Origin of the sequence: Duganella sp. S19_KUP01_CR8 (assembly GCF_036688705.1) — a bacterium.
Classification (GTDB): Bacteria; Pseudomonadota; Gammaproteobacteria; order Burkholderiales; family Burkholderiaceae_D; genus Rugamonas.
The window spans coordinates 57672-165648 of the sequence record NZ_JAQQPR010000016.1 but is presented as its reverse complement, the minus strand read 5'-3'; the positions used below and the strand labels follow the sequence as shown (position 1 = coordinate 165648).

Annotated in this window: 94 protein-coding genes and 1 tRNA gene (1 of these 95 running past the window's edge); 79 read left to right on the top strand and 16 right to left on the bottom strand. The window is 64.4% G+C overall.

Annotated features, from left to right (window positions below):
• Positions 1-64 precede the first annotated feature (64 nt).
• A complete protein-coding gene (sodB, locus tag V6M89_RS17685; protein ID WP_332854392.1) occupies positions 65-643 on the bottom strand; it encodes a superoxide dismutase [Fe] in 579 nt (192 codons plus the stop codon).
• Between the two features lie 127 nt (positions 644-770).
• Positions 771-1751, bottom strand: coding sequence for a LacI family DNA-binding transcriptional regulator (locus V6M89_RS17680; RefSeq protein WP_332854395.1), 981 nt, complete (start codon positions 1749-1751; stop codon positions 771-773).
• A 237-nt stretch (positions 1752-1988) separates the two neighbouring features.
• Here V6M89_RS17680 and V6M89_RS17675 point away from each other — a divergent pair, with 237 nt between their 5' ends.
• Positions 1989-2981 (top strand): glucokinase, encoded by a 993-nt coding sequence (locus tag V6M89_RS17675; protein ID WP_332854391.1) that lies wholly within the window; start codon positions 1989-1991, stop codon positions 2979-2981.
• On the opposite strand, the gene V6M89_RS17670 is transcribed toward V6M89_RS17675, so the two are convergent.
• Positions 2982-3848 carry an AraC family transcriptional regulator gene (locus V6M89_RS17670; protein ID WP_332854390.1) on the bottom strand — a complete coding sequence of 289 codons (867 nt, stop codon included), beginning with the start codon at positions 3846-3848 and terminating at the stop codon, positions 2982-2984.
• Positions 3849-4093: 245 nt separating this feature from the next.
• On the opposite strand from V6M89_RS17670, the gene V6M89_RS17665 reads away from it, so the two are divergent.
• From V6M89_RS17665 to V6M89_RS17655, 3 genes are all read left to right on the top strand, one after another.
• On the top strand, positions 4094-5320 hold the full coding sequence (locus tag V6M89_RS17665; RefSeq protein ID WP_332854389.1) for an RICIN domain-containing protein: 1227 nt from the start codon (positions 4094-4096) through the stop codon (positions 5318-5320).
• Between the two features lie 123 nt (positions 5321-5443).
• On the top strand, positions 5444-8092 hold the full coding sequence (locus V6M89_RS17660; protein ID WP_332854388.1) for a TonB-dependent receptor: 2649 nt from the start codon (positions 5444-5446) through the stop codon (positions 8090-8092).
• 58 nt (positions 8093-8150) lie between these two features.
• Positions 8151-10367 (top strand): glycoside hydrolase family 3 C-terminal domain-containing protein, encoded by a 2217-nt coding sequence (locus tag V6M89_RS17655; protein ID WP_332854387.1) that lies wholly within the window; start codon positions 8151-8153, stop codon positions 10365-10367.
• Here V6M89_RS17655 and V6M89_RS17650 read toward each other — a convergent pair.
• The 6 genes from V6M89_RS17650 to V6M89_RS17625 all read right to left on the bottom strand — a co-directional run bounded on the left by V6M89_RS17650 (position 10357) and on the right by V6M89_RS17625 (position 15091).
• Positions 10357-10662: a HigA family addiction module antitoxin gene (locus tag V6M89_RS17650; RefSeq protein WP_332854386.1), complete on the bottom strand. Its 306-nt coding sequence runs from the start codon at positions 10660-10662 to the stop codon at positions 10357-10359. The genes V6M89_RS17655 and V6M89_RS17650 overlap by 11 nt on opposite strands.
• The gene (locus tag V6M89_RS17645; protein WP_332854385.1) at positions 10662-10940 is read right to left on the bottom strand and encodes a type II toxin-antitoxin system RelE/ParE family toxin; all 279 of its coding nucleotides are present in this window, start codon (positions 10938-10940) and stop codon (positions 10662-10664) included. The genes V6M89_RS17650 and V6M89_RS17645 overlap by 1 nt, the downstream gene beginning before the upstream one ends.
• 259 nt (positions 10941-11199) lie before the next feature.
• Positions 11200-11925 (bottom strand): hypothetical protein, encoded by a 726-nt coding sequence (locus tag V6M89_RS17640; protein WP_332854384.1) that lies wholly within the window; start codon positions 11923-11925, stop codon positions 11200-11202.
• A gap of 71 nt (positions 11926-11996) precedes the next feature.
• On the bottom strand, positions 11997-12245 hold the full coding sequence (locus V6M89_RS17635) for a hypothetical protein (protein ID WP_332854383.1): 249 nt from the start codon (positions 12243-12245) through the stop codon (positions 11997-11999).
• A 636-nt stretch (positions 12246-12881) separates the two neighbouring features.
• Positions 12882-13469 (bottom strand): CPBP family intramembrane glutamic endopeptidase, encoded by a 588-nt coding sequence (locus V6M89_RS17630; RefSeq protein ID WP_332854382.1) that lies wholly within the window; start codon positions 13467-13469, stop codon positions 12882-12884.
• A complete protein-coding gene (locus V6M89_RS17625; RefSeq protein WP_332854381.1) occupies positions 13466-15091 on the bottom strand; it encodes a hypothetical protein in 1626 nt (541 codons plus the stop codon). Before V6M89_RS17625 ends, V6M89_RS17630 begins: the two co-directional genes overlap by 4 nt.
• Before the next feature lie 79 nt (positions 15092-15170).
• Between V6M89_RS17625 and V6M89_RS17620 the strand changes: the two genes are divergently transcribed.
• Entirely contained in the window at positions 15171-16367 is a 1197-nt protein-coding gene (locus V6M89_RS17620) for a serine hydrolase domain-containing protein (protein WP_332854380.1), read from the top strand.
• On the opposite strand, the gene xseA is transcribed toward V6M89_RS17620, so the two are convergent.
• Entirely contained in the window at positions 16324-17694 is a 1371-nt protein-coding gene (xseA, locus tag V6M89_RS17615) for an exodeoxyribonuclease VII large subunit (protein WP_332854379.1), read from the bottom strand. The two genes, V6M89_RS17620 and xseA, sit on opposite strands and share 44 nt — an antisense overlap.
• 1360 nt (positions 17695-19054) lie before the next feature.
• Between xseA and V6M89_RS17610 the strand changes: the two genes are divergently transcribed.
• The 12 genes from V6M89_RS17610 to V6M89_RS17555 all read left to right on the top strand — a co-directional run bounded on the left by V6M89_RS17610 (position 19055) and on the right by V6M89_RS17555 (position 28413).
• Positions 19055-19660 carry a MotA/TolQ/ExbB proton channel family protein gene (locus V6M89_RS17610; RefSeq protein ID WP_332854378.1) on the top strand — a complete coding sequence of 202 codons (606 nt, stop codon included), beginning with the start codon at positions 19055-19057 and terminating at the stop codon, positions 19658-19660.
• 9 nt (positions 19661-19669) lie between these two features.
• Entirely contained in the window at positions 19670-20104 is a 435-nt protein-coding gene (locus V6M89_RS17605) for an ExbD/TolR family protein (protein WP_332854377.1), read from the top strand.
• Positions 20105-20217: 113 nt separating this feature from the next.
• Entirely contained in the window at positions 20218-21303 is a 1086-nt protein-coding gene (gene lpxK / locus V6M89_RS17600; RefSeq protein WP_332854376.1) for a tetraacyldisaccharide 4'-kinase, read from the top strand.
• Positions 21284-21460 (top strand): Trm112 family protein, encoded by a 177-nt coding sequence (locus V6M89_RS17595; protein WP_008446346.1) that lies wholly within the window; start codon positions 21284-21286, stop codon positions 21458-21460. Before lpxK ends, V6M89_RS17595 begins: the two co-directional genes overlap by 20 nt.
• 3 nt (positions 21461-21463) lie before the next feature.
• A complete protein-coding gene (gene kdsB, locus V6M89_RS17590; protein WP_332854375.1) occupies positions 21464-22210 on the top strand; it encodes a 3-deoxy-manno-octulosonate cytidylyltransferase in 747 nt (248 codons plus the stop codon).
• A gap of 214 nt (positions 22211-22424) precedes the next feature.
• Positions 22425-23081, top strand: a complete 657-nt coding sequence (adk, locus tag V6M89_RS17585; protein ID WP_332854374.1) for an adenylate kinase — start codon at positions 22425-22427, stop codon at positions 23079-23081.
• Between the two features lie 180 nt (positions 23082-23261).
• Positions 23262-25508 carry a sodium-translocating pyrophosphatase gene (locus V6M89_RS17580; RefSeq protein WP_332854373.1) on the top strand — a complete coding sequence of 749 codons (2247 nt, stop codon included), beginning with the start codon at positions 23262-23264 and terminating at the stop codon, positions 25506-25508.
• An 81-nt stretch (positions 25509-25589) separates the two neighbouring features.
• Positions 25590-25997 carry a hypothetical protein gene (locus tag V6M89_RS17575; RefSeq protein WP_332854372.1) on the top strand — a complete coding sequence of 136 codons (408 nt, stop codon included), beginning with the start codon at positions 25590-25592 and terminating at the stop codon, positions 25995-25997.
• Positions 25994-26464, top strand: coding sequence for a hypothetical protein (locus V6M89_RS17570; RefSeq protein WP_332854371.1), 471 nt, complete (start codon positions 25994-25996; stop codon positions 26462-26464). The genes V6M89_RS17575 and V6M89_RS17570 overlap by 4 nt, the downstream gene beginning before the upstream one ends.
• Positions 26465-26570: 106 nt before the next feature.
• Positions 26571-27071: a hypothetical protein gene (locus tag V6M89_RS17565; RefSeq protein ID WP_332854370.1), complete on the top strand. Its 501-nt coding sequence runs from the start codon at positions 26571-26573 to the stop codon at positions 27069-27071.
• Positions 27072-27109: 38 nt separating this feature from the next.
• Positions 27110-28081: a hypothetical protein gene (locus V6M89_RS17560; protein WP_332854369.1), complete on the top strand. Its 972-nt coding sequence runs from the start codon at positions 27110-27112 to the stop codon at positions 28079-28081.
• Positions 28082-28107: 26 nt separating this feature from the next.
• Positions 28108-28413, top strand: coding sequence for an NIPSNAP family protein (locus V6M89_RS17555; protein WP_332854368.1), 306 nt, complete (start codon positions 28108-28110; stop codon positions 28411-28413).
• Positions 28414-28451: 38 nt separating this feature from the next.
• On the opposite strand, the gene V6M89_RS17550 is transcribed toward V6M89_RS17555, so the two are convergent.
• The gene (locus tag V6M89_RS17550) at positions 28452-29417 is read right to left on the bottom strand and encodes an acyltransferase family protein (protein WP_332854367.1); all 966 of its coding nucleotides are present in this window, start codon (positions 29415-29417) and stop codon (positions 28452-28454) included.
• 146 nt (positions 29418-29563) lie between these two features.
• Here V6M89_RS17550 and V6M89_RS17545 point away from each other — a divergent pair, with 146 nt between their 5' ends.
• The 31 genes from V6M89_RS17545 to V6M89_RS17395 all read left to right on the top strand — a co-directional run bounded on the left by V6M89_RS17545 (position 29564) and on the right by V6M89_RS17395 (position 70105).
• Positions 29564-30322 carry an SDR family NAD(P)-dependent oxidoreductase gene (locus tag V6M89_RS17545; RefSeq protein ID WP_332854366.1) on the top strand — a complete coding sequence of 253 codons (759 nt, stop codon included), beginning with the start codon at positions 29564-29566 and terminating at the stop codon, positions 30320-30322.
• A gap of 81 nt (positions 30323-30403) precedes the next feature.
• Positions 30404-32194 carry a gamma-glutamyltransferase gene (gene ggt, locus V6M89_RS17540; RefSeq protein ID WP_332854365.1) on the top strand — a complete coding sequence of 597 codons (1791 nt, stop codon included), beginning with the start codon at positions 30404-30406 and terminating at the stop codon, positions 32192-32194.
• 49 nt (positions 32195-32243) lie between these two features.
• Positions 32244-33419, top strand: a complete 1176-nt coding sequence (locus tag V6M89_RS17535; RefSeq protein ID WP_217940660.1) for a patatin-like phospholipase family protein — start codon at positions 32244-32246, stop codon at positions 33417-33419.
• A gap of 44 nt (positions 33420-33463) precedes the next feature.
• Entirely contained in the window at positions 33464-38419 is a 4956-nt protein-coding gene (locus V6M89_RS17530; protein ID WP_332854364.1) for a two-component regulator propeller domain-containing protein, read from the top strand.
• Positions 38420-38544: 125 nt separating this feature from the next.
• Positions 38545-39261: a response regulator gene (locus V6M89_RS17525; RefSeq protein ID WP_332854363.1), complete on the top strand. Its 717-nt coding sequence runs from the start codon at positions 38545-38547 to the stop codon at positions 39259-39261.
• Between the two features lie 90 nt (positions 39262-39351).
• On the top strand, positions 39352-41013 hold the full coding sequence (locus V6M89_RS17520; RefSeq protein WP_332854362.1) for an AMP-binding protein: 1662 nt from the start codon (positions 39352-39354) through the stop codon (positions 41011-41013).
• A 10-nt stretch (positions 41014-41023) separates the two neighbouring features.
• On the top strand, positions 41024-43396 hold the full coding sequence (locus tag V6M89_RS17515) for a bifunctional salicylyl-CoA 5-hydroxylase/oxidoreductase (RefSeq protein WP_332854361.1): 2373 nt from the start codon (positions 41024-41026) through the stop codon (positions 43394-43396).
• Between the two features lie 79 nt (positions 43397-43475).
• Positions 43476-44267: an SDR family NAD(P)-dependent oxidoreductase gene (locus V6M89_RS17510; protein WP_332854394.1), complete on the top strand. Its 792-nt coding sequence runs from the start codon at positions 43476-43478 to the stop codon at positions 44265-44267.
• Positions 44268-44281: 14 nt separating this feature from the next.
• Positions 44282-44815, top strand: coding sequence for a MarR family winged helix-turn-helix transcriptional regulator (locus V6M89_RS17505; protein WP_332854360.1), 534 nt, complete (start codon positions 44282-44284; stop codon positions 44813-44815).
• Positions 44816-44826: 11 nt separating this feature from the next.
• A complete protein-coding gene (locus V6M89_RS17500) occupies positions 44827-45681 on the top strand; it encodes an enoyl-CoA hydratase family protein (RefSeq protein WP_332854359.1) in 855 nt (284 codons plus the stop codon).
• Positions 45681-46844, top strand: a complete 1164-nt coding sequence (locus V6M89_RS17495; RefSeq protein ID WP_332854358.1) for an acyl-CoA dehydrogenase family protein — start codon at positions 45681-45683, stop codon at positions 46842-46844. The genes V6M89_RS17500 and V6M89_RS17495 overlap by 1 nt, the downstream gene beginning before the upstream one ends.
• Complete coding sequence (locus V6M89_RS17490; RefSeq protein WP_332854357.1) at positions 46844-47236, top strand: RidA family protein; 393 nt, start codon at positions 46844-46846, stop codon at positions 47234-47236. The genes V6M89_RS17495 and V6M89_RS17490 overlap by 1 nt, the downstream gene beginning before the upstream one ends.
• Positions 47237-47379: 143 nt before the next feature.
• Entirely contained in the window at positions 47380-48852 is a 1473-nt protein-coding gene (locus tag V6M89_RS17485) for an MBOAT family O-acyltransferase (protein WP_332854356.1), read from the top strand.
• An 8-nt stretch (positions 48853-48860) separates the two neighbouring features.
• Positions 48861-49892, top strand: coding sequence for a hypothetical protein (locus tag V6M89_RS17480; protein WP_332854355.1), 1032 nt, complete (start codon positions 48861-48863; stop codon positions 49890-49892).
• A 129-nt stretch (positions 49893-50021) separates the two neighbouring features.
• Positions 50022-50735, top strand: a complete 714-nt coding sequence (locus V6M89_RS17475) for a PEP_CTERM-anchored TLD domain-containing protein (RefSeq protein ID WP_332854354.1) — start codon at positions 50022-50024, stop codon at positions 50733-50735.
• Positions 50736-50815: 80 nt separating this feature from the next.
• Positions 50816-50890 (top strand) — tRNA-Arg (locus tag V6M89_RS17470).
• A 114-nt stretch (positions 50891-51004) separates the two neighbouring features.
• Entirely contained in the window at positions 51005-52900 is a 1896-nt protein-coding gene (locus V6M89_RS17465; RefSeq protein ID WP_332854353.1) for an ATP-binding cassette domain-containing protein, read from the top strand.
• A 147-nt stretch (positions 52901-53047) separates the two neighbouring features.
• Positions 53048-53761 (top strand): CAAX prenyl protease-related protein, encoded by a 714-nt coding sequence (locus V6M89_RS17460; RefSeq protein ID WP_332854352.1) that lies wholly within the window; start codon positions 53048-53050, stop codon positions 53759-53761.
• A 100-nt stretch (positions 53762-53861) separates the two neighbouring features.
• Positions 53862-55058: an XrtB/PEP-CTERM-associated polysaccharide biosynthesis outer membrane protein EpsL gene (gene epsL, locus V6M89_RS17455; RefSeq protein WP_332854351.1), complete on the top strand. Its 1197-nt coding sequence runs from the start codon at positions 53862-53864 to the stop codon at positions 55056-55058.
• Between the two features lie 8 nt (positions 55059-55066).
• Positions 55067-56449, top strand: coding sequence for an undecaprenyl-phosphate glucose phosphotransferase (locus tag V6M89_RS17450; protein ID WP_332854350.1), 1383 nt, complete (start codon positions 55067-55069; stop codon positions 56447-56449).
• Between the two features lie 261 nt (positions 56450-56710).
• Entirely contained in the window at positions 56711-57640 is a 930-nt protein-coding gene (locus V6M89_RS17445) for an EpsD family peptidyl-prolyl cis-trans isomerase (RefSeq protein ID WP_332854349.1), read from the top strand.
• Between the two features lie 46 nt (positions 57641-57686).
• Positions 57687-58472 carry a polysaccharide export protein EpsE gene (epsE, locus tag V6M89_RS17440; RefSeq protein WP_332854348.1) on the top strand — a complete coding sequence of 262 codons (786 nt, stop codon included), beginning with the start codon at positions 57687-57689 and terminating at the stop codon, positions 58470-58472.
• 52 nt (positions 58473-58524) lie between these two features.
• The gene (gene epsF, locus V6M89_RS17435) at positions 58525-59928 is read left to right on the top strand and encodes a chain length determinant protein EpsF (RefSeq protein ID WP_332854347.1); all 1404 of its coding nucleotides are present in this window, start codon (positions 58525-58527) and stop codon (positions 59926-59928) included.
• Positions 59929-59942: 14 nt separating this feature from the next.
• Positions 59943-60818, top strand: a complete 876-nt coding sequence (epsG, locus tag V6M89_RS17430) for a chain length determinant protein tyrosine kinase EpsG (protein ID WP_332854346.1) — start codon at positions 59943-59945, stop codon at positions 60816-60818.
• Between the two features lie 11 nt (positions 60819-60829).
• Positions 60830-61720 carry an exosortase B gene (gene xrtB / locus V6M89_RS17425; protein WP_332854345.1) on the top strand — a complete coding sequence of 297 codons (891 nt, stop codon included), beginning with the start codon at positions 60830-60832 and terminating at the stop codon, positions 61718-61720.
• On the top strand, positions 61717-62403 hold the full coding sequence (gene epsI / locus V6M89_RS17420; RefSeq protein WP_332854344.1) for an exosortase-associated protein EpsI, B-type: 687 nt from the start codon (positions 61717-61719) through the stop codon (positions 62401-62403). Before xrtB ends, epsI begins: the two co-directional genes overlap by 4 nt.
• A 14-nt stretch (positions 62404-62417) precedes the next feature.
• Entirely contained in the window at positions 62418-64028 is a 1611-nt protein-coding gene (locus V6M89_RS17415) for a hypothetical protein (protein WP_332854343.1), read from the top strand.
• On the top strand, positions 64018-65595 hold the full coding sequence (locus V6M89_RS17410; protein ID WP_332854342.1) for a hypothetical protein: 1578 nt from the start codon (positions 64018-64020) through the stop codon (positions 65593-65595). The genes V6M89_RS17415 and V6M89_RS17410 overlap by 11 nt, the downstream gene beginning before the upstream one ends.
• 4 nt (positions 65596-65599) lie before the next feature.
• Positions 65600-66547, top strand: coding sequence for a beta-1,6-N-acetylglucosaminyltransferase (locus tag V6M89_RS17405; RefSeq protein ID WP_332854341.1), 948 nt, complete (start codon positions 65600-65602; stop codon positions 66545-66547).
• On the top strand, positions 66544-67596 hold the full coding sequence (locus tag V6M89_RS17400; protein WP_332854340.1) for an acyltransferase family protein: 1053 nt from the start codon (positions 66544-66546) through the stop codon (positions 67594-67596). Before V6M89_RS17405 ends, V6M89_RS17400 begins: the two co-directional genes overlap by 4 nt.
• Positions 67597-67843: 247 nt before the next feature.
• Positions 67844-70105 (top strand): heparinase II/III domain-containing protein, encoded by a 2262-nt coding sequence (locus V6M89_RS17395; protein WP_332854339.1) that lies wholly within the window; start codon positions 67844-67846, stop codon positions 70103-70105.
• A 10-nt stretch (positions 70106-70115) separates the two neighbouring features.
• Here V6M89_RS17395 and V6M89_RS17390 read toward each other — a convergent pair whose 3' ends face one another.
• A complete protein-coding gene (locus V6M89_RS17390) occupies positions 70116-71336 on the bottom strand; it encodes a glycosyltransferase (RefSeq protein ID WP_332854338.1) in 1221 nt (406 codons plus the stop codon).
• Positions 71337-71535: 199 nt separating this feature from the next.
• Between V6M89_RS17390 and V6M89_RS17385 the strand changes: the two genes are divergently transcribed.
• The 15 genes from V6M89_RS17385 to V6M89_RS17315 all read left to right on the top strand — a co-directional run bounded on the left by V6M89_RS17385 (position 71536) and on the right by V6M89_RS17315 (position 89873).
• Positions 71536-71970 carry a serine O-acetyltransferase gene (locus V6M89_RS17385; protein ID WP_332854337.1) on the top strand — a complete coding sequence of 145 codons (435 nt, stop codon included), beginning with the start codon at positions 71536-71538 and terminating at the stop codon, positions 71968-71970.
• 11 nt (positions 71971-71981) lie between these two features.
• On the top strand, positions 71982-73082 hold the full coding sequence (locus V6M89_RS17380) for an acyltransferase family protein (protein WP_332854336.1): 1101 nt from the start codon (positions 71982-71984) through the stop codon (positions 73080-73082).
• 43 nt (positions 73083-73125) lie between these two features.
• Entirely contained in the window at positions 73126-74196 is a 1071-nt protein-coding gene (locus V6M89_RS17375) for a glycosyltransferase family 4 protein (protein ID WP_332854335.1), read from the top strand.
• On the top strand, positions 74193-76202 hold the full coding sequence (locus V6M89_RS17370) for a heparinase II/III family protein (RefSeq protein WP_332854334.1): 2010 nt from the start codon (positions 74193-74195) through the stop codon (positions 76200-76202). Before V6M89_RS17375 ends, V6M89_RS17370 begins: the two co-directional genes overlap by 4 nt.
• 33 nt (positions 76203-76235) lie before the next feature.
• Positions 76236-77546 carry a nucleotide sugar dehydrogenase gene (locus V6M89_RS17365; protein ID WP_008446413.1) on the top strand — a complete coding sequence of 437 codons (1311 nt, stop codon included), beginning with the start codon at positions 76236-76238 and terminating at the stop codon, positions 77544-77546.
• Complete coding sequence (locus tag V6M89_RS17360; RefSeq protein WP_332854333.1) at positions 77530-78777, top strand: glycosyltransferase family 4 protein; 1248 nt, start codon at positions 77530-77532, stop codon at positions 78775-78777. Before V6M89_RS17365 ends, V6M89_RS17360 begins: the two co-directional genes overlap by 17 nt.
• Positions 78774-79775 (top strand): UDP-glucose 4-epimerase GalE, encoded by a 1002-nt coding sequence (gene galE / locus V6M89_RS17355; RefSeq protein WP_332854332.1) that lies wholly within the window; start codon positions 78774-78776, stop codon positions 79773-79775. The genes V6M89_RS17360 and galE overlap by 4 nt, the downstream gene beginning before the upstream one ends.
• A 9-nt stretch (positions 79776-79784) precedes the next feature.
• The gene (locus tag V6M89_RS17350) at positions 79785-80945 is read left to right on the top strand and encodes an NDP-sugar synthase (RefSeq protein WP_332854331.1); all 1161 of its coding nucleotides are present in this window, start codon (positions 79785-79787) and stop codon (positions 80943-80945) included.
• Positions 80942-82357, top strand: a complete 1416-nt coding sequence (locus tag V6M89_RS17345) for a mannose-1-phosphate guanylyltransferase/mannose-6-phosphate isomerase (protein WP_332854330.1) — start codon at positions 80942-80944, stop codon at positions 82355-82357. The genes V6M89_RS17350 and V6M89_RS17345 overlap by 4 nt, the downstream gene beginning before the upstream one ends.
• Before the next feature lie 277 nt (positions 82358-82634).
• Complete coding sequence (locus tag V6M89_RS17340) at positions 82635-83168, top strand: FxDxF family PEP-CTERM protein (protein WP_332854329.1); 534 nt, start codon at positions 82635-82637, stop codon at positions 83166-83168.
• A gap of 73 nt (positions 83169-83241) precedes the next feature.
• A complete protein-coding gene (locus V6M89_RS17335; protein WP_332854328.1) occupies positions 83242-84261 on the top strand; it encodes a TIGR03790 family protein in 1020 nt (339 codons plus the stop codon).
• A 164-nt stretch (positions 84262-84425) separates the two neighbouring features.
• The gene (locus V6M89_RS17330) at positions 84426-87452 is read left to right on the top strand and encodes an ExeM/NucH family extracellular endonuclease (protein ID WP_332854327.1); all 3027 of its coding nucleotides are present in this window, start codon (positions 84426-84428) and stop codon (positions 87450-87452) included.
• Between the two features lie 10 nt (positions 87453-87462).
• The gene (locus V6M89_RS17325) at positions 87463-88101 is read left to right on the top strand and encodes an NF038129 family PEP-CTERM protein (protein ID WP_332854326.1); all 639 of its coding nucleotides are present in this window, start codon (positions 87463-87465) and stop codon (positions 88099-88101) included.
• A 225-nt stretch (positions 88102-88326) separates the two neighbouring features.
• Entirely contained in the window at positions 88327-89064 is a 738-nt protein-coding gene (gene phoB / locus V6M89_RS17320; protein ID WP_332854325.1) for a phosphate regulon transcriptional regulator PhoB, read from the top strand.
• Positions 89065-89066: 2 nt separating this feature from the next.
• A complete protein-coding gene (locus V6M89_RS17315; RefSeq protein ID WP_332854324.1) occupies positions 89067-89873 on the top strand; it encodes a LuxR C-terminal-related transcriptional regulator in 807 nt (268 codons plus the stop codon).
• A gap of 53 nt (positions 89874-89926) precedes the next feature.
• On the opposite strand, the gene V6M89_RS17310 is transcribed toward V6M89_RS17315, so the two are convergent.
• Together V6M89_RS17310 and V6M89_RS17305 are read right to left on the bottom strand one after the other, a co-directional pair.
• A complete protein-coding gene (locus tag V6M89_RS17310) occupies positions 89927-93112 on the bottom strand; it encodes a S8 family serine peptidase (protein ID WP_332854323.1) in 3186 nt (1061 codons plus the stop codon).
• 28 nt (positions 93113-93140) lie between these two features.
• Entirely contained in the window at positions 93141-93911 is a 771-nt protein-coding gene (locus tag V6M89_RS17305; protein WP_332854322.1) for an NF038120 family PEP-CTERM protein, read from the bottom strand.
• 216 nt (positions 93912-94127) lie between these two features.
• Between V6M89_RS17305 and V6M89_RS17300 the strand changes: the two genes are divergently transcribed.
• The 13 genes from V6M89_RS17300 to V6M89_RS17240 all read left to right on the top strand — a co-directional run bounded on the left by V6M89_RS17300 (position 94128) and on the right by V6M89_RS17240 (position 104561).
• Complete coding sequence (locus tag V6M89_RS17300; RefSeq protein WP_332854321.1) at positions 94128-94271, top strand: hypothetical protein; 144 nt, start codon at positions 94128-94130, stop codon at positions 94269-94271.
• Between the two features lie 12 nt (positions 94272-94283).
• On the top strand, positions 94284-94727 hold the full coding sequence (gspG, locus tag V6M89_RS17295) for a type II secretion system major pseudopilin GspG (protein WP_332854320.1): 444 nt from the start codon (positions 94284-94286) through the stop codon (positions 94725-94727).
• Positions 94728-94757: 30 nt separating this feature from the next.
• Positions 94758-95954, top strand: coding sequence for a type II secretion system F family protein (locus V6M89_RS17290; protein WP_332854319.1), 1197 nt, complete (start codon positions 94758-94760; stop codon positions 95952-95954).
• A complete protein-coding gene (locus V6M89_RS17285) occupies positions 95951-97675 on the top strand; it encodes a GspE/PulE family protein (RefSeq protein WP_332854318.1) in 1725 nt (574 codons plus the stop codon). The genes V6M89_RS17290 and V6M89_RS17285 overlap by 4 nt, the downstream gene beginning before the upstream one ends.
• A complete protein-coding gene (locus tag V6M89_RS17280; protein ID WP_332854317.1) occupies positions 97668-98522 on the top strand; it encodes a hypothetical protein in 855 nt (284 codons plus the stop codon). The genes V6M89_RS17285 and V6M89_RS17280 overlap by 8 nt, the downstream gene beginning before the upstream one ends.
• The gene (locus tag V6M89_RS17275; RefSeq protein ID WP_332854316.1) at positions 98519-99064 is read left to right on the top strand and encodes a hypothetical protein; all 546 of its coding nucleotides are present in this window, start codon (positions 98519-98521) and stop codon (positions 99062-99064) included. Before V6M89_RS17280 ends, V6M89_RS17275 begins: the two co-directional genes overlap by 4 nt.
• Positions 99061-99636 carry a hypothetical protein gene (locus V6M89_RS17270; RefSeq protein ID WP_332854315.1) on the top strand — a complete coding sequence of 192 codons (576 nt, stop codon included), beginning with the start codon at positions 99061-99063 and terminating at the stop codon, positions 99634-99636. The genes V6M89_RS17275 and V6M89_RS17270 overlap by 4 nt, the downstream gene beginning before the upstream one ends.
• Positions 99633-100196 (top strand): hypothetical protein, encoded by a 564-nt coding sequence (locus tag V6M89_RS17265; RefSeq protein WP_332854314.1) that lies wholly within the window; start codon positions 99633-99635, stop codon positions 100194-100196. The genes V6M89_RS17270 and V6M89_RS17265 overlap by 4 nt, the downstream gene beginning before the upstream one ends.
• Entirely contained in the window at positions 100196-102196 is a 2001-nt protein-coding gene (locus V6M89_RS17260) for a secretin N-terminal domain-containing protein (protein ID WP_332854313.1), read from the top strand. The genes V6M89_RS17265 and V6M89_RS17260 overlap by 1 nt, the downstream gene beginning before the upstream one ends.
• Positions 102197-102200: 4 nt before the next feature.
• The gene (locus tag V6M89_RS17255) at positions 102201-102677 is read left to right on the top strand and encodes a type II secretion system protein (protein WP_332854312.1); all 477 of its coding nucleotides are present in this window, start codon (positions 102201-102203) and stop codon (positions 102675-102677) included.
• Entirely contained in the window at positions 102671-103051 is a 381-nt protein-coding gene (locus V6M89_RS17250) for a type II secretion system protein (RefSeq protein ID WP_332854311.1), read from the top strand. The genes V6M89_RS17255 and V6M89_RS17250 overlap by 7 nt, the downstream gene beginning before the upstream one ends.
• Positions 103051-103746, top strand: a complete 696-nt coding sequence (locus V6M89_RS17245) for a type II secretion system protein (protein ID WP_332854310.1) — start codon at positions 103051-103053, stop codon at positions 103744-103746. Before V6M89_RS17250 ends, V6M89_RS17245 begins: the two co-directional genes overlap by 1 nt.
• A 332-nt stretch (positions 103747-104078) precedes the next feature.
• Positions 104079-104561, top strand: coding sequence for an FxDxF family PEP-CTERM protein (locus V6M89_RS17240; protein WP_332854309.1), 483 nt, complete (start codon positions 104079-104081; stop codon positions 104559-104561).
• 47 nt (positions 104562-104608) lie between these two features.
• Here the strand turns inward: V6M89_RS17240 and murJ are convergent, their stop codons facing one another.
• A complete protein-coding gene (gene murJ / locus V6M89_RS17235) occupies positions 104609-106159 on the bottom strand; it encodes a murein biosynthesis integral membrane protein MurJ (protein WP_332854308.1) in 1551 nt (516 codons plus the stop codon).
• 191 nt (positions 106160-106350) lie between these two features.
• On the opposite strand from murJ, the gene rpsT reads away from it, so the two are divergent.
• Together rpsT and V6M89_RS17225 are read left to right on the top strand one after the other, a co-directional pair.
• Positions 106351-106617, top strand: coding sequence for a 30S ribosomal protein S20 (gene rpsT / locus V6M89_RS17230; RefSeq protein WP_008446456.1), 267 nt, complete (start codon positions 106351-106353; stop codon positions 106615-106617).
• A 235-nt stretch (positions 106618-106852) separates the two neighbouring features.
• On the top strand, positions 106853-107101 hold the full coding sequence (locus tag V6M89_RS17225) for a hypothetical protein (RefSeq protein WP_332854307.1): 249 nt from the start codon (positions 106853-106855) through the stop codon (positions 107099-107101).
• Between the two features lie 120 nt (positions 107102-107221).
• Here V6M89_RS17225 and V6M89_RS17220 read toward each other — a convergent pair whose 3' ends face one another.
• A complete protein-coding gene (locus V6M89_RS17220; RefSeq protein WP_332854306.1) occupies positions 107222-107782 on the bottom strand; it encodes a pseudouridine synthase in 561 nt (186 codons plus the stop codon).
• A gap of 166 nt (positions 107783-107948) precedes the next feature.
• On the opposite strand from V6M89_RS17220, the gene icd reads away from it, so the two are divergent.
• Positions 107949-107977: the 5' end (the start) of an NADP-dependent isocitrate dehydrogenase gene (gene icd, locus V6M89_RS17215; RefSeq protein WP_332854305.1), read on the top strand. Its footprint extends 1225 nt past the window's final position; 29 of the gene's 1254 nt are visible here — the first part of the coding sequence; its start codon is at positions 107949-107951; its stop codon lies off the right edge, out of view.

Here is a 107977-nt window from a genome sequence, read left to right as displayed (position 1 = left end):
GGTTAATACAACCGGGCTCATGCTCAAATGGGGGACCTGACCCCGGGTTAGCGGCTTAGGTCGCTCAGGCGAAGTTGGCGGCTGCGAAGTCCCAGTTGGCCAGCTTGAAGAAGGTCTCTACATACTTAGGACGTACGTTGCGGTAGTCGATGTAGTAGGCGTGTTCCCACAGGTCGCAGGTCAGCAGCGCTTTGGCGTCGGTGGTCAGCGGGGTGGCGGCGTTGGAGGTGTTGACGATGTCCAGGGAACCGTCGGCTTTTTTCACCAACCAGGTCCAGCTCGAACCGAAGTTGCCTACGCACGACTTGGTGAACTCTTCCTTGAACTTGTCGAACGAACCCCACTTGGCGTTGATCGCGTCGGCCAGCGCGCCGGATGGTGCGCCTTTGCCGGTTGGGGTCAGGCCGTTCCAGTAGAAGGTGTGGTTCCATACCTGGGCGGAGTTGTTGAAGATGCCGCCGGACGATTTCTTGACGATCTCTTCCAGGGACAGGTTCTCGAACTCGGTACCCTTGATCAGGTTGTTCAGGTTGGTCACATACGTTTGATGATGCTTACCGTAGTGGTATTCCAGCGTTTCTTGCGAGATGTGCGGCGCCAAGGCGTCGATTGCATATGGCAGTGGTGGCAGGGTATGTTCCATTGTTCTTCCTTTTGTTGGTTTGACGATGTGAAAAAGATCGAGGGTGATTCTTGCCGAAACGTCCGTCATTGTAAAGCGGATGGGCCTTTGGTGCAGAAAAGACCAGTTTTCCGTGTGGCTACTTCGGTCAGCGCACGCGCCGCGTGGTTTCGCGCACGATCAGCTCCAGCGGCGGCACTTCGCCCCGTGCTTCCTCGCCGTTGATGATGCGCAGCAGCGCCTGGGTGGCGATGCGGCCGATGTCATACAAGGGCTGGCGTATAGTCGTTAGAGGCGGCGTGGTATATGAGGAACCGGGCAAATCGTCGAAGCCGACCAGCGAGATGTCGTCCGGCACGCGGATGCCCTTGCGGTACAGCGCCAGCCGCGCGCCGTACGCGCTCAGGTCGTTGGCCGCGAAGACGGCGGTAAATTGCTGGTGCGTGTCGAACAGGCGGTTCATGGCCAGCATGCCGCTGGACTCGTGGTAGTTGCCTTCGACGATCAGGTTGGCGTCCAGCTCGATGTGCGCCTCGCTCAGCGCGCGGGTGTAGCCGGCCAGGCGCTCGGCGGCGTCGATGTTGTTGGCCGGGCCGGAGATGAAGGCGATCTTGCGGTGGCCCAGCTCGATCAGGTGGTGGACCGCCAGATAGGCGCCCGATTCATTGTCCAGCTTGAAGCCCAGGGCGCTGCGGGTTTGCAGCGCGCGGCCGGTGGAGACGATGGGGCGCTGGCTGGAAAAGCCCAGCACGGCCTGGTCCGACATGCGGCCCGACAGCAGGATGATGCCGTCGACCTTGCGCGCCAGCAGCAGGCGCATACGGTCCGCTTCCTCTTCCGCGTTCCAGTGGCCGCTGACGATCACCGAGGCGTAGCCGGTGCCCTTCAAGCCGTCGTCGACGCCGCGCAGCGTTTCGTCGAAGAAGGGGGAGGAGATGTCCTGCACCACGATGCCGATGGTCATCGAGCGGCCTTTTTTCAGGCCCTGCGCCATCTGGTTGGGCGCGAACTTCATCTTGTCGATGGCGGCCAGCACGGCCAGGCGCTTGTCGTCCGACACCTTGGCGGTGCCGTTGAGGATGCGCGACACGGTACTGGGCGATACTCCCGCCTGGCGTGCAACATCCATCAGGGTCGATGGGCCGGAGGAGTGGGGGGTGTCTGCCAAGGCAAGTCCTATTGTTTTTTATCTGAAAACCTTTTCGCCGGAAGATTACCATAAATTTTGCGGCTTTCCGCCAAATCCGCCCGTGATCCCGCATTGACTTTCATCCGGATACGTTATTTAATGAAAACAGTGCTTGAAAACGTTTTCATAAACGACGTGACATATAATCAAGCCGCCGGTAATAACAAGGAAGAGACAATGAAACGCGAATCTTTTTCGCACCTCGCACACGGCCCGCGCCTGCTGGCCGACATCGGCGGCACCAGCGCCAGCTTCGGCCTGGAGACAGCCCCCAACCGCATCGAAGCGATCTGGGTGACCGATTGCGCGGCCTATCCGACCTTGGGCGCGGCGCTGGTGGCCTATCTGTCGCAGACCGCCACGGTGGCTGCGGGCGGCTACCAGGCGCGCTTCGCCGGCATCGCCATCGCCAATCCCATCGACGGCGACTGGGTGACGATGACCAACCACCACTGGTCGTTCTCGATCGAGGCGGTGTGTTCGCAATTCAGTTTGAAATCGCTGGTGGTGGTGAACGACTTCACCGCATTGGCGAGCGCCTTGCCCTACCTGGCGCCGGACCACAAGCGCCAGATCGGCGGCGGCGCGGCGCGCAGCGGCGCCATCATCGGCCTGGTGGGCGCGGATGCGGGACTGGGCGTGTCCGGCCTGGTGCCGGCCGGCGACCGCTGGATCGCCATCGACAGCGAAGGAGGCCACAGCACCTTCGCGCCGATGAACGAACGCGAGATCGACATCCTGCGCTATGCGCGCCGCTACCACGAGCACGTGTCGAGCGAGCGGCTGGTGTCGGGCATCGGCATCGCGCTGGTGTACCGCGCGCTGGCCGAGCGCGCCCGCGTCGAGCCGCAGGACCTGAGCACCGCGCAGATCATGGAGCGCGGCCTGCATCGCCTGTGCCCCGTGTGCGAGGAAACGCTGGACGCCTTCTGCGACATGCTCGGCACCGTGGCCGGCAACGTCGCGCTGACCCTGGGCGCCAAGGGCGGCATCTACATCGGCGGCCGCATCGTGCCGCAGATGAGCGAGTTCTTCGAGCGCTCCGGCTTCCGCGCGCGCTTCGAGCAGAAGGGCCGCTTCTCGGACTACCTGGCGCACATCCCCACCTTCGTCATCACCGAACAATATCCCACGCTGATCGGCATGTCGGCCATGCTGTCGGCCGGCTGATCACAAATCCATCTGCGGCTCCAGCGGCAGGCATAGCTCGCAATCCTGCGCCTCCACGCAGGCGTCGAGCCGATCCGCTTCGTAACGTTCAAAGCAGGGGCGGGCCGCGGCCTTGTAGCGGCCGTACAGCACGCCGTCGCGCAGCAGCCGGTGCCAGGCGTCCTTGCTTAGCACGCGCGGGCCGATGAAGCGCAGCACCGCGTGCGCGCCGCCGGCGATGGTCTTGATCGGCATGCCGGCCGGCGCCACAAAATCCTCGGGCAGTTCCACGCAGACGTCGTAACGGCATTTTTCCGGCGCGGTGATATCGGGATCGTCCAGTCCCATGCCGAAGCGCGGCGACGGCGGCAGCGCATGCTGGCGGCACCAGGTGTCGAGCTGCGACCATTGCGCCGCGCTGTCCACGTCGTAGGGACCGAAGTGGCGCGTGTAGGCCACGCGCGCGGTCGGCAGGCGGACGATGCGCACCGGCCCGTTCTGGCCGGCCACCGGACCCTGGCTGCTGGCGGCGGCCATGTCGCGCCGCTGGTCGCGCCAGCGAGATGGCGACAGGCCGAAGTATTGGCGGAACGCGCGGGCGAAGCCGTCGGCGGTATCGAAGCCGCAATTCTGCGCGATGGCGGCGATCGAATCGGCCGAATACAGCAGCTGCGAGGCACCGGTCTCCAGCCGGCGCCGGCGCACGTAGGCATGCGGCGCTTCGGCGCTCCACTGTTGGAAACGGCGCAGGAAATGGTAGCGCGACAGGTGGGCCAACGCGGCCAGGCAGTCGAGATTCAGGTTTTGGCCCAGATGCCCGTCGATGTAGTCCAGGACCTGGTTCAGCCGGTATTCCAGCGGCCGGGACGTGGGGGAGGGCATGTGCATAAACTTGTTCCGTCCTACAGATTGGTAAAATGTAAAGATGAGTGAAACGTTTCCATAATAGTCATCTCTTTCTGGCAAGACCAGTACCGTTACATGTGTTGTGGTTGAAAAGACACTCCCCACGCTGCGCAACTTTGAACGGGTGGAGGGCTGGCAATCTGACTATGCTTTATCTGTATGCAATGTTGTTGTTTGGCGTTGCGTACAGGGAGATCTCTTACAAAAATATTATGGAGACTAAGCAAATGACATACACCACGCTTTCCAAATTGACGCTCGCGGCAGCCATCACGCTCGCCTACAGCGCACCCGGCATGGCCGCATCGAGCTGCGAGCGTTACGCCTCGTATCCGGTGCTGGGCGAGACCTACACCGTCATCACCAACTTCTGGAACGACAAGGCCAGCGGTTCGCAGTGCATCAACGTCAATCCCGACACCGGCGAATGGAGCTTGAGCAGCGCGCCGTCGTCGCCGGACAGCACACCGGCCTCCTATCCGGCCATTTACAAGGGTTGCCACTGGGGCTCGTGCACCAAGGACAGCGGCTTGCCGCTGCAGGCGAAGGCGCTGACTTACGCGCCGACCCGCTGGCGCATCGCGCCCGGCGCGGCCGGCAACTGGGACGTGGCCTACGACATCTGGTTCTCGTCCGGCCCCACCGCGCCGGCCAGCGGCCAGCCGGACGGCGCCGAGATCATGATCTGGATTAACCACAACGGCCCGGCGCAACCGGCCGGCAGCAAGACCGGCAACGTCAACCTCAACGGCATGAACTGGGACGTGTGGATCGACTGGAAAAATCCGGGTGGCTGGCCGGGCTGGAACATCATCTCCTACGTCGCCACCTCGCCGGTGAACGAAGTCAACTTCGACCTGGTGCCATTCTTCCGCGACTCGGTCGGGCGCAACGTGGTCAACAACAACTGGTACCTGCTGGACGTCGAAGCGGGCACGGAAATCTGGCGCAACGGCGCCGGCTTCACCAGCAACGCCTTCGACGTGCAGTTCCACACCGACCCGGTCAAGGGCATCGACCCGAGCAAGTGGTACAGCGTGGTCAACAAGAACAGCGGCTCCTGCGTCGACGACGCCGAGTTCTCGACCAGCAACGGCGCCGTGGTCCATCAATGGGCTTGCGACAGCCGTGGCGCCGCCAACCAGCAGTGGAAGTTCACGCCCACCGACAGCGGCAACTACCGCGTCAGCAGCCAGCAGGCGCCGGCGCTGGCGTGGGACGTGGCCGGTTGGGGCACGGCCAACGGCTCGCCGGTCCAGCTGTGGACCTACGGCGGCGGCAGCAACCAGCAATGGCAGGCGGTGGACCAGGGCGACGGCTATTACAAATTCGTCGGCCGCTCCAGCGGCAAGTGCCTGGACGTGCCGGCCGCCTCCACCGCCAACGGCGTGCAATTGCAGATCTGGGACTGCAACGGCACACCGGCCCAGTCGTTCAAGCTGATCGCCCAATAAGGACCAGCAACAAGTTCATCGCTTCGCCCGCCGCGAAGTTGCCGGCCTCGATACAGGGGCCGGCTTTTTTACACCTATAAAAGCAGGAGACATATTTTGCACGCGATGACCAAGAAAACATTAATGAGCCTGGCAATTGCCAGCGCCTTCAGCCTGACGGCGCAACACGCCTTTGCCGCAGCGGAGGACGCAGCTGCCGCTCCTAAAGTCGTCGGCGCCGACGTCGACAAGGACGGCATCGCCGAAGTGAAGGTAACCGCCACCCGCTACGCCACCTCGCTGTTGAAAACCCCGCTGGCGGTCACCGCCTTCACCCAGGACAAGCTGACCCGCCAGGGTATCACCACGCTCAAGGGCATTTCCGGCGAGCTGCCGAATGTGCAGATGAGCGAGGGTAACGATTCGGCGGTGCAGATCACCATTCGCGGCATCAGCGCCACCAACTTCACCGAGATCGGCGATCCTTCGGCCGGCCTGCACGTGGCGGGCCTGTACTCGCCGCGTCCGCAGGGCGCGCAGGCGCTGATGTTCGACCTGGAGCAGGTGGAAGTGCTGCGCGGCCCGCAAGGCACGCTGTTCGGCCGCAACTCCACCGCCGGCAGCATCAACATCATTCCGGCCAAGCCGGAATTCGGCAGCACCTACGGCAGCAGTTCGTACGAGATGGGCAGCCTGCACATGAAGCAGCTCAACATGATCCAGAACATCGCCGTCAACGACTGGTTGGCCTTGCGCGCCACCTTCATGAAAGTGAAAAAGGACAGCCGCCTGAACCAGCTGCAGGACTTCACCGGCTACACCGACCGGGGCTTCGGCGCGGTGTTCCCGGCCGGTACGCCGCTGGTGGACCAGCGCTACAACACCAAGGTCGACGCGGCCAACGCCTACAACAACCAGGACGAATGGGCCGGCCGGCTGGCCGCGCGCATGAAGTTCGGGCGCGATGTCGAATGGCTGCTGACGGCGGAAAAATTCCAGAACAACGGCGCCGGCTACGTCAACGTGCGCGATTGCGACCAGGCCGCCGGCACCCGCTACGCCTGTACGCACGGCCAGTGGGATGTGCTGATCAACGTGCCGGGCAAGACCGACATGACGATCAACACCGTGCGCTCGCAAGCCACCTGGAACGTCAACGCCAACACCACGCTGGACTACGGCTTCGCCTGGGCCGACCAGCAGCGCAGCCAGGTGCACGACGACGACAACGGCTTCCATCCGCTGCCGTTCCAGATCGAAGCCAGCCTGCCGCTGTCGTCGGGCGGCAACTGGGGCACGTGGCCGGTCAAGGACAACGCCACCCGCACCCATGATTCGCGCTACAAGTCCACTGTCAACGAGCTGCAATTGAAGCAGACTTTCGGCGCGCTCAAATACGTGGCCGGCCTGTTCTGGATGCACGAGAAAAACCAGATCAACTTCTCGCAGGAGACCCTGGTCTACGGCCCGTACGGCGCGCCGATCGCCCAGTACTACGCGCAGCCCGACCGCGAGATCGACGCCAAGGCCGCCTTTGCGCAGGCCGACTGGACCTTCGCGCCGACCTGGACCGGCACCGCCGGCGCGCGCTTCAGCCGCGACAGCAAATCCGACCAGGGCGGCTTGAACTACGGCGGCGCCAGTTGGGGCGGCGGCTTCCCGAACGCCTACTATCTCGGCCTGATCAATCCTGGAGTGCCCGGTTCGCCCGGCTGGCGTCCGCACAACGGCAACGACCTGACCACGGCGATGGGCCCGAACAACGGCCCGCAAGCCTTGCTTGGCTTCGGCGATCCGACTCCGAACGACCACGCGGACAGCTGGCGCAAACTCACCTGGCGCCTGGGCTTGAGCAAGCAGATCAACGCGCAGGAGATGGCCTATGGTTCGATCTCGACCGGCTACAAATCCGGCGGCTTCGGCGACAAGCACGATCTGTGCGGCGGCATGGTGTGCGTGAGCGGGCCGACGCCCAACATCACGTACACGCCGTACGGCCCGGAGACGGTCATCAACTTCGAGCTGGGCTACAAGGCCAAGCTGCTGCAGAACCGTTTGGGCCTGTCGGTGGTGGCGTTCTTCCAGCGCTACAAGGACATGCAGATCACCGGCGACAACTTCTTCGCCCAGGTGATACCGAAGAGCCCATGCACCACCGATCCGGCGTGCGACATCCAGCATGGCTGGCAGACCGTCAACGTGGCCAAGGTCAACATCCCCGGGGTGGAAATCGAATGGGACTACAAGCCGTGGGCCGGCGCCAAGCTGGGCGGCTTCGCCAGCTACATCAAGCCGACCATCCACGACTACGATTCCTACAACGACGGCTACCTGTGCAACGAGCGCATCGAGTTCAATTCGGTCTCGAAATGTCCCGAGATGTACAGCGGACCGGAGGCGCGCCTGCGCGGCCGCCGCGCCCGCAACCTCGAAGGCAACACGCTGCCGAACGCGCCGAAATACACCTTCGGCCTGAACCTGTCGCAGGACTTCAATCTCGACAGCGGCTACAAGCTGGTGGCCTGGGGCGGGATGCGCTACCAGAGCAAGATATACTTTGACCTGCTCAACTTCGACGACCCGCATATCGGCCTGTCGCAGAAGGGCTACGCCAAGGGCGACGTCTCGCTCAAGCTGATCAGCCCGGACGACAAGTGGAACCTGGAAGGCTATGTGCGCAACGTCAGCGATACCTGGGCCAAAACCTGGGGCGGTGCGGCGACCGGCGGCCAGATGCAGGCCGGCTATATCGAACCGCGCACGGTCGGCATGCGGCTCGGCATCAACTACTAAGGCGGGACACCACGGCGTCGGTGGACGCCGTGGTTTGCATCGACAACAAGGAGACACTTTGAAATCTGCTTTGAATCTTCGTTTGCTGGCGCTGGCGCTGGCGATTGCCGGCGCGCTGCCGGCCAGCGCCGCCGACACCGTTCCGACCAACCGCCCGTGGCTGGACGCCAGGCTGGGCGCCGACCAGCGCGCGACGCTGGCGCTGCAAGCGATGACGCAGCAGGAAAAACTGGGCTGGGTGATGGGCTGGTTCGGCAACGACTTCGCCGGCAAGAAACGCAATCCGGCCGCGCTGCCTTTATCGGCGGGCTATATCGCAGGCGTGCCGCGCCTCGGCCTGCCGGCGCTGTTCGAGACCGACGCCGGCCTGGGCGTCGCCAGCCAGGCCGGCAAGACGCCGCGTGAGCGCACCTCGCTGCCGTCCGGCCTGGCCACCGCCGCCACCTGGGACCGCAAGCTGGCCTACAGCGGCGGTGCGATGATAGGCGCCGAGGCGCGCGCCTCCGGCTTCAACGTCATGCTGGCCGGCGGCGTGAACCTGCTGCGCGAGCCGCGCAACGGCCGCAATTTCGAATACGCCGGTGAAGATCCGCTGCTGACCAGCACCATGGTGGCGCAGCAAATCAAAGGCATCCAGTCCAATCACGTGATCGCGACGATGAAGCATTTCGCCGTCAACGACCAGGAGACCGGCCGCTTCATTCTTGACAGCCGTATCGACGACGCCAGCAACCGCATGTCCGACCTGCTGGCCTTCCAGCTGGTGCTGGAGCAGGCCGATCCCGGTTCCGTCATGTGCGCCTACAACCGCCTGAACGGCGCCTACGCCTGCGAGAGCGACTACCTGCTCAACCAGGTGCTGAAGAAGGACTGGGGTTTCAAGGGCTACGTCATGTCCGACTGGGGCGCGGTGCACAGCACGGTGGCTTCCGCCAACAGCGGTCTCGATCAGCAATCGGCCTGGGAGTTCGACAAGAGCCAGTACTTCGGCAATGCGCTGGAGGAGGCGGTCGCCAATGGCCATGTGCCGCAGGCGCGTCTGGACAATATGGTGTTCCGCATCCTGCGCACCATGTTTGACAAAGGCGTGGTCGATCATCCGGTGACGGAGGGCGGGGCGATCGACTTCGCCGCGCATGCGCTGGTCAGCCGCAGCGATGCGGAGGACGGGATGGTCCTGCTGAAGAACGCGGGCAGCGTGCTGCCGTTGAAGGCCGGCGCGAAGAAGATCGTCGTCATCGGCGCGCATGCGGATGTGGGCGTGCTGGCCGGCGGCGGATCGTCGCTGGTGTATCCGGTCGGCGGCAGCGCAGTGACGGGAATCGCGCCGACCACTTGGCCCGGTCCGGTGGTCTACCATCCGTCGTCGCCGCTGAAGGCGATCCAGGCGCGCGCGCCGGGCGCTCGAGTGGTCTACCTCGATGGTCTGGATGCAGCAGCCGCCGCCAGTGCAGCGGCCGATGCGGATGTGGTGCTGGTGTTCGCGCAGCAGTGGATAGGCGAGGCGCTCGATGCGGTGTCGCTGTCGCTGCCGGATAATCAGGACGCGCTGATAGCCGCCGTCGCCAAGGCCAATCCGAAGACGGTGGTGGTGCTGGAGACTGCCGGTCCGGTGCTGATGCCGTGGCTGGATCAGAGCGCCGCCGTGCTGCAAGCGTGGTACGCCGGTACCAGCGGCGGCGAGGCCATCGCCCGCGTGCTGTTCGGCGAAGTCAATCCATCGGGACGCTTGCCGGCGACCTATCCGGCATCGGCTTCCCAGTTGCCACGACCGGTGCTGGATGGCGATCCGAAGGACGAGAAAACCCGCTTCGCCGTCACCTATCACGAAGGCGCGGCGATCGGCTACAAGTGGTTCGACTTGAAGGGATTGAAGCCGTTGTTCCCGTTCGGTCATGGCCTGTCGTACACGCAGTTCGCGTACACCGGCCTGGCCGCCAGCCAGAAGGACGGCAAGCTGCAACTGCGCTTCAAGGTGACCAACACCGGCGCGGTCAAAGGCAAGGACGTGCCGCAACTGTACGTGGCGCCGCAGGGCGCGAAGTGGGAAGCGCCGAAACGCCTGGCCGGCTGGGACAAGGTCGAACTGGCGCCCGGCGAAAGCACGGAAGTCAGCGTGACAGTCGATCCGCGCCTGCTGGCGACCTACGACAGCCGCAGCAAGAGCTGGCGCGTGGTTAAGGGCAGTTACAAGGTGCTGCTGGCGCGCAGCGCGGCGGATGCTGGTGCGGCAAGCATCAATGTCGTGTTGGAGGCGCGAACGTTCAAGCCATAAGAATTGTCCGTGTCAGCTTGAGCTTGCCAACACGTTGCAGATTGACGTGCTGGCGAGCCAACCAAAGATCGTGGTTGTCTTGCATGGCGAGCCAGCTCTCGGGCGAACGGCCAATGGCCTTGGAAAGGCGGAGCGCCATTTCGGGCGTGACGCGACTCGTGCCCTTGAGAATGCGGCTAAGGGTAGAGGCCGCAACATCAAGCTTGACCGCGAGCTCGCGGCCGCTGATGCCATTGGGCTCCAGATAGATTTCGGTGATGAACTCACCGGGATGGGGCGGGGCATGCATAGCCATTAGTGATAATCCTCGTAGTCTAGAACGTACGCGTTGCCGTCTTTGAACTCAAACGTTAAGCGCCAGTTGCCGTTCACGGAAACAGCCCACCTGCCGCGAATGGAGCCTTTGAGCGGATGAAGGGCAAACCCAGGAACGTCCATGTCCTCAATGGTGTGCGCTGTGTCCAAGGCGGCTAGCTGCATGCGGAGCCGCTTGGCGTGGCTCGCCTGGACGCCAGCGGAGCTTCCCGTTTCAAAGAATTTTCGCAGGCCTTTGTGACGGAATGATTGAATCATAAGGATAATATAGCATGTTGCGCATCACGCAACAAGGATGTCAACGTTTCAAAATGACCGGTGCGCATCAGCGCGTCTGGTTGAGCTAGTAGTTAGGATTTTAGTGCGCCGCATCGGAAACGATCGGATCAGGATCAGCCTTCGCCGAATCTGAAAGAACCGTCCGTGAACCGTCTCTCGCCGCCAGCGCAACGACGTCTCAATTCACCGGCCTGCGTGGCTTTTTGCACAAGTCCGATGGAATGATGAGTTAGCCGACTTATAGCCGGGTTAGCCACACCGAGATCACAAACATCACAAACACGGTAAGCCAAAAAAAAGTATTGTTGCGATCTATTTGAGCCAAAACTCGTGCGAACCTTATTGGGAGCACCACCGCGAATACGGAAATTAGAAACACAGGAACAGTGACAGCCCAAGTCAGTAAATAGTAGATGCCAAAAAAGGCAAGGAATACTAGTGAGACCGCGCCGCCGATAGCCAGTGGGTTTGATATTTCTGGCATGTTGAAATGCAGTGTTGCCGCAGCTTGTTGAAATGGAAGAAGTAGGATTTCCGTAAAAGAGGCGTGAAAGATCAGATCAAAAATACCCATCAAAAGGGGGGCGAAAATCATTAACGCATTATTTCTTGAAAATTCACCAACCGTGTTCTTGTGGTCGATGACCCACTTTATCGAGAACCAACCCATAAACGTGAACCCGAATGCCCAGAACAGATGTAGAAAATTTGCTGGGGTTGGCTGGAAAAATCTTTGAAAAACAAAGAGGCAAGCGAACAAAAAAACGCTTGCCCAGCCATAGAGTCGGCGAAGAAAACGCAGGCCACTCATGGTTGTAGCATCTTCAAGCCTGTTATTGAGTTTTGAGTAATGTCCCTCAATCGCTGATAGGAATGCGTCAATTTTCAGGTTTTTTCTGGCTTTTTCTCCCACCCAATAAACACTGATCAGCACAACTATGAGGGTAAGCGCAATTTTGAGCATGGCAGTAGTCGACTAGCGTGGAAGTCAGCGGCGCCGAAGGCGGTCGCTACAATGATCGGTTAGAGGCCTTTTCACGAATAGACAATTGTAAGAATTGTGAAAACTAAAACCAGAAGCGCGAACACTGACTGCTGAAGGCGCTTGCCAGCAAGTTCCGGATTTTCCTTTAGCCAATGCCAAAGAATTTCGACCCGTGTGCGCAAAGGGTGTCGGACGGGCAGGGCTTGAACAGCACCGAAGATAAGCCCAAAGACCAGCACGAGCACCGCCAGCAGCGCTAGCATCAGGAATGGGCCGAGATGTGAATTCACGAATTGCATGCTTTATCTGCACCTAACGTGCAAAGTAACTGGCTGCCGGAGCGCGCAGCGCGTAAGGAACTCCAAAAGCACAGATTTTGGGGCGTCCAGTTGATGGAATCGTTAGACATTTGCGTCACTTACCAAAAAAACTCGAGAGCCAACCGGAAGCTGTTCCTTCGAGATCGTGCGCGGTAGCGAGAAAGGTGCGTGTTCCACGAGTTCCCCCCTGTTGATCATTTCGAAAGCCGAAATCGTAGTGTCGAGACGTGAACCTGCCGGCGTTTCGACGACAATGTGCGCACCGACGCGGACACCACCGGGAAACGAATAGGGAATACCCGGAACGACCACGCAACCACGCCCAGTAACATCGAAAACGTCTTCAATTTCAAAGAGGAACTGCATAGTTGGCCCAACAAAAATTAGATGGCCTAAATGTCTCAATCATTTCCCGCCAAAGCTTGAGTTTTCTCAGTGTGAGCGACATAGGTGGTCAATGTTATCAATACGTCACATCAATTTAGCACAGCCTAATGGCACAAGGCAAATCCGCCGCTGGAGAGTGGCATGAACCCGTTGCAACCGGCAGTGCAGTGGATGCGGCACTGTCGGCATCAACGTTGGGTTGGACGCGCGCACGATCAAGCTTAGTCGTCAGGACTGGGGCTGGAGCTTGCGTATTTCGGCTTTGATCACATACAAGCCAACGATGTCCAGGGCGGCATGTGTGATCATCGCGGCGACCAGTCCGACGTACATGGCTATCAGGCCGAAGGCCATGCTGGCACCGAAAACCGCGCAGGCTTGCATTAGCACGCGCTTGTTGAAACCGTTAAAGCGATAGGCTCGTGTGTGAGCAATCACAAATATCGCGGACGTGAGCCAGATGCCTGTCAGCGGTTGGAGCGCGCCGCGAAACAGCAGTTCTTCCCCGAAGCCCGCCGCCAGAGAAATCCAGATTGGATTTCTTCCGCTTAGGTCCAGGCGGCTGTAACTCTCGACGGTGCTTTTCGTTGTATTCGACTTGGCTGCAAACCGGTAGCCGATTTGCGTGCTGGCCCAGTACGCGCAGCCTATCCCCAAGCCCACGACGACCTGAATATGCAGCGGCAGGCCGGCAAGTAGCGACGCGGTATATGGCGGCTGATGAAAGCAAAAAATAATCAACGCCGCCACGCCGGACAATAGCGCACAAGTGGCGAGCTGCCTGCGCAATCCGATTTTGTTTGTGGCCTGGCTCATTCGCGCAGCAACTGGGACAGGGCTTTGTCGATATCGATGGCGTAGAACGCCGTGCGCATTTGATACGGCGTCTGGCAGGGCACTACCAGCTTGCCGCCATCCTTCAAGCCGAACGCCACTTCATGCCGCGCCAGGCAGGCGTTGGTCATGGCTGGCCCGGTGGCGGCGTCGCCGAATATCGGATGGCCTTCAATGCTGGTCGCGTAGCTGTCCTTGTGGATCGATTTGCAGACGGCCATGCCGTCGAGGATGATGCCTTCCGGCGTCTCGGTGGTGCCGCTGCGGCCGGCGCAGTCGTCGACCATCAGCTTGACCACTGCGCGCAGTACCATCCGGTCCCGCAAGGCCTGGTTGGGTGTGCGCAGCGTCGTCAGCCCGGTCTTGGGCAGCACGTCGATCCACTGTTGTTCCATGGTCGCGGTGGAGGTCAGCAATGCTGGCAGCACCTGCGGCTTGCAGCCCGGCGTGTCGCCGCATTCCAGCGCCTGCGCGAAGTCGGGCACCTGGTCCTGACGTAGTTGATGGTAGAAGCGGTCGAAGCGCGCCAGCGCGGTGCCTGGCCCCTGGCGCGCCGCCAGGCTGTAAACGTAGGTCGGCAGGCCGCACAGGTATTCGAGCCGCTGGCCTCCGATCTCGCGCGGCGTCAGCGCGCGCCAGCTTTTGCCTTCGGTGTAGAGGACGCATTCGGCCAGCGCCTTGTCCAGTTGCGCTGCCGCCTCCTGGCGCGTGAGCCAACCTTGCTGCACCGATGTCAGCCAGCGCAGGAACTCGCCGCCGCCTTCGTTGATCAGGCGCGCATCGGGATAGACATCGACCGCGTCGCGCAGCTGGAAGCGGTGGCTGAATTCGTGCGACACCAGCACCGTCAACTTGGATTTCTCGTCCGGTCCCTGTACCTGCGGCCAGTTGAACAAAGTCAGTCGCAGGATGTTGCTGGCGTCGCCGCCGACATTGGGGCCGCCTGGTTCGCTGGCGGCGATCGCTGCAATCACCGGCCGGGTGAAGCGCGCCAACGGCAGCTGTTTGCTCAGATAAGAGATCGTGCCGTCGGCCACCTCGCGGATTTGCTCGACCGTCGCCGCCGACAGGCGTGGATCGAAATAGTCCAGCGAGGCCGAAGTCTGTGGCGTCAGCATCAGCATGGCGGCGGTGTCGCCGCCGGTGGCGTCGGAGGCGTTTGCCGTGTCGCGGTAGCGGTGGCCGTCCATGACGATGTCCGCCGCCAGGTAGCGGTAGCGCACCGGCCCGCAGCTGTCGGCCAGCGCGTAGTTCGAGCTGTGGACGTACATGCCGCCGGGCGCGGGGAAGGAGCCTGGATAGCCGCTGATCTTTTGCATCGTCGCCGGCACGCGGACGCGCGCGGTGCAGGCGCCGGCGCTTTTCAGCAGATCGCCTTCCGGTGCGGCGCAATCGTTTTGCTTCTGCCATGCGGCGCGGATCTCCTGGCCGCCGCGCCCGTCCTTGAGGAAGGCGAGGGCAGTGCAATGCTCCGGCAGCGCAAAGCTTACTTCGAGTGCGTCGGCGGAAAGCAGCTTGATGTCGACATCGACCGATGCCGAATGAGCGGTGAGCGGCAGCAGCGCTGCGCCCAACAGATGCAGCCAGATATGCGGATTTTTCATTTTTAGAAATGCGATAACGGGGCATAAAAGTATCACAAATGCAACATCGGAACAAGCGTCCTGCGCTTACAATCGAGTCATGAAAATCTCCTCGCCGATCATTCTTTCCGCGCTGTTGTTGGTGGGCTGTGCCGCCGCGCCGAAGCACGGTCCTGCCGTCGATGTCGAGATGCAGCGCCTGATGGCTGCAGCCAGGGTGCCGGGCCTGGCGCTGGCCGTCATCGACCACGGGCAGGTGGTGTATCGCCAGGCCTATGGCTACGCCGACATGGCCGCAGCCCGGCCGCTGCGCACGGACACCATCATGTACGGCGCCTCGTTGACCAAGGCCGCCTTTGCCTACATGGTGATGCAGCTGGTGGACGAGCAGGTGCTGTCGCTCGATGCGCCGTTGCCGGCCTTGCTCAGCAAGCCCTTGCCCGATTATCCAGCCTTCGCCGATTTGCGCGACGATCCGCGCTGGAGACTGCTGACGCCACGCATGCTGTTGTCCCACACCAGCGGCCTGCTGAACTGGCGTTTCATCAACCCGGATGGCAAGCTCGATTTCAAGTATCCGCCGGGCAGCCGCTATGTGTATTCGGGGGAGGGTTTGCAGATCCTGCAAATCGTGGTGGAGGAACGCACCGGCAAGCCGCTGCAAACCCTGATGCAGAAGCGCGTGTTCGAACGCTTCGGCATGCGTAGTACCAGCATGGTGTGGCGCGATGATTTCGCCGGTCGCGAAACCACGCACTACGGCGCCGATGGCGCGGTCATCGCCCACCAGCGCCGCAGCCGCGCCCGCGCGGCGGGCTCGATGGACACCACGCTCGACGACTATGCCAGCTTCATGGCCGGCGTGTTGCGCGGAGATGGTTTGTCGGCCAGGGCGCGTGCGGAGATGCTGTCGCCGCAACTGGCCATCGTCTCGCCGCGGCAGTTCCCGTCGCATTGGCCGGGCGAGACAGCGGCGTATCGCGGGATCGGCTTGTCGATAGGGCTGGGCTGGCCGGTGTACAACTCGCCGCTTGGACCGGCCTTCTTCAAGGAAGGTAATGACGATGGCACCAACAACTTCGCGCTCGGCTTCCTGCAGCCGCAAAGCGGCATCGTCATGTTGAGTAACAGCTCCAACGCCGATCGGATGTTCTTCCCTGCGGTGGAACACATATTTGGCAAGACCTGCCTGCCGTGGTTCTGGATGAATTACATCCCTTACGACCGGCAGGTGTTGGGCTCGCAGCCGGTTGTCAGTCCGGGTTGCGGCCAGTCGGCTGCACCGCTTCCACATTGACTTGCGCGCTGCCCTCGGCCAGGCGCAGATTGAGCGTGCCGCGAGCTTTGATTTGCGCCGGCGCGCGCACGATGGCGCCCTGGTCGTCGGTGACGATGGCGTAGCCGCGCTCCAGCGTGCGCTGTGGGTTCAACAGTTCCAGTTGCGAGGACAACGCCGCCAGCGCATCGCGGCGCTGCGCCAGTTGCGTGGAGACGCTCATCGTCACGCGGTGCTGGAAGTCCGACAGCTTCGATCGCGCCGCCGTCACATCCGGCTTGCGCGCGCCGAGGCGGCCGCTCAAACGGTCCAGCTGAAAGCGCGCCTGCGACAGCGGGGCGCGGTTGGCGTGCGTCATCGCGGTCGACAGTGCCAGCAGCTTCAGGCGCTGCTGGCGGATCTGCGCGCCGGGGCTGAGCAGGCGCCGCGTGTAGTTGTCCAGGTCCTGCGACGCTTCGCCGACGCTGCGCCGCATCGCGCGCCGCAGGTCGATCACGTCGGCGCGCAACGACGCCATCCAGTCCGCGCGCGGCGTGACGGCCAGTTCGGCGGCGGCGGTGGGCGTGGCCGCGCGCAGGTCGGCGGCGAAATCGCAGATCGTGAAGTCGGTTTCGTGGCCGACGCCGGAGATCACCGGCATGCGGCAGTTGGCCACGGCGTAGGCCACATCTTCTTCATTGAACGACCACAGGTCCTCGATGCTGCCGCCGCCACGGCAGACGATCAGCACATCGCAATCGTTGCGCAGCGAGGCGGTATCGATGGCGGCGGCGATCTTGTCGCCCGCGCCCTGGCCCTGCACCGGCGTTGGATACAGCACCACGTTTACATGCGGCGCGCGCCGCTTCAACGCGGTCAGCACGTCGCGCAGCGCGGCGGCCTGCGGGCTGGTGACGATGCCCACCGTGCGAGGGAACAGCGGCAAGGCGCGCTTGCGCTCCGGGTGGAACAGGCCGGCCGCGTCCAGCTTCTCCTTGAGCCGCTGGAAAGCTTCAAACAGCGAGCCGACGCCGGCGCGGCGTATCGCTTCCACATTGATCTGGTAATCGCCGCGCGCGCCGTACAAGGTGACCAGCGCCCGCACCTCGACCTTGTCGCCTTCACGCGGAACGAAGCCGGCGTATTGGGCGCGGCCGCGGAACATCACCGCGCGCACCTGGGCCGCGTCGTCCTTGAGCGTGAAATACCAGTGGCCGGAACTGGCCTTGGTGAAGTTGGACACCTCGCCGGAGATCCATGTCAGCGGAAAACTGCGTTCCAGCAGCCGCGCGACCGCCTGGTTGAGCGCGGTAACGCTGATGACAGGGGGGGCGGCGGGGGCGGTGTCGTTACGGTCGTCGAAGTTCATATCTGTCAAAAATTGAAACTATCCACACTTTGTTATTTTTGTAACACAGCGGTCATAGAGTATCTAAAGCGGTAAGTATTATAGGTAGGTATATGATTTTAAAGGGTAAACATTTCTGCCGTATTTGCGTGCAACAAGGAAAAACCCTTACGGATCAAGCACTTTGCCGTAGCCACCAGCAGTTACGCACAAAGTTATCCACAAAAGGTGTGTGAAACTTTTGTGACCGATAGCTATTTTCTTCTTGTTGATTTTATCATGCTCAAAATTTACGCAGAGAAAGTATATTGTGACAAATCAATGACTTAAGTAGTGATATAGGGTATTACACACACTTTTATCCACAGAAGATGTGCAAAACTCCCGACTTGCCCCCAGGCGACGAATGGCTGTGAATGAGGGTGATGCCAACCTCAGCCCCGGTCGCCGGCCGGGCTGGGGATAAAAAATCGCTTGCTTCATTTTTGCGCAGGGCAATAAAAACGATATAAATCAAAGGCTTCGCCTACACTGTGCAGCCTTGCTAACAATCTTATCCACACAAAATGTGCAGAAGTGTCCGCTTCCTGGCGATAGGCAGGCATTATCGGTCGCGGAGGCGATCGGGCCGGTGGAAAACCCGGTTTCAGCTATGAAAAGCGGTCGAAAAACATAGACTGCACTATTTTTACTCACGGAAAAAATTCCCTTATAAATCAACGGTCTTTCACTATGTGGAAGGCGTTGCTCACAATCTTATCCACATTATGTGTGCAGAAGTCCACAGTCAAATCGGCGCCGCAGTCCGGCGTTTTTGGCGGTTTTTCCCTGCGCTTTTTTTACGCATGGTAAAAATACCCTTATAAATCAATGACTTTGTATACAGTCGGGATCCTTGCTAACAATCTTATCCACATTATGTGTGCAGAACTAGGCCGGCTTCAGCTGTTGGCCACTTTTGGTGGCTGAAATTGGTGGAAAGGCAACGCATATGGCGTGGATATGGCCACATGCCATATTTTTACGCAAGGGGATAAGTTTGATTGAAATCAATGACTTGGGCAGTCATGGCGTGCCTTGCTCACAATCTTATCAACAGAATATGGGCATAACTGGGCATAACTTTTGCGGAGCAAAAAGCGGGCCCGTAGTCATTTGCTGCGTTATTTTTGAGCTTTGAAATTATCCTGTTTAAAATCAATGGCTTGAGTGGCCTTGAGGGGCATTGCACACATAATTGTCCACAGAAAATGTGTAGAACTATTTTTGTTGTACGATGACCTCGTTGGCGGGGATGGTCCGGCTGCCAAGCACCACTTGCCGAGGACGGCCCAACAAGATACATTGCGCCTTCAGGTATTTATCTAGACAGGAGTTCCTTTTGCTCGCCATATTACAAGCTGCCGGTTGGCCTATCTGGTTGTTGCTGGTCGCATCGATCGTCGCGACGGCGCTGATCATCGAACGCTTGCTCTATCTGCGTCGTAGCAAGATCCTGCCGAAAAAGTTGCTGGATGAAGTGGTGCAGGTCTACCGCAACGGCAGCATCACGCCGGATGTCATCGACAAGCTGGAGAAAAGTTCGCCGCTGGGCGTGGTGCTGTCGGCCGCGCTGCGCAACATCGATGCGCCGCGCGACGTGATGAAGGAATCGATCGAGGAGGCCGGCAGCGGCGTGGCACACACGCTGGAACGTTTCCTGACGACGCTGGGTACCATCGCGACCCTGGCGCCGCTGATGGGTCTGTTCGGCACGGTGGTCGGCATGATCGAGATTTTCGGCGCGCAGAATGCGACCGGCTCCAACCCTGCGCAACTGGCGCACGGGATTTCGGTGGCCTTGTATAACACCGGCTTCGGCCTGGCGATCGCGATGCCGACGCTGGTCTTCTACCGTCACTTCCGCGCGCTGGTGGACAGCTTCGTCATCGAGATGGAACAGCAGGCGGTGAAGTTTGTCGATGTCGTGCACAGCAAGCGCAAGTAAGGACACCGCATGAATTTCCGCAAAGGCCGGCACCGCGAGGACCCCGAGATCAACCTGATCCCGTTCATCGACGTGCTGCTGGTGATCCTGATCTTCCTGATGGTGAGCACCACCTACAGCAAGTTCACCGAACTGCAGATCACGCTGCCGACCGCCGACGCGCAGAAGGCTACCGACAAGCCGTTCGAGCTGAACGTGACGGTGGACGCCAAGGGCAACTACACCATCAACGGCGATCCGGTGTCGTTCCACGACGTGGCCGGCTTCGCGCAGGCCATGAAGAGCGCCGCCGACAAAGGCGGGGCGGGCGGCAAGTCGCCGGTGGTGATCGTCAACGCCGACCAGTTCGCGATGCACCAGATGGTCATCAACGTGATGGAAGCGGCGCGCATCGCAGGCTACGAAAAGCTGACCTTTGCCGCGCAGACCAACGGTGCAAAATAATATGTGACCGCCGTCATTCCCGCGCAGGCGGGAATCCATAGAACGCCGAATCCGGATGTTCAGCATGGATTCCCGCTTTCGCGGGAATGACGGCGGTTGGCTGAGGCTCTGAATTGCCAAATAAATCTCCCTCCCAATCGTCAGCGCTCGAAACGACGCTGACGCGTAACTGGCTGCGGCGCGGGCCGTTGGCTTGCGCCTTGTGGCCGGTGTCGCTGCTGTTCCGCGCGCTCAGCGGCCTGCGGGCGGCGCTGTTCCGCGCCGGCGTGCTGAAGTCCTCGCGGCTGCCGGTGCCGGTGGTGGTGGTGGGGAATATCTACATCGGTGGCACCGGCAAGACGCCGCTGACGATCTGGCTGGTGCAGGCCCTGCAGGCGGCCGGCATGACGCCCGGCGTGATCTCGCGCGGCCACGGCAGCGACGGCAGCGCCGCGCGCGAGGTGAGCGCCGCGTCCACGCCGGCCGAGGTCGGCGACGAGCCGCTGCTGATCAAGCAGCGCACCGGCTGCCCGGTGATGGTCGGCCGCGACCGTGCCGCCACCGGCCGCGCGCTGCTGGCCGCCCATCCCGGCGTGAACATCCTGCTGACCGACGACGGCTTGCAGCACTACGCCTTGCAGCGCGACGTGGAAATCATCCTGTTCGACGGCCGCGGCGCCGGCAACGGCTGGCTGCTGCCGGCCGGCCCGCTGCGCGAGCCGGTCTCGCGCCGGCGCGACTTCACCGTCATCAACACCCCGCAGTTGAGCCCGCAACTGGCCGCATCGGTCGGCGCCGCCGCCATGCCGATCCAGATGACGCTGACCGGCGCCCATGCCGAGCAGCTGCGCGACCGCAGCCAGCGCCGCAGCTTCGCCGAGCTGGCCGAGGTTAGCAACGGCGGCAGCACCGGCGCCGGCCTGCGCGTGGCCGCCGCCGCCGGCATCGGCAATCCGGCGCGCTTCTTCGGCATGCTGAAGGCCGCCGGCCTGCGCATCACCGAGCTGCCTTTGCCCGACCATCACGACTTCCAGGACCGCCCGTTTGCCGCGCTCGATGCAGACCTGATCTTGATGACCGAGAAGGATGCAGTAAAATGTGCGCAAATTGAAGAACTCAGAGACGACCCGCGACTATGGGTGGTCCCGGTGACGGCGCACCTCGACGGCGCGCTGGCCGAACAAATTGTGGAGAAATGTCGTGGACGCTCGATTGCTTGATATCCTGGTATGCCCGGTCTGCAAAGGCCCCCTGGAGTACGATAAAAAAGCCCAGGAAATGATATGCAAGGGCGACCGCCTGGCTTATCCGATCCGCGACGGCATCCCCATCATGTGGGCCGACGAAGCGCGCACCCTGCAGGACAAGGCGGAATAAGCAGTGTCCTTCATCGTCATCATTCCGGCCCGCCTGGCCTCGACCCGGCTGCCGAACAAGCCGCTGGCCGACCTGGGCGGCAAGCCCATGGTGGTCCGGGTGGCCGAGCGCGCGCAGCTGGCCGGCGCCAGCCGCATCATCGTCGCCACCGATCATGAAGACATCCGCGCCGCCTGCGAGCTGCACGGCGTGGAAGTGTGCATGACCCGCGCCGACCATCCATCCGGCACCGACCGCATCGCCGAAGTGGCGCGCGCGCTGAGCCTGCCGGCCGACGCCGTGGTCGTCAACCTGCAAGGCGACGAGCCGCTGATCGACCCGGCGCTGCTGCAGGCGGCCGCCGCGCGCATCAACGCCGACGTGCCGATGTCCACCTGCGCCCACCCGCTGCACGACGCCGCCGACGCCTTCAACCCCAACGTGGTCAAGGTGGTGCTGGACAAGGCCGGCCGGGCCCTGTATTTCTCGCGCGCGACCATACCCTGGAACCGCGACGCGTTTGCGCAGTCTAAATCAACGCTGCCGGATGGTTACGTACCGCTCCGTCACATCGGACTGTACGCCTACCGCAACGACTTCCTGCAGGCCTACCCGGCGCTGGAGGTGTCGCCGCTGGAATCGATCGAAGCACTGGAGCAGTTGCGCGTGCTGTGGCACGGCTATTCCATCGCGGTCCATGTGACCGACTCGGCCCCTGCGGCCGGGGTGGACACGCCGGAAGACCTGGTGCGCGTCCGGCAGTTCTATTGATTTTTGTCAAACGGCGCGTCAGCCAGTAGTCAGTTACGACTGATATAACGAAGACAACGGTGCGATATTCATACGGAATATCTCTCCGTACCCCGGTTTTGCCTGCTAAGAACGGTTCAAGCCGTCACAAATTGGCGTTGAGACTAAGTTTTGTGGTAAGTTTCGTACGATCCGATACCAACTAACCCATCCATATCTGTTTTAGGAATTTTTCATGCGTCTTATTCTTTTAGGAGCACCAGGGGCCGGCAAGGGCACCCAGGCTAATTTCATCAAAGAAAAATATAACATCCCGCAAATCTCCACCGGCGACATGCTGCGCGCCGCGATCAAGGCGGGCACGGAAATGGGCATGGCAGCCAAGAAGGTAATGGATGCTGGCGGTTTGGTATCGGATGACATCATCATCGGCCTGGTCAAGGACCGTCTGGCCGAGCCGGATTGCGCCAATGGCTACCTGTTCGACGGCTTCCCGCGCACCGTGGCGCAAGCCGATGCGATGAAGGACAGCGGCGTGGCGGTGGACTACGTGCTGGAAATCGCCGTGCCGGACGAATCGATCATCGAACGCATGGACGGCCGCCGTTGCCATCCGGGTTCGGGCCGTGTTTACCACGTCAAATTCAATCCGCCTAAAGTCGAAGGCAAGGACGATGTCACCGGCGAAGCGCTGGTGCAGCGCGACGACGACAAGGCAGAGACCGTCAAGAAGCGCCTGGACGTCTATCACAACCAGACCGAAGTGCTGCTGGGTTACTACAACACCTGGGCACAAACCGGTCAACCAGGTGCGCCGAAGTATCGCCGCATCGTCGGCGTCGGTCCGGTAGAGCAAATTCGCGACAGCGCGTTTGCCGCGCTCGCGGAATAAGCGTTAAAGTAGAGCGGACCGAGTGTCCGCTTTTTTTGCGCCCGAAATCGGCTGGATGCCATCCCGTTTTATGAAGTGTTGCAGTTCGCAGGTTTAGTTTGCTGCGCTTGCCTACCCGGCGGGCGTTGGTTTTCTGAAGTGTGGGTTTGTAGGCTCGATCAATAAAAATAAGGGGACACTATGGCAGCTAGTCTTTGGTTTGCAGTTGCGTGCGGCGTAATCGCCGTGATTTACGGTTTATGGTCACGAAGCTGGATTTTGCGTCAGGACGCGGGCAACGCCCGCATGCAGGAAATCGCACTGGCCATCCAGGAGGGCGCCGCCGCATATCTGGCGCGCCAGTACCGCACCATCGCGATCGTCGGCGTGGTGCTGCTCATCCTCATTGCTGCCTTGCTCGACATGAAGACCGCCGTCGGCTTCCTGATCGGCGCGGTGCTGTCCGGCGCCTGCGGCTTCATCGGCATGAACGTCTCGGTGCGCGCCAATGTACGCACGGCGCAGGCGGCCACCAAGGGCATGAACGAGGCGCTCGACGTCGCCTTCAAGGGCGGCGCCATCACCGGCATGCTGGTGGTCGGCCTGGGCCTGCTGGGCGTGGTGCTGTTCTATATGTTCCTGACGGCGATAACGCCGGGCGCGCCGAATCCGCCGCTCAATCCGCACGATGTGATCAAGCCGCTGATCGGCCTGGCCTTCGGCGCGTCGCTGATTTCGATCTTCGCCCGTCTGGGCGGCGGTATCTTCACCAAGGGCGCGGACGTCGGCGCGGATTTGGTGGGCAAGGTGGAGGCGGGCATCCCCGAGGACGATCCGCGCAACCCGGCGGTGATCGCCGATAACGTCGGCGACAACGTCGGCGATTGCGCCGGCATGGCGGCCGACCTGTTCGAAACCTATGTGGTGACGCTGATCGCCACCATGCTGCTGGGCGCCTTGCTGATTACCTCGGCGCCGACTTCCGCCATCGTCTATCCGCTGCTGCTGGGCGCGGTGTCCATCATCGCCTCCATCGTCGGCTGCTCGATGGTCAAGGCCAAGCCTGGCAAGAAGATCATGTCGGCGCTGTACACCGGCCTGTGGTGGGCGGCCGGCCTGTCGCTGATCGGCTTCGCCGTGGTGACCTGGCAGGTCTGGCCGGACGAGGCCATGCGTATGAGGATGATGGGCTGCACCGTGGTCGGCATCGTGCTGACCGGGCTGATGGTCTACATCACCGAGTACTACACCGGCACCGATTTCGCGCCGGTCAAGCACATCGCCGAAGCCTCGACCACCGGCCACGGCACCAACATCATCGCCGGCCTGGGCGTGTCGATGAAGTCCACCGCTTATCCGGTGTTGGCGGTGTGCGCGGCGATCCTGGTCTCGTATCAGCTGGGCCAGTTGTACGGCGTGGCGATCGCCGCGACCGCGATGCTGTCGATGGCCGGCATCGTCGTGGCGCTGGACGCCTACGGTCCGATCACCGATAACGCCGGCGGCATCGCCGAGATGTCGGGCATGCCGGAATCGGTGCGCGCGATCACCGATCCGCTGGACGCGGTGGGCAACACCACCAAGGCCGTCACCAAGGGCTATGCGATCGGCTCGGCCGGCCTGGCCGCGCTAGTGCTGTTCGCCGACTACACGCACGCGCTGGAATCGACCGGCAAGAGCATCACCTTCGACCTGTCGAACCCGATGGTGATCGTCGGCCTGATCATCGGCGGCCTGATCCCGTACCTGTTCGGCGCGATGGCGATGGAGGCCGTGGGCCGCGCCGCCGGCGCCGTGGTGGTGGAAGTGCGCCGCCAGTTCCGCGACATCAAGGGCATCATGGAGGGCACGGCCAAGCCGGAGTACGACAAGGCGGTCGACATGCTGACCGCGTCGGCGATCAAGGAAATGATCATTCCGTCGTTGTTGCCGGTGGTGGTGCCGATCGTGGTCGGCATGCTGCTGGGAGCGGCCGCGCTGGGCGGCATGCTGATGGGGACCATCGTCACCGGCCTGTTCGTGGCGATCTCGATGACCACCGGCGGCGGCGCCTGGGACAACGCCAAGAAATACATCGAGGACGGCCACTTCGGCGGCAAGGGTTCGGACGCGCACAAGGCGGCCGTCACCGGCGACACCGTGGGCGATCCGTACAAGGACACGGCTGGTCCGGCGGTCAACCCGCTGATCAAGATCATCAACATCGTGGCCTTGCTGCTGGTGCCGCTGCTGCCGGCCTCGGGCTGGCTGGCGGTGTCGGTGCCGGCTCCGGTCACGGCGCTCAGCGCGCCGGCGCCGGTCATGATGATGGCGCCGGGCGCGGGCATGATGAAGCCGGCCGACGCACCGCCGCCACCGGTCGGAGCGCCGATGACCGAAGGCCCGCCACCGGGCCAGGGTGCGCCAGCCGACCAGCCGCCGCCAGCTGCGCCACCGCCAGGCAAGTAAGCGTTACCAATTGTTTCAAACGCTTCCCTCCGGTGCTACACCTGCTAATAATGAAGGTGTAGCACTTCGCGAGGTGATGCCATGAATATGTTGAAACCGGCGCTGACGCTGGCCTTCCTGCTGGGAGTGCTGATCAGTCCCAATGCCTGGGCGCAGGGAGGCGGCCACGGCCATGGTCACTCGCATGGTGGCGGGGGCGCTGGCCACGGCTATCATCACGGCCACGGTCACGGCTATGTCCGGGGCGGCATCTTTATCGGTGCGCCGCTGTACTGGCCGCGCTACGGCTACTACGGTCCCTACTACAACGGCTACTACTATCCGCCCGGCTACTACGCCGATGCGCCGCTGTACCTGCCGCCGCCCGATGCCGGGGTGTCGTCGCGGCGCTTGTACTACTGCGACAATCCGCGCGGCTACTATCCCAACATCTCCGCCTGCCTGCTGCCGTGGCGGGCCATGACGGCCACCGTGGTGGCGCCGCCATGACGCCGCGTGCCGCCTTGTGCCTGATGCTGGCGCTGCCCGGCGCGCTGGCCGCCGCCCAGGCGCCGGTGCCGGGCGCTGCCAAGACCGCCGCCTCCGCCAGCCCCGAGCTACGTGAATACGCCAAATTGCCGGTCTGTACGCTGAGTGCCGACGGCCTGCGGCTGGCCGTCGAACCCTGCCGCACCGCGCCGGCGCGCAAGCCGATGCCGCGTCGCCCCGTCGCGCAGATCATCCAGCGCATGCCGGTTGTCAAGCAGGCACCGCAGGTGGCGATGCCGGCCGCGCCGCCATCGCCGTCGCTGCAGACCTTGCTCGACCCGCCCAACGCGCCGAAGGCGCTGAACAACTGCGGCCCCACCGGCTGCAACGACGCCAGCGGCGCGCGCATCAACAACGCCGGTCCCGGCACGGCAATCTCACCTTCCGGAAAAGTCTGTAACCGCAATGGCGTCTGGCTGCAATGCTAGCTGGCGGGGCGACGGGGAATCTTGCCTGAGGTGAGAATGTGAGTAACTTTTACGCCATGCGATAAAGTATGCTGCGTGCTCATCAAAGAATACGGGCATATCGCACATGAAGTTCAACATCATCAGTCTTGGCGCACTGCTGGTCTGCGCAACGGCCGCTTCCCATGCCGCCGCCCATGGCGACGTCAGCCCGGTCACGGTCGCTGACAAGTTCGTGGATGCGCTACAGCATCAGCGGTTTAAAGATGCGGCGGCGATGTTCGCGCCAGAGACTACGCAAAATTCCGGGGCGACCGAACAAGCCTTGAGGCGTGTAGACGTTAGCCTTGGCGGTTTTTCGACGATACATCCGGTGGCAACGCTGCCTGACGGGAAAAGCGTCAAGTTGGAAGTTCCCGTGCATAAAAATACCCCGTTCAGAGTCCAGAAGTTTGTTCAAGTCCGCTACGCGTCCACCGCCAGCGATGGGCAACCGGTGTTTTACGAATTGAACCTTACCGCTGACAATATGCAGCCGAAAGTCCTGTCGTTCAGGCTGCATCTCCCGGCAACAGATGCCCAATCAACTAAACGTGCGAATCAACTCGTGGCGGTCATCAGCCGTTGAGCCGCCACGAAATTCATCTCCCTTTTTTAAGAGGACTTATGCGAAATATCCTGATCGCCTCGTCGCTGGCGTTAACGCTTGTCAGCTGCGGCGGCGGCTCTGGTTCATCGACGCCACCGCAAGCAGTGGCGCCGGCACCGGCACCAAACCAGACCCTGACGACATTGCTGGGACCAACCAGCGACAATCCCTTGTTGCACGCAGGCGGCATCGCGCGTGATAGCAGCGGCAATATGTATGTGTCCGACCTGGGGCGTGGCACGATCATCAAATTGACGGCCAGCGGCGTAGTGAGCCAGTTTGCCAAGTTCACCGCCGACATCGGCCCACTCACTTTCGACGGTGCCGGCAATCTATACGGTGCGTCGGGTACTACTATCCACAAATTTGCGACCGACGGCAGCAGCACCCTCCTGGTGGGGAGTGCCGGATTCGGCAACGTCGATGGGACGGCCGCCGTGGCCAGGTTCCGGGCGATACGCGACATCTTTGCCACCAGCGACGGCACCTTGTATGTCACCGACAATCGGACTGTTCGCAAGGTCGATCCAACTGGCAAAGTGACGACCATCGCCGGCCATTGCGATCCGATCGGCGAACATGACGGCGACACTATTTGCGCAGTCGGCCCGTCAGTCGATGGCGATGCGGCTACCGCGCGCTTTACTGCGCCTGGCGGGATCGCACTGGATGCCCAAGGCACGCTGTATATCCACGACGGCGCGATACGCACCGTTGGCCTGGACGGTGGCGTCCGCACACTCCAGGCAGGGGACGCGGTATCGAAGAGTGGGCGCGGTGGTATCGCGCGCGACCCGGCTGGCAATATCTATCTTGGTAGCATCGCTGATAATGCCGTGCTGAAGGTCACGCCTGGCGGCAGCGTTACCACGTTGGCGTCTGCAGTTGGCCAGACCACCAGTTACGATATCTTCGATGTGAAGTACATTGATGCGCATACCTTGCTGGTGCTAACCTCAAATACAGTGCAGCTGCTCACGCTGCCTTAAACTCCTATTTCCCAAAAGAGAATTTTATGGTTACCTGCTATCTTCGCTATATCATCGACCCCTATAAACTCAATGAATTCGAGCGGTACGGAAAGATTTGGATCCCGCTAGTCGAAAAATTTGGTGGTCAACATCACGGATATTTTCTGCCGTCAGAAGGTAGCAATAACGTGGCGCTTGCGATGTTCACGTTTCCATCCCTGGCATCGTACGAAGAGTACAGAACGAGGTCACTTCAGGACCCGGAATGCCTGGCTGCAATCAAATATGCGGAAGAAACACGTTGCATCATCAGCTACGAACGTAGTTTTTTCCGTCCGGTCTTTGAGTAAAGAGATTCGGCCAGGAATATAAATCCAGTTCTACGGCGCTAAGCCCTCGCGATCGCATGACGCGGCAGGACTTTTGACGACACCCAATTTCCGACCTGGTTGAGGCCAATGGCCATGGCAACGATGACCATGGTCGAGATGAGCAGGTCCAGCAGGGTGTTGTGGGTAGGGTGCATAAACAGGTAAGTGTGTATCAAGAAGATTTCGAGGAGATAATCCTCAAGTCTTGCGAGCCGCGAAAATCCGTGCCAGCGGAAGGTGACGGCGCTTGCCAGCCAAACGGCGCAGCCGATGCTGGTCATGGCGATCAGCGCGGTATTGGCGCCATGGTAGCCGGCGCGGTTCGCCACCAGCAACGCGATGCACGCGAGTGCCGCGACCGCGGCCGCCTGCCAGGCGCGCAGTCGCGGTTTGTGCGCGCCATACGCCACCCCGAGGACAAACCCAAGCGATGTCAGCCAAAGCTCATGGCCGATGCGGGACTGGTCTTCGAGATAAACGGCAATGATGGTTGCGCCCGCTGCGACCGCCAAGGCGCCTTGTTTCGACTGGCAGAGCCTGGCAAGCATGGGGTAGACCAGGTAGAACACCAGCAACAGCGTGAAGAACCACAGGCCGGCGCCCAGCCCGCTGCGATTGTGGATGCCCATCCAGTTCAACACCCCGGACAATCCGAACAGATGCACCAGGGTGTGAGGATGAAGTAGCGTGCCGTCGCGAACCATGACCACCACCGCAAGGAAACCCAGGATGACCCAGTAGCGCAGGCCCAGCCGTTCCAGCTTCCTGAGCCAAAACCGGCGGATGTCGAGCCGAGGTCCGTATATGCGCGCAGTAAAGTATCCGGAGGAGCAGGCGAAGATAAACAGGCCTATCGTGACCGGTATCCACAAGATCGACGGCGAAAACCAATGGCCGAGGAGAACGGTGAAGATCGCGACAACCTTGGCGACGGAAAAGTTGAGGCTGACCCTGGCGTCCAGGGCATTGCTTGTGTTTTTCATAATTCCCCCTGGTAGATGCCGATAAACGGTAGCACGCCGGGGAAAGCGCGATCTTGTGCTTTTTCCGTATCCAACGATGAAAAATTCGCTACAATTGCGATGTGACGTTTACGTAAACGTCAAACAAAAACGAGATAGGGACAGACATGCAAATTCAGAACAATGTATTCATCGTCACCGGCGGCGCTTCGGGCCTGGGCGCGGCTACCGCGCGCATGATCACCGAACAGGGCGGCAAGGTTGTGCTGGCCGACGTGCAGGTGGAACCGGGCGAGGCGCTGGCCGCCGAACTCAAGGCCGTCTTCGTCAAGTGCGACGTCACCTCGGAAGCCGACGGCAAGGCCGTGGTCGACGCCGCCGTCGCGCTGGGCACCTTGCGCGGCCTGATCAACTGCGCCGGCGTGGCGCCCGCCATCAAGACCGTCGGCAAGGACGGCCCGCACCCGCTGGACGTGTTCCAGCGCACCGTCAACATCAACCTGGTCGGCACCTTCAACATGGCCCGCCTGGCCGCCGACGCGATGGGCAAGACCGCCGCCACCGACAGCGGTGAACGCGGCGTGATCATCAACACCGCCTCGGTCGCAGCCTTCGACGGCCAGATCGGCCAGGCCGCATACGCCGCCTCCAAGGCCGCCGTCGCCGGCCTGACGCTGCCGATGGCGCGCGACCTGTCGCGCAGCGCCATCCGCGTGATGACCATCGCCCCCGGCATCTTCGAAACGCCGATGTTGATGGGCATGCCGGAAGAAGTGCGCACCGCGCTGGGCAATATGGTGCCGTTCCCGCCGCGCCTCGGCCGCGCGGACGAGTATGCCCACCTGGCCAAGGCCATTATCGAGAACACCATGCTGAACGGCGAAACCATCCGTCTGGACGGCGCCATCCGCATGCAGCCGAAGTAAACGGTTTACTCGATTTCGTGTAGGATGCCAGAGTGATCGGGCGCGCGGCCTTGGCCGCGCGCCTCTTATTTTGGAGAGTCCATGTTCCGTTTGAAGCCATTGGCGCTGAGTTTTGCGCTGTCCCTTCCGCTGCTGGCCGCGCTGCACGCGCCAGCCTACGCACAACGCGCCGGCGCCGAAGTCGCGCCCGAAATCGCCACCGGCTACGCCGAAAAAGCCGGTAAGTCCGCGCAAAAATTCATGGTGGCGGCGGCCAATCCGCTGGCCACCCAGGCCGGTTACCAGATGCTCAAGCAGGGCGGCAGCGCGATCGACGCCGCCATCGCCACCCAGCTGGTGCTGACCCTGGTCGAGCCGCAATCGTCCGGCATCGGCGGCGGTTCCTTCCTGCTGTACTCCGACGGCAAGCGCGTGCAATCCTACGACGGCCGCGAAACCGCGCCCGCAGCGGCGGACGAACACCTGTTCCAGGACAAGGACGGCAAGGCCGTCTCGCGCGAGGTCGGCGTGATCGGCGGCCGCTCGGTCGGCGCGCCCGGCGTGCTGCGCATGCTGGAGCTGGCCCACAAGGAGCACGGCAAGCTGGCGTGGAAAGCGCTGTTCGCGCCGGCCATCAAGCTGGCCGAAGACGGCTTCAATGTCAGCCCGCGCCTGAACGCGCTGCTTTCGTATGACCGCTATCTGGCGCGCGACCCTGTCGCCAAGGCCTACTTCTTCGGCGAGGATGGCAAACCGCGTCCGGTCGGCTACCTGCTGAAAAACCCCGAACTGGCGCGCACGCTGCGCGAGATCGCCGACGGCGGCGCCAACGCCTTCTACCAGGGCCGCATCGCCCGCGACATCGCCGCCAAGGTGGCCGCGCATCCGACCAATCCCGGCAAGCTGACCGCCGCCGACATCGCCGGCTACCAGGCCAAGGAGCGCACGCCGGTCTGCAGCGACTACAAGGCATGGACCGTGTGCGGCGCGCCGCCGCCTTCGTCCGGCGGCATCGCCATCGCGCAGATGCTGGGCATCCTGGAGGTGAAGGACATCAGCCCGTACAAGCCAGTCAACGGCGCGCTGACGGCCGAGGGCATCCACCTGTTCACCGAAGCGGGCCGCCTGGCCTACGCGGACCGCAACCGCTACGCCGCCGACACCGACTTCGTGCCGCTGCCCGGCAAGGGCGTGGCCGCGCTGCTGGACAAGGGCTACCTGAAGCAGCGCGCCTCGCTGATCGGCGAGAAGTCCATGGGCCGCGCCAACTACGGCGTGCCGGCCACCATGCAGGTCGCGTGGGGCGCCGACACCGCCATCGACAAGCCATCCACATCGCACCTGGTGGCGGTGGACGCCTTCGGCGGCGGCCTGTCGATGACCACTTCGGTGGAAGACGCGTTCGGCGCGCGGCAGATGGTCGACGGCTTCATGCTGAACAACCAGCTGACCGACTTCTCCTTCGATTCGCAGGACGAAAACGGCCCGATCGCCAACCGCGTGCAGGCCGGCAAACGCCCGCGCAGCGCCATGTCGCCGACGCTGGTGTTCGACAAGGGCACGCACAAGCTGGTGCTGGCCACCGGCTCGCCGGGCGGCTCGACCATCATCAACTACGTGGCCAAGGTGCTGGTCGGCACGCTGGACTGGAAGCTCGACGTGCAGCAGGCCATCAGCCTGCCCAACTTCGGCAGCCGCAACGGCCCGACCGAACTGGAAGCGGGGCGGGTCAGCCCGGCCGTTATCGAGCAGCTCAAGGCGCGCGGCCACCAGGTGCGCGAGTTCGAGCTCAACTCCGGCTTGCAGGGCATCCAGCTCCGCACCGTCAACGGCAAGGAGGAGTGGTTCGGCGGCGCCGATCCCCGTCGCGAAGGTGTCGTATTAGGGGATTAATGGCTCCAAACGCCTCCCCAAACCAGGCAGACCCTGCTAATCTTGTCGTATGGGAATTCAAAAGAAAACAGGGTTGATCCTGACGGGCGGCGGCGCCCGCGCCGCCTACCAGGTGGGCGTGCTGCAGGCGATTTCGGAGATACTGTGGGAAGCGGGCTGGCCGCCTGCGCGCAATCCGTTCGACATCATCTGCGGCACCTCGGCCGGCGCCATCAACGCCACCGCGCTGGCCTGCCGCGCCGATAACTTCGGCGAGGGCGTGCAGAAGCTGCTCGACGTCTGGCAGAACATCGAGGTCGAACAGGTCTACCGCGCCGATTCGCTGGGCGTGATCCGCTCCGGCGCGCGCTGGCTGTCGCTGCTGTCGTTCGGCTGGCTGCTGCGCAAATGGCGCGCCGCGCCGCCCGCCTCGCTGCTGGACAATACCCCGCTGGTCGGCCTGCTGCACCGCATGCTGGACCTGCCGCGGCTGGACGCGGTGCTGTCCGAAGGGCTGCTGCACGCGCTGGCCGTCACCGCTTCGTCCTACACCGCCGGCAACCACCTGACCTTTTACCAGACCGCCGCCGACATCGCGCCTTGGATACGCATGCAGCGCGTGGCTCTGCAGGACCAGATCGGCGTCGAGCATTTGCTGGCGTCGTCGGCGATCCCGTTCATCTTCCCGGCCACGCCGCTGTACATGGGCGGCCACCGTGAATACTGCGGCGACGGTTCGATGCGCCAGCTGGCGCCGATCTCGCCGGCCATCCACCTGGGCGCCAGCAAGGTGCTGGTGGTCGGCGCCGGACGCCTGACCGAACCGGCCCGCAGCGCCGCCGAGAAGAGCGCGGCGCGCTATCCCAGCCTGGCGCAGATCGCCGGCCACGCCATGTCGTCGATCTTCCTCGATAGCCTGGCGGTCGACATCGAACGGCTGGAGCGCATCAACAAGACCCTGTCCATGCTGCCACCGGAACTGCTGGAGAAGACGCCGCTCAAGCCGGTGCAGCTGCTGGTGATCGCGCCGTCCGAGCGGCTCGACGATATCGCCAGCCGCCATATCGCCAGTTTGCCGGCGCCGATACGCACCATGCTGTCGGGGATCGGGGCGACCGAAACACGCGGCGCCGCACTCGCGTCGTACCTGTTGTTCGAATCGACATATACTTGCGAGTTGATCCGCCTCGGACAGCGCGACACGCAAGCGCGCAAGGACGATGTGCTGGCCTTCTTCGAATCCTGAAAACGGGGCTTTCCTTGTTGTTTTTTCTACGCCTTTGTAGCCGTTTGCTGCTGCCCGTCCTGCTGTTGTGGGGCCTGGGCGCAGCCGCTGCATGGGCGGGGGCGCCGCCGCGCACGCTGCGTTTCGAGCAGCTCAGCGTCGAGCACGGGCTGGCGCAGGAGTCGGTGCTGGCCATCGCCCAGGACAAGCAGGGCTTCGTCTGGCTCGGCACCCAGGCCGGCCTGACCCGCTTCGACGGCTACCGCACCATCACCTACAAGAGCGCCGTCTCCGATCCGCGCAGCCTGGCCGACAACTGGGTGCGCGTGCTGCACCTGGACCGCAGCGGCCAGCTGTGGGTGGGCACCGACGGCGGCCTGGATCGCTACGACGCCGCCACCAAGAGCTTCACCCACTTCCTGCCGCACGAATCGCCGCAGCGCGGCAACGGCAACCGCCACGTGCGCGCCATCGCCGACGACGGCCAGGGCGGCCTGTGGCTGGCCAGCGCCGACGGCCTGCATCACTTCGACCCGGCCAGCAAGCGCTTCACCAGCTGGCACCACGACCCGGCAGATGCCGGCAGCCTGGCCAACGACCAGGTCAACGCGCTGGCGCGCGACGCCGCCGGCCGCCTGTGGGTGGCCACCGCCACCGGCCTCGATATGCTGGCGCCGGGCGAGTCGCGCTTCCAGCACTTCACCATCGACGCCAGCGGCGACAGCAAATTCAACGCGGTGCTGGCGCTGCAGGTGGACAGCGCGCAGACGCTGTGGGTGGGCACCCTGGGCGGCCTGGAACAATGGCGCCTGCTGGGCAAGGAGCCGCAGCGCCGCCGCCTCGGCCCGCGCGAAGGCATGAAGCCGGGCATGAGCATCACCACGCTGTACGTCGACGCCGAAACCAACGTCTGGGTCGGCACCCAGGCCGACGGCCTGCTGCGCTGGCTGCCGTCGGAGAACCGGCTGGTGCAGTATATGCACCAGTTCAGCGACAGCCACAGCGTGGCGGACAACCAGATCTCGGCGCTGTTCCGCGACCGCGTCGGCACCTTCTGGGTCGGCACCTGGAACGACGGCGCCAGCCGGGTGGACCTGGGCAGCGGCGGCTTCGCCCGCATCGTGCGCCAGGCCGACATCCCCAACACGCTGTCGGACAACAAGGTGCGCGCCATCGTCGCCGAGGCGCGCGGCCAGCTGTGGCTGGGCAGCAGCGGCGGCCTGAATCTGTACGATCCGGTCAGCGGCGAGGGCAAGGTGTGGCGCCACGATCCGCAACGTGCCAACAGCTTGAGCGACGACCAGGTCACCGCGCTGTGGCGCGAGAAGAACGGCAATATGTGGATCGGCGGCCGGGCCGGCGTCAATCACCTGAACGTGGAGAGCGGCGCGATCAAGGCGCTGTCCTTCGTGCGCGGCGACCCTGCCAGCGACACCATCCGCAACATCGTCGGCGACCGCAGTGGCATCCTGTGGATCGCCTCGCGCGGCGGCCTGCACCGGCTCGACCCGCAGACCATGGAGGTGCGCACCTTCCGCCATGATCCGTCCGACATCAGCAGCCTGTCCGACAACGTGGTGCGCCCCATCCTGGAGGACCGCAAGGGCCAGCTGTGGATCGGCACCTTCAACGGCCTCGATCTGCTGGACCGCAAGACCGGCAAGTTCCGCCACTTCCGGCGCGACCCGGCCGACCCGTTCAGCCTCAGTCACGACGAGGTGCACTACCTGTACGAGGACGGCCGCGGCACCATCTGGGTCGGCACGGCGGCGGGCCTGAACAAGATGGAAGTGGCGGCCGACGGCGGCATCCGCTTTCGCCGCTACCTGCGCAAGGACGGCATCGCCGACGACGCCATCGCCTCGATCCTGCCCGACGACGCCGGCAACCTCTGGCTGAGCACCAACAGCGGCCTGTCGCGCCTGAACACCGGCACCGGACTGGTGCGCAACTACAGCGGCGCCGACGGCACCATCGAAGGCGCCTATTTCGACGGCGCCGCGCTGCGCACGCCGGACGGCACGCTGTACTTCGGCGGCTTTAACGGCATCACCGCGTTCGTCCCGCAGGAGGTGCGCGAGAACAGCGTGGCGCCGACCGTCGCCATCACCGATTTCCAGATCTTCAACAAGTCGCTCAAGCCGGGACAGGGCGAGCATCCCGACGTGCTGAAGGTGGCGATCGAATACACCAATGCGTTGACGCTGCTCGAGAGCGACTCCGTGTTCTCGCTGGAGTTCGCGGCGCTGCACTACGCGGCGCCGCAGCGCAACCGCTTCGCCTACCAGCTGCAGGGCTTCGACGAGGACTGGGTGGTCACCGATTCCACCAAGCGCTTCGCCACCTACACCAATCTCGATCCGGGCCGCTACACCTTCCGCGTCAAGGCCGCCAACAAGGACGGCATCTGGAACGACAACGCCGCCACGCTGGAGATCACCATCCTGCCGCCGTTCTGGAAAACCTGGTGGTTCCGCAGCCTGCTCGGCCTGGCCCTGCTGGGCGCGGCCTACGCCGCCTACGCCGCGCGCGTGCGCAGCCTGCACCACCAGCAGCAGCGGCTGGAGGAACTGGTCGGCTCGCGCACGGCGGAAGTCGAGCAGAAGAACCTGCTGTTGCAACAGCAGAAACAGGAACTGGAACAGCGCCGGCTGGAGGCGGAAGCCCAGCGCGCCGAGGCCGAGCAGCGCCGCGTCGACACCGAGCGGCAAAAAGAGGAAGTCGAGCGGCAGAAGGAGAACGTCGAGCAGGCGCACCGCAACATCTCGGTGCTGAGTGAACTGGGTCGCGAGATGAGCGCCACGCTGGACATGGAGACCTCGATGCGCACGCTGTACCGCCACGTGCATCACCTGATGGATGCGCAGATCTTCGGCATCGGCTTCGTGCGCGAGGAGCAGGGCGTGATCGACTTCCCGTTCGCCATCGACGCCGGCGTGCGCACCTTACCCTACCAGCGCAACCTGGAGCAGCCCAACCAGCTGGCCGTGTGGTGCCTGAGGCAGCGCAAGCCGGTGTTCATCAACGACTTCGAGGCCGAGTTCCGCAACTACATGGACGAATCGGGCCTGGACACGCTGGTGCCCTGCCTGCGCGAAGACGGCCTGCCGGCCGCCGTGGCGCAATCGATGATGTATGCGCCGCTGGTGGCCAACGACAAGGTGGTCGGCCTGCTGTGCGTACAGAGCGTCGAAAAGCACCGCTACCAGCAGGTGCACATGGACATGCTGCAAACGCTGGCCTCGCATGCCGCCGCCGGCCTGGAAAACGCCCGCGCCTACCAGCAGCTGGAAGAAACGCTGCAAACCCTGCGCCAGACCCAGGCCCAGTTGCTGCAGCAGGAGCGCCAGGTGCGGCTGCACACCGAGGAGCTGGCGCTGGCCAACCGCGCCTTGCAGGAGAACGACGAACGCCTGCGCCTGGCCAAGCAGAAGGCGGAAGACGCCACCCGTCAGAAATCCGAATTCCTGGCCAATATGAGCCACGAGATGCGCACCCCGCTGGCCGGCGTGATCGGCATGCTGGGCTTCGCGCTGCGCGACAGCCGGCTGGCGGTCAGCACGCGCGAGCAGATCCTGCGCGGCCAGGCCAGCGCGCAGTCGCTGCTGTCGATCATCAACGACCTGCTGGATTTCTCGAAGATCGAGGCCGGCAAGCTGACCATCGAGAATATCGACTTCTCGCTGTCGTCGGCGGTGGAGAACGTGGTCAGCCTGTTCGAGGAGCAGGCCGCCGCGCACAGCGTGCAATTCAGCCTGGAGTTCGGCGAGGGCCTGCCGCAGTTCGTGGTCGGCGATCCGACCCGGCTGCGCCAGGTGCTGGTCAACCTGGTCGGCAACGCCTTCAAGTTCACCGAGCATGGTTCGGTGCGGATGCGGGTCGAACGCGTGCCGCAGGAGGACGACGAACGGGCCCGCGCCGGTTTCAAGGGAGCGCTCAACCGCATCCGCTTCAGCGTCACCGACACCGGCATCGGCATCGAGGCGGAGGCGATACCGCGCCTGTTCCAGCAGTTCGAACAGGCCGACGCCTCCACCACGCGCCGCTACGGCGGCACCGGCCTGGGACTGGCGATCTGCCGCCAGCTGGTCGAGCTGATGGGTGGTGGCATCAACGCCGTCAGCACGCCGGGCGAGGGCAGCACCTTCTCGTTCGAGCTGCCGCTGGCGAACGGCGTGCCGCCGCCGATGGTGCCGCACGTGCCGCGCGAGCCGCACAGCCACCAGCTCAAGGTGCTGTGCGCGGAAGACTTCCCGACCAACCAGATCATCATCCGTATGATGCTGGAGGACCTGGGCCACAAGGTCGACATCGCGGCCAACGGCGCGCTGGCGGTCAAGGCCTGCTCGCTGACGCGGTATGACCTGATCCTGATGGACGGCCGCATGCCGGAAATGGACGGCGCCAGCGCCACCCGCATGATACGGTCGGGCGGCAGCGAGGCGGCGCCGGTGCGCGACCAGGAGCTGATGATCATCGCGCTGACCGCCAACGCCAGCGAGGAAGACCGCAGCCGCTACCTGGCCGCCGGCATGGACGATTTCCTGACCAAGCCGATCGACGAGGACAAGCTGCACTTCCAGCTTAGCCGCGCGATCGAACGCCAGCTGCAGCGGGGCTTCCAGCTGCCGCGCATGGAGCCGCGCCACAACCCGGCGCTGGGCACGCCGGAGCTGGACTCGCTGTTCGGCGTGGCGCCGGCCGCCGAGGAGCCGGCCCGGCTGGCGCAACACAGCGGCGGCAGCGATCTGAAGCTGCGCTTGCGCAGCGCCTTCCACCAGGATGCGCCGCTGCGGCTGGCGGAGCTGGAGCGCGCCGTCGAGCAGGCCGACGCCGATGTCGCCAGCCGCCTGCTGCACGGCATGAAGGGCAGCGCAGGTTATCTGGAGGAGCAGGAACTGCAGGCGCTGTGCGGGGAACTGGAGCTCGATGCGGATCACGGCAACTGGCCGCGCATCGTCGAAGCCATGCCCCAGCTGCGCGCGTTGCTGCTGCGGGCCGGCGCGGCTAGCACTTTGTAAGCTGCGGCAATTCGTATAAATCCTTATCTGTCCAGGACGTACAAGCCCGGTTTTTCATGTAATATCGTTGGAAAGTGCCGTACTGAGGTCACACAAAAGTAGTTGTCAAGGGCACAGGGAGTCTCATGAAAGTTCTGGTAGTCGACGACGATGTCGTCTCGCGCATGGTGTTGATGCACCTGATCGACAGCTGCGGCAAGTTCGATATCGTCGAAGCGGAAGACGGCGCCGACGCCTGGCAGCAGCTGGAAGCCGGCTTGCGTCCTGCGATCTGCTTCTGCGATCTGCGCATGCCGCGCCTGTCCGGCATGGAGCTGCTCCAGCGCGTGAAGGGGCATGCGGAAATCAACACCATGCCCTTCGTGCTGGTGACGTCGGCCAACGACAAGGATACCGTGCAGGAAGCCACCAATTCCGGCGCGGCCGGCTATATCGTCAAACCATTCCAGGCCGAGCAGGTGCGGGTGCATCTGGTGAATTTCCTCGACCAGGCGGTCAGCGGCTACGAGCACCAGGCCGAAGATCCCGCCACCACCATGCGCCGGCTGGGCATCAACGCCGAGCGACTTTTGGTTTATCTGAGCGGTTTCCAGAACCAGCTGACCGCCGCCAGCGGCGATCTGGAGGTCTTGCTGGCCAAGGCCCAGCAGCCGGAGGCGCAGGCCCGCATCGACCGCCTGCACGCCGGTTGCGTCACGCTGGGGCTGGACGGCGCGGCCGTCGCGCTGAAAAGCTTCGATCCGGGCAGCCTGTCCAACGAGGCGGTGCAAGCGGTGCTGGCCGATGTGGTGCGCGCCGTGATCCACCAATCCGGCCTGGTGCGGCAGGGCGTCTCCACCTGAGCGATAGCACTTGATGTTGAGATAGTTTAGGTTTAAAGTATCTGCTGGGTGAGCAGCGGATACCGAACGACCTTCAACTTCAGGGCGACCATGACCAGACCGACAGCCAGTTCTGCCAGCGCTTCCGTTGCCAACGGCGACAGCGCGCATACCGACCGCTACGCGCGCGAGCACTTGCCGCCGCCGGAGCAGTGGCCCGAGTTGCGCTTCGACCTGCCCGAGCTTCAATATCCGCCGCGCCTCAATTGCGTGGCGGAGCTGTTCGACGGCGCGCTGGCCGGCGGCGCCGCCGAACGCGTCGCGGTGCGCGGCGAGCAGCTCAGCTGGACCTACGCGCAGCTGCTGGAACAGATCGACCGCATCGCCCACGTGCTGCGCGGCCCGCTGGGACTGGAGGCGGGCAACCGCGTGCTGCTGCGCGGCGCGAACAACCCGATGATGGCGGCCTGCGTGCTGGCGGTGCTGAAGGCCGGCTGCATCGCGGTGCCGACCATGCCGCTGCTGCGCGCGCGCGAGCTGGGGACGATCGCCGGCAAGGCCGAGATCAACGCCGTGCTGTGCGCGGACGGCCTGCGCGCCGAAATGGAGGCGGTGGACTTGCCCGCCGCCGTGCGGGCGAAGACGCTGTGGTTCGGCGCCGTCGACGCCGGCGCGGCCGGTTCGCTGGAGGCATTGATGGCGCAGCAGCCGGCCAGCTTCGATGCGGTGGATACGGCGGCCGACGACGTCTGCCTGATCAGCTTCACCTCCGGCACCACCGGCATCCCCAAGGGCACCATGCATTTCCATCGCGACGTGATGGCGATCTGCGATTGCTTCCCGCGCTCGGTGCTGGCTTCGCAGCGCAGCGACGTTTTCATCGGCACGCCACCGCTGGCCTTTACCTTCGGCCTGGGCGGCTTGCTGCTGTTCCCGCTGCGGGTCGGCGCGACCGCCGTGCTGCTGGAAAAGCTGACGCCGGAAACCCTGCTCAAGGCGATCGAACAATACCGGGCCACGGTGTGCTTCACGGCGCCCACCTTCTACCGGCAGATGGCGCCGCTGGCCGACAAGTACGACATCGGCAGCCTGCTCAAGACCGTCTCCGCCGGCGAGGCGCTGCCGCTGGCCACGCGCGAGAGCTGGCGCCAGGCCACCGGGCTGGCGATGATAGACGGCATAGGCGCCACCGAACTGCTGCACATTTTCATCTCGGCGGCGGGCGACCAGATACGGCCCGGGGCCACCGGCAAGCCGGTGCCGGGCTACCAGGCCTGCATCCTCGACTACGACGGCAATCCGGTCGGGCCGGGCGTGATTGGCCGGCTGGCGGTGAAAGGCCCGACCGGCTGCCGCTACCTGGCCGACGAGCGCCAGCGCGACTACGTGCTCAATGGCTGGAACCTGACCGGCGACGCCTACGAAATGGACGCCGACGGCTATTTCTACTACCGCTCGCGCACCGACGACATGATCATCTCGGCCGGCTACAACATCGCCGGGCCGGAAGTGGAGGACGCGCTGCTGCGCCATCCCGCCGTGGCCGAATGCGGCGTGATCGGCCGGGCCGACGAGGAGCGCGGGCAGATCGTCGAGGCCCACGTGGTGCTCAAGCCGGGCCACGAGGCGTCGCCGGAGTTGACGGCGCAGTTGCAGGAGTTCGTCAAGGGACAGATCGCGCCGTACAAGTATCCGCGCGCGATCCGCTACCTGACCGCGCTGCCGCGCACCGAAACCGGAAAACTGCAGCGCTTCAAGCTACGTACCGAATAAAGAGAATCGCATGAATATTGTTTGCATAGGCGGCGGCCCCGCCGGCCTGTATTTCAGCCTGTTGATGAAGAAGCAGGACCCGTCCCGCCGGATCACGGTGGTGGAGCGCAACCGTCCCTACGATACCTTCGGCTGGGGCGTGGTGTTTTCCGACCAGACGCTGGGCAACCTGATGAACTCCGACGAGGCGACCGCGCGCGCGATCCTGCAATCGTTCAACCACTGGGACGATATCGACGTCTTCTTCAAGGGCGAGAAGGTCACGTCCGGCGGCCACGGCTTCTGCGGCATCGGCCGCAAGCGCCTGCTCAACATCCTGCAGCAGCGCTGCGAAGAGCTGGGCGTGTCGTTGGTGTTCGAGACCGACGTGATGGACGACCAGGAGATCGCCGCCCGCTACAACGCGCAGCTGGTGATCGCCTCCGATGGCCTGAACAGCCGCACCCGCACCCGTTACGCCGACAGCTACCAGCCGCAGATCGAAGCGCGCCAGTGCCGCTTCGTGTGGCTGGGCACGCGCAAGAAGTTCGACGCATTCACCTTCGCCTTCAAACAGACGGAGCACGGCTGGTTCCAGGCCCACATCTACCAGTACGACGGCGACACCTCGACCTTCATCGTCGAGACGCCGGAATCGGTGTGGCGCGCGGCGGGGCTGGAGGACATGAGCGCGGAGCAGTCGATCGCGTATTGCGAGCAGCTGTTCGCGGAGCAGCTGGACGGGCACGGGTTGATGTCCAATTCGACGCACCTGCGCGGCTCCGGCATGTGGATCAAGTTCCCGCGCATCGTCTGCGGCCAGTGGGTGCACTGGAACGGCGATGTACCGGTGGTGCTGATGGGCGACGCGGCGCATTCGGCGCATTACTCGATCGGCTCCGGCACCAAGCTGGCGCTGGAGGACGCGATCGAACTGGCGCGCTGCTTCGGCCAGCATGCCGACGCGGCCGCCGCGCTGGCGGCGTATCAATCGGCGCGCGCGGTGGAGGTCATCAAGCTGCAAAGCGCGGCGCGCAATTCGATGGAGTGGTTCGAGAACGTCGACCGCTACACGGCGATGGAAGCGCCGCAGTTTGCCTATTCGATGCTGACCCGCAGCCAGCGCCTGTCGCACGAAAACTTGCGCCTGCGCGATGCGGCCTACGTGGCGGACTATGAGCGCTGGTTCGCCGCCCGCGCCGGCGAACAGGCCGGCCTGGTGCCGGCCAAGGCCGCGCCGCCGATGTTCACGCCGTTCAAGGTGCGCGACGTCGTCTTGAAAAACCGCATCGTCGTCTCGCCGATGGCGCAATACAGCGCGGTGGACGGCGTCGTCGGCGACTATCACCTGGCCCACCTCGGCGCGCGCGCGCTTGGTGGCGCGGCGATGGTGTTCGCCGAAATGACCTGCGTATCGGCCGACGCGCGCATTACGCCGGCCTGTCCCGGCATGTACGCGCCGGAGCATACGCAGGCCTGGAAGCGCATCGTCGATTTCGTCCATCAGCACAGCGACGCGAAGATCGCGCTGCAGCTGGGCCACGCCGGCGCCAAGGGCTCGACCCGTGCCATGTGGGACGGTATCGATCAGCCGCTGCCGGGCAGCCAGGACAACTGGCCGCTGGTCTCCGCCTCGCCGCAGCAATACCTGGCCGGCATATCGCAAACCGCGCGCGCCATGACGCTGGCCGACATGGACCGCATCGAAGCCGATTTCGTGCGCGCCACGCAGGCGGCCGACGCTGCGGGCTTCGACTGGCTGGAACTGCACTGCGCGCACGGCTACCTGCTGTCGTCCTTCATCTCACCGTTGACCAACGAGCGCGGCGACGAATACGGCGGCAGCCTGGAAAACCGCTGCCGCTATCCGCTGCGCGTGTTCGCCGCGATGCGCGCCGCCTGGCCGCAGCACAAGCCGATGAGCGTGCGCATCTCCGCGCACGACTGGGTCGAAGGCGGCATCACGCCGGACGACGCGGTGCATATCGCCCGCCTGTTCAAGGCCGCCGGCGCCGACATGATCGACTGCTCGTCGGGCCAGGTCAGCAAGCTGGAAAAGCCGGTCTACGGCCGGATGTTCCAGACGCCGTTCGCGGACCGCATCCGCAACGAGGCGGGCATAGGCGCGATCGCGGTCGGCTCGATCTTCGAGGCCGATCATGCCAACGGCATCATCGCCGCCGGCCGCGCCGACTTGTGCGCCGTCGGCCGCCCGCACCTGGCCAATCCGGCGTGGACGCTGGCGGAAGCGGCGAAGATCGGCTATTCCGCCATCGCCTGGCCCAAGCAGTATGTGCCGGCCAAGCAGCAACTGGAACGCAATCTCGAACGCGAACGCCAGCTGGCGGCGGCCAACACCGGCCTGACGCCGCAGCAGGTCGCGGCCAAATTGCTGGAAGGGTGAGCGTATGAGCGAGATAAACAAGACCGCGGCGCGCGACGCCTATCTGGCGCCGGGTTCCGCCTCGGCCGGCGGTGCAGGCATGGGCGGCCTGCCGCTGTCCGGCAAGCACGCGCTGGTGACGGGCGGCGCGCGCGGCATCGGCGCCGCCTGCGCGCAGGCCTTGCTGCTGCGGGGCGCGCGCGTCACGCTGGCGGGCCGCGATGCGCAGGCGTTGCTGGCCGCCGTCGAGTCCATGAGCGCCATCGCCCAGCCGCTGGGCGGCGCGGTCGCCATGCAGGTGCTGGACGTGACCGATGAGGAATCGGTGCGCAGCGGCTTTGCCGCCGCCGCATGCTTCGGCCGCATCGATATCCTGGTCAACAACGCCGGCCAGGCAGCGCCCGCGCCGTTCGGCAAGACCGACGCCGCGCTCTGGCAGCGCATGCTGGACGTGAACCTGACCGGCACCTTCCACTGCGCCCAGGCCGCGCTGCCCGGCATGCTGGAAGCGAAGTGGGGCCGCATCGTCAACGTTGCCTCGACGGCGGGGCTGGTCGGATATCGTTACGTGTCTGCCTACGTCGCCGCCAAGCACGGCGTGATCGGCCTGACGCGCGCGCTGGCGCTGGAGGTGGCGACCAAGGGCGTGACGGTCAACGCCGTGTGCCCCGGCTACACCGAAACCGATATCGTGCGCGAGGCGGTCGCCAACATCGTCGCCAGGACCGGCCGCAGCGAGGACGAGGCGCGCGCCGAACTGGCCGCCGGCAATCCGCAGAAGCGGCTGGTGCAGAGCGAGGAAGTGGCCAGCGCCGTGGCCTGGCTTTGCCTGCCCGAAGCGGGCGCCATGAATGGACAATCCGTCGCCGTCGCCGGCGGCGAAGTCATGTGAAGTTCGAGGAAACTATGCCACCATTTTCAGATAACGATAACGAACCAAACCCGGTCGATGATGAGGACGCGCCGGTGCTGGACCTGGCCAGCCGCCTGACGCAGGACCATCACCAGTCGCTCAAGCTGTGGCTGCGCATGCTGTCCTGCACCGTCAGGATCGAGAACGAGATCCGCAGCCGGCTGCGCGCCAGCTTCGGCATCACCTTGCCGCGCTTCGACCTGATGGCGCAGCTGGAACGCTATCCGCAAGGCCTGCGCATGGGCGAGCTGTCCAAGCGCATGATGGTCACCGGCGGTAACATCACCGGCATCACCGACCAGCTGGAGCAGGAGAAGCTGGTGGTGCGCGTGCCGGATCCGAAGGACGGCCGCGCCTACAGCGTCAAGCTGACGGCGGCCGGCCGCAAGGCCTTCGCCACCATGGCGGCCGAACACGAAGGCTGGATCGCCGAACTGTTGCAGGACATGTCCGGCGCCGACAAGAGCCAGCTGATCGACCTGCTGTCGCAGATGAAGCGGCACCTCAACGCCTCGGACGAAAAATAAGGAACCACACCATGCGATATCTTCCCGGCGAAGCCCAGCAACTGCCCGGCAACCGCGCCGCGCTGGCCGACTACCAGGCCAATCATTTTCTGTTTGAAGTCAGTGGCGGCGTCGCCACGCTGACCTTGAATCGCCCCGAGCGCAAAAATCCGCTGACCTTCGATTCCTACGCCGAGCTGCGTGACCTGTTCCGCGCGCTGGCCTATGCCGACGACGTCAAGGCCGTGGTCATCACCGGCGCCGGCGACAACTTCTGCTCCGGCGGCGACGTGCACGACATCATCGGCCCGCTGACCAAACTGGATATGCCCGGCCTGCTGGCGTTCACGCGCATGACGGGCGACCTGGTGAAAGCCATCCGCGCCTGCCCGCAGCCCATCGTGGCGGCGGTCGACGGCATCTGCGCCGGCGCCGGCGCGATCCTGGCGCTGGCTTCGGACATCCGCCTCGGCACGGCGCGCAGCAAGACCGCCTTCCTGTTCACGCGGGTCGGCCTGGCCGGCTGCGACATGGGCGCCTGCGCCTTGCTGCCGCGCGTGATCGGCCAGGGCCGGGCGGCCGAGCTGCTGTACACCGGACGGTCGATGTCCGGCGCGGAGGCCGAGCGCTGGGGCTTCTTCAACAGCCTGCAGGAACCGGAAGCGCTGCTGGCGGCGGCGCGCGCCTTCGCGCAAGGCCTGGCCGACGGCCCGACCTTCGCCCACGGCATGACCAAGAAGATGCTGCAGCAGGAGTGGAATATGGGCGTCGACGAAGCCATCGAGGCGGAAGCGCAGGCGCAGGCGATCTGCATGGCGACCAACGATTTCCACCGCGCCTACCATGCCTTCGTGGCCAAGCAAAAACCTGAATTCGAAGGCGACTGATGAGCGATAAAACCTATCTGGAATGGCCGTTCTTCGAGCCGCGCCACGCGCTGCTGGAGCGCGAGCTCGATGCCTGGGCCGCGCAGCAGATCGCCCAGCATCACGAGGCCGACGTCGATGCCGCCTGCCGCCGGCTGGTGCGCCAGCTGGGCGACGCCGGCTGGCTGCGGCATGCGATCGGCGGCGCGGCGGGGGCGGGCATCGATACCCGCGCCATCTGCCTGATCCGCGAAACGCTGGCGCGCCACAACGGCCTGGCCGATTTCGCCTTCGCCATGCAGGGACTGGGTTCGGGCGCCATCAGCCTGCACGGCACGCCGGCCCAGCGCGAGGCGTATCTGCCGCGCGTTGCGCGCGGCGAGGCGATCGCCGCCTTCGCGCTGTCCGAGCCGCAGGCCGGCTCCGACGTCGCCGCCATGCAGTGCGCGGCGGTGCAGGATGGCGATCACTATGTGCTCAACGGCGAGAAGACCTGGATTTCCAACGGCGGCATCGCCGATTTCTACGTGGTGTTCGCCCGCACCGGCGAGCAGCCGGGGGCGCGCGGCATCAGCGCCTTCATCGTCGATGCCGATACGCCGGGCTTCGAGATCGCCGAGCGCATCCAGGTGATCGCCCCGCATCCGCTGGCGCGGCTGGCGTTGCGCGATTGCCGCGTGCCGGCCGCGCAGCGCATCGGCGCGGCGGGGCAGGGCTTCAAGGTGGCGATGTCCACGCTGGACGTGTTCCGCACCTCGGTGGCGGCGGCCGCGCTGGGCTTCGCGCGGCGCGCGCTGGACGAGGCGCTGGCGCACGCCATGCAGCGCAAGATGTTCGGCCAGGTGCTGTCGGACTTCCAGCTGACGCAGGCCAAGCTGGCGCAGATGGCGACCGGCATCGACGCCGCCGCGCTGCTGACCTACCGCGCCGCCTGGCAGCGCGACCAGGGCCGCAATGTGACCAAGGAGGCGGCGATGGCCAAGCTGACCGCCACCGAAACGGCGCAGCAGGTGATCGACGCCGCGCTGCAGATGTTCGGCGGCCTGGGCGTGGTCAGCGAGCAGCCGGTCGAGCGGCTGTACCGCGAGATCCGCGCGCTGCGCATCTACGAGGGCGCCACCGAAGTACAGCAACTGATCATCGCGCGCGAACTGCTGCGCGCGGCTAACACTAAGGAACAATGATGGAATTTCTTCAACCGCCGGGCTGGGTGCGGCCGCGTGGCTATTCGAACGGCGTGGCCGCCAGCGGACGCACGGTGTGCGTCAGCGGCATGATAGGGTGGGACGGGCAGGGCGTGTTCCACACCGACGACTTCGCCGGCCAGGTGCGCCAGGCGCTGCAGAACGCGGTCGAGGTGCTGGCCGAGGCCGGCGCGCGGCCCGAGCACATCGTGCGCATGACCTGGTACGTGCTGGATAAAAAGGAATACGTCGGCGCCTACAAGGAGGTCGGCGCGGCCTACCGCGAGATCATCGGCCTGCATTTTCCGGCCATGACGGCGGTGCAGGTGGCCGGGCTGGTCGAGGACCGGGCCCGGGTGGAGATCGAGGTGACGGCGGTGGTGCCGCTCTGACCAAGGGGCGGCAAAGGCGGAGCGGGCAGGGAGTGGGCAACAGTGTTGTCGTCTTGTAAATTTCAGTTTACTATACTGCAAATTTCATGCGATCGCCCGGCTGTTGACTGCGGCGCCGATTCCTATTTAAGAGTAGCCCAGACGTGCTGTTTAATTCCTTTCCTTTTTTCCTCGTCTTCCTGCCGCTGGCCTTGCTAGGCTACTTCCAGTTATCGAAATACTCGTTGCGTGCGTCAACGGTGTTCCTGATGGCTGCGTCGGTGGCTTTCTACTGCTACTGGGACGTGCGCTACCTGCCGCTGCTGGCGCTGTCCGTGATAGGCAACTTTACACTGGGCCGCCAGATTTCGCGCCATGTCGAGCACGGACAGGACCGCGCGGCCAGAACTAGCTTGATCGTCGGTGTGGTACTGAATCTGGGCGTGCTGTTTTTCTTCAAGTATTTCAACTTCTTTCTCAATAACCTCGCGGCCTTGACCGGTGTGCCCAATGAAGTGGCGCCGATCGCGTTGCCGATCGGCATTTCGTTCTTCACCTTCACGCAGATCGCTTATCTGGTCGATAGCCGGCAGGGCAAGGTGCGCGAGTCCCGGCCGGAAAACTACGGTTTGTTCGTGACCTATTTCCCGCATTTGATCGCCGGCCCTATCCTGCATCACAAGGACATGATGCCGCAGTTCGACCAGCCGGAATCGCATCGCTTCTCGCAGGGGCGGCTGGCGGTCGGTATGTTGTTCTTTACCGTGGGCCTGTTTAAGAAGGTGATACTCGCCGACGGCGTGGCGCGCTATGTGGCGCCGGTGTTTGACCTGCACTACGCCCACCTCACCCAACTGGAAGCCTGGGCCGGCGCGCTGGCCTACACCTTCCAGCTGTATTTCGATTTCTCGGCCTACTCCGACATGGCCTATGGTCTGTCCTATATGTTTGGCATCATCTTGCCGATCAATTTTAATTCGCCTTACCGCTCGCTCTCGATCATCGAGTTCTGGCGCCGCTGGCATATCACCCTGTCGACCTTCCTGCGCGACTATTTGTACATTCCGTTGGGCGGCAACCGCCGCGGCGGCGCGCAGCGCTACGTCAACCTGATGATCACCATGTTGCTTGGCGGGCTATGGCACGGAGCGAATTGGACCTTTTTGGCCTGGGGCGGGCTGCATGGCCTGTATCTGGTGATCAACCACGCGTTGCGCCACCTGCTGGGGGAGCGCCAGTGGCCCGGCCTGAAGCTGGCCGGCGCGGTGGCGACCTTTATGGCCGTGGTGCTGGGCTGGGTGTTCTTCCGCGCGAACTCGATCGACATCGCGCTGGAGGTGCTGCGGGCCATGTGGGGCGGCACTTACCTGGCGTCGGCCGGCGTGCCGACACTGGGCGTCAATCGCATCATGGATGTGAGGGCGTGTGTCGGCTGGCTGGCCGTTTGCGCGCTGGTGGCGTTCTGCCTGCCGAATGCCTATCAGATGCTGGGACGCGGCCTGCTGCGCGAGCGCGAAGCCAAACTTGGCGCGCGCCTTGGGGCTTTTTTGCTCGGCGGGTCTTTAATGTTGTGCCTGGCATTGCTGGCGATCGGCGAGACGCGTGGCGCTTCTGAATTCTTATACTTCAATTTCTAGACTGCCGCATGCGAACTTCATTTTATCTTTTTCTGGGTATTGCCTTCGTGCTGGCCGTGCTGGAAGCGGCGTTGCAGCTGGCGCCGGTCAACACCGGCTTGCGCAAACAGCCGACCAGCGCGAGCTCACCTAATTTCCGTTTTGTGCCAGACCAGCGCTACACGTATTCGGTCGGCTGGGCCCTGGACAATACGCGTCGCGGCCAGATTAATCATGACGGCTACAACAACTCAGCGGACATGCGCGACGGCGCCACAGCGATGGTGCTGGGTGACAGCTATATCGAAAGCCTGATGCTGGACTACCCGGATACGGTGCAGGGGCAGTTGGACCGGGCGCTGGGCGGCGGCGTGTATGCGGCGGCGGCGTCAGGCAACGGCCTGGCGGATTCGGTGCAGTTGATGCGCGAACTGGGGCCAAAATTTCATCCGAAAAATTTCATCTTATTTGTCGAGGCCTATGACGTTATTACGTTGCTCGACGCGCCTGCGCGTGGCCACAGTGGCTTTGTCATCCACGACGGCGTGGTCGGCATCGAGCACAGCGGCTATCAGGAATCCAGGGCCAAGACCTTGGTGTTTCGCTCGGCGCTGATACGCTATGCGTTCACCAACCTTAAGTTCCCGACCTGGTTCAGCGCCAAGCTGGCGTCGTTGCGGCACCGGGCGCCGGATGCCGCGCCGGATGCCGCCGCGCTCAGCGCGCAGCGCGGTCAGATGCTGGACTACTATTTTGATCAGCTGCGGCTACTGTCGGCGCAACAAGGCAGCAAGGTTATTTTCCTGATCGATGCCGACCGCGAACGCATTTACAAAGACAGCGCGCGCAGCATCAGCTGGCAGCCCGGCGACCGCGAGTGGATCGTTCAGCGCGTGCGCGACGGTGGCTTCCCGCTGGTCGACCTGCAGCCGACGTTCACCCAGTACTGGCAGCAGCGGCATGAGCGCTTCGATTTCGAGCCGCTGGACGGCCATTGGAACAAGCTGGCGCACGCGCTGGCCGCAAAGCAGATTCTGCCGTTGCTCGCGCCGCGTGATTAATGCCATGCTGTATTAAGGAATGCACAAAATAAATAAAAAGGCACCAAAAATAAAGCCGGGCGATGAATTGTGCTATATTTAATAACCACATAGCACAAGATTTTAATTTTCATATCTGCCGAGGAAATCATGGGGAAATACATCAATCGCAGCGTCTGCGCTCTGCTGGCGCTGGTATCGTTCGGATGCGGGGCTCCCGCCTTCGCTGCCACTTCCTTGCTCAGCGCCGCCGACCAGGCCCAACTGGGTTCCTGGTTAGGTGAAGGGCAGATTAAGCTGACCAATATTTATACCAAGGCCGCCGGCGACACGTCGGTAGAGTTCCATGCAGCGGTCGACGGGAAGGGCCGGACGTTCGCGGTGATGGAAGCCACCAACGAACACGGACAGACCTGGCTGGTGGGTGGGTATGACCCGCAAAGCTGGTCGACCAAAGGCTCGTTCAATATTACGGCGAACCAGTCGGACCGCACCGGTTTCCTGTTCAATCTGACGAATGGATCCAAGCATCAGCAAACGCCGAAGACGTATTCGTTGGATACGCTGGGTTCCTATCAGACCTTCAATCATATCGACTACGGACCGACCTTCGGCGCCGGCAACGACTTATATGTTGGGAAGGACATGACGCACGGCCTGTCGCTGATGTATTCGTACATAGACGAAAACGGTGTTAATTTCTACACCAGCCTGCTGGATGGTTCGCCCTACGCAGGTCCGAATGTGACCTATGGCGCGATTCAGGTGTATAGCATCGCTGCAGTGCCGGAGCCGGCAACGGCGGCAATGCTGCTGGCAGGGTTGGCCGCGCTGGCCCTGGCGCGTCGCCGCCAACGCGGATAACAGGCCGGCGCCCCCGCTGCAGGTGAGGCGCCCCTGTTCGTAAAGGATGTCAGCCTGTACAATTGCGCTGCTCTCAGCGTGTCGCCATAGTTCAACGGATAGAACAGGTTCCTCCTAAGAATCAGATACAGGTTCGATTCCTGTTGGCGACACCAGCACGCGGCGGGCAGAAAATGCGCCGCCATTCACCACAGCCGTTACAATATCGGCTTCATTCATCTCACGGCTTTGATTTGGCTTGCAAGCAAATCGCCGGCTCAGCACTCACTATGGCAGTCATCTCACTTTCTTCTGCGCAATTGGCGTTCGGCCACGTTGCGTTGCTCGACCATGCGGAATTCTCGCTGGAAACGGGCGAGCGCGTCGGACTCATCGGCCGCAACGGCACCGGCAAATCGTCTTTGTTGAAAATCATCTCGGGCCGTTTCAAGCTCGACGATGGTTTGCTGGTCATGCAGCAGGGCATCAAGATTGCCTACGTCGAGCAGGAGCCGGTATTCGACCCGGAGATGACGGTGTTCGACGCCGTCGCCTCGGGCATGGGCGACTTGCAGGATCTGCTCAAGGAGTACGACGCGCTGACCGGCCAGTTCGGCCAGGGCAACGATGACGCGGTGATGGAGCGCATGCACGACATCCAGGTGAAACTGGACGCCGCCGACGCGTGGAGCTTGCCCAACAAGGTGGAGACGGTGCTCGATCGCCTCAACCTGACCGGCGACATGTTGATGAAGACGCTTTCCGGCGGCATGCAAAAGCGCGTGGCGCTGGCCCGCGCGCTGGTATCGGCGCCTGACGTGTTGCTGCTGGATGAGCCGACCAACCACCTCGACTTCAGCTCCATCATGTGGCTCGAGGGCTTGCTGCGCGACTTCAAAGGCAGCGTTTTGTTTATCACCCACGATCGTTCCTTCCTCGACAATGTTGCAACCCGCATTATTGAGCTGGACCGTGGCCGCTTGTTGTCGTACCCGGGCAACTTCACCACCTACCAGACCCGCAAGGCGGAGCAGCTGGAAAACGAAGAGGTGGAGAACGCCAAGTTCGACAAATTCCTGGCGCAGGAAGAGGTGTGGATACGCAAAGGCGTCAAGGCGCGCCGGGTGCGCGATGAAGGCCGTGTGCGCCGCCTGGAGGCGCTGCGCGTGCAGCGCGCGGTGCGCCGCGATCAGCAGGGGCAGGTCAAGCTGGAAGTGACTGCGGGCGAACGCTCGGGCAAGATCGTCGCCGAGCTGGAAAATGTCAGCAAGCGCTTTGGCGAGCGCGTCATCGTGAGTGATTTCACCGGCACCATCTTGCGCGGCGATAAGGTTGGCCTGATCGGCGCCAACGGAGCCGGCAAGACCACGCTGCTGAAAATGATACTGGGCGAGCTGGAGCCGGACGGCGGCGTCGCCAAGCTGGGTACCAAGCTGCAGGTGGCGTACTTCGACCAGATGCGCACGCAGCTCAATGAAGAAGCCAATCTGATGGAAACCATCGCGCCCGGCAGCGACTGGGTCGAGATCAACGGCCAGCGCAAGCACGTGATGAGCTATCTGGGCGACTTCCTGTTCGCCCCTGAACGTGCCCGCTCGCCGGTCAAATCGCTGTCCGGCGGCGAGCGTAACCGCCTGCTGCTGGCGCGCCTGTTTGCCAAGCCGGCCAACTGCCTGGTGCTGGACGAACCGACCAACGACCTGGACATCGATACCCTGGAACTGCTGGAAGAATTGCTGGAAGACTACACCGGCACGGTGTTCCTGGTCAGCCACGACCGCACCTTCCTCGACAACGTCGTGACCCAGGTCATCGTCGCCGAAGGACAGGGTAAATGGCGCGAGTTCGTTGGCGGCTACAGCGACTGGGAGCGCGTCCGCGCCACCCTGCCCGCCACGCCGGCGCCGGTCAAGGCGGTCAAGGCCGAGGCGGCGCCCGTGGCGGCGCCCGTCAAGCAAAAGAAACTCAGTTTCAAGGAGCAGCGCGAACTCGACGAGCTGCCGCAGCGCATAGCGGCGCTGGAGAATGAGCAGTCCGTGCTCAATCTGCAGCTGTCCGATCCGAATTTCTACAAGAAGAATGCCGCCGAAGCCAAGCGTATCCACGCCCGGGTCGAGCAGATCGACGCCGAACTGCTGGAAGCGTTGGAGCGTTGGGACGCGATAGAGCGCGCCAAAGCTGGTTGAAAATGTAACTCGATTGTAAATCTGTCTACAGCGCCGGTTCAAGATGTTGTAGTATATTCACGGTTTCGGCTGCCTCAGGGCGGCCGCCTTTTTTATCGCTACGTCGGGGACGGTGAGCAATGGTATTAATCGGGCAGAATCGGCGGAGTGGCGTGGGAAAAGCGCGGTCCGCCACGGGTCTATTTTCTATTTTCCGAGGTGGCCGTGTTCAGTCGTGAAAGCTGGCCCCGCATTCTTCCCTTTGCCGTCTACATAGCCTTCATCGTGATTGCCGACCTGCTGGGGCGCGCAGGCATGGCGGACCTGCGCTGGTTGTATGCGGTGAAGATCGGCATCGTGGCGGCTATCCTGGCCTTCTACTGGCGGCAATATACGGAATTGGCCCATTGGGACTTGCGGCCGGCGGCGCTGCTGCTCTCGGTGATCGCCGGGGTGGTGGTGCTGGTGTTGTGGATTAACCTCGATGCCGGCTGGATGGTGGTCGGCGCCTCCGCGGGATTTGATCCGCATGAGGGAGAGCGGATAAACTGGTTGTTGGTGGCGGTGCGCGTGGCGGGCGCCGCGCTGGTGGTGCCTGTGATGGAGGAGTTGTTCTGGCGCTCCTGGCTGATGCGCTGGATCGCGTCGGCGGATTTTCTGGATCGGCCACCCGCGCACGTTGGTGTGAGAGCATTTGTTGTGACTATGGTATTGTTCGGCGTCGAGCATAACCAATGGTTGGCTGGAATGGTTGCCGGGTCTGCTTATGCGTGGCTGTATATGCGTAATGGCTCGCTGTGGAGCGCGGTGATCGCCCATGGCGTGACCAACGGTCTGCTGGGTGCATGGATTATTGCAACTGGCGAGTGGACTTACTGGTAATATGAAAAAATCACTACTTGATATCTTGTAAAGACGATACCCAATGCTCAGTCTTGTGCGAAATTTTTTTGGTTCTGCCGGTACTCCCCATTCTGCCCCCATGCCGAAGCTCAGCGCCCGGCATGCTGCGTTGGCGATCGCGATCGCGACAGTTTGCGGCGGCGCGCAGGCCGCGCTCAGTGACACCATACACCCGTTTGTCTCGGCGTTCTATAGTTATGACGACAATCTTTTGCGTTTGCCCGATGGCGTCGATGCGCCGCTCGGCCGCTCCGACTCCCTGACGCAGTTGCAGGCCGGATTGAGCCTGGAGCGGCCCATCGGGCGGCAAATGCTGAGGGGGGAGGCCAAGATGTCGCGGGTCAGTTTCAGCCACTACGACCAGCTGAACTACAACGGCAAGGATTTGTCCGGGGAATGGCAATGGGCGGCGTTGCGTGATCTGTCGGGGCATGTCGGCGGTTCGTATGGCCAGACGTTGACGCCGTTTACCGATTATCACAGCAGCGAACGCAACCTGCGCACCTCGCGCCGCGTTTACGCCGACGGCAATTGGCGTTTCATGGCGAGTTGGCAATTGCATGCCGGCTTCAATCGCTACAAATACAACTACGACCTCAGCAGCCAGCGCTTCAGCGACCGGATCGAGGACGTCACCGACGCCGGCATCGACTACCTGGCCTCCAGCGGCAGCCGTATCGGCGTGCTGGCGCGTCATTCCAAAGGGCAGTATCCCAACAAGTTCGTGTTTGGCGGTGTGGCGCTGGATAACGGCTACCAGCAGGATGAGCTGAAAGCCAACATCTATTGGGTGCTCAGCGGCGTGACGCAAGTGCAGGTGCTGGCCGGCTGGGCGCGCCGCGAGCACGTGCAGTTTGTCTCGCGCGACAGCAGCGGCGCAAACGGTCGGGTCACCGGTTTCTGGACCCCCACGGGCAAGCTCAAGTTCACGCTGGCGGGGTGGCGTGAGTACTCGGCGGTGGAAAGCAGCCTGGTGAACAACAGCCTGAATCGCGGCGCCAGCCTGGACGGAACATGGCAGGCCACGGCCAAGTTGGCGGCCAACGCCCAGCTGCGCCGGGAAACCCGCGATTTCAGGCAGGACAACGCGGCTGCGCTGTCGAGCGACGCCTCCGACTCGGGCAAGCGCAGCTCGCTGGGATGGACCTATAAGCCGCAAGAAAACATCCAGTTCAGCCTCAGCCTGTATAAAGAAACCCGCACCGGTAGTCTCCTCGTGGGCACTGGCAGCTACAAGTCCACGGGCGCATCGTTGGGTGCGACGGGTCAGTTTTAAAGCACACCATGACTGTTAATGATATTCCCTTGATTTCGTTTTTTCAGCGCGTCCTCGATCCGCTGATCATTATGGGCACGCTGTATTTGTTTTCCATGGCGTATGGCGTGCCTTTTAGTGGTCATTCCCTGTTGCTGATGGTGCTGGCGTTTTTTGTCTCGTCGGCCATCTACCAGCATGTCGACCCTTACCGGACCTGGCGCAGCGGGCGCAAGCTGGCCTATTCGCGCGACGTGCTGGTGGGCTGGATGCTGACGGTGCTGGTGCTGGTGTTTCTCGGCGTCGTCAGCGGCTTGACCCGCTACGTCGACGAAACCGTCGTGCTGACCTGGTTCTGCGCCACGCCGTTCATCCTGCTGGGCTGCCATCTGGCGGCCGGCAAGCTGGGGCTGGACCCGACCCGGGCCAGCGAAGTGCGTTCCGTGGTGATTATCGGCGCCAATGATGTCGGGTTGAAGTTTGCGAAGACGATCAGCGGCCACCCCAATCTGTTCATGCATATGGACGGCTTCTTCGACGACCGCGAGCCGGATCGCTGGCCGCCGGACATGCAGCAGCCCATGCTGGGGCGGATGGCGGACATCGCCGGCTATGTCCGTGAGCACGGCACCAAGATGATTTTCATCAGCCAGCCTATTTCGGCCCAGCCGCGCATCCGCAAATTGCTCGATGAGTTGCAGGACACCACGGCGTCGGTCTATTTCTTGCCCGATATTTACGTGTTTGATCTGATGCAGGCGCGCTTTGACAATGTGGGCGGCATGCCGGTGATCGCGATCTGCGAGACGCCGTTTACCGGGCTCAATAGCCTGATCAAGCGCGCCAGCGATATCGTGATCGGTTTGATGATACAGATTGCGCTGTTGCCGGTGATGCTGGTGATCGCGCTGGCAGTGAAGCTCACCTCGCCGGGGCCGGTGATTTTCCGCCAGCGCCGCTATGGTTTGTATGGCGAGGAGATCATCGTCTATAAATTCCGCTCGATGACGGTGGCCGAGGATGGCGCCAAGGTGGTGCAGGCCACCAAGAATGACCAGCGGCTCACCAGGATCGGCAGTTTTTTGCGGCGTAGTTCGCTCGATGAGCTGCCGCAATTTATCAACGTGCTGCAGGGGCGCATGAGTATCGTCGGACCGCGTCCGCACGCCGTCGCCCACAACGAGCAATACCGCAAGTTGATCAAGGGCTACATGCTGCGCCACAAGGCCAAGCCGGGTATCACCGGCTGGGCCCAGGTGAATGGCTTGCGCGGCGAGACGGAAACGCTGGACAAGATGGAGGCGCGCATCCACTTCGATCTGGATTACCTGCGTAACTGGTCGCTGTGGCTGGATATCTGGATCATTTTGCGTACCGTAAAAGTGGTGTTGAAGCGCGATAACGCCCATTGAGGTGGAAGCGCAAGTTAGCTGATGACGAAGCGCGACAGTTGCTTTAGAATCTATAGTGTGAATTTTTAGGCAAAACCATTCGTGGCGGACGCGGGCGCATTTCGCTATTCAGGCGTGGTGGGCGCTCCGGCTCACGGGCAAATTGCGGCCGCCGTCGAACGGCGGCCGGGCAGCGGCGGGCGTGGCGGTCACAAACCGCGATGCTCCGCTTTGAAGTTTTTCTAAGGAACTATTTTGAACTACTCTCATATCATGACTTTGATGAACAGCACCTCCAAAACCACGGGTAAGCGGCTGTTGTGCGGCGGGCTGATTGTGCTGACGGCCACGGCGCTGGTCGGCTGCGGTCAAAAGGAAAAAAAGCCGGGCCAGGCGCTTGCCAGCGTCAATGGCGAAGAGGTCACGGTACTGCAGTTGAATGAGGAAATGCAGCGTTCCAACGTGCAGCCTGCGCAACAGGAGGCCGCCCGCAAACAATTGCTGCAGTCCTTGATCGACCGTCAGTTGCTGCAGAACGAGGCAGTCAAGGAAAAGATCGATCGCGATCCCAAGGTGGTGCAGTCGGTCGAGCGCGCCAAGGCGCTGATCGTGGCGCAGACCTATATGCAAAAGCGCGTCGGCAACGTCGCCCGCCCGACCAAGAACGAGGTGACCGAGTATTTCCAGCAGCATCCGGAGTTTTTCGCGCGGCGCAAGCAGTTCGACATGCGCCAGCTGGTGCTCGCCACGGCCGACGTCAATGACGCCCTGAAGGCGCACATGGACGCTGCCAAGACGCTGGACGACGTGGCCGGCTGGCTCGACGGCCACCAGGTGAAATATGCGCGCGCCCAGTTGACGCGCAATTCGGCCGAACTGCCGCCGGAAATGACGGCCAAGCTGCTGGCGCTGCCTAAAGGGCAGTTGTTCATCGTCCGCGAAGGCGAGCGCAGCCTGCTGATCACGATCGCCGAGGTCAAGGACGCGCCGGTCACGCTGGAGGCGGCCACCAGCCAGATCGAACAATTCCTGTTCAATAAGAAGACCAAGGAAGTGGCCGACGCCGAATTGCAACGCCTGCGCGCGGCCGCCAAGATCGAGTATTTCAACGCCGCCGACAAACCGGCGCCGGCGCCAGCCGCGGCGGGCGCCAAGCCGGCGGACGCGGCCAGCAGCAACGCGAACGAACGCGGCGTGGCCGGGCTGAAGTGAGCGGCGAATTTCTTACAATGGCATTTGGAAAAAGGTTGGGGATATCATGAAACAATGGGCTAAATGGATGATGGCGCTGCTGTGCTGCGCCGCGCTGACCGCGCAGGCGGCCGAGGTGGTGCTGGGCGCAGGCGATGTGGTCAAGATCTCCGTGTACAACAATCCGGACCTCGGACTGGAAACCCGTGTCAGCGATGCCGGCGACATTACCTTCCCCCTGCTGGGCGCGGTGCCGGTCAAAGGCCTGACGGTGCCGGCGGCCGAGAAAAAACTCAGCAGCATGCTGGAGCAGGGCGGCTTCCTGCGCCAGGCCCAGGTCAATATGATCGTGACGTCGCTGCAAAGCGCGCAGGTGTCGGTGCTGGGCCAGGTCAACCGTCCCGGCCGCTATCCGCTGGAAGGCAAGCGCAGCGTGCTGGAGATGCTGGCGCAAGCGGGCGGGGCTACGGTGGACGGCAGTGATAACATCACGCTGATCCGCAAGCGTAACGGCCGCACCACCAAGGAACAGATCGATATCATCGGCATGGTGCGCGATGCCAATCTCGAACGCGACATCGATCTGGCCGCGGATGACGTCATCTATGTCGAGCGCTCGCCGCGCTTCTATATTTATGGTGAAGTGCAGCGTCCCGGCTCGTTCCGCCTGGAACGCAGCATGACCGTGCTGCAGGCGCTGTCGGCCGGCGGCGGCCTGACCGCGCGCGGAACCGAGCGCGGCATGCGCGTCAAGCGCCGCGGCGCCGACGGCAAGGAACAAGTGATCGACGTCAAACCGGACGATGTGCTGCTGCCGGACGACGTGGTCTATGTGAAGGAAAGCTGGTTTTAACCGGTGGGTCTGGAATTTCGCAGGCGAATACTGATGATATGAAAGTTTGAACATGAACGCTTCCCTATTTTTGCACATCCTGCGCGCGCGCATGCGCATCGTGCTGGCGACGTTTTTCGTCACCGTGCTGGCCACCGTCGTGGTCAGCTTGTTGTTGCCGAAGAGCTATACCGCCAGCAGCTCGGTGGTGATGAACTTCAAAGGCGTCGATCCGCTGACCGGCCTGACCCTGCCGGGCCAGCTGCTGCCCGGCTATATGGCCACGCAAATTGACATTATCACCAGCAAGAATGTGGCGTTGCGGGTGGTGGACCAGCTCAAGCTGGCGCAAAGTCCGGCGGTGATCGAGGAGTTTAATAAATCCACCAGCGGCCGCGGCACCGTGCGCGACTGGCTGGCCGATCTGTTGCTGCGCAAGGTGGAGGTGTCGCCGTCGCGCGAGAGCAGCGTGGTGGACATCGTCTTCAAGGGTTCCGATCCGCAGTTCGTGGCGACGGTGGCGAATGCGTTTGCGGAAGAGTACCAGCGCCTGAGCATTCAGCTCAAGGTCGATCCGCTCAAGAAGGCGTCGATCTACTTTGACGAGCAGCTGAAGACGCTGCGCGACAGCGTTGAGACCGCGCAGAGCCGGCTGTCGAAATACCAGCAGGAGCATGGCATCGTCAGCGTCGACAACCGCCTCGACGTCGAGACCAATCGCCTCAACGATTTGTCGGCCCAGCTGGTCGCCGCCCAAGGCCAGTTGATGGAAGCGAACTCGCGCCAGCGCATGGCCAGCAGCGACGGCGCCGAATCGCCGGACGTGGCGTCGAATCCGCTGATCCAGAACTTGAAAATCAACCTGGGCAACGCCGAAGCCAAGTTGGCCGAAGTGGGCCAGCGCCTGGACCGCAACCATCCGCAATACCAGAGCACCAAGGCGGAAGTGGACAAGCTGCAGCGCGACCTGGCCAAGCAGTTGCAACTGATCACCCAGTCGGTCGGCAACAATGCCAAGATCCTGGCGCAGCGGGCCGGCTCGGTCCAGGCCGCGTTTGACGCGCAGCGCACCAAGATCCTCGAGCTGAACCGGGCGCGCGATGAAATGGGCGTGCTGGCCAAGGATGTCGAAAGCGCCCAGCGCGCCTTCGATTCGGCCTCGCAGCGCTTCTCGCAGACCAAGATCGAATCGCAGTCGGAGCAGACCGATGTGGTGGTGCTCAATCCGGCGGTGCCGCCGAACGAGGCGTCGAGCCCGCGGGTGGCGCTGAACATCGCGCTGGCATGCGTGCTGGGCCTGATGCTGGGCGTCGGCTTCGCGGTGCTGGCGGAAATGCTGGACCGTCGTGTGCGCTCGGACGACGATATCGCGGCGCTGGACCTGCCGATTCTGGGCAGCATCGATTGGAACCCGCCTAAACGCCGCCGGCCTGGCCTGCTGCGTCCGGTGAAGCCGCAAAAACTGAGCTTAAATTAAGGGAAGACTGCATCATGAACGTACCTATGCCATCCTTGGCGGTCCCCAACGCGACGACGACTGAAAACTCCAGCATCGGCAGTGTGTTGCTTGAACTGGGCAAGATCTCGCCCGAAAGCGCCGAGCGCGTGCTGCGCATGCAGAAAGAACTGGGCATCCGCTTCGGCGAGGCCGCCATCCGCCTGGGCCTGATCACCGAAGCCGACATCCAACAGGCGCTGGCGCGGCAGTTCGACTACCCTTATCTGCAGGAAGGGGAATCCAAGTACTCGGAAAAGCTGGTGGCGGCCTACCAGCCGTTCACCCCCCAGGTTGAAACCTTGCGCGCCGTGCGCAGCCAGTTGATGCTGCGCTGGTTTGCCCAGGGACGCAAGTCGCTGGCCATCGTCAGCCTGGACGCCGACGACGGCGCCGGCATCTTCGCGGCCAACCTGGCCGTGGTGTTTTCCCAGCTGGGCGAGCAGACGGTACTGGTGGATGGCAATCTGCGCCAGCCCAGCCAGCACCAGACCTTCGACCTGGGCAGCCGTGCCGGCCTGTCGGACGTGCTGGCCGGGCGCGCCACGCTGGACGCGGTGGCACGGATCAATTCCTTCGTCGCGCTGTCGGTTTTGCCGGCCGGCACGCTGCCGCCCAACCCGCAGGAACTGCTCGGCCGCGAAGCGTTCAGCCGGCTGAACGCGGACTTGCAGGCGCGCTACGACGTGGTGTTGTACGACGCGGCCGCGTTTTCGCTGGGCGCCGACGCCCTGCCGGTGATCGCCCGCGCCGGCGGCGCGCTGGTCGTGGTGCGCAAGAACAGCTCGCGCTACAACGACGTCGCCGCCATGGTGGACCGCATCACGCAAAGCGGTGCGGTCATCGTCGGCACCGTGCTGGTCGATAACTGATGGAGCGCCTGATGGGACAGCCATTGCCCTGGCTGGCAAGCGTGCGCCGCGCGGTGCCCGACCTGTGGCCCGTCGTGCTGGGGTTCGCGGTGATGTACCTGCCCACCTTCTACGACCTGTTTACCATTACCTGGGCGACCGAGGAGCAGGCCCACGGGCCGATCATCTTCGGCCTGTCGCTGTGGCTGTTGATCCGCCAGTGGCCCGCCGTGCTGGCCGCGACCGAGGAACGGCCGGCGCACGGGGCCGGCTGGTCGGCCGCGCTGTTCGCGCTGTTGCTGTATGTGGTCGGCCGTTCGCAGTCGATCACGGCCTTCGAGCTGCTGTCGTTCATCATCCTGCTGGCGGCCATCGTGCTGCTCAAGCGCGGCAGCCGCGCGCTGGCGATGGTCTGGTTCCCGTTCTTCTTCATGCTGTTCATGGTGCCGCTGCCGGGACCGCTGGTCAGCACGCTGACGCTGCCGATGAAGATGGCGGTCTCGTATGTGACCGAAAACCTGCTGTACCTGGTCGGCTATCCGATCGCGCGCAGCGGCGTCATTCTGCAGATCGGCCAGTACCAGCTGCTGGTGGCCGACGCCTGCGCCGGCTTGCAGACGCTGCTGACGCTGGAGGCGCTGGGCTTGTTCTACCTGAACGTGGTGCGCCACACGTCGGCGTTCCGCAACGTCGCGCTGGCGCTGCTGATCATCCCGATCTCGTTTACCGCCAACGTGATCCGTGTGATCGTGTTGTGCCTGATCACCTATTACTTCGGCGACGCCGTCGGCCAGGGCTTCCTGCACGGATTCGCCGGCATGGTGCTGTTCATTACCGCGCTGACCCTGATCCTGAGCCTGGACACGCTGCTGCAATGGATCGTGCGCCGCCGCGTCGCCGCATCGAACCGAGGGACCGTATGAACAAATCACTGATCACCAGCCTGATTCTGGGCACGCTGATGCTGTCCTCCGCCGGCCTGACCAAGGTGGTGACGCCGACCATCAAGCTGGCCGACGAGAAGGCCAAGCTGGATCTGGAAACGGCGATCCCGCGCGAGTTTGGCGGATGGAAGCTCGACACCCACTCGGTGCCGGTGCAGCTCGATCCGGAGACCGCCGCCAAGCTCAACAAGCTGTACAACCAGACCGTCTCGCGCACCTACATCAATGCCGACGGCCACCGCATCATGCTGTCGATCGCCTACGGCGGCGACCAGAGCGAGGGCCTGGGCCTGCACCGGCCCGAGGTGTGCTACGCGGCGCAGGGCTTTGAAATCCGCGGCAATGCGACCGGGACGCTGGCCACCGGCTATGGCAGCCTGCCGGTGCGCCGGCTGCTGGCCGTCAGCGGCGAACGCAACGAGCCGATCAGCTATTGGATCACGATCGGCAACCAGGCCATCGGCCCCGGCCTGGGCCAGCGCCTGACGCAGCTGCGCTACGGCCTGACCGGCGTGGTGCCCGACGGCATGCTGGTGCGGGTATCGGAAGTGGTGCGCGACAACGACGCCTCCTACCAGTTGCAAGAGCAATTCATCCGCCAGCTGCTGCAAGCGGTCAGCCCGGAAGTACGCACCCGCCTGATCGGCGTGTTTGACGCCTGAACAAGGACTGAATCATGAAATTCCCGTTCGGCCGCCGCCTGCCGGCCGCCCCGGCGTCGGCCGGCCCGTATGCCGCCGCGCCGGCCCGCCGGCGCAGCGGCGGCGTGTTGTTGTTCCTGACCCTGACCTTGCTGGCGCTGCTGCTGGGCGCGACCATCGGCCTGAGTTCGCCTGTGCTGGTGACCATCCTGGGTGGGCTGATCTTCATCGTCCTCACCTTCCTGCTGCTGAATTCCTACCAGCTGGTGCTGGCGCTGCTGGTGCTGACCTTCCTGGTCCAGGGCTCGGCCCAGTATTTCCTGTCGAACCGGCAGGCGCCCTGGCTGGTGGTGGGCATGGCGGCGATCTTCTTTGTGCGCGCCATGATGGAGCTGGTGTTTGCGCGCCGCGGCGCCGGCGCCAAGGTCACCGCCTTCGACGACCGCGCCGTGCTCGGTTCGCTGCTGGTGTTCGCGCTGGTGTTCGGCGTCAGCACCTTCTTCAACCGGCCGTCGATGGGGCAGCTGGTGGTCGCCATCAAGGGCGTCTGGCCGCTGTTCGGGGTGCTGCTGGCGCTGGCCTGGATGCGCTGGGCGCCACAGCAGCTGGAACGCATGTGGAGCTTGCTGGTCGTGTTCGGCCTGCTGCAGCTGCCGGTGGTGTTTTACCAGCATTTCTTCATTTCCGGCACCCGCGCCACCACCGGCCACGACTCGGTGGTCGGCACCTTTGGCGGCAACCCCCTGGGCGGCGGCAACAGCGCCATTCTGGTGCTGTTCATTGTCGCCACCATGACGTATGCGCTGTCGCGCTGGGACAAGGGCCTGATGTCGCGGCGGATGGTGAGCCTGGTGTGCGCGGTGGGGCTGGCGGTGATCCTGCTGGGCGAGGTCAAGGCGGCCTTCATCTGGCTGCCGCTGTCGGCCGGCCTGGTGCTGCGGCGGCGCATCATGCGCAATGTGGCGTCGTTCATCATGTACCTGATTTTCGGCATGGTGCTGATCACCGGCATCTACCTGACCTATAACGCCTTGTATTGGGGCAAGCTGATCAACAAACAGCATGGCGCGGTCGCCAAGCTGGAAGCCGGTGGCGGCTATGTGTTCGACCCCCGCAGCATCAACTACAGCACCGGCGAGGTCGGCCGCGGCGCGGCGGTGGCGATCTGGGTCAACGACAAGCTCTCCAGCACGCCGTCGCGCCTGATCGGCTACGGGCCGGGCGCGATCAAGTCCGGCCCCGGCCTGGGCGCCGGCGTGCTGTTCAAGCGCTTCGCGCCGCTGCACGTCGATCCGACCGCGCTGGCCGTGCTGCTGTGGGATGTCGGCCTGCTGGGAACGCTGGCCTACTGGGCGATCTTCGTGTTCGGCATCCGCGCCGGCTGGCGCTATCTCAAAGCCGCGCGCGGCAGCCCGGCCGAGCAGGCCATCATCGAGACCAGTACCGCCACGCTGCTGTTGTTCGCCACGCTGATCGCCTATAACCGCACGCTGATGGACGACCCCTCGTCGCAACTGCTGTGCATGCTGGCGCTGGGCTGCGTGATGCAGTGTTCGCGCTTCGGCCGCGCGCGCGAGGCGCTCGCGCCGGCGCAGCACGGCGGGCCCGCCGCCGCGCGGCCGCTGCAGAGGGCGCATGGACAATAGCCCTTACAAGGCGGCACGGGTAGTTCGGCAGGCTAAGTCGTTCGCAATTGCAAAGGTGCTCAGCGCCTGCGTCGCCGTGCTGTTTCAATTTCTGCTGGTGCGCCACCTGAGCGTGGTCGACTACGTCTCGTTTACGGTGCTCACCGCCGCCAACGGCATCCTGGTGTTCGCCACCATGTTCGGCATGGACCGTCTGGTGTACCGGCTGGTGCCGCCGCTGCGCGACGCCGGCCGCTGGCGCGAGATGGCGGCGCTGATGGGCGGCTTGCTGCTGCTGCGCCAGCTCACCATCGCGCTGCTGCTGGGCGGCTTCGTCTGGCTGGGCGCGCTGCTGCTGCCGGCCCAGATCTACGCTGAAACCTGCAAGTTTCCCTGGCACTATGCCTGGTACGCGGTGGCGGTCGGCTGCACCGACTCGCTGGCCATCTTCTGCAACAGCGTCGGCCTGCAGGGACGCCAGGCGACGCTGCTGACCGGCATGACCAGCCTGCGCCTGCTGGCCTGTCTGCTGCTGCAGACGCTGTTTGGCGGCCTGCTGGCGATCGATGTCGGCCGCGTGTTGATCGGCACCGAGTTCCTGCTGGCGGCCGCATTGCTGCTGCTGCTGGCGCGCGAGCTGGCGGGCGTGCGCCGCAGCCATCCGCCGGCGGGCGCCTGGAAGTTCGGCTTTGCCTGGGGCGAACTGGTGCGCGACAGCATCAGCACCCAGCTGACCTATATGCTGACGTTGCCGTTCCGCGGCGGCGTGCTGAAGCTGGTGGTGGCGGCGGTGGCCACGCCGCTGGTGACCGCCTCGTTCGGCTTTTTCCAGACCATCGCCGACCGCGCCTATCAATTCATGCCGATTTTTATGATGAAGGGCATGCTGGAACCCGCCCTGGCCAGCGACTACGCCTTGCGGCGCGATCCGGGCCGCATCCAGCTGTCGGTCTCGCTGCTGTTGCGGATGAATTTCCTGATCCTGGCGCTGGCGCTGGCGCTGCTGCTCGGCTGCGGCGGCCCGCTGATCGACTGGGTGACCAACGGCCGCTATGGCGCCGAATTGCTGGTGGCCGGACTGCTGCTGGTGCAGCTGGGGGCGATGACGGTGGGCGAGGGCTTGTGGATCAGCCTGAATCCGGTCGGCCGGATCGCGCTGCACAACCGCATCTGGGTCTGGGTGGCGCTGCTGTGTTACCTGTTGATCGCCACCGCCGCGTGGCTGCGCAACCCCGAACTGATCATCGTCGGCAGCGCGCTGCCGTATGCGCTGGTATTCGCCTGGCTGCGCTGGGTCGCCGCCGAGCCCATGGTGCAGGACGACCTGGGCCTGCGCAGCATGTGGCGCCTGGCGCTGCCGGTCGGCGCCGCCGCGCTGGCCGCCCGCGCGGTGCTGCTGGCCGGCAGCGGCCACGCCCTGGTGGTGTTGGCGGTGCTGGCCGGCGCCGGCGTGTTTCTGCTGGGGGTGCGGCGCACGCGCTTGTTCCGGCCCGCCGAGCTGGACGGCATCGGCAGCGTCTCGCCCAAGTTTGCCCGCCTACTCAAGTACGTGTCGCCGGCCGCCGGCGACCATCCGATGAAAGACTGAGACCATGAAGATAGCCTATCTGATCCTGGCGCACGACCAGCCGGCCCAGTTCGGCCGGCTGCTGGCCGCGCTCGATGCCCCCGGCGTCAGCTGTTTTGTCCACATCGACGGCAAGTCCGACGAGCAGCCGTTTCGCGCCGCCGCCGGCGCGCTGGCGCCGCGCTTCGTCGGCGAACGGGTGCGCGTCAACTGGGGCGGCTATTCGCAGGTGGAAGCCATGCTGCGCCTGCTGCGCCTGGCGCACGCCCACGGCCCGCACGACTATTACCTGTTCCTCAGCGGGCGCGACTATCCGCTGCGGGACAACCAGCAGATCCACGGCTATCTGAGCCAACACCAGGGGCAGAGCTTCATGAATTTCTACCCCCTGGTCGACGGCACCGATTTCGTCGCCAAGGTGCGCAACTACTGCTACTACGACCTGTATGCGCATTTGCCCGGCCGCTGGCTGCGGCGGGTGGCCAATCGCCTGGTGCGCACGGTCAGCGCCTGGTTGCCGGAGCGCCGTTTCATCGACGGCATGACGCCGTACCGCGGCTCGACCTCGTGGTGCCTGACGCAGCCGGTGGTGGACTATCTGATCGGCTACATCGACAGCCCGGCCAGCGCCCCTTATGTGGCCTTCTTCCGTTCGGTGAACTGCGCCGATGAAATCTTTTTCCAGACGCTGGTGCTCAATTCGCCGCTGCGCCATACCTTGCGCAACTACGAGGCCGACGTGCTGCGGCGCCGCCCGGGCGAGATGGTCAATGAAAACAAGGTGTCGCTGCACTATATCGACTGGACCCCGGGACGCGGGGATCCGGCCATACTCGACGAGCGCGACTGGCCGGCGCTGCAGCAGACCGATAAATTGTTCGCGCGCAAATTCGACGCTGCGGTGTCGGCCGCGCTGCTGGCCCGCATCGACAGCGCGCGGCAAGCGCCGGCCAGCCAGCAGGGGCAGGGATGAAGGGCCAGCGTTTCCTGTTTTTGGACGGCATGCGCGGCCTGGCGGCCTTGTTCGTGCTGGTGCGCCACACCCGCATGTTCTGGGACTTCAGCTTCTACCGCAGCTACCTGGCGGTGGACTTGTTTTTCCTGTTGAGCGGATTCGTGATCGCCCACGCCTACGACGCCAAGCTGCAGTCCCGCACGCTGTCGGTGCCGCGCTTCATGGAGGTGCGCATGATACGGCTGTATCCGGTGTTCCTGATGTCGCTGGTGCTGGCCGCCGTGGTCATGGGGGCCAAGCTGTTCATCAAGCAGCCGGGCGGCCTGCCCGAGGCACTGCAATTGATGGCGCTGGTGGCGGCCACCGCCCTGTTCTTGCCGCTGCGGCTGGCGGACAACCCCGGGCTGTTCCCCTTGAATGGCCCGTACTGGTCGCTGTTCTTCGAGGTGTTGGTCAATTGGCTGTACGCGCTCATCAGGCCGGTACTGAGCAGCCGCGTGCTCAGCGCCGTGGTGCTGGCGGCGTTTCTGCTGCTGGCCGGCGAGGCGGCGTGGCGCGGCAGTTTCGACCTGGGCTTCAGCTGGAGCGCCGAATCGTGGGTGGTGGGCTCGGCGCGCTCGGTGTTCGGCATCTTTGCCGGATTGTGGCTGCACCGGCATGGCGCGGCGCTGGCCGCGCGCTGGCGCGTCTCGCCCTGGCTGGCGCTGGGCGCGGTGGCCCTGATGCTGGGCGCTCCCGACCTTGGCGGCTTGAACGGCGTGGTCGACCTGCTGGCGCTGGCGCTGGTGTTCCCGGCTTGCGTGCTGGTCGCCGCCCGCGGCCAGGGCGGCCGCGGCGCCACCGTGCTGGCCATGCTGGGCGCGGCCAGCTATCCGATGTATGTGTTGCACCAGCCGCTGGCGCAAGTGCTGTCGCACCCGCTGGCGCATCTGCCCAAGCCGTTCGGCGGCCTGGTGTTTCTGGCCTTGCTGCTCGGCGTCTCGGCCTTTATTGAACTGCGGGTCGACACGCCGGTGCGGCGCTGGCTGAGCGGCCGCCGCAGCCGAGCCGGCCTGGCCGCCCGCTAGCGCGGCGCGCGCCGGCGTGGTCGAAATGACTGGTTTGACACTTGTGCCAGCCATTTCCCGCCGCGCGCGGCCGGCGGCGGGCTGGAGCGCAACAGAATGAAGTTTCTTTGAGGAAAAGTATGTTGTCAACGCATTTTTGACTACGGCAACTGTGTATAATAAGCGTTGCCCCTAGTTGTGCCAGCGCGCCGACAGGGTGACGCGACAACTTCCTTGAAATTCATTCGCTATGCCACGGAGGCTAAAAGTGAACCTTCCAAAACGTTTTACTTCCCCTGTATTACTGGCGGTCGCCCTCACCAGCACTCCGGCATTGCAAGCGGCCGACTGGGCTCAGGCGCTGACGCCGCTGGAAATCAAGACACTGCCGACCGATTTAAACGTTCAACCGCAGAATCCGCCGACCTATTCGTGGTCGCGCCACAGCACCAATCCGCCTTCCTATGTGATCGAAGTACGCGACAGCAAGGGCGTGGTTTACGCCACCTACACGTCCTTCCGTAACTGGTATCTGCCGTCGAAGGCGATGCCCGCCGACACCTATACCTGGCACGTGCGGCCGTCGACGTCGACCATCTGGTCGGTCGACCGCAAGTTTGTGATCAACACCCAGTCCACCGCCTACGAGGTTGGCGAGAACACCGAGCTGCGCGCCCGCGTGATCGCGCGCGCCCGTCCGCGGGCGCTGCAGAGCGGCATGCCGCTGTACGCCAACTGGACCGCGGCCATGCTCGCCGACCGCGGCGCCGCCGTGGTGCAGCTGAAAAAAGAAGTCGACTGGAATATCACCGCGTTGCCGGTGATTACCGACGCCACCTGGGGCCTCAACACGACCACGCTGGTGACGGCGGCCCAGGCGGCCCAGGTGGCCGATATCCGCAAGCAGCTGGGCACCCGCAAGCGTCAGCTGGAATCGGCGTCGCTGCTGTACCGCCTGACCGGCGAGGCCAAGTACCTGACCGAAGCGCTGCGCCGCGGCGACGAGATGGCGGGCTTCAATCCGCTGGGACCGACCAACTACGCCCAGCAGGACCAGGCGCCGTATGCGATTGCATCGACCCTGATCCATGCCTATGACGCGCTGTACGATGCGCTGAGCGCCACCCGCCGCGCCGCATGGCTGAAGTCGGTGGCGGCCTATGGCAACCAGATTTACGCCGACTTGTCCAAGGACAACGGACGCATCGACCAATATCCGTTCGACTCCCACGGCATCAGCAACACCGCCGGCCTGGCGGTGTTGTCGACGCTGGGCCTGGGCGATGTGCCCGATGCCAACGCCTGGTTCGATTTCTCGTTCCGCTCCTATGTCAGCTCGCTGAGCGTGTGGAGCGGCCCGGAGGGCGGCTTCGCCAACGGCAGCGCCTATGCGGAATACGCGGTCGACCTGTACATGCAGGTGTACCAGCCGGCGCTGCAGGCGATGGGGCTGGACCTGTACGCCAAGCCGTGGTCGCGCGGCTTCATGAACTTCTTCACCTATTTTGTGCCGCCTGGCCAGAAGTCGCATGTGTTTGGCGACAGCCATGAAGTGATGCCGTCGGCGCAGATCATGAAGGCCTATGCGGTCAACTTCGCCACGCCGGCCGCGGCATGGTACGCCAACAGCATTCCCGGCGCCTTCGACGCGTTGACGCTGTTGCGCGCGCCGTATCCCTTGCCGTCGGCCAAGGTCTCCGCGTCCGCCGCGGTCGCCCCGACGGTCAATTCGATCATGTTGCCAAGCATCGGCTGGGCCGCGCTGCATAGCAGCCTGGCCGACCCGGCGCGCACCTCGGTGTACTTCAAGTCCAGCCCGTATGGCTCGTACAACCACAGCCATGGCGACCAGAATAGTCTGGTGGTGATGAGCGCCGGACAGCCGATGCTGGCCGAGGGCGGCTGGTATGACTACTATGGCTCGCCGATGTGGTTGTCGTGGTACCGCGCGACCAAGTCCCACAACGCCTTGACCTATGACGGCGGCCAGGGGCAGGTGGTCAACGGCGACAATATGGTCTCGCTGACCAACAACGGCAAGATCACCGCGTTTTCCACCACGGCCAGCATGGACTATGTCGAGGGCGATGCGACCCCGGCCTACGGCGGCGCCCTGACTTCGGCGGTGCGCAAGGTATGGTACTTGCGCAGCATCGACGCCATCGTGGTGCAGGACAAGTTCAAATCGCCGGCGGCGCACACCTTCGAATGGAATTTCCATGCGTTCGCGCCGCTGGTGGCCGACACCACGGTGGCCGGCATCCCGGCGCAGTCGATCAGCTACCAGGGCCGCAAGCTGTGCGTGCGTCCCGTCAGCGGCACCGGCATCAAGTTCACCCAGCCCAACGTCGTGCTGCAGATGGCGGGGCGGGCGGAAACCCAGGGGGTCTACAGCCTGACCGCGCCGGCCACCTCCGGCGAGTTCCTGATGGTGCTCGACGTCGGCTGCAAACACCCGACGGTGACGCTGACCACCGGCGTGTCGCGCACGCTGACGGTCGGCGGCGTGGCGATCACGGTGCCGAACTGATCGATCCCGGTTACGGGCGCAGCAGGCGCCTGTAACCATCGGCTATCCTGGCCGACAGCACGCGATAGCTGCGCTGCTGCTCGATATAGTCGATGCCGGCGGCGGCGCGCGCGCGCGCCGCCGCCGGATCGGCCAGTATCGCCAGCAGCGCTTCGGCCAACGCCGGGGCGTTGCTGGTGGTGAGCCAGCCGGCGTCGCTGTCGCGCAGCACCTGGACCTGGTCCGGCGTATCGTTGCCGACCGCCGGCACCCCCATCGCCAGGTACTCCAGCAGCTTGGTGGGCGAGCTGATGTCGAATAACTTCCCCCTTGGTATGTACGAGACCGCGGCCTGGCTGCCGGCCAGCAGCGCCAGCGCCTGCGGCGGCGCCAGCCAGCCGGTGATGGTGAGCTGGTCGGCGACGCCGATTTTGCGCGCATGGGCCTGCAGTTCGTCCAGGTCGCCCGGGGTCGGCGAACTGCCGATCAGCAACAGCCGGGCGTCCGGCCGGCGCGCCGCCACCAGCGCGAAGGCGTCGAGCAAGAGCGGCAGGTGGCGCGAGCGGTCCAGCGTGCCCAGGTAGGCGATCACCGGCGCGTCCCGCAGCGCCGGCAGGCGCTGCGGCACGATCTGCCCGGGCCGCAGCGTCTCGGTGTCGACCCCCATCGGCGCGGCGGTCAGCTTGGCGCCGTCGATGCCGCGCGCGATCATGTATTGCTTCATCGCCTCGCTTTGCACGAACACATGGTCGGCGCACGGCAGCAGCACCTTGTAAAACCAGACTTTCTCAATCAGGCCCTTGGCCAGCGTCAGATAGTAGTGCGCGCTGGGCCGGACGGCCAGCTCCGCGCGCGAGCGCTCGATGCGGCCGTCGCACATCAGGAACGAGGCCCAGTAGACGAATGGAATGCCGCGCAAGCGGGCGATGGCCAGCGTGAGCAGGCCGATCGACACCATGTCGCGCACCTGGATCAGGTCGCAGTCGCGGCGGTTCGCCGCCCAGGCCTGGCCCAGGCATAAACGGAAAAACCCCAGTTCACGGCGCCAGCGCGGCCCGGTCGCGGCGGAGCGCGCCACGGCGGCGAAGCCGTCGGCCGCCGCCGGGGCGGCCGCCGCGCTCTTGCCGACGATATGGCAGTCGATGCCCAGGCGCGGCAGGTATTTGCCGAACAGGACGGCGACATCGGGGCGGTAGGAGGGCAGTGGCTCGGGAACTAACTGCAGAAGGCGGATGCGGCGCGGTGTGCTCAATGGTGTGCCCGGTGTGGTAAAGTGGAATGTGTCGTAAGATGGTTTTCAGTCAAGTATACTTGAATTGGCGCCGCGGCTGGGGTCGCGCACGATAGGATTGATTTCTTGACATTAATGTTGTCTTCGCAGATACTTTATGCCGCGTTGGCGAAGGGTATCGCTGGTTCATGTTTTCCGCTACATAGTTAAGGCAATATTTATGCTGACCGTATTCCGCTTCGCGGCTTGGTTGCAACGAGGCGGTGTGCCTCTGCTGCCGCGTTTTCTTTACGCCCTCAATCGGGTGCTGTTTGCCGTGGTGCTGCCGCCGACGGTCAGGCTGGGCAAGGATGTCCGCCTCGCGTATAGCGGCCTGGGCATCGTCGTGCATGCCCGCGCGGTGATCGGCGACCGGGTCCGGCTGGCGCAGAATGTGACCATCGGCGGGCGTTCCGGCCACCACGCGGTGCCGGTGATCGAGGACGACGTCGAGATCGGCGCCGGCGCCTGCGTGCTGGGGCCGGTGACCATAGGCCGCGGCGCGCGCATCGGCGCCAATGCGGTGGTGCTGCACGACATCCCCGCCGGCATGGTGGCGGTCGGCGTGCCGGCGCGGGTGCGTCCGGCGCCGCAAGCCGGCGCCATGCCCCCTTGATGTCCTTGCCCATGCTTGCCTCGTCCCCGCTGGCGGCCGCGCCGGCCGCCACCGCCGTCCCCGGTCGCGCCTTTTATCTGCCCTCGCTCGACGGCCTGCGCGCCTGCGCCGCGCTGCTGGTGTTCTTCAGCCATGCCGGCTGGGGCCACCTGATCCCCGGCGGCTTTGGCGTGACCGTGTTTTTTTTCCTCAGCGGATACCTGATCACCACCTTGTTGCGGCGTGAAGTCGAGCAGCACGGCCGCATCTCGTTCCGCAGCTTCTACCTGCGCCGGGTCTACCGCATCTTCCCGCCCATGTATCTGCTGCTGTTCCTGCTGCTTGGGCTGTGCCTGGCCGGCGTGCTGCAGAACGACATGAGCTGGGGCGGGGTGGCGGCGCTGCTGACGCAGTCGACCAATTACTATTTGCTCAGTGTCGAGCACAGCGGCCTGTTGCCGTTTACCGGCACCTATTGGTCGCTGGCGATCGAGGAACACTTTTATCTGTTGTTCCCCGCGCTGTTCGCGGCCTGCGCGGCGCGCTGGCCGCACCGCCGCACCGCCGCCTTGCTCGCGCTGGTGTGCGTGGCCGTGCTGGCCTGGCGTTGTGTGCTCATCTATTGGCTGCAGGCGGCGGACGAGCGCACCTACCTGGCCACCGACACCCGCCTCGACAGCCTGTTGTTCGGCTGCGTGATGGGGCTGTGGCGCAATCCCGCGCTCGACGCGCGGCCGCTGGCGCCCCGGCCGTGGCAACACGCGTTGCTGCTGGGCGGCGCGATCGCGCTGCTGCTGGGCTGCTTCGTGGTGCGCGATCCGGCGTTCCGCGCCACCTGGCGCTATACGCTGCAAGGGCTGGCGCTGTTTCCGGTGTTCTGGTACGCGGTGCGCCATCCGCAATGGCCGCTGTTCCGGCCGCTGAACTGGCGCGCCGTGCGCTGGGTCGGCGAGATCTCGTATGTGTTTTATCTGTCGCATTTGCTCTGGCTGGCGGTGGCCTGGCACCTGTGGCCGGACAACCGGGCCGGCGGCGCGGCGCTGGCGTTGGGGTTGACGCTGGTGTTTTCGTGGGCCGTGCACCTGGTCGTCGAGCGTCCCTTCGCCCGGCTGCGCAAGCAACTCCACCATTGAACCCGGCGGCCCACGGCCTTACGCCACCTTCACGGATATTTGCATGAAAAAGATTGTAATGCTCGGCACCCGATTCGACACCATGGGCGGCATCTCCGCCGTCGTCAATGTGTACCGCGCGGCCGGACTGTTCCGGCGCTACCCGATAGTCTACCTGCCGACCCATTGCGACGGCGGCGCCGGCGCCAAGCTGGCGCTGCTGGCGCAGACCTGGCTGCGCTTCATCGCCATGCTGCTCACCGGCCGCATCGGCCTGCTGCACGTGCACGTCTCGCGCCGCGCCAGCTTCTGGCGCAAGGCCTTGTTCTTCCTGCCGGCCTTCCTGTTCCGGGTGCCGGCCGTGCTGCACCTGCACAGCGGCGCGTTCCACGATTTCTACGAGCGCGAGTGCGGCCGCGGCGGGCGCTGGCTGGTGCGTTTCATTTTCGACCGCGCGGCCCAGGTGATCGTGCTGTCGCACACCTGGCGCCAGTGGGCCGCCACCGTCACGCGCAATCCCAACATCAGCGCGATCTACAATCCGGTGCTGCTGCCGGCCGCGCCGACCGACTGGAGCGCCCGCGTGGCCGGGCAGACGCTGTTTTTCGGCCGCCTGGGGCAGAACAAGGGCTGCTACGACCTGCTGCAGGCGGCCAGCCAGATGGTCGGACGCCAGCCGCAGCTGACGCTGCGCATGGGCGGCGACGGCGAGCTGGCGCAGGTCGGCGCGCGCGCCGCGGCGCTGCAGATCGGCGCCCATGTCGAGCTGCTCGGCTGGGTGCGCGGCGCCGACAAGGAGCGCGCGCTGGCCAGCGCGGTGCTGTATGTGCTGCCGTCGTACAGCGAGGGCTTGCCGATGAGCGTGCTGGAGGCGATGGCGGCCGGCCTGCCGGTGCTGACCACGCCGGTGGGCGGCATCCCGGAGGCGGTGACGGACGGCGTCGAGGGCTTCCTGATCGAGCCCGGCGACGTGGCGGCGCTGGCGCAGCGCTGGGAACGCCTGCTGGACGATCCCGCATTGGCGCGCAGCATGGGCGCGGCGGCGCGGCGCAAGATTGAAACCACTTTTTCTGCCGAGGCGATCTTGCCCAAGGTCGAACACATTTATCGCAACATGGGGTATGTACCGGTATGACCACACTGGCCTGGAAGTTGAATCGCGTCAAACTGATGGGCGCGTCGGAGGTGGCCTGGCGCGTGCTCCAGATCGCGCAAAAAAAGGCGGCCAAGCTGGGGCTGGGCCTGCGGCCGACGCCGCCGGCGCCGGCGCCGGCCGCCGCCCGCTCGTTCCTGGCGGCCGGCGTGCAGCCGGCCGACCGGCCGGCGCTGTGCGCGGCGGCCGACGCCATCCTGGCCGGCCGCTGGAATGTGTTCGCGCTGCGCGGCGTCGAGCTGGGCTTCCCGCCGCAATGGAACCGCGACCCCAAGACCGGCACGCTGGCGCCTATGGGGCTGGGCAAGGCCATCGACTACCGCAGCGAACGGGTGGTGGGCGACATCAAATACCTGTGGGAACCCAGCCGTCACCTGGAACTGGTGACGCTGGCGCAGGCCTGGCACGTCAGCGGCGAGCAGCGCTACGCCGACGGCGCGCGCGCGCTGCTGCAATCGTGGTTCGACCAGTGCCCCTATCCGCAGGGCGTGCATTGGACCAGTTCGCTTGAACTGGCGGTGCGCCTGCTGAACTGGGCCTTCGCCTGGGAACTGCTGGGCGGCGCCGCCTCGCCGCTGTTTGCCGGCGCCGACGGCCAGCGCTTCCAGCGCCGGTGGCTCGACAGCGTCTACCAGCACTGCCACTTCATCCAGGGCTATTTCTCGCGCCATTCGTCGGCCAACAACCACCTGTTCGGCGAATATATGGGCTTGTTCGTCGCCAGCCTGGTGTGGCCGTGCTGGCCCGACTCCGCGCGCTGGCAGGCCCTGTCCCGGCGCGGCCTGGAAGTCGAGGCGCTCAAGCAAAACACGGCCGACGGCGTCAACCGGGAACAGGCGGTCTACTACCAGCACGAAGTGATGGACATGATGTTGCTGTGCCATCTGGTCGGGCAGGCGCACGGGGTGGCGTTCGCGCCGGCCTACCTGCAACGGCTGGAAAAGCTGGCCGACTTCCTGGCCGCGCTGCTGGACGCCGGCGGCCACATGCCGATGACCGGCGACGCCGACGACGCCCAGATGGTCAGGCTGGCGCATGAGGCTGGCTGGTCGCCATACCGCTCGCTGCTGGCCAGCTGCGCGCTGCTGTTCGGCCGCGCCGACTTCAAGCGCAAGGCCGGCGCGCTGGACGACAAGACCCGCTGGCTGTTCGGCCACGCCGGCCAGCAGCGCTGGGACAGCCTGGCGCCGGCCGGCGCCGAACGGCCGGTGATGGCCTTCCCGGAAGGCGGCTACTACCTGCTGGGCCAGAACTTCGGCGGCGCCGACGAGGTGCGGCTGGTGGCCGACTGCGCGCCGCTCGGCTATCTGTCGATCGCCGCCCACGGCCACGCCGACGCGCTGGCGTTCACGCTGTCGCTGGGCGGCGAGGAATTCCTGATCGATCCCGGCACCTACGCCTACCACACGCAAAAATCCTGGCGCGACTACTTCCGCAGTACCGCGGCGCACAACACGGTGTGCGTCGACCAGCGCGACCAGTCCGAAATCGGCGGCAACTTCATGTGGCTGCGCAAGGCCAACGCGCGCCTGATCGCGCACCAGCCGGACGGCGCGCTGCAGCGCTTTGAAGGGGAGCACGACGGCTACCAGTGCCTGGCCGATCCGGTCACGCATCGCCGTGTCGTCGAGTTCGATACGAACAGAAATACCCTCGTTGTCAAAGACATATTACAATGTCGGGGTTCGCATCATGTTGCACTGCACTGGCAACTGGCGGAGGGTTGCCGTACTGAATTAAACGACGGCGTGGCGCGGGTGCTGGGCCGGCGCAGCGAGTTGCAGCTGCGCTGCGGCTTCGGCGGCGGCGCCGAATTGTTGCGCGGCAGCGACAGGCCGATCGGCGGCTGGATTTCCCGCCGCTTCGACGAAAAAACCGCTATCGACACGCTGCGATGGCAGGGTACCGTAGAGGGTACGACAGAAATAGTGACTGAGCTGCGGCTGCTGGTGAACACCACGCCGGACGCGGTTCAGGTAGTAAATTAACGGTGGCATCGACAAATCATTGAGGAGTGTATTTTGAAAATCAGTATCTTTGGCCTGGGTTATGTGGGCGCAGTTTCCGCCGGTTGTCTCGCCACCGACGGCCATGAAGTGGTCGGCGTCGATCCCAACCGCACCAAGGTCGACCTGATCAACCAGGGCACCACGCCGATTATCGAAAAAGACATCGGCGAAATGATCGCCGCCACCGTCAAGTCCGGCCACCTGCGCGCCACGGTCGACGTGCATGACGCCGTCATGAACACCGACATGTCGCTGATCTGCGTCGGCACGCCGTCGCAGCTGAACGGCAACCTCGACCTGAGCCACGTGCGCAAGGTGTGCGAGCAGATCGGCGCCGCGATCAAGGAAAAGACCAGCTTCCACGTGGTGGTGGCGCGCAGCACCATGCTGCCGGGCTCGATGAGCAGCGTGGTCATCCCGACCCTGGAGGCGGCGTCCGGCAAGAAGGCCGGCGTCGACTTCGGCGTCTGCAACAACCCGGAATTCCTGCGCGAAGGCACCGCCGTCTACGATTACTACCATCCGCCGAAGACCGTGATCGGCGAGAGCGACGAGAAGGCCGGCGCCATGCTGGTGCAGCTGTACGAGAAAATGGACGCGCCGCTGGTGCGCACCAACGTCGAGACGGCCGAGATGGTCAAGTACACCGACAACACCTGGCACGCCGTCAAGGTGGCGTTCGCCAACGAGATCGGCAACATCTGCAAGGCGGTCGGCATCGACGGCCACAAGGTGATGGAGATCTTCTGCCAGGACACCAAGCTGAACCTGTCGTCCTACTACATGAAGCCGGGCTTCGCCTTCGGCGGCTCCTGCCTGCCGAAAGACGTGCGCGCGCTGACCTACAAGGCGCGCAGCCTGGACCTGGACCTGCCGCTGCTGAACTCGGTGCTGCCGTCGAACCAGAAGCAGGTCGAAAAAGGCTTGAAGATGATCATGGACAAGGGCGCGCGCAAGGTCGGCATCCTCGGCTTCTCGTTCAAGGCCGGCACCGACGACCTGCGCGAATCGCCGCTGGTGGACGTCATCGAGCACCTGCTGGGCAAGGGCTACGAACTCAAGCTGTACGACAAGAACGTCAACCTGGCCGCGCTGACCGGCGCCAACCAGGACTACATCCTGAACCACATCCCGCACATCTCCAAGCTGATGGTCGACTCGATGGACGAAGTGCTGGCCTTTGCCGACACCATCGTCATCGGCAACGGCGCGGCCGAATTCAAGACCGTGCCGGGCCAGCTGAAGCCGGGCCAGAACCTGGTCGACCTGGTGCGCATCAGCGCCGAACAAAGCGGGGGGCAGTACGATGGCATCTGCTGGTAAGCGCCGCGTCCTGATCCTGGTCGAGAACCTGCCGTCGCCGTTCGACCGGCGGGTCTGGCAGGAGGCCACCACGCTGCACGCCAACGGCTACCTGGTGTCCATCATCTGCCCGACCGGCAAAGGCTACGAAAGCCGCTACGAGGAAATCGAGGGCATCCACATCCACCGCTACAGCCTGCCGCTGGAGGCGGAGGGCGCCAAGGGCTATCTGGTCGAGTATTCGCTGGCGCTGTTCCACACCTTCCGCCTGGCGTGGAAGGTGCATTTCGCGCGCGGCTTCGACGTCATCCACGCCTGCAATCCGCCCGACCTGCTGTTCCTGATCGGCGGCTTCTTCAAGCTGTTGATGGGCAAGAAGTTCCTGTTCGACCACCACGACATCAACCCGGAGCTGTACGAGGCCAAGTTCGGCCGCCGCGACTTCTTCTACAAGCTGATGGTGCTGTTCGAGCGCTGGTCGTTCAAGACCGCCGACGTCTCGATCGCCACCAACGAGTCGTATAAAAAAATCGCCATCGAGCGCGGCGGCATGCCGGCCGACAAGTGCTACGTGGTGCGCAGCGGACCCAAGCTGGACCGCCTGCGCGTGCTGCCGCCGGTGCCCGAGCTCAAGCGCGGCCGCCGGTTCCTGGTCGGCTACGTCGGCGTGATGGGCGCGCAGGAAGGCATCGACCTGCTGCTGCAGGCGGCGCAATACCTGATCCAGACCATGGGCCGCACCGATGTGCAGTTCGGCCTGGTCGGCGGCGGCACCTCGCTGGAGCAGATGAAGCAGATGGCGGCCGACATGGGCATCGCCGACTACGTCACCTTCACCGGCCGCGTGCCGGACCAGCAGCTGCTGGAAATGCTCAACACCGCCGACGTCTGCGTCAACCCGGACGTCGCCAACGACATGAACGACAAGTCCACCATGAACAAGATCATGGAGTACATGGCGCTGGGCAAGCCGATCGTGCAGTTCGACCTGGTCGAAGGCAAGGTGTCGGCGCAGCAAGCCTCGCTGTACGCGCTGAAGAACGACCCGGTCGACATGGCGCGCAAGATCGTCGAGCTGCTGGACGATCCGGCGCAGCGCGAACGCATGGGCGCCTACGGCCGCAACCGCGTGGTCAACGAACTGGAATGGGAATACGAGGCGCCGAAACTGCTGGCCGCCTACGAGCGCCTGTACTCGGCCAACGCGCCGTTGCCGGGTGCTGTCTCCACGCTGCGGAAAGAGGGAAAATGAAGATATTAGTGACTGGCGGTATGGGCTACATCGGCTCGCATACCGTGGTGGAATTGCTGGCGGCCGGCCATGAAGTGGTGGCGCTGGACAACCTGTCGAACGCCCAGGCCTCGGTGCAGCAGCGGGTCGAGCGCATCGCCGGCAAGCCGTTCACCTTCGTCGACGCCGACGTGCGCGACCGCGCCGCGGTGGAGGCGGTGTTTGCCGCGCACCGGATCGATTCGGTGATCCACTTCGCCGGCCTGAAGGCGGTCGGCGAATCGGTCGAGCAGCCGCTGCGCTACTACGACAACAACGTCACCGGCAGCCTGGTGCTGTTCGAGTGCATGGCCAAGGCCGGCGTCAAGTCGCTGGTGTTCAGCTCCTCGGCCACGGTGTACGGCGACCCGGCCTCGGTGCCCATCCTCGAGCACTTCCCGCTGTCGGCCACCAATCCCTACGGCCGCAGCAAGCTGATGATCGAAGAGATGCTGCGCGACCTGTACAAGGCCGATCCGGGCTGGAGCATCGCGCTGCTGCGCTACTTCAACCCGGTGGGCGCCCACGAAAGCGGCCTGATCGGCGAAGAGCCGAACGGCATCCCCAACAACCTGGTGCCCTACATCGCCCAGGTGGCGGACGGCCGCCGCGAGCGCCTGTCGGTGTACGGCGGCGACTATCCGACCCCGGACGGCACCGGCCTGCGCGACTACATCCATGTGGTCGACCTGGCGCTGGGCCACCTGGCCACGCTGGCCAAGCTGGCGACCGGCGCCGGCATCTTCACCTACAATCTGGGCACCGGCCGCGGCAACAGCGTGCTGGAGATGGTGCGCGCGTTTGAAGCGGCCAGCGGCCGTCCGGTGCCTTACCAGGTGGTGGCGCGCCGGGCCGGCGACATCGCCGCCTGTTACGCCGACGCCAGCCTGGCCGAGCGCGAGCTGGGCTGGAAGGCCCGGCGCAACGTCGAACAGATGTGCGTCGATTCGTGGCGCTGGCAGACCACTGCAACTGAATAGGGACTTCGCATGAAAGCAATGATACTTGCAGCAGGCAAGGGCACGCGCGTGCGCCCGTTGACGTACGATCTGCCCAAACCCATGATTCCCATCCTGGGCAAGCCGGTGATGGCGTACCTGATCGAGCACCTGCACAAGTATGGCGTGACCGAGATCATGGTCAACGTCAGCTATCTGCATGAGAAGATCGAAGAGTATTTCGGCGAGGGCCACCAGTACGACGTCCAGATCGGCTACTCCTTCGAGGGCTACACCACCGACGACGGCGAAGTCGTGCCGCAGCCGCTGGGCTCGGCCGGCGGCATGAAGAAGATCCAGGAGTTCGGCGGCTTCTTCGACGACACCACCATCGTGCTGTGCGGCGACGCGCTGATCGACCTCGACATCAAGTCGGCGCTGTTCGAGCACCGCCGCAAGGGCGCGCTGGCCTCGGTCATCACCAAGGAAGTGCCGTGGGATAAGGTCTCCAGCTATGGCGTGGTGGTCACCGACAGCAACGGCCGCATCACCGAGTTCCAGGAAAAGCCCAGCCAGCAGGACGCCAAGTCCAACTTCGTCAGCACCGGCATCTACATCTTCGAGCCGGAGGTGATCGACCTGATCCCGTCCGGCCAGACCTTCGACATCGGTTCCCAGTTGTTCCCGCTGCTGGCCGAGAAGGGCATGCCGTTCTACGCCCAGACCCGCAACTACAACTGGATCGACATCGGCAGCGTCACCGATTACTGGGAAACCTGCCAGAGCGTGCTGATGGGCGAGGTGGCCCACCTGCACATGCCCGGCATCCAGATCAACGACGGCCTGTGGGTCGGCCTCAACACCAGCATCGACTGGGAGGGCACCACCATCGAGGGGCCGGTCTACATCGGCTCCGGCACCCGCATCGAGGCCGGCGTGCACATCGTCGGCCCGACCTGGATCGGCCATGGCAGCCACATCTGCGCCGGCGCCAAGGTGGTGCGCAGCGTGCTGTTCGAGTACACCCGGGTGTTACCGAATGTTTCATTAAATGAAATGATCGTGTTTAAGGACTATAGTGTCGACCGCGCCGGCGAGATGAAGCACGTGTCCGAGACCGATCCCGACTCGTGGGCCAATGCCCGCGACCGCCGCAGCAAGCGCCGCACCGAACACAATAATGAATTAACAGATAAGAGAATCAGAGCATGAAAATCTACCCAGTGATCCTGTCGGGCGGTTCCGGCACCCGTTTGTGGCCATTGTCGCGCGCCGTGCTGCCCAAGCAGCTGCTGCCGCTGGTATCGGACCGCACCATGTTGCAGGACACCGCGCTGCGCCTGCACGGCCGGCCGCAGATGATGGCGCCGCTGGTGGTGTGCGGCAACGAGCACCGCTTCCTGGTCGCCGAGCAGATGCGCGAGATCGGCATCGCGCCGCTGGGCATCCTGCTGGAACCGGTCGGCCGCAACACCGCGCCGGCCGTGGCCGCCGCCGCCCACTACCTGCGCGCCATCGACGCCGACGCCGTGATGCTGGTGCTGCCGGCCGACCACGTGATTGAAAACGTCGACGCCTTCTACGCCGCCATCGAACACGCCGCGGCCATGGTGGACGGCGGCGCGCTGGCCACCTTCGGCATCGTGCCGACCGCGCCGGAAACCGGCTACGGCTACATCCAGAGCGGCAAGCCGGCCGCCGCCGCCCAGTGCTACAGCGTCGACCGCTTCGTCGAGAAGCCGGACCGCGCCACCGCCGAAGGCTTCGTCGCCGCCGGCAATTACTACTGGAACAGCGGCATGTTCCTGTTCCGCGCCGACAGCTACCTGAAGGAATTGCAGGAGTACGCGCCGGCCATCGCCAACGCCACCGAGTCGGCCGTCAACAAGGATTACCGCGACCTCGATTTCTGCCGCCTGGACGAAGCCTCGTTCACGTCCTGCCCGTCCGACTCGATCGACTACGCGGTGATGGAGCACACCCGCCACGCCATCGTGGTGCCGGCCGACATAGGCTGGAGCGACGTCGGCTCGTGGTCGGCGCTGTGGGAAGTGCAGCAGCAGGACGCCCGGGGCAACGCCACCCGCGGCGACGTCTACCTGGACGACGTCAGCGGCTCGCTGGTGCGCGCCGAGAGCCGCATCGTGGCGGTGGTCGGCGTCAAGGACGTGGTCGTGGTGGAAACCAACGACGCCGTGCTGGTCTGCCACAAGGACCAGGTGCAGCGCGTCAAGAACATCGTCGAGCACCTGAAGACCAAGCAGCGCACCGAGCACCTGCACCACACCAAGGTCTACCGTCCGTGGGGCTGCTATGAAGGCATCGACATCGGCGAGCGCTTCCAGGTCAAGCGCATCACCGTCAACCCGGGCGGCAAGCTGTCGCTGCAGATGCACCATCACCGCGCCGAACACTGGATCGTGGTCAGCGGCACCGCCCGCGTGACCTGCGGCGACCAGGTGACCTTGCTGACCGAGAACGAATCGACCTACATCCCGATCGGCACCACGCACCGCCTGGAAAATCCGGGCAAGCTGCCGCTGCACCTGATCGAAGTCCAGTCCGGCAGCTACCTGGGCGAGGACGACATCGTGCGCCTGGAAGACGTCTACCAGCGCGCCTGATGCGCTATCGCGGCGGCCCCTGCTGAAAAGCGCGGCCGCCGTTTTCTCGTCTTGGCGTAGGTAGCTTCCTACGTCGTCCGCAACACCGTCCTCCTTCCCCGTTTTTCCCTCTCGGCGCCGGCGCCGGCGCGCCGTGTCCGCCTGGCGGGCGCGACTGCGCGCGATTGGCGCCCGCCGCTTGCCGTCGCAGACGCCAATGCTAGGATAAATCCGCAGTATTCATTCATCCATCGGCGGCCGCGCGGGCCGCGGCCGCCTTACTTGAGGGAGGTGATCCATGAAGCGTAAACAAACGGTGATGGCGGCGCTGGTGCTGGCCGCCGCCGCCGGCCTGCCGCTGGCGCGGGCGGCCGATATCAGCCAGGGCGTGCAGACCCTGGACCTCAGCAGCGGCAGCGCGGCGTTCAAGCATGAATTTGGCGCCGGCAACGCCGGCAACACCTTCAGCGACCGCTACAACTTCAGCGCCAGCGGCGGCCAGCTGGTGGGCGCCCTGGTCAGCAGCCTGGACCTGCCGGGACTGGGCGGCGCCGGCTTCGACAGCTTCAAGCTGTACAACTCGGCCGGCTTCGTGCTCGATGGCAGCAAGCAGTCGGCGCCGGGCGCGCCGGCCGAAGTGTGGACCGTGAGCGCCCCTAACCTGTTGGCCGACAACTACTACCTGCTGGTCAGCGGCACCGTGCGCAACGCCGCCGCCGGTAACTACGTGGGTTCGGTGGCCATCAGTCCGGTGCCCGAGCCGGCCACCTACGGCATGCTGCTGGGCGGCGCCGGCATCATCGGCTGGCTGGCGCGGCGTCGCAAAGCCTGACAATGGCGCTATAATTCCAACGGAAGCCGCCGCTTCCGTTTTTTTTTGCCACCTCCAACAGCGATCGACTCACTTGCGACTTCCCCATCTTATCCTGGCCGCCATGCTGGCCCTGTGCGGCGCCGCCCGCGCGCAAAACGTCCCGGTCGCCGGCCTCGGCGCCGCCCAACTGGCGGTGGTCATCAACGACGACGAACCCAACAGTGTTGAAATCGGCGAGTACTACCGCAAGGCGCGCGCCATCCCGGCCGCCAACATGGTGCACGTGCGCATTCCGCACCGGCCGCGCAAGCTCGACGCCGAACAGTTCGAGGCGCTGAAGGCGCAGATCGACGCCAGGCTGGGCCCGGACATCCAGGCCGTGCTGATGGTGTGGACCGCGCCGTATGCGGTCGAGTGCAATTCGCTGACGGCGGCCTACACGCTGGGCCTGGACAGCGGCCTGTGCGCCAAGAGCTGCGCCCCGAGCAAGCCCAGCAGCTACTACAACTCGCCCTCGGCCAAGCCCTACACCAATTACCAGATGCGCCTGTCCATGCTGCTGCCGATCGAGTCGGTGGAAGCGTCGAAGGCGCTGATCGACCGCGGCGTGCTGGCCGGCTTCGCCATGCCGACCGCCACCGCGTATTTCCTCAACACCAGCGACGCCGCGCGCAGCAGCCGGGCGCGCTTCTTCCCGCGCTCGATGAGCGTGCCGTCGAAGAAGCTGACCATCAAGACCTTGCAGGCCGACAGTATCGAGGAGGTCGACGGCATCATCGCCTACGAGACCGGGCTGGCCCATGTGCCCAAGCTGAACACGCTGAAGTTCGTGCCGGGCGCGCTGGCCGACCACCTGACCTCGTTCGGCGGCGACCTGCTGGCCGAGGGCGGGCAGATGAGCATCCTGCGCTGGCTGGACGCCGGCGCCACGGCCAGCTACGGCACCGTCAGCGAGCCATGCAACCACTGGCAAAAATTCCCCAATTCGACGGTGCTGCTGTCGCACTACCTGCGCGGCGGCAGCGCCATCGAGGCCTACTGGAAAAGCGTGGCCTGGCCGGCCCAGGGCGTGTTCGTCGGCGAACCGCTGGCCGCTCCCTACCGCCACTGAGGCCGGCGGCGGGGCAGGGCTGGTGCGGGGAAAGGCTTAGTCCGAACGGACTAAAGGTATGTCATCAAGGCGTCAATCCGGACGTCTAATATGCAAAATGCAATGTTTGAAATCATTTTGTTAAGACCGCCGCGCCGACCTTTTCTCTCCACCAGGATCCACTCATGAAAAAAACTCCCCACACGCCGAACGCCCAGGCTGCCTCCACGCCGGGCCGGCGCACCATCATCGCCGCAGCCCTGATGGCGGGCCTGTCGGCATCGGCCCACGCCGATTCGCCGGTCGTGATCAGCCAGGTGTACGGCGGCGGCGGCAACTCCGGCGCCACCATCAAGAACGATTTCATCGAACTGTTCAACCGCGGCACGCAGCCGGTCAACCTGACCGGCTGGAGCGTGCAGTACGCCAGCGCCGCCGGCGCCTCGTGGCAGGTGACCAAGATCAGCGGCACGCCGGTGCTGCAGCCGGGCCAGTACTACCTGGTGCAGGAAGCGGCCGGCACCGGCGCCGGTTCCCTGCTGACCCCGGACAGCACCGGCACCATCCCGATGAGCGGCACCGCCGGCAAGGTCGCGCTGGTGAACGACAGCAATGCCTTGGCGGGCGCCGCGCCGTCCGGCGCCACCCTGGTGGACCTGCTGGGCTTTAACGCCGGCTTCTTCGAAGGCAGCAACGGCCCCGGCCTGAGCAACACCACCGCCGCGCTGCGCGCCAACGGCGGCTGCACCGACACCGACAACAACGGCAGCGACTTCGCCACCGGCGCGCCGACCCCGCGCAACACCGCCAGCCCGCTGCATTCGTGCAGCGCGCCGCCGGCGCCGCCTATCGTCGCCAGCTGCCCGGCCAACCTGGCGATGGCGGTCGGCTACGCCGGCGTCGCCGACCTGAGCGCGGCCGATGCCGACGGCATCGTCAACAACGCCGTCATCACCTCGACCGGCGTGCCTGGCATCAGCCTGGTGAACTTCCTGGCCGCCTCGGCCGCCGGCGCCAACGCCACCGTCAGCCTGAACGTGGCCGCCAGCGTGCCGCAGGGCAGCTACCCGGTGGTGGTGCGCTTCGATAACGACCAGTCGCAGCAGGCCAGCTGCACCATCAACGTCAGCGTGGCGCTGCCGGCCGCCGTCACCCACACGATTCCGCAAATCCAGGGTCCGGGCGAGACCAGCCCATACGCCGGCACCGTGCAGACCACCGAAGGCGTGGTCACGGCCAAGGTCGGCTCCGGCTTCTTCATCCAGGACGCGGCCGGCGACGGCAATCCGCTGACCTCGGACGGCATCTTCGTCTACACCACCGCCGCCAACACCGGCACCGTGCAGGTCGGCGACCAGGTGCGCATCACCGGCACCGTCAGCGACTACGCGCCGGTGGCCGGCGGCCACGCCTACACCGAGCTGCAAACCATCACCGCCATCGTCAAGACCGGCAGCGGCATCGCCGTCACCCCGACCAACATCGTGCTGCCATACGCCAACCTGGGCCAGGTCGAAGGCATGCTGGTGCGCTTCACCAACGCGCTGACCGTGTCGCAGCTGGAGTTCCTGGGCGACCGCGGCGAAGTGACGCTGTCGTCCGGCCGCCTGGAAGCGCCGACCAACCACTACCGCGCCGGCTCGGATGAAGCCAAGGCGCTGGCGATCGCCAACGCCGGCAACCAGATCGTGCTGGACGACGGCGTCTTCGTCACCCCGACCACCATCCCTTACCTGGGCGCGGACGGCTCGCTGCGCGCCGGCGACACCGTCTCCGGCCTGACCGGCGTGGTCGACTTCGGCGCCAAGGGCGGCGGCGGCGCCGGCTTCAAGCTGCAGCCGACCGTGGCCCCGCTGTTCTCGCAGGACAATCCGCGCAGCGCGCCGCCAGCCCTGGTGGCCGGCAACATCAAGGTCGCCAGCGCCAACGTGCTGAACTACTTCACCACCTTCACCAACGGCAGCGACGTCGAAGGCCGCACCGGCCAGGGTTGCTCGCTGGGCGCCAGCATCAGCAAGTCCAACTGCCGCGGCGCCGACAACCTGAACGAGTTCTACCGCCAGACCGCCAAGATCGTCGGCGAACTGAAGACCATCGACGCCGACGTCTTCGGCCTGATGGAAATCCAGAACAGCGGCGAATACACGGTCGGCTACCTGGTCAAGGCGCTCAACGAAGCGATCTCGCCGGGCACCGGCTTCCAGACCTACGCGGTGGTGCCGAAACCGGCCGCCACCGGCACCGACGCCATCCGCGTCGCCATGATCTACAAGCCGGCCACGCTGACCATGGTGGGCGGCGCGCTGTCCGACGCCGACAGCGTCAACAACCGTCCGCCGATGGCGCAGACCTTCGTCGCCGCCAACGGCGCCAAGTTCTCGCTGATCGTCAACCACCTGAAATCGAAGGGCAGCTGCCCGACCGGTTCCGGCGCCGACGCCGACAACGGCGACGGCCAGAGCTGCTGGAACGCCACCCGCGTCAACCAGGCCAACCGCCTGGTCAATGTGTTCGCGCCGCAGGTGGCGGCCGCCGCCGGCGACGCCAAGGTGCTGATGATCGGCGACTTCAACTCCTACGGCATGGAAGATCCGATCAAGGCCATCACCGACAAGGGCTACGTCAACCAGCTGGAGCGCTTCGTGCGCGCCGGCGGCGGCATGCCTTACTCCTTCGTCTTCAACGGCGAGGCGGGCTACCTGGACCACGCGCTGACCAACGCGGCGATGAGCGCCTCGGTGGTGGACGCCGCCGAATGGCATAACAACGCCGACGAGCCGACCGTGGTCGACTACAACACCGACGGCAAGCCGGAAGACAAGTACACCGCCGCACCGTACCGCGCCTCCGACCACGACCCGGTCGTCATCAGCCTGAACCTGGCCGCGCCGTACAGCGACGTCAGCGCCAGCGTCAAGGCCAGCGGCACCGGCCTGGTGTTCAACCGCGCCACCGGCAAGTACACGTCGACGTACTCGGTCACCAACACCGGCGGCGCCGCGCTGAACGGCCCGTTCCAGGTCGAGTTCGACGGCCTGCCAGCCGGCATCACGCTGAGCAACGCCACTGGCAGCCACGCCGGCGCGCCTTACATCACCGTCAACGCCGCCACCCTGGCGCCGGGCGCCACCGTCTCGTTCGCGCTGAGCTTCAGCAAGACCGGCACGGCCAACATCAGCTACACCACCAAAGTCTACAGCGGCACTTTCTAAGGATATGACCATGTTCAAACCAAACTACTCCCTCACCCTGCGCCATGCCGCGCTGGCGCTGGCCATAGGTATTGCCTGCGCCAGCGCCGGCCTGGCCTCGGCCCAGACCATGCATGTGGAACTGAACACGGCGTCGCTGGGCAGCAGCGGCTTCCTGGACCTGCAGTTCAATCCGGAACAGGTGCCGGCCAGCTTCGCCAGCGCCACCATCAGCCACCTGTCCGGCTTCGGCGACCTGAGCGGCGTCAGCCTGCTGGGCGACGTGCACGCCAACAGCGGCGGCTTCGTGTTCGGCAACACCAGCGACTACAACGACCTGTTCCAGGCCATGTCCTTCGGCGGCAAGGTCAGCTTCGACGTCACCTTCGGCGGCCTGTCCGATCCATCGCCGGTCGCGTTCCAGAGCAAGTTTGCCGTGTCGCTGTACGGCGCCGACGGCACGACGCCGCTGGGCAACTTCAAGCCGCAAGACAGCAGCCTGATGTCGATCACCTGGCAGCCGACCGCCGGCGCCGGCGCGGTATCGTCGGACATCACCGACCACGCGATCGGCAGCATCAGCGCGGTGCCGGAACCATCGGCCTGGGCCATGCTGGGCGCCGGCCTGGCGCTGGTGGGTTTCGCGCGCCGCCGCAAGCTCGCCGCCTGAGCTACGCTCTTGCAAAAAAACGACATGTGCGCTTGCGACGCTCAAGATCGTCGCAATGCCACATGTTGTTTTTTCGTTTAGACGGTGCCTTCTAAATGGCAAGTCATGCAGGCGGGCACTAGATCTCCATAGGATATATATCGCCAAACTCTAAATCACCGTTGGAAATCATATTAGTAATGCCAGATTGCTTGTTGCATAGTTCTTCCTTTACACGGATTTGCCATGCGACCCGCCCATATCCTTGTCATTGAAAACGAGCCTGCGATCCAGGAACTCATCGCCCTCAACCTGAGCATGGCCGGGCACGAGGTGCGCCGCGCGCGCGACGCCGAAAGCGCGCTGCTGATGCTGGAAGACAGCCTGCCGGCGATGGTCATGCTGGACTGGAACCTGCCAGGCCAGTCCGGCCTGTCGCTGATACGCCGCTTGCGCGCGCAGCCGCGCACGCGCGACTTGCCGATCATCATGGTGACCGCCCGCTGCGGCGAGCCGGACAAGATCATGGCGCTGGAAAGCGGCGCCGACGACTACATGACCAAGCCCTTCAGCCCGCGCGAGATGGTGGCCCGCGTGCACGCGCTGCTGCGCCGCCTGCAGCCGCCGGCCCAGCCGCAACCGGCGGACGCGGTGCAGATGGCCGGCCTGCGGCTCGATCCGCACACGCTGCGCGTGACGGCCGGCGCCCGCGAGCTGGCCATGGGCCGGGTCGAGTTCAAGCTGCTGAACTTCCTGATGAACCACCCGGAGCGGGTCCACACCCGCGCCCAGCTGCTCGACCAGGTGTGGGGCAACGCCGTCTACCTGGACGAGCGCACCGTCGACGCCCACGTCGGCCGCCTGCGCAGCGCGCTGCAGCCCAGCGGCCACCAGGAGCACATCGAAACCGTGCGCGGCAGCGGCTACCGCTTCGTCGCCTGGGAGCAGGGCGCCAGGACGGTGCGCGAGACAGCCAGGGTCTGACGATGGAGCAACTGGTCATCTTGAGCAAGCTGGAGCAGGAATACCTGCTGCACGCGATCGAGGCGGTGCTGCCGGTGCGGCAGGCGCGCCAGCTGTGCCTGTGGACGCAGGGCCCGTTGCAGGCGCTGCTGCCGCACCGCATCATGGTCTGCCTGCAATTCGGCGCGCAGGACGAGCTGCAGCACGTCGAATGCATGCACAGCACGGTGCTGGACGCCGGCCTGCTGGCCCGCCTGGCCGACAAGACCGACGGCCTGGCTGTGCGGCTGGCGCGCCACTGCCGCGATGGCCTGCGGTTGCCGGCCATGCTGGACGCCACCGCCGCCGCCTCTGGACTGGCGGATGCGCCGCGCCAGCCGCTGGCGCCGTTCCTGGACGAGCTGCGCGCGCTGGGCCTGGACAACCTGCTGCTGCACGGCACCGAGCGCCTGCCGGGCGGTTCGACCTTCTTCGTGCTGTTCGGCCTGCCGTACCGGCCGCGCCCGCGCCACGCCTATTTCTTCGAACTGCTGCTGCCGCATCTGCACCTGGCGCTGCAACGGGCCGGCCAGCAGCAGCGCCAGGCCCGCGCCGGCGCGCTGGCGCGGCCGGTCAGCGCGCGCGAGATGGAAATCCTGCACTGGGTGCGCGAGGGCAAAAGCAACGAGGAAATCGGCCTGATCCTCGGCATCAGCGGCCTGACGGTGAAGAACCACCTGCAGCGGACCTACCGCCTGCTGGGCGTGTCCAACCGGGCGCATGCGATCGCGCGCGGCATGGCCTTGCACTTGTTCGAACAGCCGCCGGCGCCGCTGGCGCGCGCCGCCTGAGCAAAAAAAAGCGCCGGGCCTCGCGGCCCGGCGCCATTCACCGCATCGACAGCTTACTGGGCGCCGACGCCGCGTGCGATCCGGTCTGGCTGCGCCAATGGCACCGGATTGTTGGTTTCCACTTTCAGCACCGTGGTGGCGGCGACGCCACCGTCCAGACCGAGGTACTGGATGCCGCCGTAGTAGCGGGTGCCGGCCGCCAGGCCGGACCAGCTGGCGCTGACCGACGCCGTGCTGGCCGCGTACACCTGGCTCGGCACGGCGACACGCAATGCGCCACCGGTGTCGCCGCGGGTCACCACGGCCGACGACAGCTTGAAGTCGGTCGCGCCGCCGTTGGCGGCGGCGTAGCCGATCACGCACACGCTGTAGCTGCCGGCGTCCGGCGAGGTCAGGATCACCGACTCGTTGGCGCCGCCGTGTCCGCTGTAGCCGACGATGTTTCCGCCGTTCAGCACTGCCAGGTCGAGATCGTCGCTGCCGTTGCCGGAGCTGGTGTCGGCATTGAACAGTTCGAACGCCGCCACCACCGTGTTGGCGGCGATGCTGACCGGCGCCACGCTGGTGCCGGCGGCGCCGCTGTTGCAGGCGGCCTTCACCTGATCGAGCGTGTCGACTGAACCGGTGGCCGCCTCGGCCACCGTCATGGTGGCGCTCTTGGTGACTGCCTTCATGCCGCCGCTGGCGGCGTTCATGCGGCCCGAGAAGCCGGTGCCGACGGTCAGCGAGGCGTTGCCGCTGACCTTGGTGCTGGCCAGCAGCGCCGGCGCGGTGACCGGCTTGCCGCTGCGGGCCGTGACCGGGATGCGCACGATGTGGCTGCCATCGGTCCAGGTCAGCGAACCGTACTGCCAGACGTTGTCGGCGGCGTTGGTGCGGGTCAGCTTGACGGTGAAGCTGCCGGTCGCGCCCGGCGCCAGGCTCAGCGACGACGGCGCTACCACCGCCGTGTAGCCGCTGATGCTGGCGCTGGCGTTGTAGGTCGCCTGCGCCGTGCCGACGTTGGTGACGCTGCGGCTGACGGTGACGCTGCCCAGCACATTGCCCAGCGTGATAGACGGCAGGTTCAGGTTGTAGCCGGCCAGGGTGCCGCTGCTGCACTGGCTGGTGACGCCGGCGCCGCACAGGTATTTCTTGTAGTCGGTCGCGCCGGCGTCGTACACCAGGCCCGGATCGGTGGCGCCGCTCGGGTTGTAGGAATTGCCGTCGGCCGGACGCAGCATGGTGCCGAACGGATTGATGTGGCCCGCGCCCTGTGCCCATGGCAGGATGCCCTGCTGGGTGCCAGCCAGGCCGTCGCTGAAGGTCGGCGTGGCGGTGGTCATCAGCGCCGACTTGATCGCCGCCGGCGACCAGCCCGGATGCTGCTGGCGCAACAGCGCGGCCACGCCGGCCACGTGCGGCGCGGCCATCGAGGTGCCCTGGTACAGCGCCCAGGCGGCCTGCGGCGGCAGCGTGCCGGAGTTGAGCGAGGCTTGCTGCGCTGGCGTCAGTTCCGGCGTCACGCCGGCCAGGATGTCGACGCCGGGCGCCGCCATGTCAGGCTTGAGCACGTTGCCGTCGCTGAGGTTGGGACCGCGCGACGAGAAGTTGGCGATCACCGGCGCCGGCGACGAGCCGACCGCGTTGACGAAGTGGGTCAGCGCGGCGGTGCTGTTGGCCAGCTGGGCGTAGGTTTTGACCAGCGCGCCATCGGCGGCCGAAAGGTGGACCGTCGGCACCGAGTGCACTTCGGCCACCAGGCCGGCGCCATTGTCGACCATCACCATACCGACGCCGCCGGCTTCCTTGACGGCCAGGCTCTTGTCGATGCGGGCGTTGGTGCCGCGCACGCAGGTGACGATCTTGCCGGCCACCTTCGCATGGTCGAGCACGGCCACGCCGCCGTTCGAGCCGGCGCTGTAGCACAGCTTGACGAGGTTGGCGTCGGCGCCGGCCACGGCGGCGTCTTCCGACCGGATGATCGGGGTGCCGGCCGGCAGCGCGTCGATGTTGAGCGAGGCGCCGCTGTAGGTGGCGCCGCTGCCCAGCTTGACGTCAGCCTTGAGGAAGCGGTTGTGGCTGGCGGCGGCGATGGTCGACAGCCACGGTCCGATGTGGTTGACCGTTTGCGCCGGGCCGTCGTTGCCGGCCGAGGCCGAAACGAACACGCCGGCGTTGGTGGCGCGCAGGAAGGCCTGCTCGACCGCGTCGTTCGGCGTGGTGCCGCCGCTGATCGAATAGTTGATGACGTGGACGCCATCCTGCACGGCGCGGTCGATCGCGGCCACGCTGTCGTCGGTCCAGCAGCTGTTCTTGCCGCCGGTGGCGTCGCTGGCGTCGTTGTAGCTCCAGCACACCTTGTACATGGCGATGCGGGCGCGCGGCGCCATGCCCGACACGGCGCCCATCGGGATGCCGTTCAGGACCGAGGGCACGCCGTTGTTGCCGCCTGCCGTGCTCGACGTGTGGGTGCCGTGGCCGCCATGGCCGACGGTGCCGCCGATCGAGTCGCGCGGCGAGACGAATTCGGTCCAGTGCAGCGATTTGCCGGTGGCGTCGAAGCCGCTCTTGAAGTAGCGCGCGCCGATCAGCTTGTTGTTGCAGGCGGCCACGGTGAAGCCCTCGCCGGTCTGGCAGGTGCCGTTCCAGTTGGCCGGCGCGCTGTAGGCGATGCTGCCGCCCTGGTCGAAGGTCGGCGCGCCGTTGCTGTCGACGCGGTCCGCGTAGGATGGGTTTTCCGGCCAGATGCCGCCGTCGACCACGCCGATGACGATGTTCTCGCCCGCGTGTTCCTTGCCGCCCAGCTGCGCCCACAGGCCGTTCGGGCCGTCCAGGCCGAGGAAGGTCGGGGTGTAGTTGGTCAGCAGGTGGTTTTCCGTGTTGGCGGTGATGGTCGACACGGCGCTGTTCGCTTGCAGGGTGCGCACTTCATTGTCGGTCAGCATGGCCGAGAAGCCGTTCAGCACCACCTTGTAGTCGTGGTTGATCGGCGCGTTCGGCACCAGCGCCTTGACGTCGGCCTGCTTCTGGTCCAGGTAGTCCATGTACAGCTGCACCGTTTGCGCGGTCATCTGCAGGCGCGAGCCGGGCGCCGGCTGGGTGGCGGCCAGGCCGGCCACTTCGCCGTTGTAGGCCGCGACCGGCTTGTCGGCCAGTTGCACGATGTAGGAACGGCGGGTGTCGTCGGCGTGGGCCAGCGACGCGGCGCCGGCCAGCAACAGCGCGACGGCTGCGGCGACAGGATTGAGTTTCATCATTGTTTTCATCCTTGAACGTGAGGGGGCTTCAGGCTTTGCGGCGGCGGGCGGCGGCTGCCAGGCCGAGCAGGCCGGCGCCGAGCATCATCCAGCTCGACGGTTCGGGCACGGCGCCCACGGCCGAGGTGACGATGTTGTCGATCGCGAACTGGCCGCGGTCGCTGTTGAAGGCGGTGCAGGAGCCGCCGGCGTTGCAGGCGTAGCCGTAGACATAGAACTCGGAGAACAGCGTGGTGCTGAAGCCGCCGCTGGTGGTGTAATTGGCGAACTCGAAGCCGTTGGGACCCGGGGCGCCGAGGTTGAAGGTGGCGGTCTGGGTGCCGGACGCGCCGTTGGCCTGAATCTTCAGCAAGCCGGTCACGCTGGGATTGGTCGGGTCGACCGGTCCCAGGAAGGCGGCCTGGAACGACTTGATCATGAAGCTCTGATGGTCCTGGTCGCGGGTGGCGTACATCACGCTGTCGTTGACGGCGGCCAGGTAGGGGGTGTTGGTGATCGGGCACTGCAGGCTCAGCGCGCACTGGTTGGCGCCGTCGTCGACGATCATGCCGACGTAGTCGCCGGGCTGGGCAAAGCCGGAGTTGGAGAAGTTTTCAATGTAAAAGCCATTGTTCACGTACGACGTTTCACCGTTGTACATCGCCGCGCCGGTGAGGTTGTTGAAGTCGATGGTGGTGGTGGCATGGGCGGCTGGCAGGATAGCCAGCGCCAGCGAACCGGCCAGTGCCGCTTTGATACAGCGGGACAGCGCGCGGTGCAGCGGTGACTGCACGGCGGTAGAGACGAAATCATCTTGCATAGAAAAACCCCTTTGATGTTTTAATTTGTTGATAACACCCACAACCCCTGACTGCTCATTGATCAGGTTGCTGTCGAGTATAGGCATAATTACAATTGGAGTAGGCAATTGGTTAACGATTTTTATACTTGTTAAAGGCCGTTTTTCCGCGCTTAGTTTTGTTTTGACAATGACAGTTTGATGACGGGATTCTTGCAGTTTCATTTCGGAAACGTGATGAAAGAACCACATATTGCCAGAAAGAAAAAGATGAAAGACTTGCTATTTTCGTGCCGTGGTGTCGACTTTCAAGAAAAGATTGTCCGGTATGCAAACCGCATGGTAGCCTCTGACTTCGTGCCGGTAGGCGTGGCGAATTAAGGAGTCGTTCGGATGGAAGTTGCAAAGAAACACCGTCAGACCGCAGCCCACAAGGCTGGCGGCTTTACCCTGCTGGAATTGCTGGTCGTTATCGTGATCATCGGTTTGCTGGCGGCGTATGTCGGTCCCAAGTATTTCGCCCAGCTGGGCAAGTCGGAAGTCACCATCGCCAAGGCGCAGATCGAGGCGTTTGAAAAGTCGCTCGACACCTACCGCCTGGACGTCGGCCGCTACCCGACCACCGACGAAGGCCTGGCCGCGTTGCTGGTCGCGCCGGCCACCGCGGGCGCCAAGTGGAACGGACCGTACCTGAAGAAGGGCGTGCCGCCGGATCCGTGGGGCCATCCTTACCAGTACAAGGCGCCGGGCAGCAAGTCTGAATTTGACATCACATCGCTGGGCCGCGACGGTCAGCCCGGCGGTACCGGCGAAGACGCCGACATCACTTCACAATAAGTCTCGCCGTCACGGAAAGTAGTTTTCGCCATGCAGTTCGATGTCCGCACCTTGTCGGCCGATATGGCCATCTCCCATTTGGTGATCGATGGCCGTGATGAGGCCGACGCGCGCCGCCAGGTGGAGGCGCGCGGCCTGTACGTCAGCGCCATCGCGCCGGCGCGGGGCGGGCTCGGCCTGCGCGGCGGCAAGGCGCGCGGCAAGGGCCTCTCGCTGGTGCTGTTCAGCCAGGAGCTGCTGGCGCTGCTGACCGCCGGCCTCGGCATCGTCGAAGGCCTGGAGGCGCTGCTGGAAAAGGAAACCAGCCCCGTCACGCGCAGCGTGCTGGAGCGCCTGCTGGCCGGCCTGCGCGAAGGCCAGCGCTTTTCCGCCGTGCTGGCCGAGCAGCCCGAACTGTTCCCGCCGCTGTACATCGGCATCGTCAAGGCCGCCGAGGGCACCTCGGACCTGCCGCGTTCCCTGTCCCGTTTCATCGACTACCAGCAGCGCATCGACCTGGTGCGCGGCAAGCTGGTGTCGGCCGCGATCTATCCGTGCATCCTGCTGCTGGTCGGCGGCGGCGTCAGCCTTTTTTTGATTGGCTACGTGGTGCCGCGCTTCGCCGAGGTCTACCAGGGCGCCGGCCGCAACCTGCCGTGGCTGTCGCAGCAGATGCTGAACTGGGGCCAGTTCGCCGGCGCCCACACCACGCTGCTGCTGGGCGGCATCGCCGCCGTGCTGGCCGCGCTGGTCTTGGGCGCGCGCCAGCTGATGGGCAACGGCGGCTTCGCCCGCCTGATGGGGCGCTTGCCCGGCATCGGCGAGCGGGTGCGCATCTACGAATTGTCGCGGCTGTACCTGACGCTGGGCATGCTCAGCGAAGGCGGCATCACCATCGTGCACGCGATCGAAACCGTGCAGGGCATGGTCTCGGCCGGCATCCGCCAGAACCTGCAAACGGCGCGCGCCGACATCGAATCGGGCCTGCCGCTGTCGACCGCCTTCGAGGCCAGCCAGCTGACCACGCCGATCTCGCTGCGCATGCTGCGGGTGGGCGAGCGCACCGGCGACATGGGGCCGATGCTGACCCAATCCGCGGCCTTCTACGACGGCGAAATCAGCCGCTGGATAGAACGCTTTACCCGAACCTTTGAACCGCTGCTGATGGCCGCGATCGGCCTGGTGGTCGGCGCCATCGTGGTGCTGCTGTATATGCCGATTTTCGATCTGGCCGGAGACATGTCATGACGGCCCAGGCCACCCCACACATCGCGCCGGTGCCGGCGCTGGCGCCTGTTCTGGATATGGCCCTGGTAGCGCGCGCGCGCCACCTGCGCCAGCAATCGAAGCGCACGCTGGTCGAGGAACTGGTCGCGCTGACCGACCTGGAGCCGCGCCTGGTGGTGCAGGCGCTGGCGCAGCCGTTCGGCATGGCCGTGCTGGAGACCGTCGACATGCTGGGCTACACGCCGGCCTTCGAGCTGCTGCCGCTGTCGCAGGCCCTGGCGCGCCATTGCGTGCTGCTGCGCGGGCATGACGGCGTGGTGGTCGGCGTGATCGCCGATCCCTTCGACCTGGACCTGCAAACCTGGCTGGGCACGCAGGCGCGCGCCACGCCGCACGCGCCGCTGCACACCCGTCTCGCGCTGCAGGCCGACATCTCCGCCTACCTGTCGAAACAGGAGGAGTCCGCGCGCGCCACCGACACGCTGCTGCCCGGCGCCAGCGAAGGCCGGCGCGACGGCAAGACCGCCGCCGTGCTGTCGTTCGCCTCGGTGTCGGAAGCGGCCAGTCCCGCCGTCCGCCTGGTCAACTCGACCCTGTACGATGCCTTGAAAGCCGGCGCCTCCGACATCCACCTGGAAAGCACGGCCGGCGGCCTGGCCGTCAAATACCGCGTGGACGGCGTGCTCGATCACGCCACCTCGGTCAACGGCATCGACGTGGCCGAGCAGATCATCTCGCGCCTGAAGGTGCTGGCGGAGCTGGACATCGCCGAACGCCGCGTGCCGCAGGACGGCAGCTTCCGGGTCGAAGCCAACTCGCGCGAGATCGACCTGCGCGTCTCCATCATGCCGAGCATCCACGGCGAGGACGCGGTGATCCGTATTCTCGACAAGCGCGCCATGATCGAGGCCTACGGTTCGCTGACCTTGGAGGCGCTGGGCTTCGACGCGCCGTCGCTGGCCACCTTGCGCGTGCTGGCGCAGGAGGCCTACGGCATGCTGCTGGTGACCGGGCCGACCGGCTCCGGCAAGACCACCACGCTGTACGCGGCGCTGACCGAGATCCACAACGGCCGCGAGAAAATCATCACCATCGAGGACCCGGTCGAGTACCAGCTGCCGGGCATCCTGCAGATCCCGGTCAACGAGAAGAAGGGCCTGACCTTCGCCAAGGGCCTGCGCTCGATCCTGCGGCACGATCCGGACAAGATCATGGTCGGCGAGATCCGCGACCGCGAGACGGCGGAAATCGCCGTGCAGTCCGCGCTGACGGGCCACCTGGTGCTGACCACCGTCCACGCCAACAACGTGTTCGACGTGTTCGGCCGCTTCACCCACATGGGCATCGATCCGTATGCGTTCGTGTCGGCCCTGAACGGCATCTGGGCGCAGCGCCTGGTGCGCATCAACTGCCCGCACTGCGCGGCGCAGTACACGCCGGACGATCACGAACTGGCCAGCGTGGGCCTGGCCCGCGCCGACGTCTACGATTACCGCTTCATGCAGGGCAAGGGCTGCGGCGATTGCCGCGGCACCGGCTACAAGGGCCGCCGTTCGATCGCCGAGATCCTGACGCTGAACGACGAGATCCGCGAGCTGATCGTCGACAAGCGGCCGATCCGCCAGATCAAGCAGGCCGCCTACGAGAACGGCACGCGCAGCCTGCGGCTGGCGGCCCTGGAACTGGTCAAACGGGGCGGCACCACGCTGTCCGAAATCAAACGAGTAACCTTGCATGCGTAGAGCAATTGGACAATCACTGCGCATCGGCGTCTCCGGTTTTGCCGTCAGCCTGCTGCGCACCAGCCGCTGGCGCGGCGAGCCGGTGACGGTGCTGGCCGAACATGCGTTCGCGCCGTCGGGCGAGCATCCGTTCGACGCCATCGCCAACGCCTTGCGCGCGCTGCTGGGCGAGCAGCTCGGCGATAAAAGCGTGGCCGGCTGGCCGGTCAGCATCGTGCTGGCCGACGACCTGACGCGCTTGTGGCGCGTCACGCCGCCGCCGGAAGCGGCGCGCCTGGCCGACATCGAAGCGGCGGCGGGCTTCCGCTTCCAGGCGCTGTACGGCGAAACACCCGCGGCCTGGCAGATTGCGGGCGACTGGAACGCCACGCAGCCGTTCTTCGCCGCCGCCGTGCCGCGCGCCTTGCTGGCCGTGCTGCGGCTGGTGGCGCAGGAATTCAAGCTGCAGGTGGTCGGCATCGAGCCGCATTTCATCAGCGCCTACAACCGCTGGCGGCGCGGCGTGAAGCCGGGCGCCTGGTTCGGCCTGGTGCACGATCACCTGCTGACGCTGGCCGCCATCGAAGCCGACGGCTCCGGCATCCGGGCGATCCGCGTCTTGCCGATGCCGGCCGGGCAGGGCGCCGATCAATACTGGCTGGGCCAGACGCTGAAGCGCGAAGCGCTGCTGCTGGACATGCCCGAGCCGGAGCTGCTGCAAGTGTGCGGCGCCGCGCCGGCCGTGTGGAGCAAGCCGGTGAGCAATCCCGCGCACATCGCCTGCGCCGTGTTGGACCAGGTGCAGCAGGCGTCCAGCGGCGGCCTGTCGACGATGGCGCTGCTGGCGCGCGGCGGGAGCGTCGCATGAAGAATATGCGCATCGATTTCGCGCCGCGCAGCCTGCGCCGCACCTTGTTCCACACGCATCCGGCGGTGCTGGCGCTGGCCGGCGCCGGACTGCTGCTGTGCGCGGCCGCTGCTTTCGGTGGCTGGAAGCTGGTCGAGCAGAAGCGCCTGCGCGAGCACGAGCTGCGCCATCTGCAGGAACGCGCGGCGGCCATCTCGGCGCGGCCGGTGGAAGTGGCGCAGGTGGCGATACCGGAAGGGCAGGCCGCCTTCGTCAACGGCGCCATCCTGCAACTGAACCTTCCCTGGCGCGAGCTGCAAGACGCCGTGGCCGCCGCCACGCCGCGCAGCGTCGCGCTGGTGGCGATGGAGCCGGACCCGCGCAAGCAGGTGCTGAAGATCACCGCCGAAACCAAAAACAGCGACGACATGGTGGGCTACGTGGCGGAGTTGAAGCAGCAGGAGCTGTTCAGCGGCGTGATCCTGACCCGTCATGAAATCAACGAGCAGGATCCCAACCGGCCCTTGCGCTTCCAGCTGGAGGCGACATGGATAGCCCGATGACGAGTGTGAAAGACAAGGTGAAAGACAAGGTGAATGTAGCCGCCATCGTGCTGCGCGCGCGGCTGGCGTTGACGCGCCTGGGCGCGCCGGCCTGCATCGCCATCGCGCTGTGCTTGGCCGGCGCCGCCGCGTGGGCGTGGCTGCTGCCGCAACGCGCGGCGCAGGCACAGCTGATGGCGCGTCCCTTGCCGACGCCGGCCTCGCTGGTGACGGCGCCGCCGCCACCGTCGGCCAACCAGAACCTGGCCGGCTTCTATGAAGTGCTGGGCGAGAAACGCTACGCCGAACAGCAGGTCAAGGTGCTGTTCGACCTGGCGGCCAAGAACAACCTGTCGCTGAGCCAGGGCGAGTACAAGGCCGCCTACGACAAGGCAAGCCGCGTCAGCACCTACCAGATCCTGTTGCCGGTGAAGGGGCCGTATCAATCGATCTGGCAGTTCGCCATGCAGGGCCTGCGCGACATGCCGTTTGCCTCGCTGGACGAAGTCGGCTTCCGCCGCGAAGCCATCGCCGAACCCACGGTGGAGGCGCGTTTGCGCTTCACCCTGTACTTGAAGGACGGCGAGCCATGAAGCCTTATCAAATCGCGATGGGTATCGCGCTGGCCGTCGCCGGTGGCCTGGTGCTGTTCGGCGATAACTCGCCGTCGGGCGACATCGCCGAGCCGGTGGCGCGCAGCCGTTCCGCGCCGGCCACCGCGCCGGCCGCCATGGCGGCCGCCCCCGCGCCACGCGCCGGCAAGGACGCCAAACCGCAGGCCGAGGTGGCGATCCTGCGCCTGACGCCGCGCGCCATGCTGGTGGGCGAATCCGGCGAGGCCACCTTCGCATCGGGCGAGGGCGTGTTCCAGGGCCAGAACTGGAATCCGCCGCCGCCACCGCCGCCGCCCGCATCGAATGCGCCACCACCGGCGCCGGTGGCGCCGCCGATGCCGTTCACGGTGATCGGCAAGGCCGTCGCCGACGGCGCCTGGGAAGTCTACCTGGCGCGCGGCGACAAGACTTACGTCGTAAAAAATCAAACCGTCATCGACGGCACCTACCGCGTCGAGAGAATCGCGCCGCCGCTGATGTCCGTGACCTATCTGCCTTTGAATCAGGTACAACAGATCAATATTGGAGTCCTCGACTGATGGCTAGTCATCTGAAGAATTTGGGCCGCCGCGCCGCGCTGCCTGCCATGCTGGCGATCGCCCTGAGCGGTTGCGCCGGACAAATGGCTTATCGCGATGGCCGCGACCTGATCGCCAAGGACCAGCTGGAAGCGGGCCTGCTCAAGTACCAGGAGGCCGTGAAGGCCGAACCGGGCAACGCCCAGTACCGCTCGGCCTATCTGCTGGCGCGCGAACGCGCCACGCAGCGTTTCCTCGACCTGGCCGAGCGCCAGCAGTCGGAAGGCAAGCTGGATCTGGCGGAGCAGGGCTACCGCCGCGTGCAGGCGCTGGACCCGCTCAACGAGCGCGCCCGCGCCGGCCTGCGCTCACTGGAGCGCGACGACCGCCAGGCCAAGCTGATGGCCGCCGCTGCCGAACATGTCAACAGGGGTGAGTACGAACTGGCCAAACAAAAGCTCAACGCACTGTTGACCGAAACTCCGGCCAATGAGAAAGCGCGCCTGATGCTGCGCGAGGTCAGCGACAAGATCGCGCCGCCGGTGGCGGAAGCCGGCCTGGCAAAAACCTACAAGCAGCCGATCTCGATCGAGTTCCGCGACGCGCCGCTGAAGCAGGTATTCGAGGTGATTTCGCGCCGTTCGGGCCTGAACTTCGTGTTCGACAAGGACGTCAAGACCGACCAGCGCACCACCGTGCTGCTGAAGAACAGCACCGTCGAATCGGCGATCTACTTCCTGCTGCTGACCAATCAGCTGGAGCAGCAGGTGATGGATGCGAACACCATCCTGATCTATCCGAACGTGGCGGCCAAGCTGAAGGAATACCAGGAGATGACGGTCAAGACCTTCTTCCTGGCCAATGCCGAAGCCAAGCTGGTGGCCAACACCTTGAAGACCATCCTCAAATCGCGCGACGTGGTGGTCGATGAAAAACTCAACCTGCTGATCGTGCGCGACAGCCCGGAAGCGATCCGCCTGGCCGAGAAGCTGGTGGCCTTGCAGGATGCGCCGGAAGCGGAAGTGATGCTGGAGGTGGAGATCCTGGAAGTGAAGAAGAGCAGCGTGATGGACCTGGGCGTGGTGTGGCCGACCGGGATCGGCTTGACGCCGTTGTCGACGTCGGGCGGCACCGGCATCACCATCCGCGACCTGAATAACCTGAACCAGCGCACCATCGGTGTGACCGGCATTTCGGCCGGCATCAACGCCAACAAGAACGACCAGGATTCCAACCTGCTGGCCAATCCGCGCATCCGCGTGCGCAACAAGGAAAAAGCCAAGATCGTCATCGGCGACAAGCTGCCGGTGGTGACCACCACCGTGTCGTCGGGCGTCGGCGGCTTTGCCAGCGATTCGATCACCTACGTCGATGTCGGCCTGACGCTCAACGTCGAGCCGACCGTCTACCTGAATAACGAGGTGGCGATCCGCGTGCAGCTGGAAGTCAGCAACCTGACCAACACCATCACCACCAAGAACGGCGGCACCGCCTACCAGATCGGCACGCGCCAGGCTTCCACCATGTTGCAGCTCAAGGATGGCGAGAACCAGGTGCTGGCGGGCCTGATCAACAATGAAGAACGCGGCACCGCCAACCACGTGCCGGGCGCGGGCGACCTGCCCATCGTCGGCCGCCTGTTCGGCAGCAAGCGTGACGACAGCCAGAAGACCGAGATCGTGCTGTCGATCACGCCGCACCTGATCCGCAACGTGCAGCGGCCGGAAGCGGCGGCGTCGGAATTCTCGGCCGGCACGGAGGCCAGCTTCCGCCGCCGTCCGGACCTGAGCGCGCGCCCTGGCGTGGCGATGCCGCCGTCGCCAGGCGCCTTGCCGCCGCCGGCGGGGGCACTGACTGCGCCGGTGCGTCCGCCGCTGCCGGTGCAAGCGATGCCGATCTCGCAGGGCCAGCCGGCGCCGCTGCCGCCTAGCCAGGGACAACAGCCGCAGCCCGTGCTGCCGCCGCCCGAACCGGAGCCGCAGCAGCAGCAACAGCCGCAGCAACAGCCGGTGCAGCAGTAAGCGCATGATGAAACGCGGCCGCGGGTTCACGCTGATCGAGCTGCTGGTGACGCTGGCCATCCTCGGCCTGCTCAGCGCACTGGTGGTGCCGACCGCGCAGGTGGTGGTGCAGCGTCGCCAGGAGCAGGAGTTGCGCGAGGCGCTGCACCAGATCCGCGCCGCGCTGGATGCCTACAAGCTGGCCTACGACCAGGGCCGGGTCGCCAAGACGCTGGCCTCGACCGGCTATCCGAAGACGCTGGAGCTGCTGGTGGAGGGCGTGCCGGATTTGCAGAACCCCAAGCACATCAAGATGTATTTCCTGCGCCGGGTGCCGCGCGATCCGTTCAATCCGGACGCCACGCTGAGCGAGTCGCAAACCTGGGGCAAGCGCAGCTACGCCAGCGATGCCGACCAGCCGAAGGAGGGCGAGGATGTCTACGACGTCTACAGCTTGAGCGACAAGACCGGCCTGAACGGCGTACCCTATAAAAAATGGTAACTATGAAAACCAAAGGATTCACGCTGATCGAGCTGCTGGTGGTGCTGGGCATCGTGGCGCTGATGCTGACGCTGGCCGTGCCGCGCTACTTCCCCAGCATCGACAAGTCGAAGGAGGTCGTGCTGGCCGATAACCTGCGCAATGTGCGGCAGGTGCTGGACCAATACTACGGCGACACCGGCCGCTATCCCGACTCGCTGGAACAGCTGGTGGAAAAGAAGTACCTGCGCGCGATGCCGGTCGATCCGATCACCGACAGCGATACCACCTGGGTCATCGTACCGCCGGAAGACAGCGGCAAGGGCGGCGTCTACAACATCAAGAGCGGCGCCCCCGGCAACGACCGCAGCGGCAAACCCTACTCCGACTGGTGATGAGTGCGCGACGCCGGAGCCGCAGCGGCGGCTTTACCTATCTGAGCCTGGTCATCCTGCTGGCGATCATCGGGCTGGTGACGGCGTCGGCGCTGAAGCTGGGCTCGGTGATACAACGGAGCCGGGCGGAGCAGGAGTTGCTCGATATCGGCGCCGCCTTCAGCGACGCCCTGAAAAGCTACGCCGACGCGACGCCCGCCGGGCAGCCGCCGCAGCCGCCTTCGCTGAAGGAATTATTGAAAGATCCGCGCTTCCCCGGCACCCGCCGGCATCTGCGTAAATTGTTCGTCGATCCCATGACGGGCAAAGCGGAGTGGGGCATCGTCTATCTCGGCGACAAGGTCGGCGTGCTGGCGGTGTACAGCCTGTCATCGGCCAAACCGGTGAAGATAGGGAACTTCCCCGCGCGCTATTCTGGATTTGAAAGTAAGAGTCATATTTCTGACTGGAAGTTTGCGATGGCGTTGTCGGGGCCGGAACCAAGCTTGATGACCGGGCCACCGCCGCAGGTTTCCGCGAAGGCAGTGGAGCAACAACAACAACCGCTCGTGCCGCCGGCGCCGGCTGCGCCTAGTCCTCCCGAGCCGCCGCCACCGCCCGCCGAAATGCCGCCTGCGCCGCCGCCAGAAGAGCCGCAGCCTTCCAAAGAGCCGGAGGCGCACGAGCCGCCGCCAGTGCCGGTGCCGCAAGAATAATGGGGGCTCGGCAAGTAGTCGGTGCAACTGTGTCAAACATACAACAAAGTATTATTGCACCTGCACCCGGACCCTCTGGATACGTGCCGCAGAGGCAATAGTGGTGGGTAAACGTTGCGTTGCTTGCATAAGGCAAGCGCAAAATTTGTTGCGCTGCAATGCAATTTTTACACTATGAAATAAGTTGCACAAGAGAAAACTAAAATAGAAAATTTACAATGACAAACGGTGCTGTTATGCTATTATTTGTTCCGTAGCACTTCTACACTCCTATTAACACTACGGTGGTTGGCGAAAGCGCAGCCACAATTCGTTTGATTAAGGAAAATCACATGAAATTGAAATCTTTCGTTGCTGGCGCCTTGCTGGCCGCCGCTTCGGTTAGCGCATTTGCTGGTGACCAAGGCATCGTTGTTATCGCTGACGGCAATTCGCACAACTTCGACGCAGTCGTAGGCGATGGCGTCCTGTCGGGCGGTCACGACCTGATCACCCTGCTGGGCCTGGGCGCTGGCAGCTACAACATCGGCCTGACCGTTTCCGGTCAGAAGCTGAGCTTCAATGCTGTTACCTCGAACCTGAACGGCACCACCGGCTCGGCATTCGCTGTCGGCGGCCTGAAGTTCTTCGGCGTTGAGTACACCGGCGTTGGTCCATTCACTCTGGATCTGGCTGGCACCGCTCAAGCCGGCGCAAGCTACACCGGCACCTACACCGTGACCGCCGTACCAGAACCAGAAACCTACGGCATGCTGCTGGGCGGCCTGGCACTGATGGGTGTTGTTGCTCGTCGCAAAGCAAAAAAAGCAGCCTAAGTTTTAGCTGTGATATTAAAAAACCCGCCTAGGCGGGTTTTTTTCGTTTAGCGGGCCGTGCGCTTGACGTCGCGCAGCCGGAAGCCCATCGCGAACAGCGCGGCGAAGTACACCGCCCCGCACAGGCCAATCAACAGCAGCAGCGCGCCGATCCGCAGCAGCGTGTGATGCTGCATGCCCAGCCAGTCCACCTGCTGCCCGCCGAACCACGCGGCCGCTCCCATCAGTACGCACGCCACGGCCAGTTTGGCGCAGAACAGCGGCCAGCCCGGTTTGGGGTTGTAGATGCCGCGCTTGCGCAGGCCGGCATACAGGAAACTGGCGTTGATGCAGGCGCCCAGGCCGATCGACAGCGCCAGGCCGGATACCTTCAGGTAGGGCACGAAGATCCAGTTCATCAGCTGCGTCGCGATCAGCACGCCGATGGCGATCCTGACCGGGGTGCGGATATCCTGGCGCGCGTAGAACGCCGGCGCCAGCGTCTTGACCAGGATGATGCCCAGCAGGCCGGCGCTGTAGGCGATCAGCGGATAGGACGACTGCGTGGCCGCCTCGTCGGTGAATTTACCGTAGTGGAACAGGGTGGCGATCAGCGGCTTGGCCAGCGCGGCCATGCCCACCGCCGCCGGCAGCGCCAGCAGGAAGGTCAGGCGCAAGCCCCAGTCCAGCAGGTCGGAATACTCCTGGCTATCGCCGTCGGCCTTGGCCTTGGACAGGCTGGGCAGCAAAATCGTGCCCAGCGCCACGCCCAGCAGCGCCGTCGGGAATTCCATCAGGCGGTCGGCGTAGGACAGCCAGGAAATGCTGCCCTCGGCCAGGCGCGAGGCGATGCTGGTGTTGATCATCAGGCTGATCTGCGCGGCCGAGACGGCGAACACGGCCGGACCCATCTTCTTCAGCACGCGCCGCACGCCCGGATCGCCGAGGCCGGCGGCCGGATTCCACGACAGGCGCGGCAGCATGCCGATCTTGATCAGCGCCGGGATCTGTATCGCCACCTGCAGGATGCCGCCGACGAACACCGCGATCGCCATCGCGTAGATCGGCTGCTCCAGGTGCGCTTGCAGGAACAGCGAGGCGGCGATGAAGGACACGTTCAGCAGCACCGGCGTGAAGGCCGGGATCTTGAACTCGCGCCAGGTGTTGAGCACGCCCCCGGCCATCGCCACGAAGGCCATGAAGCTAATATAAGGGAACATCAGCCGGGTCATCCAGACGGCGGCGTCGAAGGCGCCCGGTTGCTTGTCCAGGCCGGTGGCGATGAGGTACACAAACCACGGCGCGCCTATAATGCCGAGCGCGCTGACGAACAAGGTCGACCACACCAGCGTATTGGCCACATGGTCGGCCAGCGTCTTGCTGGCTTCCTGGCCGTGCTGGTTCTTGTACTCGGAGAGTATCGGCACGAACGCTTGCGAGAAGGCCCCCTCGGCAAACAGGCGGCGCAGCAGGTTGGGAATGCGGAACGCGACGATGAAAGCGTCCGTGTAGGCGCCGGCGCCGAAGGCCCGGGCAAACAAGGTTTCACGCAATAATCCGGTTACGCGGGACAGCATGGTCATGCTGGAGATGGCGGCTAGAGTTTTAAGCAAGTTCATGGGCAGTGATTATAGTTGCTCCTGACAGAAAACATCGCTATAATCGCAGGCTGTACAGAATTCTGTTACGCAGACACTAATGTTTGGCAGGCAGTAGTTTGACTCACATGGTTCGGCAGACGCACTGAACGCACCTGTTTGGCAAACAATAATGTTTGCAAACGCACCTTTACCCTGTTTTAGGAAATTCCATGGCAAATACCGCACAAGCGCGCAAACGCGCTCGTCAAGCAGTCAAGCAAAACGCTCACAACTCGTCCCAGCGTTCGACCCTGCGCACCGCTATCAAAGCAGTACGCAAAGCGATCCAAGGCGGCGACAAAGCTGCTGCGACGGCAATCTTCCAATCGTCCGTGTCGACCATCGACAGCATCGCGGACAAGAAGATCATCCACAAAAACAAGGCAGCTCGCCATAAGAGCCGTCTGGCAGCTGCCCTGAAGGCACTGTCCGCTTAATTCCCCTCGCTGGGATGTAGAAGGCGTTTCAAAATGAGTGTGGCTAGGCGCGGCGACGAAGACAGTGCGCCTGCACGGCAAGGAGCTGCAACGACGCCACAGTCATTTTGAAGCGCCTTCTTAAAGCAAGAACCCGCCTGGCCTCTGGTTAGCGCGGGTTTTTTCGCATGTGCGGACGAAAAAAGGACGTAAAAAAGCCGGCCCGAGGCCGGCTTGCTGGTGTCGCAGCGCTTACTTGGCTGGCATCGAGGCCGAGGCCGAAGCTTCTGCCGATGCTTTCTTGTGTTTGGCTTTCTTGGCTTTCGGTGCCGATGCAGCAGCGGAGGCGGAGGCCGATGCGGAAGGGGCCGATGCCATCGGGGCCGAAGCCGCGGCCGAAGCGGATGCCGACGCCGATGGGGCGGCGGCGAAAGCGGAAGCGGCAAACAGGGAGGCAACCAGGGCAGCGATGATCTTGGACATGATGAGTTCCTTTGGCAGTTGATTAAACCAGCTGAGAAAAACGAAGATTCATATGAATCTATCTCATTAACGCCGCCCGAAAATTTCCAGTTGACACAAAAAAGCGTGAAAAGCAGAATTTTATTTGCTGCAACGCATCAATCTAGCCGGCCAGGTCCTTGGCCGACACCTCCATCCACTCGCCCGGCATCAAGGGGTGGGTCGCCAGCGAAATGGCGCCGATGGCGCTGCGCACCAGCCGCAAGGTTGGCAGGCCGGCCGCCGCCGTCATGCGCCGCACCTGGCGGTTCTTGCCTTCCTGTAGTGTGATCGCCAGCCAGCTGGTCGGATGCTCGGCCCGGCTGCGGATCGGCGGGTTGCGCGGCCACAGCCACGCCGGCTCGGCGATCTGCATCGCCTTGCACGGCTTGGTGACGAAGTCGCCCAGGTCCAGCGGCGCCTGCAATTTAGCCAGGCTGTCGGCGTCCGGCACGCCGTCGACCTGCACCAGGTAAATCTTGGCTTCCTTGTGATCCGGATGGGCGATGGTGTGTTGCAGCTTGCCGTCGTCGGTCAGCAGCATCAAGCCTTCGCTGTCGGCGTCGAGGCGGCCGGCGGGGTAGATGTTGGGGATCTTCAGGTGGTCGGCCAGGGTGGCGCGGCCGTCCTGCGGCGAGAACTGGCACAGCACCTGGAAAGGTTTGTTAAATAGAATGAGGGACATACTTCTCTTAAGATGATTTTGGTGTAGGCTTGACGGCCGGTGTAGGAAAACCGTGGCGCCCACTAAAATACTGGTGCATAATGTAAAACAGTGTCTTATGTCTTATAGAAGACTTGGGATAAGTGTACTAAACCGGCAACAAATTCATGCCACTTCGGAGAACACGATGTATCAGCATATCAAAGTACCTGCCGA

What these genes read in the sequence shown, in the direction of transcription:
- sodB (WP_332854392.1), bottom strand. Translation starts at nt 643, where the DNA reads ATGGAACATACCCTGCCACCACTGCCATATGCAATCGACGCCTTGGCG.
- V6M89_RS17680 (WP_332854395.1), bottom strand. Translation starts at nt 1,751, where the DNA reads ATGGATGTTGCACGCCAGGCGGGAGTATCGCCCAGTACCGTGTCGCGC.
- V6M89_RS17675 (WP_332854391.1), top strand. Translation starts at nt 1,989, where the DNA reads ATGAAACGCGAATCTTTTTCGCACCTCGCACACGGCCCGCGCCTGCTG.
- V6M89_RS17670 (WP_332854390.1), bottom strand. Translation starts at nt 3,848, where the DNA reads ATGCACATGCCCTCCCCCACGTCCCGGCCGCTGGAATACCGGCTGAAC.
- V6M89_RS17665 (WP_332854389.1), top strand. Translation starts at nt 4,094, where the DNA reads ATGACATACACCACGCTTTCCAAATTGACGCTCGCGGCAGCCATCACG.
- V6M89_RS17660 (WP_332854388.1), top strand. Translation starts at nt 5,444, where the DNA reads ATGAGCCTGGCAATTGCCAGCGCCTTCAGCCTGACGGCGCAACACGCC.
- V6M89_RS17650 (WP_332854386.1), bottom strand. Translation starts at nt 10,662, where the DNA reads ATGGCTATGCATGCCCCGCCCCATCCCGGTGAGTTCATCACCGAAATC.
- V6M89_RS17645 (WP_332854385.1), bottom strand. Translation starts at nt 10,940, where the DNA reads ATGATTCAATCATTCCGTCACAAAGGCCTGCGAAAATTCTTTGAAACG.
- V6M89_RS17640 (WP_332854384.1), bottom strand. Translation starts at nt 11,925, where the DNA reads ATGCTCAAAATTGCGCTTACCCTCATAGTTGTGCTGATCAGTGTTTAT.
- V6M89_RS17635 (WP_332854383.1), bottom strand. Translation starts at nt 12,245, where the DNA reads ATGCAATTCGTGAATTCACATCTCGGCCCATTCCTGATGCTAGCGCTG.
- V6M89_RS17630 (WP_332854382.1), bottom strand. Translation starts at nt 13,469, where the DNA reads ATGAGCCAGGCCACAAACAAAATCGGATTGCGCAGGCAGCTCGCCACT.
- V6M89_RS17625 (WP_332854381.1), bottom strand. Translation starts at nt 15,091, where the DNA reads ATGAAAAATCCGCATATCTGGCTGCATCTGTTGGGCGCAGCGCTGCTG.
- V6M89_RS17620 (WP_332854380.1), top strand. Translation starts at nt 15,171, where the DNA reads ATGAAAATCTCCTCGCCGATCATTCTTTCCGCGCTGTTGTTGGTGGGC.
- xseA (WP_332854379.1), bottom strand. Translation starts at nt 17,694, where the DNA reads ATGAACTTCGACGACCGTAACGACACCGCCCCCGCCGCCCCCCCTGTC.
- V6M89_RS17605 (WP_332854377.1), top strand. Translation starts at nt 19,670, where the DNA reads ATGAATTTCCGCAAAGGCCGGCACCGCGAGGACCCCGAGATCAACCTG.
- adk (WP_332854374.1), top strand. Translation starts at nt 22,425, where the DNA reads ATGCGTCTTATTCTTTTAGGAGCACCAGGGGCCGGCAAGGGCACCCAG.
- V6M89_RS17580 (WP_332854373.1), top strand. Translation starts at nt 23,262, where the DNA reads ATGGCAGCTAGTCTTTGGTTTGCAGTTGCGTGCGGCGTAATCGCCGTG.
- V6M89_RS17575 (WP_332854372.1), top strand. Translation starts at nt 25,590, where the DNA reads ATGAATATGTTGAAACCGGCGCTGACGCTGGCCTTCCTGCTGGGAGTG.
- V6M89_RS17570 (WP_332854371.1), top strand. Translation starts at nt 25,994, where the DNA reads ATGACGCCGCGTGCCGCCTTGTGCCTGATGCTGGCGCTGCCCGGCGCG.
- V6M89_RS17565 (WP_332854370.1), top strand. Translation starts at nt 26,571, where the DNA reads ATGAAGTTCAACATCATCAGTCTTGGCGCACTGCTGGTCTGCGCAACG.
- V6M89_RS17560 (WP_332854369.1), top strand. Translation starts at nt 27,110, where the DNA reads ATGCGAAATATCCTGATCGCCTCGTCGCTGGCGTTAACGCTTGTCAGC.
- V6M89_RS17555 (WP_332854368.1), top strand. Translation starts at nt 28,108, where the DNA reads ATGGTTACCTGCTATCTTCGCTATATCATCGACCCCTATAAACTCAAT.
- V6M89_RS17550 (WP_332854367.1), bottom strand. Translation starts at nt 29,417, where the DNA reads ATGAAAAACACAAGCAATGCCCTGGACGCCAGGGTCAGCCTCAACTTT.
- V6M89_RS17545 (WP_332854366.1), top strand. Translation starts at nt 29,564, where the DNA reads ATGCAAATTCAGAACAATGTATTCATCGTCACCGGCGGCGCTTCGGGC.
- ggt (WP_332854365.1), top strand. Translation starts at nt 30,404, where the DNA reads ATGTTCCGTTTGAAGCCATTGGCGCTGAGTTTTGCGCTGTCCCTTCCG.
- V6M89_RS17535 (WP_217940660.1), top strand. Translation starts at nt 32,244, where the DNA reads ATGGGAATTCAAAAGAAAACAGGGTTGATCCTGACGGGCGGCGGCGCC.
- V6M89_RS17525 (WP_332854363.1), top strand. Translation starts at nt 38,545, where the DNA reads ATGAAAGTTCTGGTAGTCGACGACGATGTCGTCTCGCGCATGGTGTTG.
- V6M89_RS17520 (WP_332854362.1), top strand. Translation starts at nt 39,352, where the DNA reads ATGACCAGACCGACAGCCAGTTCTGCCAGCGCTTCCGTTGCCAACGGC.
- V6M89_RS17515 (WP_332854361.1), top strand. Translation starts at nt 41,024, where the DNA reads ATGAATATTGTTTGCATAGGCGGCGGCCCCGCCGGCCTGTATTTCAGC.
- V6M89_RS17510 (WP_332854394.1), top strand. Translation starts at nt 43,476, where the DNA reads ATGGGCGGCCTGCCGCTGTCCGGCAAGCACGCGCTGGTGACGGGCGGC.
- V6M89_RS17505 (WP_332854360.1), top strand. Translation starts at nt 44,282, where the DNA reads ATGCCACCATTTTCAGATAACGATAACGAACCAAACCCGGTCGATGAT.
- V6M89_RS17500 (WP_332854359.1), top strand. Translation starts at nt 44,827, where the DNA reads ATGCGATATCTTCCCGGCGAAGCCCAGCAACTGCCCGGCAACCGCGCC.
- V6M89_RS17495 (WP_332854358.1), top strand. Translation starts at nt 45,681, where the DNA reads ATGAGCGATAAAACCTATCTGGAATGGCCGTTCTTCGAGCCGCGCCAC.
- V6M89_RS17490 (WP_332854357.1), top strand. Translation starts at nt 46,844, where the DNA reads ATGGAATTTCTTCAACCGCCGGGCTGGGTGCGGCCGCGTGGCTATTCG.
- V6M89_RS17480 (WP_332854355.1), top strand. Translation starts at nt 48,861, where the DNA reads ATGCGAACTTCATTTTATCTTTTTCTGGGTATTGCCTTCGTGCTGGCC.
- V6M89_RS17475 (WP_332854354.1), top strand. Translation starts at nt 50,022, where the DNA reads ATGGGGAAATACATCAATCGCAGCGTCTGCGCTCTGCTGGCGCTGGTA.
- V6M89_RS17465 (WP_332854353.1), top strand. Translation starts at nt 51,005, where the DNA reads ATGGCAGTCATCTCACTTTCTTCTGCGCAATTGGCGTTCGGCCACGTT.
- epsL (WP_332854351.1), top strand. Translation starts at nt 53,862, where the DNA reads ATGCCGAAGCTCAGCGCCCGGCATGCTGCGTTGGCGATCGCGATCGCG.
- V6M89_RS17450 (WP_332854350.1), top strand. Translation starts at nt 55,067, where the DNA reads ATGACTGTTAATGATATTCCCTTGATTTCGTTTTTTCAGCGCGTCCTC.
- V6M89_RS17445 (WP_332854349.1), top strand. Translation starts at nt 56,711, where the DNA reads ATGAACAGCACCTCCAAAACCACGGGTAAGCGGCTGTTGTGCGGCGGG.
- epsE (WP_332854348.1), top strand. Translation starts at nt 57,687, where the DNA reads ATGAAACAATGGGCTAAATGGATGATGGCGCTGCTGTGCTGCGCCGCG.
- epsF (WP_332854347.1), top strand. Translation starts at nt 58,525, where the DNA reads ATGAACGCTTCCCTATTTTTGCACATCCTGCGCGCGCGCATGCGCATC.
- epsG (WP_332854346.1), top strand. Translation starts at nt 59,943, where the DNA reads ATGAACGTACCTATGCCATCCTTGGCGGTCCCCAACGCGACGACGACT.
- xrtB (WP_332854345.1), top strand. Translation starts at nt 60,830, where the DNA reads ATGGGACAGCCATTGCCCTGGCTGGCAAGCGTGCGCCGCGCGGTGCCC.
- epsI (WP_332854344.1), top strand. Translation starts at nt 61,717, where the DNA reads ATGAACAAATCACTGATCACCAGCCTGATTCTGGGCACGCTGATGCTG.
- V6M89_RS17415 (WP_332854343.1), top strand. Translation starts at nt 62,418, where the DNA reads ATGAAATTCCCGTTCGGCCGCCGCCTGCCGGCCGCCCCGGCGTCGGCC.
- V6M89_RS17410 (WP_332854342.1), top strand. Translation starts at nt 64,018, where the DNA reads ATGGACAATAGCCCTTACAAGGCGGCACGGGTAGTTCGGCAGGCTAAG.
- V6M89_RS17405 (WP_332854341.1), top strand. Translation starts at nt 65,600, where the DNA reads ATGAAGATAGCCTATCTGATCCTGGCGCACGACCAGCCGGCCCAGTTC.
- V6M89_RS17400 (WP_332854340.1), top strand. Translation starts at nt 66,544, where the DNA reads ATGAAGGGCCAGCGTTTCCTGTTTTTGGACGGCATGCGCGGCCTGGCG.
- V6M89_RS17385 (WP_332854337.1), top strand. Translation starts at nt 71,536, where the DNA reads ATGCTGACCGTATTCCGCTTCGCGGCTTGGTTGCAACGAGGCGGTGTG.
- V6M89_RS17380 (WP_332854336.1), top strand. Translation starts at nt 71,982, where the DNA reads ATGCTTGCCTCGTCCCCGCTGGCGGCCGCGCCGGCCGCCACCGCCGTC.
- V6M89_RS17375 (WP_332854335.1), top strand. Translation starts at nt 73,126, where the DNA reads ATGAAAAAGATTGTAATGCTCGGCACCCGATTCGACACCATGGGCGGC.
- V6M89_RS17370 (WP_332854334.1), top strand. Translation starts at nt 74,193, where the DNA reads ATGACCACACTGGCCTGGAAGTTGAATCGCGTCAAACTGATGGGCGCG.
- V6M89_RS17360 (WP_332854333.1), top strand. Translation starts at nt 77,530, where the DNA reads ATGGCATCTGCTGGTAAGCGCCGCGTCCTGATCCTGGTCGAGAACCTG.
- galE (WP_332854332.1), top strand. Translation starts at nt 78,774, where the DNA reads ATGAAGATATTAGTGACTGGCGGTATGGGCTACATCGGCTCGCATACC.
- V6M89_RS17350 (WP_332854331.1), top strand. Translation starts at nt 79,785, where the DNA reads ATGAAAGCAATGATACTTGCAGCAGGCAAGGGCACGCGCGTGCGCCCG.
- V6M89_RS17345 (WP_332854330.1), top strand. Translation starts at nt 80,942, where the DNA reads ATGAAAATCTACCCAGTGATCCTGTCGGGCGGTTCCGGCACCCGTTTG.
- V6M89_RS17340 (WP_332854329.1), top strand. Translation starts at nt 82,635, where the DNA reads ATGAAGCGTAAACAAACGGTGATGGCGGCGCTGGTGCTGGCCGCCGCC.
- V6M89_RS17330 (WP_332854327.1), top strand. Translation starts at nt 84,426, where the DNA reads ATGAAAAAAACTCCCCACACGCCGAACGCCCAGGCTGCCTCCACGCCG.
- V6M89_RS17325 (WP_332854326.1), top strand. Translation starts at nt 87,463, where the DNA reads ATGTTCAAACCAAACTACTCCCTCACCCTGCGCCATGCCGCGCTGGCG.
- phoB (WP_332854325.1), top strand. Translation starts at nt 88,327, where the DNA reads ATGCGACCCGCCCATATCCTTGTCATTGAAAACGAGCCTGCGATCCAG.
- V6M89_RS17315 (WP_332854324.1), top strand. Translation starts at nt 89,067, where the DNA reads ATGGAGCAACTGGTCATCTTGAGCAAGCTGGAGCAGGAATACCTGCTG.
- V6M89_RS17310 (WP_332854323.1), bottom strand. Translation starts at nt 93,112, where the DNA reads ATGATGAAACTCAATCCTGTCGCCGCAGCCGTCGCGCTGTTGCTGGCC.
- V6M89_RS17305 (WP_332854322.1), bottom strand. Translation starts at nt 93,911, where the DNA reads ATGCAAGATGATTTCGTCTCTACCGCCGTGCAGTCACCGCTGCACCGC.
- V6M89_RS17300 (WP_332854321.1), top strand. Translation starts at nt 94,128, where the DNA reads ATGAAAGAACCACATATTGCCAGAAAGAAAAAGATGAAAGACTTGCTA.
- gspG (WP_332854320.1), top strand. Translation starts at nt 94,284, where the DNA reads ATGGAAGTTGCAAAGAAACACCGTCAGACCGCAGCCCACAAGGCTGGC.
- V6M89_RS17290 (WP_332854319.1), top strand. Translation starts at nt 94,758, where the DNA reads ATGCAGTTCGATGTCCGCACCTTGTCGGCCGATATGGCCATCTCCCAT.
- V6M89_RS17285 (WP_332854318.1), top strand. Translation starts at nt 95,951, where the DNA reads ATGACGGCCCAGGCCACCCCACACATCGCGCCGGTGCCGGCGCTGGCG.
- V6M89_RS17280 (WP_332854317.1), top strand. Translation starts at nt 97,668, where the DNA reads ATGCGTAGAGCAATTGGACAATCACTGCGCATCGGCGTCTCCGGTTTT.
- V6M89_RS17275 (WP_332854316.1), top strand. Translation starts at nt 98,519, where the DNA reads ATGAAGAATATGCGCATCGATTTCGCGCCGCGCAGCCTGCGCCGCACC.
- V6M89_RS17270 (WP_332854315.1), top strand. Translation starts at nt 99,061, where the DNA reads ATGACGAGTGTGAAAGACAAGGTGAAAGACAAGGTGAATGTAGCCGCC.
- V6M89_RS17265 (WP_332854314.1), top strand. Translation starts at nt 99,633, where the DNA reads ATGAAGCCTTATCAAATCGCGATGGGTATCGCGCTGGCCGTCGCCGGT.
- V6M89_RS17260 (WP_332854313.1), top strand. Translation starts at nt 100,196, where the DNA reads ATGGCTAGTCATCTGAAGAATTTGGGCCGCCGCGCCGCGCTGCCTGCC.
- V6M89_RS17255 (WP_332854312.1), top strand. Translation starts at nt 102,201, where the DNA reads ATGATGAAACGCGGCCGCGGGTTCACGCTGATCGAGCTGCTGGTGACG.
- V6M89_RS17250 (WP_332854311.1), top strand. Translation starts at nt 102,671, where the DNA reads ATGGTAACTATGAAAACCAAAGGATTCACGCTGATCGAGCTGCTGGTG.
- V6M89_RS17245 (WP_332854310.1), top strand. Translation starts at nt 103,051, where the DNA reads ATGAGTGCGCGACGCCGGAGCCGCAGCGGCGGCTTTACCTATCTGAGC.
- V6M89_RS17240 (WP_332854309.1), top strand. Translation starts at nt 104,079, where the DNA reads ATGAAATTGAAATCTTTCGTTGCTGGCGCCTTGCTGGCCGCCGCTTCG.
- murJ (WP_332854308.1), bottom strand. Translation starts at nt 106,159, where the DNA reads ATGAACTTGCTTAAAACTCTAGCCGCCATCTCCAGCATGACCATGCTG.
- rpsT (WP_008446456.1), top strand. Translation starts at nt 106,351, where the DNA reads ATGGCAAATACCGCACAAGCGCGCAAACGCGCTCGTCAAGCAGTCAAG.
- V6M89_RS17220 (WP_332854306.1), bottom strand. Translation starts at nt 107,782, where the DNA reads ATGTCCCTCATTCTATTTAACAAACCTTTCCAGGTGCTGTGCCAGTTC.